Source organism: Candidatus Erwinia haradaeae (assembly GCF_900698885.1).
Lineage (GTDB): Bacteria > Pseudomonadota > Gammaproteobacteria > Enterobacterales > Enterobacteriaceae > Erwinia_E > Erwinia_E haradaeae_H.
This window is the reverse complement of sequence record NZ_LR217705.1, coordinates 576,715-692,057: the sequence shown is the minus strand read 5'-3', so window position 1 is coordinate 692,057 and position 115,343 is coordinate 576,715. Positions and strand designations below refer to the sequence as shown.

At 31.6% G+C, this 115,343-nt stretch carries 63 protein-coding genes and 3 pseudogenes (1 of these 66 running past the window's edge); 26 read left to right on the top strand and 40 right to left on the bottom strand.

The genetic code is table 11. The features are described from left to right. A protein-coding gene (gene cysK, locus ERCISPPS3390_RS02140) for a cysteine synthase A (RefSeq protein WP_197095201.1) crosses the window boundary here: on the bottom strand, nucleotides 1-42 show its 5' portion. The gene continues 906 nt to the left of window position 1, outside the view; only the first 42 of its 948 coding nucleotides appear in the window; the start codon lies at nucleotides 40-42; the stop codon falls past the left edge of the window. 1,607 nt (nucleotides 43-1,649) lie between these two features. Here cysK and asd point away from each other — a divergent pair. Continuing rightward, nucleotides 1,650-2,519, top strand: coding sequence for an archaetidylserine decarboxylase (asd, locus tag ERCISPPS3390_RS02135; RefSeq protein WP_197095200.1), 870 nt, complete (start codon nucleotides 1,650-1,652; stop codon nucleotides 2,517-2,519). Between the two features lie 47 nt (nucleotides 2,520-2,566). After that, nucleotides 2,567-5,863 carry a miniconductance mechanosensitive channel MscM gene (mscM, locus tag ERCISPPS3390_RS02130; protein ID WP_197095199.1) on the top strand — a complete coding sequence of 1,099 codons (3,297 nt, stop codon included), beginning with the start codon at nucleotides 2,567-2,569 and terminating at the stop codon, nucleotides 5,861-5,863. A gap of 166 nt (nucleotides 5,864-6,029) precedes the next feature. Here the strand turns inward: mscM and epmA are convergent, their stop codons facing one another. After that, complete coding sequence (gene epmA, locus ERCISPPS3390_RS02125) at nucleotides 6,030-7,016, bottom strand: elongation factor P--(R)-beta-lysine ligase (protein WP_197095198.1); 987 nt, start codon at nucleotides 7,014-7,016, stop codon at nucleotides 6,030-6,032. A 1,492-nt stretch (nucleotides 7,017-8,508) separates the two neighbouring features. Here epmA and ERCISPPS3390_RS02120 point away from each other — a divergent pair. The 4 genes from ERCISPPS3390_RS02120 to hflC all read left to right on the top strand — a co-directional run bounded on the left by ERCISPPS3390_RS02120 (nucleotide 8,509) and on the right by hflC (nucleotide 16,174). Further along, complete coding sequence (locus ERCISPPS3390_RS02120) at nucleotides 8,509-9,738, top strand: N-acetylmuramoyl-L-alanine amidase (protein WP_197095197.1); 1,230 nt, start codon at nucleotides 8,509-8,511, stop codon at nucleotides 9,736-9,738. A gap of 2,272 nt (nucleotides 9,739-12,010) precedes the next feature. After that, on the top strand, nucleotides 12,011-12,961 hold the full coding sequence (gene miaA, locus ERCISPPS3390_RS02115) for a tRNA (adenosine(37)-N6)-dimethylallyltransferase MiaA (protein WP_197095196.1): 951 nt from the start codon (nucleotides 12,011-12,013) through the stop codon (nucleotides 12,959-12,961). Between the two features lie 982 nt (nucleotides 12,962-13,943). Next, nucleotides 13,944-15,206: an FtsH protease activity modulator HflK gene (gene hflK, locus ERCISPPS3390_RS02110; protein WP_197095195.1), complete on the top strand. Its 1,263-nt coding sequence runs from the start codon at nucleotides 13,944-13,946 to the stop codon at nucleotides 15,204-15,206. Nucleotides 15,207-15,208: 2 nt separating this feature from the next. Continuing rightward, complete coding sequence (gene hflC, locus ERCISPPS3390_RS02105; RefSeq protein WP_197095194.1) at nucleotides 15,209-16,174, top strand: protease modulator HflC; 966 nt, start codon at nucleotides 15,209-15,211, stop codon at nucleotides 16,172-16,174. Nucleotides 16,175-16,241: 67 nt separating this feature from the next. Here the strand turns inward: hflC and dapB are convergent, their stop codons facing one another. The 9 genes from dapB to secE all read right to left on the bottom strand — a co-directional run bounded on the left by dapB (nucleotide 16,242) and on the right by secE (nucleotide 29,625). Beyond that, nucleotides 16,242-17,063, bottom strand: coding sequence for a 4-hydroxy-tetrahydrodipicolinate reductase (dapB, locus tag ERCISPPS3390_RS02100; RefSeq protein WP_414626233.1), 822 nt, complete (start codon nucleotides 17,061-17,063; stop codon nucleotides 16,242-16,244). Nucleotides 17,064-17,108: 45 nt separating this feature from the next. Beyond that, complete coding sequence (gene rpoC, locus ERCISPPS3390_RS02095) at nucleotides 17,109-21,335, bottom strand: DNA-directed RNA polymerase subunit beta' (protein WP_197095192.1); 4,227 nt, start codon at nucleotides 21,333-21,335, stop codon at nucleotides 17,109-17,111. An 87-nt stretch (nucleotides 21,336-21,422) separates the two neighbouring features. Next, the gene (rpoB, locus tag ERCISPPS3390_RS02090; RefSeq protein WP_197095191.1) at nucleotides 21,423-25,451 is read right to left on the bottom strand and encodes a DNA-directed RNA polymerase subunit beta; all 4,029 of its coding nucleotides are present in this window, start codon (nucleotides 25,449-25,451) and stop codon (nucleotides 21,423-21,425) included. A 320-nt stretch (nucleotides 25,452-25,771) separates the two neighbouring features. Further along, nucleotides 25,772-26,140 (bottom strand): 50S ribosomal protein L7/L12, encoded by a 369-nt coding sequence (gene rplL, locus ERCISPPS3390_RS02085; protein ID WP_197095190.1) that lies wholly within the window; start codon nucleotides 26,138-26,140, stop codon nucleotides 25,772-25,774. A gap of 80 nt (nucleotides 26,141-26,220) precedes the next feature. Next, a complete protein-coding gene (gene rplJ / locus ERCISPPS3390_RS02080; RefSeq protein ID WP_197095189.1) occupies nucleotides 26,221-26,721 on the bottom strand; it encodes a 50S ribosomal protein L10 in 501 nt (166 codons plus the stop codon). A 505-nt stretch (nucleotides 26,722-27,226) separates the two neighbouring features. Then, a complete protein-coding gene (gene rplA, locus ERCISPPS3390_RS02075; RefSeq protein WP_197095188.1) occupies nucleotides 27,227-27,931 on the bottom strand; it encodes a 50S ribosomal protein L1 in 705 nt (234 codons plus the stop codon). Between the two features lie 5 nt (nucleotides 27,932-27,936). Continuing rightward, entirely contained in the window at nucleotides 27,937-28,365 is a 429-nt protein-coding gene (gene rplK, locus ERCISPPS3390_RS02070) for a 50S ribosomal protein L11 (RefSeq protein ID WP_197095187.1), read from the bottom strand. Nucleotides 28,366-28,691: 326 nt separating this feature from the next. Then, a complete protein-coding gene (nusG, locus tag ERCISPPS3390_RS02065) occupies nucleotides 28,692-29,237 on the bottom strand; it encodes a transcription termination/antitermination protein NusG (protein WP_157989207.1) in 546 nt (181 codons plus the stop codon). Nucleotide 29,238: 1 nt separating this feature from the next. Next, nucleotides 29,239-29,625 carry a preprotein translocase subunit SecE gene (secE, locus tag ERCISPPS3390_RS02060; RefSeq protein ID WP_197095186.1) on the bottom strand — a complete coding sequence of 129 codons (387 nt, stop codon included), beginning with the start codon at nucleotides 29,623-29,625 and terminating at the stop codon, nucleotides 29,239-29,241. A 1,611-nt stretch (nucleotides 29,626-31,236) separates the two neighbouring features. Here secE and ptsI point away from each other — a divergent pair. The 3 genes from ptsI to ppk1 all read left to right on the top strand — a co-directional run bounded on the left by ptsI (nucleotide 31,237) and on the right by ppk1 (nucleotide 41,556). Further along, nucleotides 31,237-32,970, top strand: a complete 1,734-nt coding sequence (gene ptsI / locus ERCISPPS3390_RS02055; RefSeq protein ID WP_197095401.1) for a phosphoenolpyruvate-protein phosphotransferase PtsI — start codon at nucleotides 31,237-31,239, stop codon at nucleotides 32,968-32,970. Between the two features lie 1,636 nt (nucleotides 32,971-34,606). After that, nucleotides 34,607-35,254, top strand: coding sequence for a uridine kinase (gene udk / locus ERCISPPS3390_RS02050; protein ID WP_197095185.1), 648 nt, complete (start codon nucleotides 34,607-34,609; stop codon nucleotides 35,252-35,254). A 4,235-nt stretch (nucleotides 35,255-39,489) separates the two neighbouring features. Then, nucleotides 39,490-41,556: a polyphosphate kinase 1 gene (ppk1, locus tag ERCISPPS3390_RS02045; protein WP_197095184.1), complete on the top strand. Its 2,067-nt coding sequence runs from the start codon at nucleotides 39,490-39,492 to the stop codon at nucleotides 41,554-41,556. 1,268 nt (nucleotides 41,557-42,824) lie between these two features. Here ppk1 and mrcB read toward each other — a convergent pair. Next, nucleotides 42,825-45,095 (bottom strand): annotated as a pseudogene (gene mrcB, locus ERCISPPS3390_RS02040) (bifunctional glycosyl transferase/transpeptidase); the annotation flags it as partial. 2,033 nt (nucleotides 45,096-47,128) lie between these two features. Then, entirely contained in the window at nucleotides 47,129-47,719 is a 591-nt protein-coding gene (gene ribA / locus ERCISPPS3390_RS02035) for a GTP cyclohydrolase II (RefSeq protein WP_197095182.1), read from the bottom strand. Nucleotides 47,720-49,023: 1,304 nt separating this feature from the next. Here ribA and ERCISPPS3390_RS02030 point away from each other — a divergent pair. Then, the gene (locus ERCISPPS3390_RS02030) at nucleotides 49,024-49,716 is read left to right on the top strand and encodes a phosphatase PAP2 family protein (protein ID WP_197095181.1); all 693 of its coding nucleotides are present in this window, start codon (nucleotides 49,024-49,026) and stop codon (nucleotides 49,714-49,716) included. Nucleotides 49,717-49,953: 237 nt separating this feature from the next. Here ERCISPPS3390_RS02030 and ydiK read toward each other — a convergent pair whose 3' ends face one another. Continuing rightward, a complete protein-coding gene (ydiK, locus tag ERCISPPS3390_RS02025; RefSeq protein ID WP_197095180.1) occupies nucleotides 49,954-51,045 on the bottom strand; it encodes an AI-2E family transporter YdiK in 1,092 nt (363 codons plus the stop codon). 439 nt (nucleotides 51,046-51,484) lie between these two features. Here ydiK and tgt point away from each other — a divergent pair, with 439 nt between their 5' ends. The 3 genes from tgt (at nucleotide 51,485) to secF (ending at nucleotide 56,223) form a co-directional block, all read left to right on the top strand. Next, entirely contained in the window at nucleotides 51,485-52,594 is a 1,110-nt protein-coding gene (tgt, locus tag ERCISPPS3390_RS02020) for a tRNA guanosine(34) transglycosylase Tgt (protein WP_197095179.1), read from the top strand. 829 nt (nucleotides 52,595-53,423) lie between these two features. Further along, nucleotides 53,424-55,259 carry a protein translocase subunit SecD gene (gene secD / locus ERCISPPS3390_RS02015; RefSeq protein ID WP_197095178.1) on the top strand — a complete coding sequence of 612 codons (1,836 nt, stop codon included), beginning with the start codon at nucleotides 53,424-53,426 and terminating at the stop codon, nucleotides 55,257-55,259. A gap of 7 nt (nucleotides 55,260-55,266) precedes the next feature. After that, the gene (gene secF / locus ERCISPPS3390_RS02010; RefSeq protein WP_197095177.1) at nucleotides 55,267-56,223 is read left to right on the top strand and encodes a protein translocase subunit SecF; all 957 of its coding nucleotides are present in this window, start codon (nucleotides 55,267-55,269) and stop codon (nucleotides 56,221-56,223) included. Between the two features lie 35 nt (nucleotides 56,224-56,258). Here secF and prmC read toward each other — a convergent pair whose 3' ends face one another. Both prmC and prfA read right to left on the bottom strand, forming a co-directional pair. Beyond that, nucleotides 56,259-57,089 (bottom strand): peptide chain release factor N(5)-glutamine methyltransferase, encoded by an 831-nt coding sequence (gene prmC / locus ERCISPPS3390_RS02005; RefSeq protein ID WP_197095176.1) that lies wholly within the window; start codon nucleotides 57,087-57,089, stop codon nucleotides 56,259-56,261. A 5-nt stretch (nucleotides 57,090-57,094) separates the two neighbouring features. Then, nucleotides 57,095-58,174 carry a peptide chain release factor 1 gene (gene prfA, locus ERCISPPS3390_RS02000; RefSeq protein WP_197095175.1) on the bottom strand — a complete coding sequence of 360 codons (1,080 nt, stop codon included), beginning with the start codon at nucleotides 58,172-58,174 and terminating at the stop codon, nucleotides 57,095-57,097. A gap of 1,769 nt (nucleotides 58,175-59,943) precedes the next feature. Here prfA and lolB point away from each other — a divergent pair. From lolB to ERCISPPS3390_RS01980, 4 genes are all read left to right on the top strand, one after another. Beyond that, nucleotides 59,944-60,528 (top strand): lipoprotein insertase outer membrane protein LolB, encoded by a 585-nt coding sequence (lolB, locus tag ERCISPPS3390_RS01995; RefSeq protein WP_231517345.1) that lies wholly within the window; start codon nucleotides 59,944-59,946, stop codon nucleotides 60,526-60,528. A gap of 9 nt (nucleotides 60,529-60,537) precedes the next feature. Next, nucleotides 60,538-61,413 carry a 4-(cytidine 5'-diphospho)-2-C-methyl-D-erythritol kinase gene (gene ispE / locus ERCISPPS3390_RS01990; RefSeq protein ID WP_197095173.1) on the top strand — a complete coding sequence of 292 codons (876 nt, stop codon included), beginning with the start codon at nucleotides 60,538-60,540 and terminating at the stop codon, nucleotides 61,411-61,413. A gap of 280 nt (nucleotides 61,414-61,693) precedes the next feature. After that, complete coding sequence (locus tag ERCISPPS3390_RS01985; protein ID WP_197095172.1) at nucleotides 61,694-62,641, top strand: ribose-phosphate pyrophosphokinase; 948 nt, start codon at nucleotides 61,694-61,696, stop codon at nucleotides 62,639-62,641. Nucleotides 62,642-64,194: 1,553 nt separating this feature from the next. Next, nucleotides 64,195-64,956 (top strand): MlaA family lipoprotein, encoded by a 762-nt coding sequence (locus ERCISPPS3390_RS01980; RefSeq protein WP_197095171.1) that lies wholly within the window; start codon nucleotides 64,195-64,197, stop codon nucleotides 64,954-64,956. An 847-nt stretch (nucleotides 64,957-65,803) separates the two neighbouring features. On the opposite strand, the gene tyrS is transcribed toward ERCISPPS3390_RS01980, so the two are convergent. Beyond that, nucleotides 65,804-67,081: a tyrosine--tRNA ligase gene (tyrS, locus tag ERCISPPS3390_RS01975; protein WP_197095170.1), complete on the bottom strand. Its 1,278-nt coding sequence runs from the start codon at nucleotides 67,079-67,081 to the stop codon at nucleotides 65,804-65,806. 893 nt (nucleotides 67,082-67,974) lie between these two features. Between tyrS and kdsA the strand changes: the two genes are divergently transcribed. Next, a complete protein-coding gene (gene kdsA, locus ERCISPPS3390_RS01970) occupies nucleotides 67,975-68,829 on the top strand; it encodes a 3-deoxy-8-phosphooctulonate synthase (RefSeq protein ID WP_197095400.1) in 855 nt (284 codons plus the stop codon). A 255-nt stretch (nucleotides 68,830-69,084) separates the two neighbouring features. On the opposite strand, the gene lysS is transcribed toward kdsA, so the two are convergent. Together lysS and prfB are read right to left on the bottom strand one after the other, a co-directional pair. Further along, entirely contained in the window at nucleotides 69,085-70,629 is a 1,545-nt protein-coding gene (lysS, locus tag ERCISPPS3390_RS01965) for a lysine--tRNA ligase (protein WP_197095169.1), read from the bottom strand. A gap of 12 nt (nucleotides 70,630-70,641) precedes the next feature. After that, the gene (gene prfB, locus ERCISPPS3390_RS01960) at nucleotides 70,642-71,739 is read right to left on the bottom strand and encodes a peptide chain release factor 2 (protein WP_197095168.1); all 1,098 of its coding nucleotides are present in this window, start codon (nucleotides 71,737-71,739) and stop codon (nucleotides 70,642-70,644) included. A 1,194-nt stretch (nucleotides 71,740-72,933) separates the two neighbouring features. Here prfB and tpiA point away from each other — a divergent pair. Beyond that, nucleotides 72,934-73,704, top strand: a complete 771-nt coding sequence (gene tpiA / locus ERCISPPS3390_RS01955; protein ID WP_197095167.1) for a triose-phosphate isomerase — start codon at nucleotides 72,934-72,936, stop codon at nucleotides 73,702-73,704. 479 nt (nucleotides 73,705-74,183) lie between these two features. On the opposite strand, the gene nth is transcribed toward tpiA, so the two are convergent. From nth to efp, 3 genes are all read right to left on the bottom strand, one after another. Then, nucleotides 74,184-74,819, bottom strand: a complete 636-nt coding sequence (gene nth / locus ERCISPPS3390_RS01950) for an endonuclease III (protein ID WP_197095166.1) — start codon at nucleotides 74,817-74,819, stop codon at nucleotides 74,184-74,186. Between the two features lie 42 nt (nucleotides 74,820-74,861). Next, nucleotides 74,862-75,518, bottom strand: coding sequence for an electron transport complex subunit E (locus tag ERCISPPS3390_RS01945; protein WP_197095165.1), 657 nt, complete (start codon nucleotides 75,516-75,518; stop codon nucleotides 74,862-74,864). 1,109 nt (nucleotides 75,519-76,627) lie between these two features. Continuing rightward, nucleotides 76,628-77,194 carry an elongation factor P gene (gene efp, locus ERCISPPS3390_RS01940; RefSeq protein WP_197095164.1) on the bottom strand — a complete coding sequence of 189 codons (567 nt, stop codon included), beginning with the start codon at nucleotides 77,192-77,194 and terminating at the stop codon, nucleotides 76,628-76,630. A 61-nt stretch (nucleotides 77,195-77,255) separates the two neighbouring features. Between efp and epmB the strand changes: the two genes are divergently transcribed. Continuing rightward, complete coding sequence (gene epmB / locus ERCISPPS3390_RS01935) at nucleotides 77,256-78,305, top strand: EF-P beta-lysylation protein EpmB (RefSeq protein WP_197095163.1); 1,050 nt, start codon at nucleotides 77,256-77,258, stop codon at nucleotides 78,303-78,305. Nucleotides 78,306-79,260: 955 nt separating this feature from the next. Here the strand turns inward: epmB and secA are convergent. Further along, nucleotides 79,261-81,975 carry a preprotein translocase subunit SecA gene (gene secA, locus ERCISPPS3390_RS01930; protein WP_197095162.1) on the bottom strand — a complete coding sequence of 905 codons (2,715 nt, stop codon included), beginning with the start codon at nucleotides 81,973-81,975 and terminating at the stop codon, nucleotides 79,261-79,263. Between the two features lie 425 nt (nucleotides 81,976-82,400). On the opposite strand from secA, the gene ERCISPPS3390_RS01925 reads away from it, so the two are divergent. After that, nucleotides 82,401-82,754 carry a DciA family protein gene (locus tag ERCISPPS3390_RS01925; RefSeq protein ID WP_197095161.1) on the top strand — a complete coding sequence of 118 codons (354 nt, stop codon included), beginning with the start codon at nucleotides 82,401-82,403 and terminating at the stop codon, nucleotides 82,752-82,754. A gap of 192 nt (nucleotides 82,755-82,946) precedes the next feature. On the opposite strand, the gene lpxC is transcribed toward ERCISPPS3390_RS01925, so the two are convergent. From lpxC to znuC, 14 genes and pseudogenes are all read right to left on the bottom strand, one after another. Next, the gene (lpxC, locus tag ERCISPPS3390_RS01920) at nucleotides 82,947-83,843 is read right to left on the bottom strand and encodes a UDP-3-O-acyl-N-acetylglucosamine deacetylase (RefSeq protein ID WP_197095160.1); all 897 of its coding nucleotides are present in this window, start codon (nucleotides 83,841-83,843) and stop codon (nucleotides 82,947-82,949) included. 228 nt (nucleotides 83,844-84,071) lie between these two features. Beyond that, nucleotides 84,072-85,113: pseudogene (gene ftsZ, locus ERCISPPS3390_RS01915) on the bottom strand (cell division protein FtsZ); the annotation flags it as partial. A 74-nt stretch (nucleotides 85,114-85,187) separates the two neighbouring features. Then, on the bottom strand, nucleotides 85,188-86,444 hold the full coding sequence (gene ftsA, locus ERCISPPS3390_RS01910; RefSeq protein ID WP_197095158.1) for a cell division protein FtsA: 1,257 nt from the start codon (nucleotides 86,442-86,444) through the stop codon (nucleotides 85,188-85,190). An 877-nt stretch (nucleotides 86,445-87,321) separates the two neighbouring features. Next, nucleotides 87,322-88,242, bottom strand: coding sequence for a D-alanine--D-alanine ligase (locus ERCISPPS3390_RS01905; RefSeq protein ID WP_197095157.1), 921 nt, complete (start codon nucleotides 88,240-88,242; stop codon nucleotides 87,322-87,324). Nucleotides 88,243-88,278: 36 nt separating this feature from the next. Continuing rightward, nucleotides 88,279-89,724 carry a UDP-N-acetylmuramate--L-alanine ligase gene (murC, locus tag ERCISPPS3390_RS01900; protein WP_197095156.1) on the bottom strand — a complete coding sequence of 482 codons (1,446 nt, stop codon included), beginning with the start codon at nucleotides 89,722-89,724 and terminating at the stop codon, nucleotides 88,279-88,281. Between the two features lie 107 nt (nucleotides 89,725-89,831). After that, nucleotides 89,832-90,889: pseudogene (gene murG / locus ERCISPPS3390_RS01895) on the bottom strand (undecaprenyldiphospho-muramoylpentapeptide beta-N-acetylglucosaminyltransferase). Nucleotides 90,890-90,892: 3 nt separating this feature from the next. After that, complete coding sequence (ftsW, locus tag ERCISPPS3390_RS01890; protein WP_269319458.1) at nucleotides 90,893-92,041, bottom strand: cell division protein FtsW; 1,149 nt, start codon at nucleotides 92,039-92,041, stop codon at nucleotides 90,893-90,895. A 60-nt stretch (nucleotides 92,042-92,101) separates the two neighbouring features. Continuing rightward, on the bottom strand, nucleotides 92,102-93,424 hold the full coding sequence (gene murD, locus ERCISPPS3390_RS01885; RefSeq protein ID WP_197095154.1) for a UDP-N-acetylmuramoyl-L-alanine--D-glutamate ligase: 1,323 nt from the start codon (nucleotides 93,422-93,424) through the stop codon (nucleotides 92,102-92,104). Next, complete coding sequence (gene mraY, locus ERCISPPS3390_RS01880) at nucleotides 93,421-94,503, bottom strand: phospho-N-acetylmuramoyl-pentapeptide-transferase (RefSeq protein WP_197095153.1); 1,083 nt, start codon at nucleotides 94,501-94,503, stop codon at nucleotides 93,421-93,423. Before mraY ends, murD begins: the two co-directional genes overlap by 4 nt. Then, nucleotides 94,497-95,858, bottom strand: coding sequence for a UDP-N-acetylmuramoyl-tripeptide--D-alanyl-D-alanine ligase (gene murF, locus ERCISPPS3390_RS01875; RefSeq protein ID WP_197095152.1), 1,362 nt, complete (start codon nucleotides 95,856-95,858; stop codon nucleotides 94,497-94,499). The genes mraY and murF overlap by 7 nt, the downstream gene beginning before the upstream one ends. After that, a complete protein-coding gene (murE, locus tag ERCISPPS3390_RS01870) occupies nucleotides 95,855-97,342 on the bottom strand; it encodes a UDP-N-acetylmuramoyl-L-alanyl-D-glutamate--2,6-diaminopimelate ligase (protein ID WP_197095151.1) in 1,488 nt (495 codons plus the stop codon). Before murE ends, murF begins: the two co-directional genes overlap by 4 nt. 16 nt (nucleotides 97,343-97,358) lie before the next feature. After that, the gene (ftsI, locus tag ERCISPPS3390_RS01865) at nucleotides 97,359-99,104 is read right to left on the bottom strand and encodes a peptidoglycan glycosyltransferase FtsI (RefSeq protein ID WP_197095150.1); all 1,746 of its coding nucleotides are present in this window, start codon (nucleotides 99,102-99,104) and stop codon (nucleotides 97,359-97,361) included. Between the two features lie 2,624 nt (nucleotides 99,105-101,728). Next, the gene (gene znuB / locus ERCISPPS3390_RS01860) at nucleotides 101,729-102,514 is read right to left on the bottom strand and encodes a zinc ABC transporter permease subunit ZnuB (RefSeq protein ID WP_197095149.1); all 786 of its coding nucleotides are present in this window, start codon (nucleotides 102,512-102,514) and stop codon (nucleotides 101,729-101,731) included. A gap of 42 nt (nucleotides 102,515-102,556) precedes the next feature. Beyond that, nucleotides 102,557-103,276: a zinc ABC transporter ATP-binding protein ZnuC gene (znuC, locus tag ERCISPPS3390_RS01855; protein ID WP_197095399.1), complete on the bottom strand. Its 720-nt coding sequence runs from the start codon at nucleotides 103,274-103,276 to the stop codon at nucleotides 102,557-102,559. Between the two features lie 103 nt (nucleotides 103,277-103,379). Between znuC and znuA the strand changes: the two genes are divergently transcribed. The 3 genes from znuA to nfo all read left to right on the top strand — a co-directional run bounded on the left by znuA (nucleotide 103,380) and on the right by nfo (nucleotide 107,250). Continuing rightward, nucleotides 103,380-104,315: a zinc ABC transporter substrate-binding protein ZnuA gene (gene znuA, locus ERCISPPS3390_RS01850; protein WP_197095148.1), complete on the top strand. Its 936-nt coding sequence runs from the start codon at nucleotides 103,380-103,382 to the stop codon at nucleotides 104,313-104,315. Nucleotides 104,316-104,330: 15 nt separating this feature from the next. After that, nucleotides 104,331-105,662 (top strand): murein DD-endopeptidase MepM, encoded by a 1,332-nt coding sequence (gene mepM / locus ERCISPPS3390_RS01845; RefSeq protein WP_197095147.1) that lies wholly within the window; start codon nucleotides 104,331-104,333, stop codon nucleotides 105,660-105,662. A gap of 733 nt (nucleotides 105,663-106,395) precedes the next feature. Beyond that, the gene (gene nfo / locus ERCISPPS3390_RS01840) at nucleotides 106,396-107,250 is read left to right on the top strand and encodes a deoxyribonuclease IV (RefSeq protein WP_197095146.1); all 855 of its coding nucleotides are present in this window, start codon (nucleotides 106,396-106,398) and stop codon (nucleotides 107,248-107,250) included. A gap of 68 nt (nucleotides 107,251-107,318) precedes the next feature. On the opposite strand, the gene fruA is transcribed toward nfo, so the two are convergent. The 3 genes from fruA to fruB are packed head-to-tail and all read right to left on the bottom strand — an operon-like array spanning nucleotide 107,319 to nucleotide 111,104. Further along, on the bottom strand, nucleotides 107,319-109,010 hold the full coding sequence (fruA, locus tag ERCISPPS3390_RS01835; RefSeq protein WP_197095145.1) for a PTS fructose transporter subunit IIBC: 1,692 nt from the start codon (nucleotides 109,008-109,010) through the stop codon (nucleotides 107,319-107,321). Continuing rightward, nucleotides 109,010-109,972: a 1-phosphofructokinase gene (gene fruK, locus ERCISPPS3390_RS01830; RefSeq protein WP_197095144.1), complete on the bottom strand. Its 963-nt coding sequence runs from the start codon at nucleotides 109,970-109,972 to the stop codon at nucleotides 109,010-109,012. The genes fruA and fruK overlap by 1 nt, the downstream gene beginning before the upstream one ends. Next, nucleotides 109,965-111,104: a fused PTS fructose transporter subunit IIA/HPr protein gene (fruB, locus tag ERCISPPS3390_RS01825; RefSeq protein WP_197095143.1), complete on the bottom strand. Its 1,140-nt coding sequence runs from the start codon at nucleotides 111,102-111,104 to the stop codon at nucleotides 109,965-109,967. Before fruB ends, fruK begins: the two co-directional genes overlap by 8 nt. Before the next feature lie 1,027 nt (nucleotides 111,105-112,131). Here fruB and hemG point away from each other — a divergent pair. Continuing rightward, nucleotides 112,132-112,665: a menaquinone-dependent protoporphyrinogen IX dehydrogenase gene (gene hemG / locus ERCISPPS3390_RS01820; protein WP_197095142.1), complete on the top strand. Its 534-nt coding sequence runs from the start codon at nucleotides 112,132-112,134 to the stop codon at nucleotides 112,663-112,665. Between the two features lie 1,721 nt (nucleotides 112,666-114,386). Then, nucleotides 114,387-114,854, top strand: coding sequence for an rRNA maturation RNase YbeY (gene ybeY, locus ERCISPPS3390_RS01815; RefSeq protein WP_197095141.1), 468 nt, complete (start codon nucleotides 114,387-114,389; stop codon nucleotides 114,852-114,854). Nucleotides 114,855-115,343 lie beyond the last annotated feature (489 nt).

The following is a 115,343-nucleotide window of genomic DNA, read 5'->3' as shown; positions in this document are numbered from 1 at the left end:
ATGCCCGATGGTAAAAGAGTTGTCTGAATATATTTTGCTCATGGTTTATCCATAACTATATCGATATGTAGATTTTAAATAATTAGCACATTCACATACACTATCATGTAAAAATACATTTTATATTTTATGTTAAATTATTTGCTCGCAGATACGATGTAATTATTAGTATAATGACTTTTGTGTAGTGTGATAAATATATATCAGAATCGCCATACATAAAATAGAATAATTAATAAATCACATATCTTGCGATAAATATCAACATTTTTCATTAAAAATCGATCGTTTAAAACGAGAAATATATTTAAGAAAATCAGAATGCTTGTTAAGCAACACTTGTATAAGTATAACCATAAATTTTAATATTAATGGTGAATTATGAATTATTGTTTAACTGCAGAGCAGTTGCAGACCAGTACACGTAACATGCTAACTTCAATTAGAAATTACTAAAATATAAAATTATATTTTAGTAATTAATATACTAATTAATAATTAAAGATTTATATCTAGATATCATTTTAAATGATTTTATATTAGCAATTATTCTGCATAACACACAAATATATAACACTACCATATTCAGTTAATTATCCATAATTCTGGATTTCTAGATGTAGAGGCAGTATTCTAGAAATATATACTTACTTGTATCATTTTATAATTTATAGATTCATTATTGATGCAATAATTTTTACTATTGATATACAATTAATATTGATACTTCTATCTAAGAATGGTATGAAATATGATCGATGTCAAGTTTTTCTAGTTTTCCTTTAAAATATACTATTAAACATATTTTATATATTCATAAGGTTATAAGATTGTAGTTGTATTTTACAAACCCTGTGATGGTATATGTATATGTCGTATGATTAAAAAGATAAATGACTAGCAGAATAGAGTATTGGTCTATGTTTTATTGTATGTAAGTGTCTGCATACTTCATATGATGTAATCAAGCAGATGTGCATCTATACTTTTCAGTATACAATTAAGTTAATTCAAGCTTTAAACTAGTTAAAAAATTGATGTTTTTCACTCAGTAATGCCACAAGATAGGATCGTAATTTTTTTTAACTAGTCAGTTTACCTTTATGCGATCTATTAAAATGATTATCAAAAGTAATATATTCGTATATATTTATTTTAAAAATAGTAATTATAAACTTTATCAATATTATTGATAAAGTTTATTTTCTGATGAATATTTTAGAAAAAATATTTAAAAAGTCCTATATTCTAATGTGCAAATAATGTAAAAAATAGCTTACAATGTTTATAAGCAATAATGTAAGGTATTGTTGGGTTATTGTACTGTTTTTAATGATTTACGAAAATAATACAAAGCAATAGTAAAATACTCAAGAAGTTAAATATAATAATGAGGCATGTTTTTATTTTTATGTATAGGCTTAGGTATATATATTAGACATTTGTCTCTTATTTTAAGACTTTCTGCATTAGACATATCACTGATTATAGAAAAATTTACAACCATAGATAGATCATTAAAGAATTAGTAAGCTATCGTTAATATGCTGATCTCACATTATATTGTTATAATTTGATATTGTTTTACGCGTCTATTTTATGGTATCTAGTCTATTCAATTTAAAGTCCTTTAAGCTCATGAGGTGTATATGTTAGATTGCATAAAACTTGCTCTACATAAAGCTTTTCCTAAAATAGCTCTAACTGAATTGCTTGGATGGGGGGCAAATAAACACATTAGATGGATCACAAAGGCTGCAATTGACACTTTTGTTTGGTATTATAAAATAGATATGCAGGAATCTAAGATTATTGATACAGCAAGCTATCATACTTTTAATGATTTTTTTATGCGCTCTCTGCGTGATGATCTTTATCCTAAAATAAATAAACCAGAATTATTAATCTCCCCTGTTAATGGAAAAATTAGTCAAATAGGAACTATTCAAGGCGATCAGATCTTTCAAGCCAAAGGGTATTCTTATTCTCTTTTGTCGCTATTAGCTGGAAATTATGCTATGACTAATTTATATCAAAATGGTTGTTTTATTACAACCTACCTATCCCCAAGAGATTATCATCGTGTTCATATGCCATGTAATGGTATTTTGCGTGAAATGATGTATATACCTGGTCAGCTTTATACAGTAACTCCATTTATAGCACGACATATTCCTAATATATTTGCGCGAAATGAGCGGGTGATTTGTCGTTTTGATACTAATTTTGGATCTATGGCACAAATTTTAGTTGGTTCCACTATTGTTGGAAGCATTGAAACTACTTGGTTGGGAACAATCACCCCACCACGTAAGGGAATTATCAGATGTTGGAATTGGTCTGCTGATAACACAACAAAGGAAGATACTATTTCTTTAATGCAAGGGGAGGAAATGGGTCGATTTAAACTTGGTTCCACAGTCATTAATTTATTTTCTCCTAATACAGTTATCTTAAATCAAAATCTTGCAGAAGAAAAATACATTCGTCTTGGTGATCCGATTGCTATCGTACGGTAGCTAGGCTAAACTACAGGTGGTTATCATCAACCGATTACGAAATAGTCATGTTATATTTATTTATTATTACTATAGGTTGGATTTGTTTCCAGCCGGTTTATGGTTCTAATGTACAGAGTACATTGCAAATTATTGAAAAATATGAGGAGCCAGAGACTCTAAAAAATACAACTTATCAAGAAACAAGTAATCACTATCACTATATACTCTCTACGTCTCTACATTGGCTGAAAGAATATCAGAAATCTGTCAATCGATCTCAGGATTATCAGAATAGTATTGATAATTTTCCTAAACAATCTCGTGAGTTTCATCAAAAAATTAATGAACAAACACTTTATTCTCAATCAGTATTAACTAACATGAGTGTTGCTGAACTTGAAAAAGAGATTCAAAAAATCAGCAAACGAATCGTAAAAGAATACCATCAAGCTAAAATAGAAAATGATCGTGCTCAGGGCATTAATGATTCTCTGTCCTGTTTACCAGATAGGCAGTCTATATTGCGTCATTTGTTACACAATTTATCGCGTCAACTACACGTTTTACCCTCCAAAACGACTACTGTAGAGCAGTTAAAACAAATACAATATCAAGCAGAGCTTTTTGCACATAAGGCCAGACTAAAGGAACTTATTTTAGAGCAATTATCAGCAAATAATCGACAAGAACTTGCACATATGCAGGCTGAGATACATCAACGCGCAGCTGCGACGCTAACCAAGAGATTGCAAGGATTACGAAATCAATTACAAAGTCAGAAGCAACATTCTATAGATCGCGTTTTAGAAAATAATGAGAAATTAATAAAATTTCATAGCGAGACTCCAAATAATATTATTGAACAATTTCGTATTAATCGTGAACTATCATTAGAACTAAAGCGGCAAGCTCTGCGCATGGATTTAGTGGCTTCTCAACAGAGAACGGCTATTATCCAAACAATGCAAATTCGTCAGGCACTAAGCACTATTTGCGAGCAATCTCAATGGCTTGGGGCTTCAAATGCTTTAGGTGAGGCTCTTCGCGCATTAGTTGCTCGTCTTCCTAAGATTCCAAAACCACAGCAACTAGGGAGCGAAATGGCTGAGTTACGTGCAAAACGATTATATTATGCAGATCTACTAGAGCAAAAAACGTTGGCAATACATGCTAACCATCATTTTCTTAACAAGAAACATAAGCATATACTTACCTCACAGTTGCAAACTCAATGTGAACTTTTAACTTCATTATTATCTGGTTGTGATGCCTTAACTCTTGAGCTTACCAAATTAAATGTCAGCAATAGTCAATTAGTAGATGCGTTAAATGAAGTAAAAGATGCCACGCATCGTTATCTATTTTGGACAGCTGATGTTAGCGCGCTAAATATGACTTACCCAGTTGAATTACTAAAGGATCTACAGCAGTTTTTATCATTAGATACATTAGGTCAATTAAGCAGAGCAATGGTAATGATGGTGACTAGCCGTGATACACTGCTACCAATTTTCTTAGCTACTATGTTTGTTGCTTTTACTGTGAGTTCTCGTCATCATTTCCGCTCTTTTCTTAATCGATCTGCCAGTAAAGTGGGAAAAGTTACACAAGATCAGTTCAATCTAACCATACGAACTGTTTTTTGGTCTATTCTTGTTGCAATGCCATTACCAGTACTATGGGCAGCTTTAGGGTATGGCCTGCAACATGCCTGGCCTTACTCGATTGCAGTAGCGATTGGTGATGGTGTCAGTGCCAGCGTACCCCTATTATGGGGCTTTATGATTTGTAATGTCTTTGCTTGTCAACAAGGCCTATTTATTGTGCATTTTCGCTGGCCAAAACATCGGGTAGCTCTTGCTATGCGTTTTTATACATTATGCATCGGAGTAGTGGTGCCATTAATTATGATGTCAATAGCCTTTTCTACTCTCTCAGATCGTAAATTTTATCCTACTCTTGGTCGTTTATGTTTTATTTTTATTTGTGGTGTATTAAGCCTAGTAACGGCAAGTTTAAAACGCGCTGGTATTTCATTAAATATTGATAATAAAGAAAATTATTCAAGTGTTATCAATAAAATTTTATGGAATATAATGATTATCATCCCTGTGATAGCATCTTTAGCTGCTTGCATTGGTTATTTAGAAACATCTCAGGCTTTATTAGCTAGACTTGAAACCTCATTAGCGATCGGTTTTCTTTGTTTGGTAATTTATCATATTATTCGTCGATGGATGTTAATTCAGAGACGTCGAATTGCTTTTGATCGGGCACGTAATCGACGTGCAGAAATCCTTTCTCAACGTATTCGCACTGGAGAAAAACTAACATCTTATCAGCAACTCGCTGATAATATAGACACAGAAGAGACAATTATTAATTTAGATGCTATTAGCGCACAGTCCTTACAGCTAGTGCGCTCACTTCTTACATGGATCGCATTAATCTCTATGATTGCCTTGTGGTCAGAGATTCATGCTGCTTTTAGTTTTTTAGCCAATATACGTCTTTGGGATGTTAGTGCTACCATTAAAGGGGTTGATACTATACAAGCAATGACGCTCGGATCAGTAATAAATGCTATACTAGTGTTAATTGTAACCACTCAATTAGTGAGGAATATGCCAGCTTTATTAGAGTTAGCTTTATTGCAACACCTTAGTCTCACGCCTGGAACGGGTTATGCTATTATTACTTCTACTAAATATTTAATTATAGTACTTGGCAGTTTGACAGCTTTTTCCTTAATTGGTATAGATTGGTCTAAATTGCAGTGGTTAGTCGCTGGATTAAGCTTAGGGCTAGGTTTTGGTTTACAGGAAATCTTTGCTAATTTTATTTCCGGATTAATTATTTTATTCGAGAAGCCAATTCGTATAGGTGATACTGTGACGATTCGTGACCTTACCGGCACTATTACGCGTATTAACACCCGTGCCACAACAATAACTGATTGGGATCGAAAAGAGATTATTGTGCCTAATAGGTCTTTTATTACTGAGCAGTTGATTAATTGGTCTCTATCGGACTCTATCACGCGTGTGGTTCTAAGTATTCCTGTTTCTTTAACCGCTAATAGTGAGCAGGTCAGAAAAGTTTTGCTTGATGCTGCACAATACTGTCGTTTTGTCTTAAAAAATCCACCTCCAGAAGCTTTTATAGTCAATGTTAATCAAGGTATACAGTTATTTGAATTACGTGTTCATGCTGCTGAAATGGAAGATCGAATGCCATTACGTCATGATCTTCATCAATTAGTATTACTGGGTTTTAAAGCAAGCGGTCTAGAAATACCATGCCCAGCGTTTGAGATACGCATGGATTTACTTTCATCTCAATCCAGTCAGCGTAAAAGATAAAAAGATAAATAGTATTAAAAATTAGTAGGGTATATATAATGTAATATTATAGGTTAATTGATGTGATCATAATACTTATTCTACGAAGAATTATCACAGGATTAAGAAGATTTTTTATAGTTTGGATAAGCGATTTTTAGTACGATTATAATTTTTCCATATAAAATTAACAACGATCTACTGAAAAGGCAATAACATCGCTTAACTTATCTGCCTTTAGGGCGAGCATAACTAAACGATCAACACCTAATGCAACGCCAGAGCTCTCTGGCATACCTTGGGTTAACGCGCCTAAAAAATAGGTATCAATAGGTTTTTGTGACAGACCAGAAGAATGACGCACATAATTATCTTTTTCAAAACGTTGACGTTGTTCATCGGCATCTGTTAGTTCACAAAACCCATTTGCAAGTTCAATTCCTTGAAAATATACCTCAAAACGCTCAGCCACACGGTTATCTTCTTTACTGAGAACAGCAAGCGCAGCCTGAGTTGCAGGGAAGTGATAGATAAATACAGGCCTTTCTGCACTAATCTCCTTCTCTATACCATTAATAAAGAGCAGTTGCAAAATTGTATCTCTATTTTTTTCGTTTTCAGTAAGATTTTTAAGGCCAAGTTTTTCTGCAGCTATACGTAGCTGAGAATTATCTGCAGTTAATGGGTCAAGAGCTAAGTAGCGCAAAAAAGCTTCCTGATATGAACAAGTTTCTGCTATTGGATAGTATAATATAGTTTGCAATAATTCGTTAACTTCATTCATTAATCGATATATATCGTAGTTTGGTTGATACCATTCTAATATTGTAAATTCTGGATTGTGATAACGCCCGCATTCTTGGTTTCGAAAACTACGGCATAACTGATAAATAGGGCCACTACCTGCTGCTAGTAAACGTTTCATGTGATACTCAGGGCTAGTTATTAACCAGAGCTTTAGACCATCTGTATGGTGCAGATCCTCGGGTTGAAAAAAGAAAGTTTCAAATGAGGAAATATTTATATCAGTTACCGTGGACTGACTCATGGCTGGTGTTTCCACTTCTAGTATTTCTCGCTCATAAAAAAAACGTCTTATTTTGGCGATAATTTTTGCACGGTGAAATAAATTAACAAGTGATGCACTTGGACGCCATCTATTTATAGTTTTCATTTTTGTGCGCCTAATTACTTTATATAGTTTTGATTATATTTTAGATATTAATGGATGATGAAAACATATCATATTTTGCTTTAATAGATAACTAGTCTTCTATAACACATTACCTGTGTTTTTTCTTAAGAGCAGTTTTTCGCTTAATTTAATTTATATTTTTACAGATCAATACTCTTAATAAGAGAGTTATCTATTTTATGATACAAATAAATGTGTATTAGTTATTTTAGAGAAAAAATAGCTATAAGTCATTTGATTGCAAAATAATGCACATTTATAAAAACTAATTACACCAGTTAGTCTTAAAGTGTCTTTTATGTAGCATGTAATATTTAGCTCTTAATAATATATACAGTCTTCTTTTTTATTATTGACTTGTGTAGTATTGACATTATGATTACTCATGTATTGTATAACTATTGTGAGCTCTGTGTTTTTTGTGATAATTATCTATTAGATATTATAATAATTCTTACCCTATCATTAAGGATGATATTATTTTTATTCGTAGTGAAATAAAATGTGTGCATTTCTTTTTGTTGAGAATTATTAATGCTTTGGTTTACAGCTAGATCTATAGCTATATTAAATAAATGTTCTATAATTCAATGCTTCAGAGTCTTTTAAATAATCTCTAGGAATACTGTATAGTATGATATATCATTAAGAGATGTGCCTCTCTGGGTGATCTATGCATGATTATGATAATTAATATTATTTTTCATTTAGCCAAATCATCGGCATGTAGTTATATATATGCAACATTCTAAATCATGTAAATATTATTATTTATTATTTATTATTTAGGCAATATAAAAAATTTAGCGGCACAGTATAATTAAAGAGAGGTAATATTAATTATTTTCTTGATTATCTGTGATTTGAATATATATGCTATTAAGCATTAATGATACATCAAAAATATCTAATGTTATTAGATTTTAGTTATTTTTTACTCAAGGTGTCCATATATTAGATTCTTTAATAAAAACACCTCACGGTCTTTATGTTAAGTGCAGCATAAATGTTCGTTTTTTTAGGATATTGATCCTACTATTAATGCATGTTTTCACTAATAAAGTGAAATCTGGAATGTTTTTTAAAAAAAATAGAGTATAAATTACAGATCGCAATAAAAAACTATAAGTCATGCTAATATTATAGTAAATTTGTTTAATTTCTGAATATTTTGATATTATTGTTTGGATGATATAGAGGATTGATAATTGATATAGATGATATAGATGATATAGATGATCTTGACTAAAATGAGAAAAAATACATTTTTTGTTACTTTTACTTAAACAGAGCAATGCAAACTAATCTGTTCAATGCTGTTTCTAATTTGCCGTGGATATATCTAATGTAAAATTATACTTGAGATCTGATGGTTTTATAATATGTTATAATTAGGTATGTTTTGCTATTTCTAATGGTCTAAGCATTTTATAGTAGATAATGCGTCAAAAATTCTAGCATGATACTAAATATGAAACACTGGCTATTCCTGATGCCATTATTCTTTTTTTTTTCTGTTCACGCATCTACTTTGTTAGAGATTAATCTTAACAACAGACAAAACTCAGAGAATATTACGCTAAGTTTTTCCAATAAGCCGATATATGTTTTCTTTTTTTTACATAATCCTGATCGTATAGTTTTAAATGTTCGTAATAGTATTATTCTAAATGGATTACCCCGAAACTTTAGTTCTGATGGTATCGCACAATATATCCGAGTAAGGATAGGTAATGCTCATAATTTACATTTAGTTTTTCAATTAGCAAATTGTGGAAAAATAAAAGTAGTCACGAATCATATTGGTTTTCGTTATAATCTTATATTTACTATTATTCGTAATAAGCAGATTGATTTAAACCACTCTGGGCATCTGTATAAGTTTAAAAAAAAGCTAATGGTTTCATCTGCCCTCAGTACCTTAAAACATCCATACGCTGCTGGTCAAATTAAAAAAAACGCCAGGAGATACACGAATTTTAGTGTTAATGATATTAAAAATAAGATTATAGTTGCGATTGATGCCGGGCACGGTGGGCAAGATCCTGGTGCCATTAGTAGACATGGTCTAAAAGAAAAAAACATAACTCTTATTATCGCACGTCAGCTTCAATCATGGTTAAATTCTGATCCTATGTTTCATGGAGTAATGATTCGTAATGACGACCATTTTATTTCTGTTGCAGAGCGCTCACTGATAGCGTATAAGAAAAAAGCTAGTATACTGATATCTATTCATGTAGATTCTGCACATAATTGTAGAGCATATGGCGCTTCAGCGTGGGTTTTGTCTAATCGCCGAGCCAGTCGTGAACTGGTAAACAGATTAAGAAAAAAAGATGGTAAATTGAACATTTTACGTAAAAATAAAAATAGCTTATTCGGAGGTAATTATACTGATCTGTATGTTAGACAAGCTTTGTTGGATCTTCAATTTATCTATGCTCAGCGAGTGGGTTATGAGATAGCTACTAAAGTATTATGTCAGTTGGAGCATGTTAGCGCTTTGCATAAGTCTAAACCGGCATATGCAAGTTTTGGCGTTTTACGCTCACCTTATATTCCTTCTGTGTTAATTGAAATTGGTTTTATTAGTAACACCAGAGAGGAAAGACTTCTTTCTAGTCATTTTTACCAAAAAAAACTTAGCAAGTCATTATATCAAGGCCTTCATAATTATTTTTTATTGCACTCATCGTAATAGATTTCTACGAAGAAAATTTACTAAACATTATTTATGCTAGCGGTTCAACATAAAATATTGAAAATTTATTAAAAGGTATGATTTTGTGTTGTATTTTAGCATAAAGCATATTATTAAAAATAATAGTATATCTTCTATGTTATTACTAGGTGTGGCCTGTTAAAATTATTAGGTTTGATATGGTAAAATTTAAAACCAACATTAGTTCTCAGTATTGATTCCAGTAGCAGTAATTTTAGTAAAAATTAAACAAGTGTGCATGTAAAAAAGTACAATAAGATAAAAATTTGATTTTACGATAAACTGATTATATCAGAAGTACTATTTCGGAAAATAAGAAATGCAGTTGTATATGTTCTATATTTAATAATATTAAATAAAATAAAATATATATCATTGTCATTCTTTAGTGGTCATAGAAATAAATAATAGTATCGCTAAATAATAACTAGCTTTTTAGTTTTCACTAGTAAAGCCGAATAAGTTTTAATCCAGTTATAACGGCAAAACAGTGAAAGTTTTAACTCATTAGATTTTTCACAAGAATTCTTCTATAAAAAAGAAAATGCTCATTTTAAACAGCTATAATATAGAAATATGAGATTGGAAAAATTTTTATATTTTTTATGGTAAAACCTTGTAAAAGTAAACCCATAATTCTGACTGCGTTGAGTAAAATATTATGCAATACAGTAAATCTATAATAGAAAAGTTAATAATTAGCGATTTATTCTAATAGTTTTAATATTTACTTGATTTATACTATAATTTTAATTAGTGAGTACCATTTCCATTGAATTATTATTTCTATGTTCTATAGATACTCTCTAATTTTTTAAAAGCTAGAAGCAACAATAAAAAATCTAACTTTTTAGAAAGTTTGATTGGATTAATTTAAACGCATGATATGATTAATTACTGTTTTATCCATGTGATCATTCATACACATAAATTTAATTTTTTCTTTTTAAGTTTTTTATTTTATTAACAATCTAAAATAGACGTACTACTTTAATTATATCTTTTTTACGATATATCAATATCATTATCGTTTATATCTTTGTGTAATAAAATCATGTAGATTTTGTTCAACGATCATTTGATCTGAGGTTTTTTTATTTGATAGGAAATCGTGTCTTTTGATGAAAATAATTCGAATTATATACTAATATTTCTTATTAAAGGTATTATTAGCTCTACCGTGATAAAAAATTGATAATAATACACACAATACACATGATTTCCCTTATTAAAAAAATTAGTATTAAGATGCATTTGAGGTGCAAGAAAAAATCAGGTAATAGAAATTAAGTACACTAATAGTTAGAACGTACCTAACAATTATTTTCGTGAAATTACAATTTTCTAGTAAGGATAAAAGTTTTTAATATAGTTATAATTTCTAATTAAGCTATGTCATAACATATAAAATATGTTCAATTTTTATAAAATAATTTATTATTAAATGGGGATGATATTACTTTTTTCTACAAGCGTATACTGTTATTAACAGACTAATGGATTATTAATATCATTAAATATCATTAGGTGTTATTTATAGCTATAACTAAAACTGTTAGTTTAGATGACTATTATTTATTAAAGTAATTAATATAAAAACCAATAATATTCTCTGCAAGAACAGAAAAGTATTATGCATTGATCATTAAAATTACTTGCCTGTGATGATATAAATCTAGAAATGATGTTCTGCACAGAAGAGTTTATGATTTTTATCATTTTATAATGATGCATTGTATAATAAATAGTTTTATAAAATAGATAAATATTAAAATAATTAGTATAAAATGATTTACTTATCGCTGATAAGTATTGCACTTTCCATAAGATCCAGTTTAAAGGATATTCCTACTAAATAAAAATCTAGATTCTGTAAATTATGATTAAAACCCAATTAAATAATTCACAATTAAACGGTAAATTATATCGATTAAATTATTGATTATCACCAGACTTAAATATTATAATTCATAGCATTTATATATAATTTGTGTTTTACAGATGAGTGTTTATAATAAAAATACAAAGTACTGAGAGCTCACGCGTGACGTTTTTAAAAAGTATTAACGATGAAAGATTTTAAACTAAAAATTTTTTTAAAAGAAAATTAAAAATTAATCTGGTCTACAAAAATTAGCATTACACTGATTTTTAAACAGGTATAGACTCAATAAAGATTAAAAGATTAAAAGATTAAAAGATTAAAAGATTAAAAGATTAAAAGATTAAAAGATTAAAGTATTTCAGGATGACTAAACAACTAAATATTAACTATCCGCGGGCAATTTTTTTAATGGGACCCACGGCGTCAGGTAAAACTAATTTAGCTCTTGCTCTACAGAAAACATTGTTAGTAGACCTGATTAGTGTAGATTCAGCATTAATTTACAAGGGCATGGATATTGGCACTTCCAAGCCTTCTTTAGAAGAGCGTCTTCTTTCGCCGCATCGTTTATTAAATATTCGAGATCCATCCGAGACTTACTCTGCTGGTGAGTTTTGTCGTGATGCATTAATTGAAATGGATAGTATCACCAAAAGTGGACGCATTCCTCTATTGGTTGGAGGAACGATGTTTTATTATAAGGCTCTCAAAGATGGATTATCACCTCTTCCTCCATCCAACCCAGAAGTACGACAATACATACAAGATATAGCACATATAAAAGGTTGGGATGCTGTGCATCGGCAGCTATATTCTATCGATCCTACTGCAGCAAAATATATTCATGCTAATGATACTCAAAGATTGTCGCGTGCATTAGAGGTGTTTTTAATCTCTGGTCAAACTATTACTGGCTTAACTAAAAAATCTGGACGGTCTTTACCGTATAATATTTCTGAATTTGCAATTGCGCCTATAAGTCGAGATTTAATTAACCAGAGGATTGAAAAACGTGTACATGATATGATGAAATTTGGGTTTGAATATGAGGTAAAAGAATTTTTTGAGCGTGGTGACTTACATGCTGATATGTCTTCCATGCGATGCGTGGGATATCGGCAAATGTGGTCTTATTTATCTGGAAAAATAAATTACCAAAATATGGTATGTCAAACTATCTATGCAACTCGACGGTTAGCGAAAAACCAAATGACCTGGCTTCGTGGTTGGTCAGATGATGTATGCTGGCTTGATAGTGATAAATTTGATTGCGCTTATAAAAAAATATTGCAGATTATTTTGATGCAAGATTAAGAATAATAAAGCTTTTTCTATAGTGTGTTACATGAGTCTCATTTCAGAGAGGCTAAGTAAAAATATCACTTAAGAAAATTTATGTAAATGATAGAATGATTTAAACGTACTAATTACAGGATCTATTGTGAAAATAAATTTTATTAAGTAATAATATGTAAGTATTTTTTATTTTTAATTCATTTATTAAAAGTAAACATTATATGATTAGATTTGATCATGGAATTCGGTTAATTATAATAAATACTATAACTTGAATAGCTTTATAAGTAAGCTATGTCTAATATTACATCATTTAAACTAGCATTAGAATCTACAAAATAGTGCGAGAATATTTCTCTAGACACGTAAACAATACCGAGCTGAAAATCCACTTATTGAAAAATTTTAGGTTTTTGAATAACATGAAATAACTTAGATTTTTGATATAGAGATCTTTGGTCTACTGAGATAAAGTTTAAAGGATAGAATTAAAACTATCACTGATGTACTAAAATAACATGCTTGTATGATAGTAATATTTTATATGTAAAATTTTTTGTACGATATATTTAAAAAGAATTTTAGTAATCCGTTATTTTTTTCTAAATACAACAACTTGTAAATAAAGTACTCTAATTTTATCACTACTAAAGGATATATTATATAGTAATATAGCGTGATAATCGCTACTATAATTCATATAAGGGTATATAAAATATATCTAATATACTCTGTTCTTATTAATTTCCAAATAAATTGTATATGTTCTAAATGTTACATATAAAAATATAATTTAAGCATTAGATTGCAAAATCTATTATGTTCGTATTTTAAAATAAATGATATACATACTAATAGTAATAATTATTGACTGGTATATGGTGCAAATAATCACCAATAGAAACGATCTATGACATTTATATCATTAATGTTTCTGTAAATTTCCTGATATGTCATACCTGTCCGGATAACAATATAAAATTATTAATGGAGTGCAAATATGGCGTGGAATCAACCTGGAGATCATGGACAGGATAATAACCCGTGGGGCGATAGCCATAATACGGGTGACAATTCTACAGGTAATACCAATAAAGGAAAATGCAATAACAGAGAAAATAAGTGGGACAATATGTTTCATCAGCTTATTCGTCAGTTTTTTGGGTTAGGTGGTTCTAAAAAAAATAGTCATATCGAACCTCCTCGCGTAACCACCACCAATGAACGATTAATGTATATTATTCTTTTCTCTATAGTTTTTGTTTGGGGTATTAGCGGACTATATACCATAAAGGAAGCTGAAAGAGGTGTGATTACCAGATTGGGAAAATTTAGTCATATAGTATACCCAGGTTTAAATTGGAAGCCAACTTTTATTGATCAGGTACAAGCAGTAAATGTTGAAGCAGTTCGTGAATTATCAGCTTCCGGGACTATGCTGACTTCTGATGAAAACGTTGTGCGGGTAGAAATGAATGTACAATATCGTGTCACCAATCCAGAGCGTTATTTGTTTTCTGTCAATAGTGCCGATGATAGTTTGAGACAGGCAACTGATAGTGCTTTGCGTGGTGTCATTGGGCATTTAACAATGGATCGTATTCTCACTGAAGGGCGTACAGTAGTCCGAAGCAAGACACAGAGTGAGTTAGAAGAAACAATTAGCTTATATGATATGGGTATTACATTGCTAGATGTGAATCTTCAGGCGGCACGTCCACCAGAAGATGTAAAAGCAGCTTTTGATGACGCAATAGCTGCTCGTGAAAATCGAGAACAAGTAGTGCGTGAAGCTGAAGCTTACGCTAATGATCGGTTACCACGCGCTCGTGGTGATGCGCAGGGTATTTTAGAGCAAGCACGTGCATATAAAACGCGCGTTATTTTAGAAGCACAAGGTGAGGTAGATAGTTTTTCACGTATCTTACCTGAGTATAAAGCTGCACCAAAAATTACTCGTGAGCGTTTATATATCGAAACCATGGAACATGTTCTAGGTCATACAAGAAAAGTTTTAATTAATGAAAAAACCAATCATTTAATAGTGTTACCTATAGAGCAACTCATATCTCATCAGACTACTAAAATTGATAAAGCACCTCAATATAATGTCAAAAAACTACAAAATACTATTCCTTTATCAGATGCTAATAGCAAGGAAAAAACCCATCAAAGTGTTACTGCACTTAACTCAAATGATATTATAGAGGCAAGACGAATAAATTCTAAACGCACTAACACCATGAACCAAGGGAGAGAGTAACGATGCGTAAGCCATTTATTTTCGTGTTAGTTGTTCTAGGAATAATATGTATGTCAATTTGTATTGTGCAGGAAGGTGAACGCGGGATTGTAATGCGATTTGGTAAGGTTTTACGTAATTCTGAGAATCAACCATTAGTGTATATGCCTGGTGTACACCTTAAAATTCCTGGTCTAGAATCAGTTAAGTTACTTGATGCCCGCATTCAAACCATGGATAACCAAGCAGATCGATTTGTTACTAAAGAGCAAAAAGATTTAATTGTGGATTCATATATAAAATGGCGTGTGAGTGATTTTAGTCGTTATTATCTTGCTACCGGTGGTGGTGATATTTCGCAGGCGGAGGTATTGTTAAAACGTAAATTTAGTGATCGCTTGCGTTCTGAAATCGGCCGGTTAGATGTTCAGGATATTGTAACAGATTCTCATGGTAGGCTCACTACTGATGTGCGTGATGCGTTAAATACTGGTAGCTCAAGCCAGGATAATGCTTTAGATTTATTACACCATCATAATGAGAGTTCGATGACTTTACCTGTGAATCAAAACAGCATGGAAGCGCTAGGTATTAAGGTTATTGATGTACGCATTAAACAAATTAATCTTCCAACTGAGGTTTCTGACGCTATCTACGCACGTATGCGTGCCGAGAGAGAGTCTGTTGCGCGTAGCCAACGCGCACAGGGCGCAGAGGAAGCAGCAATAGTTAGGGCTCAAGCAGATTATGCGGTTGAGCGAACTCTTGCAGAAGCACGTCGTCAAGCTCTCATTACTAAAGGAGAAGGGGATGCGGAATCTGCAAAACTCTTTTCTGATGCATTTAGTAAAGATCCTGATTTTTATGCTTTTTTGCGTAGTTTACGTGCCTATGAGAGTAGTTTTAGTAATCACCAGGATCTTGTAGTCTTGAGCCCAGAAACCGACTTCTTTCGTTTCATGAAGCGTCCTGACTGCTTGAAACGCTAAGATAAAAAATTACTGTTTTTCGGATATACAAGATATATAGTTATATACTATATATCTTGTAACTAGATTATATATCTTGTAACTCTAGAACATCGATCATATTAAAAAAACCTGTTTTTTTCGTACGCAACCATAAAGCTGCTGTAATCGCGCCTTTTGCAAAGACAGAACGATCTAGAGCTTTATGGCTAATCTCAATATGTTCATCAGTATCTGCGAATAGAGCCTTATGTTCTCCGACGATATTTCCACATCGTATACTGGTAAAACCAATGGTTTTTTCTAAGCGTGGCCCGGTAACTCTATCTCTCGGATATACTGCGCGTTGATTAAAGTCCCACTTCATTACTTTAGCGATAGCTTTTCCCATAGTTAATGCAGTTCCAGATGGTGAATCAACTTTTTTTCGATGATGCGTTTCAATTATTTCAATATCTGCGCATTCGCCCATAACTTTTGCTATTTTTTCTACTACTTTAAGTGTTAAAGTAGCGCCAATACTGAAATTAGAAGAACAAACAATCGGTATTTCCTGAGAAGCATTTTTTATCAGAATTATCTCTAAATCATTCAATCCAGTCGTACCAATTACCATGCTTTTATAATGTGTTTTGCAAAATGATAGATAAGTTAAGGTTCCTTGCGGGCTAGTAAAGTCAATAAGAATATCAAAATTATTAATTACTTTATCAAGATTATCAGTAATAGGAATACCTAATACTGAATGATTAACTAGCTCACCTGCATCACGCCCTATCAACCAAGGGCAACTATTTACTATGACAGCCCCTAAAATAACTCCAGGAGTCTGTATAATAGACTTTATTAATTGCCTACCCATTCGCCCATTCGAGCCAACAACACCAATACGAGCTATGTTATGCATGATATTTGCACTTATTTGTTATATAAATAGTTATGAATAATGTTAAAATCATGAATCTGATGTGAATTTATCAAAACCAGCATTGAGTAACTCCGTTAAGCTAGCAGCAGCTGAATCAGCAGTAATGTTATGTAAGGTAGATTTTTCATCTGATTTATTTTGGCGAATACGATCTTTATGGTATGAATAACCAGTACCAGCTGGAATTAATCGACCAACAATAACATTCTCTTTTAAGCCGCGTAGTTTATCATACTTACCTGCAACTGCAGCTTCAGTGAGAACACGGGTTGTTTCTTGAAAAGAAGCGGCAGAAATAAACGATTCAGTTGCTAGAGAGGCTTTCGTGATACCTAGAAGATTACGAATAAAAGTTGCCTCAATCTTACCATGCTCCTCTAAGTTACGATTAGCTATCCTTACACGAGAGAATTCAGCTTGCTCCCCAGTAAGGAAGTCAGAATCACCAGCGTTTTGAATTGTGACTTTACGTAGCATTTGACGAATGATAACCTCAATATGTTTATCATTAATCTTTACACCTTGTAAGCGATACACTTCTTGCACTTCATTAGTAATATAACGAGTAACGGCATGTACGCCACGTAGTCGAAGAATATCATGTGGTGACTCAGGACCATCAGAGACAACATCTCCCCTTTCTACGTGTTCACCTTCAAATACGTTTAATTGTCTCCACTTTGGAATCATTTCTTCATACGGATCATTACCATCCATTGGTGTAATAAGAAGTCTACGTTTACCTTTTGTTTCTTTACCAAAGGAAATAATACCACTAATTTCAGCTAAAATAGCCGGCTCTTTCGGACGACGAGCTTCAAAGAGATCAGCAACACGTGGAAGACCACCGGTAATATCTTTAGTGCCGACAGATTCCTGTGGGACGCGGGCTAGTGTATCACCAGCACTAATTTTTGCGCCATCTTCCAGTTGCACAATAGCTTTCCCGGGGAGAAAATACTGCACGGGCATCTCAGAGCCTGGGTTCATGATGTCTTGATTATTGCTATCTAGTATTTTAAGGGCTGGACGAAGATCCTTACCAACAGTAGTTCGTTCAGCGCTATCAAGAACCACAAGAGAAGACAGGCCGGTTAACTCATCAGTTTGGCGAGTGATAGTTAAACCGTCAATGATATCTGTAAACCGAATGAAGCCGCTAACTTCAGTAATTACCGGCATAGTATGTGGATCCCAGTAAGCAACCGTTTCCCCAGCGGAGACATTTTCTTGCGTGCTTTTTAACATTGTAGTTCCATAAGGAATTTTATAGCTTTCTTTAGTACGTCCAAATTCATCTATTATTTTTAGTTCAGTGTGACGTGAAGTAATTACCAGCTTTCCTTCAGAATTAGTAACTGATTTAGCATTGATTAATTTTACTGTCCCTTTATTTTGGACCTGAATGCTAGATTCAGCTGCTGCGCGTGATGCTGCCCCGCCAATATGAAAAGTACGCATCGTTAATTGAGTACCTGGCTCCCCTATCGACTGAGCGGCAATAACTCCAATTGCCTCACCTTTATTGATAATATGACCCCGTGCAAGATCTCGACCATAACAATGAGCGCAAACACCGAAGTCAGTTTCACAACTTACTACTGATCTAACTTTTACGCTGTCTACCGAATGTTCTTCTAATATGTCACACTCCTGCTCATGTAGGAGTGTGTTACGTAGTAATAGTATTGAAAGAGTTCCTGGATTGAGGACATCCTCTGATGTTACACGACCTAATACACGTTCTCGTAGTGGCTCTTTCACGTCACCACCTTCGATCAAAGGTGTCATTAAAATGCCTTCGTGTGTACCGCAATCATCTTCGGTAACTATTAGGTCCTGGGCTACATCCACCAATCTGCGGGTGAGATAACCTGAGTTGGCGGTTTTTAACGCAGTATCTGCGAGCCCCTTGCGTGCACCATGTGTTGAAATAAAATATTGAAGAACGTTTAATCCTTCACGGAAATTTGCGGTAATAGGTGTTTCAATAATGGATCCATCTGGTTTTGCCATCAATCCTCTCATGCCTGCTAATTGACGAATTTGCGCTGCAGAGCCTCTAGCACCAGAGTCAGCCATCATAAAAATATTGTTGAAAGAAATTTGACGTTCCGAGACACCCTTACAATTCACTACAATTTCTGTAGATAGGTTCTCCATCATAGCTTGAGCAACGCGTTCGTTTGCTGCAGCCCATATGTCAATTACTTTATTATATCGCTCTCCAACTGTTACCAGGCCAGACTGAAATTGTTTTTGTATTTCCGTAACCTCTGTCTCTGCCTCTCGAATAATATCTATTTTTTTCTGAGGAATAACCATGTCATCAATACCTACAGATGTACCAGAGCGCGCTGCATATGTAAAGCCAGTATACATAGTCTGATCAGCAAAGATTACAGTTTCTTTTAATCCTAAAATACGATAACAAGTATTTAACATTTGAGAAATAGCTTGTTTACCTAATGTTTGATTCACTATTGAAAAAGGTAAACCTTTTGGCACGATCATCCATAGCACAGATCGACCAATAGTAGTATCAATGATATGAGTATTAGAGCTCCATTGATCCTTTTCATTTTTTGTGTATTCTGTGATACGTACTTTAACGCGAGCATGAAGTGAAGCAAGACCAGAGCGATACATTCGTTCAGCTTCTTTTGCGCTACCTAATATCATGCCTTCACCTTTGGCATTAACACAGTCTCGAGTCATATAATATAAACCTAGTACTACATCTTGAGATGGAACAATAATTGGCTCGCCATTTGCAGGTGATAAAATATTATTAGTTGACATCATGAGAACACGTGCCTCTAGCTGAGCTTCCATAGTTAGAGGAACATGAACTGCCATTTGATCACCATCAAAGTCAGCATTATATGCTGCGCAAACTAGGGGGTGTAATTGTATTGCTTTTCCTTCAATTAGAACTGGTTCAAAAGCTTGGATACCTAAACGATGTAGAGTGGGGGCACGATTGAGTAGTACTGGATGTTCATGGATAACCTCCTCTAATATGTCCCAGACTACCGATTCTTCTCTTTCAACCATTTTTTTTGCTGCTTTAATCGTTGTCGCCAAACCACGAAGTTCTAGTCTTCCGTAAATAAATGGCTTGAAGAGTTCTAATGCCATTTTTTTAGGTAAACCACACTGATGTAAATGTAGGCATGGCCCTACTGTAATAACTGATCGACCGGAATAATCAACACGTTTACCCAGGAGGTTTTGACGGAATCGACCTTGTTTACCTTTTATCATATCCGCTAAAGATTTCAAAGGACGTTTATTAGAACCAGTAATTGCACGACCTCGGCGTCCGTTATCTAATAGAGCATCCACTGCTTCTTGTAGCATACGCTTTTCATTACGCACGATAATGTCTGGCGCTGCTAGATCTAGTAAGCGCTTCAAACGATTATTACGATTAATTACACGACGATATAAATCATTCAAGTCAGATGTTGCAAAACGACCACCATCTAATGGTACAAGCGGTCGCAAATCAGGAGGTAATACTGGTAGAACATTAAGAATCATCCATTCTGGCTTGTTACCAGATTGTATAAATGCTTCAAGTAATTTTATACGTTTTGTTAGTTTTTTTCGTTTAGTCTCAGAGTTAGATTCGTTCAATTCAACACGTAACTGTTCGCACTCTTTATCTAAGTTGATATTCTTAAAAAGAGTTTGAATAGCTGCAGCTCCTATTGTCGCCTCAAATTCATCACCAAACTCTTCTAGAGCATCAAGGTATTGCTCTTCCGTTAGAAGTTGATATTTTTCAAGAGTAGTCATCCCGCTCTCAATAACAATATAAGACTCGAAGTACAGAACTCTTTCAATATCACGCAGCGGCATATCTAACAGTAATCCAATACGTGATGGTAGTGATTTTAAGAACCAAATGTGTGCGATAGGAGACGCAAGTTCAATATGCCCCATTCTTTCACGACGCACTTTAGTTTGTGTTACTTCCACGCCGCATTTTTCACATACTACACCGCGATGCTTCAGGCGCTTATATTTACCACATAAGCATTCATAATCTTTGACAGGGCCAAAGATTCTCGCACAAAAAAGTCCATCTCGTTCAGGCTTGAAGGTCCGGTAGTTAATAGTTTCTGGTTTTTTAACTTCACCAAAAGACCATAGACGAATCGTATCTGGCGATGCCAGAGCAATCTTAATTGCATCAAATTCTTCAGCATGATGTTGTGTTTTTAACAATTTTATTAAGTCTTTCACGCATTAGCTCCGGTCGGATAGGACTGCTCAAGGACTACTTTAAAAACCATGAGCGCACTGTAAACAGTACAGCAGATGCCAAGTTAATTACTCATCTTCTAGGTCAATATTAATACCTAGAGATCGGATTTCTTGTAAGAGAACGTTGAATGATTCTGGCATACCTGGTTCCATCTGATGGTTACCATCGACAATATTTCTATACATTTTAGTTCGACCATTTACATCGTCAGATTTTACAGTTAGCATTTCCTGTAAGGTATATGCTGCACCATATGCTTCTAATGCCCACACTTCCATCTCGCCAAAGCGTTGACCACCAAATTGCGCTTTACCACCTAAGGGTTGTTGTGTTACAAGACTGTATGATCCAGTTGAACGTGCGTGCATTTTATCATCTACTAAATGGTTGAGTTTAAGCATATACATGTACCCTACAGTAACCTTACGTTCAAATTTTTCACCAGTACGACCATCAAATAAAGTAATCTGACCGGAAGACGGTAGTCCGCCAAGTTGTAAGAGATCCTTGATTTCGCTCTCTTTAGCGCCATCGAATACCGGGGTAGCAATTGGCATACCTTTTTTCAAATTTTTAGCTAAAGATAATATTTCGTTATCTGTAAAATTATTTAAGTTGACTGTTTGGCGTATATTAGTACCTAGATTGTAGGCCATTTGCATAAACTCACGTAATTTAGAGATTTCTGATTTTTTTTCTAGAAGTTTATTGATTTTTTCTCCAATTCCTTTTGCAGCCATACCAAGATGAGTCTCAAGAATTTGGCCAATATTCATACGCGATGGTACGCCCAATGGGTTTAAGACGATATCTACCGGAATACCATTTTCATCATAAGGCATATCTTCAATGGGATTAATTTTTGAAATTACACCTTTGTTTCCATGACGCCCAGCCATTTTATCACCAGGTTGAATTTGACGTTTTACGGCTAAGTATACTTTAACTATTTTTAATATTCCTGGCGCTAAATCATCCCCTTGTGTGATTTTTCGGCGTTTTTCATTAAGTCTTTTTTCAAACTCGTTCTTTAACTCATGATACTGGTCAGTAAGATTTATTAATTGACTATTGCTATCTTTATCAGATAAGTTGATTTCTAACCATTTTGTTCGGGGAAGGCTATGAAGTGTATCTGCTTCTATGCCATTGGAAAGAAGAAGAGAGTAAATTCGGTTAAATAAGTTTTTTTCAAGGATCTTGAGTTTTTCAGCTAAGTCTTTCTTTACATGCCTGACTTGTATTTCTTCAATATCTAAAGTGCGTTCATCTTTTTCTATTCCGTCACGTGTAAAAATTTGAACATCAATTACCGTACCTGATACACCATTAGGTACTCTCAGGGATGAGTCTTTGACATCAGATGCTTTTTCACCAAAAATAGCACGGAGTAGCTTTTCTTCAGGTGTTAATTGAGTTTCACCTTTTGGTGTTACTTTTCCGACTAGAATATCACCCCCGGTGACTTCAGCGCCAATGTAAACAATACCAGATTCATCTAGCTTAGACAGTGCAGCTTCGCCTACATTTGGGATATCAGCACTGATTTCTTCTGCTCCTAGTTTTGTATCGCGTGATATACAGGATAACTCTTGGATATGGATACTGGTAAAACAATCATCCTGCAATACACGTTCTGAGATTAATATGGAATCTTCGAAATTGTAGCCGTTCCATGGCATAAAAGCTACGCGCATATTTTGACCAAGAGCTAACTCACCAAGATCAGTTGATGGACCATCAGCAAGTACGTCACCGCGTGCAATGATATCACCAAGATTGACACATGGCATTTGATTGATACAAGTGTTCTGATTAGATCGTGTATATTTAGTAAGATTATAGATATCTATTCCAGCTTCGTCTGAATAGATTGAATTGTCATTAACTTTAATAACAATACGTGAAGCATCTACATATTGAACAAGACCACCACGTTTTGCTACAGCAGTTACACCGGAATCAACAGCAACAGCGCGCTCCATACCGGTACCTATTAGTGGTTTTTCAGCGCGCAAAGTAGGCACTGCTTGACGTTGCATATTCGCACCCATTAATGCACGATTTGCGTCATCGTGCTCTAGAAATGGTATTAGCGAAGCACCAACAGAAACAATTTGTTGGGTAGAAACATCCATATAATTAATCTGATCAGAACTAAATAAGCTAGATTCTCCATTATTACGGCAAGTTACTAAATCATCAATAATTTTACCAAATTTATTGAGGTTTGTGTTAGCCTGTGCAATAACGTAGTTGCCTTCCTCGATAGCTGAGAGATAATGAATGTCATTTGTCACAATTCCATTATGAACTCGTCGGTAAGGAGTTTCTAAAAAACCGTATTCGTTTGTCTGTGCATAGACAGATAAAGAGTTAATTAAGCCAATATTGGGTCCCTCTGGTGTCTCAATAGGACATACACGCCCGTAATGAGTTGGATGAACATCTCTTACTTCAAATCCTGCACGTTCACGTGTCAAACCTCCAGGTCCTAAGGCAGAAATACGACGTTTATGTGTAATTTCAGACAAAGGATTATTCTGATCCATAAACTGAGATAGCTGACTAGATCCAAAAAATTCTTTTACTGATGCAGAAATAGGTTTTGCATTAATCATATCTTGAGGCATGAGCGTATCGAGATCACCCAAAGATAGGCGTTCTTTTACTGCTCGTTCTACACGAATTAAGCCAACACGAAATTGATTTTCAGCCATTTCTCCAACAGAGCGAATACGACGATTACCGAGATGGTCGATATCATCTACTTCGCCAATGCCATTACGGATTCCAATAAGTTTTTGCATGACCTGAACGATATCTTCTTTACTTAGGACCCCGGGACCCTCTACATTTTTACGATTCAGAGAGCGATTAAATTTCATACGACCTACTTTAGATAGGTCATAGCGCTCTTCTGAAAAAAATAAGTTCTCAAATAAATTTTCCGCTGCTTCATGAGTTGGTGGTTCACCAGGACGCATCATGCGATATATCTCTAATAGAGAACTTAGGCGATCAATTGTTGGGTCAATTCGCATAACTTCGGAAATATACGGACCGTGATCAAGATCATTAGTAAAAATAGTTTTAATAGTTTTATGCCCTGATTCTCTGAGTTTTGTCAATAAATCTATTGATAAGGGCGTATTTGCTGTAATCAGGATCTCACCAGTGTCTTTATCGATATAGTCTTGCGCAATAACTTTATTATTAATATAATCAATTGGCACTTGAATATTAGTTATACCATCCTTTTCTAAATGACGAATATGACGTGCGGTGATACGTCGTCCTTTTTCAACATATACAGTGTTATGTGATTTGATATCAAAAGTTGCTGTTTCACCACGTAGTCGCTCAGGAATTAACTCCATCCGTAATTTATTATCATAAATGTGATATACTACTTTTTCAAAAAATAAATCTAAGATTTGCTCAGAAGTATAATTTAGCGCTCTCAAAATAGTAGTTGCAGGAAGTTTTCGGCGTCGATCAATTCGAACAAATAAATTATCTTTTGGATCAAATTCAAAATCTAACCAAGAACCACGATATGGAATAATACGTGCATTGTACAATACTTTACCAGAAGAGTGTGTTTTTCCTTTATCGCTATCGAAAAATACACCTGGGCTACGATGAAGCTGGGATACGATGACCCGCTCTGTACCATTAATAATAAAAGTGCCATTAGCAGTCATAAGTGGAATCTCACCCATGTATACCTCTTGTTCTTTTATGTCTTTAACGGTACCTACTGGCGCTTCTCGTTCATAGATTACCAGTCGTAATTTTACGCGTAGTGGAGCGCAGAAGGTAATACCACGAATTTGACATTCTTTTACATCAAAAATAGGTTCACCCAAACAATAACTGACATACTGTAGTTCAGAATGAGCGCTATAGCTTTGAATTGGAAATACGGAACGAAACGCTGCTTCTAGACCGTATTGACCTTTTGGATCTTTCTCGATGAATTTCTGAAACGAGTTAAGTTGGATAGAAAGGAGATAAGGAATGTCCAAAACTTGTGGACGCTTACCAAAATCCTTACGAATACGTTTTTTTTCGGTATAGGAGTAAACCATAGGATTCCTCAGCTCGCTGAAAAATAGAACCTTTTTCTCCGTCCATGGGGACAGTTCTTGAATGCTGTTGAATGATTCGGATGATAGATAGTCTTTTGATAGTATCTCCGTCTATCTACTTTAGAGATTATCATTATAAGCAGAATCTCTAATCTCTAGCTATTAATCAGCACAAGCTATTAATTTACTTTTAGATTAAAAGGTTACTTTTAGATTAAAATGTAAAATATAATAAACATTATACTGTATCTATCAAAAGATTTGATACTTTAGGAAAAACTAGTGACTAGACTGTGTTATGCTATAATCTACAATAGTATTTATCTGACTTCTACTGATGCACCGGCTGATTCTAGTATTTTTTGCAAAGATTCTGAATCTTCTTTGCTAATTCCTTCTTTTAATGTAGTAGGCGCAGATTCTACCAGATCTTTAGCTTCTTTTAGGCCCAACCCAGTGGCACTTCTAACTGCTTTTATAACAGCAATTTTATTACTACCCATAGATTTAAGTATTACATCAAATTCAGTTTTTTCTTCTACATCTTCTGCTTCATCAGCAGGCCCTGAAATGGTATACGAAGCCGCTGATACTCCAAATTTCTTTTCCATATCAGAGATTAAATCAATAATTTCCATTACAGATAAATCTGCAATGCCTTCAATAATTTGCTCTTTAGTGAGTGACATCTCATATTCCTAGATTCAAAAGTAATTTATTATATGATGCGTAAAACTGCGACAGGCTCATTAAGATAGTTTTTACTAAACTATCGCAGTTGCTTTTTTTGGTCGCGCACGGCAGCTAGAGTGCGGACTAGTTTTCCAGCAGCCGCTTCTCGGATAGTTGCCATAAGCTGCTGAATAGATTCATTGTAAGTTGGCAAAGTCGCAAGTCGATCAATGTGATCTGAGCTAATTAGTGCTCCATCAAAAGCCGCAGCTTTGATCTTGAAATTAATATTTGTTTTAGAAAAATCTTTAAATAGACGGGCTGCAGCCCCTGGATGATCCATCGAGTAAGCAATTAAAGTTGGCCCAATCAGGACATTCTTTAGACACTCAAATTTTGTTCCTATAATGGCACGATGTAACAAAGTATTACGTATGACACACATACGCACCCCCGCTTCTCGGCCTGATTTCCGTAGTTTAGTCATTTTCTCTACATTTACACCACGAGAATTTGCTACTACCGCAGATAATGCGCTTTTTGCTATTTTAGTAACTTCAGAAACAATTTCTTTTTTGTCTTGAAGATTCAAGGGCATTAGTATGTTCTCCTGGGTGATAACTTGGATTACCTTGAAAACTTATATTTTACCTAACTGATTCATGCCATAGCGCATTGATTATAAGACATTATGATGAGAAGAATTTAAGGTAAAAATATATGTTAAAATTATTTTGATTTTTCACAGATTGCACAAACAACTCAGGTATAAATATATTCGCTTTTAAATATAAAATATATAATGAAATACTTGTGTTTTAATAAAACTCTAATGTAGTTTTATAAGTAATATTAACTTATTTATAACTACATAATCCTTTGAATCAGTAAGATTTTGATATGGTCGATATTTTTTATAGTTATCGTACCCAGAATACATAATAATAAAATTGAATATGACTCAATGATGATTTCCTTTCTGTAAGGTTAAAATGTTGAATAATCATTTAAATAGATAGTTCTTTATATTTTATATGGACATAATGCAAATACAAGTTGAACCATTTAAGATTAAAATAATAAGATATATTAGAATATAAATATTAAATTATACAGGATTTAAAACCTGTTGGATTTATTGTAAAACTTGCGCCCATTGTACTAGAAAGACTAATTTTTTTAATAAAAATTCCTTTCGCCTGAGGCGGTTTGGATTTTTTTATCGAAACAAGAAAAGATTCCAAGTTATCAATTAATTGCTCTGCACTAAAACTTACTTTACCAATAGTAAGATGTATTATGCCATTTTTGTCATTACGGTAACTAATTTGACCAATTTTAGCATTTTTGACTGCTTCTCCAACATTAGGCGTGACTGTGCCTATTTTTGGGTTTGGCATTAAACCGCGCGGTCCAAGGATCTGACCTACTTGGCTGACGATATGCATTGAATCTGGAGATGCAATCACAACATCAAAGTTTAATTCACCTTTTTTGATCTTTTCTGCTAGATCTTCCATCCCAATAATTTCAGCGCCAGAGGATTTAGCAGCTACAGCATTATCTCCATTAGCAAATACTGCTACTCGTACAAAACGACCAGTACCATGTGGAAGTATAACATATCCTCTTATGTTTTGATCGGATCTTCGTGCATCAATCCCTAAGTTTACCGCCACATCAATGCTCTCGAGAAAGCGTGCAGTCGCCAATTCTTTTATTAAAATCAACGCTTGGTTAATATCATATAATTGAGCAGAATGGATTCGTTCGCGAATTATTCGCATACGTTTAGTTAGCTTAGTCATTTTTATTATTCCTCTACCACTAACCCCATAGAATAAGCAGTTCCTAAAATTGAACGGCTCATTGCTTCAATATTAGCTCCAGTCATATCCGCTGCTTTAGTTTCTGCTATATGACGTATTTGAGCATGTGATAAAGTGCCAACTTTATCTTTTTTCGATTGACTAGATCCGGATTTTATACCAGCTGCTTTCTTTAACAAGACTGCTGAAGGAGGTGTTTTAGTAATAAAAACAAAAGAACGGTCAGAGTAAACAGTAATCACAACTGGAATCGGAACCCCTTTTTCTATTGATTCTGTTTTAGCATTAAATGCTTTACAGAATTCCATAATGTTAACCCCTTTTTGACCGAGAGCCGGACCTACTGGAGGGCTCGGATTTGCCATACCAGCTGCAACCTGCAGCTTAATGTAGGCTTGTACTTTCTTAGCCATTGTAATGCCTCGAATAGAGTGACAATTTTTTCAACCCAGTAAACTTCCTATAACTATTTCGCAGATATGTAATATATAATATAATAATGTAAATAATATATATTATATAATAACATATTATTATATATAATTATATTTATACATCACATGATATGTAACTTATATTTATGCATACATATATAACAATCTTTTTGATTCTTTTGATAATATATCAATTACATGACTCTCGCAATGTTGATATACTTATCATCTGGGATAAAAATAATAATTGAGTTTTGTGGACAGCGTCTTAAAAAATATCGGATTATTATAGATTATTATAATTCTTACCCTTTTTCTACTTGAGCAAAATCTAACTCTACTGGTGTTGCTCGGCCAAATATAGATACAGATACTTTCAAACGACTTTTTTCGTAATCAACTTCTTCTACCACGCCATTAAAATCAGAAAATGGACCGTCATTGACACGCACAATTTCACCGGGTTCAAATAATGTTTTAGGGCGTGGTTTATCTCCAATTTTCTGCAAGAGAGTAGCAATAGCTTTTACTTCTTTATTACTAATTGGCGCCGGATGATCAGAGGTACCACCGATAAACCCCATGACTCGTGGTATTTTTCGCACAAGATGCCAACTAGCGTCATGCATAATCATTTGAACTAACACGTATCCTGGGAAAAACTTACGTTCACTTTTTCGACGCTGGCCTCGGCGGATCTCAACTACTTCTTCGGTTGGCACCATAATGTCGCCAAATAATTTTTCCATATTATTCAACTTAATATGTTCGCGTAATGATTGAGCTACACGACTTTCAAAACCGGAAAACGCTTGTATGACGTACCAGCGTTTTTGCGGGGCTTCCGACATCTTAAAACCTCAGGCCAGTAATAAATGATACCAAGCGGACTAGGATACTATCCAGTCCCCATAAAATAAGTGACATTATAGCAGTTACTGCACTAACAATAAATGTGGTATGGAAAGTTTCCTGACGAGTAGGCCAGATAATTTTACGAATCTCAGTGTGAGCTTGATATGTAAAATTTAATGCTGCTTTACCTTTTATAGTTAATAGCGCAAGGATGATTGCTACTATCATCAATAATATAATTACAAGTACGCGAATTGGAAATAATATGTCATAATATACAACATTTCCGATAACAGCCGTCACTACTAATAGTAGTACACCTAACCACTTACAAATCTCTATTCTCTTCTTTTTTTTTGGGGTATCTTCTATTTTATCATTCATAAACAAGTCTACCGTTTAATAAATAAAAATACTTAACTAGTATTAAACTCATAAAATACAGAATATTTTCAATATTATTTTTTTAGTACTAGTCCTTTTTTTAGATCGAAGGATTATCAATGCATAAAGTTAGAATTATTTTTATATTTTTATAATTGTAGACGAATTTTATGATTAAAAAAAGAATTTTAATAATGCTCCTTTATTAGCAGTTCGTCAAATTTTTATCTAAGATCATTATCTTATATAATTAATTAATCATTTTATAAATTTAATATCTTCCGTAGTCCGAATAAATTATAGATATAGCCTATTCATATTTAATGTCAATTTTTGGAATTATAAATAATATATGAATAAACTAATTTACATATAAAATTAGACAAAAGAAAGAGAAAATAAAATAAACTTACCTTGGTAGTATAGTGAATAAAATTCATATATTGTATGTACTGGTTTGAAAGAACTAGCGTTCTGCTGTATGTGCTTAATTTAATAGATACGCAAAGGTAATTTAAATAAAAATAGACATAAGTTATTGATTATATCAATTTTTAAAAAATTATAAAATAGATGCAGCCGAAGTATATTATATATAATATACTTCATGGATAAACATAATTTATAATTTTATGTATATTGATAATATCATTATAGCCATCAATGGTAGCATTGCACCTAAATTATAAAAATCTTAGATAACATTCTCTATACTTATTCACGATTGAGATTAATTTATATATTAGTAGATAGTATAATATCTGCTATAGTCTATAGAAATTAAAATAGTCATTCTATAAATAAAATTATTATGATATTTATTAATATATCATAACGTATGATGTAATAAGGTTGAATTAAAATGGAGCGTTTTTTATAGAGTATTTTTAATTATTCTCCTATAACCTCTTAAATGATAATTACTTATAATTACTCTTATCTAATGCCCCTTTGATCTAGTTTAGATATATTTTGTCACTGTTATCATTAAGTCTTCAAGTCATCAAAGTATAGCTAGTATACTCTTATTTCAGAAAAATGATTTGAGTTTCATGCTCACCTCTCCTGCATTAATGGCTTCAGTTGACAATGTGTACAAAAATATAGCTTACATTGAAGACTGTGATTTTAATATATTTAGTTAGTCGATTATATGGAGGTAGATTGTATTTAATCTTTGCATGATGATAGTATAGAAATGCTCTATATGTTCTTCGTCAACATGTAATGAATCTCTAAAGTTCAGATTGTATCTGACATCAATGTATAACTTTACTTGAAAAAATCATTTATATTATAGAACAATGATTTTTCACGATTTGAGTATTGGTCCTGTTGGTTAATCAGATAAAATCAGGCACGATGGATTACAGATCCTTACCGTTCTGGTAATAATTTACAAATAAAATTAATATTTAAAAATCTTTCATATACTTTGCTATATACTTATTAAGTATAAGTATTTTGATTGCTGATTGGTATCAATAAAAACAATGTTTTAAGTATTTTTCATTGATTGTCTTGCTGTATCTTTTACAATATCAGCATTACTAATGCAGTCATTTCTTTTATAAAGTTTTATAAATTTAAGGTAGAGTTATGATTTCAGGTATTATTTCAGGTATTATTGCGTCACCAATGATAGCATTTGGGAAAGCTCTTCTCCTTAAAGAAGAAGAGATTGCAATCAACAGAAAAACAATCTCATTAGATCAAATTAATAGTGAAATTCAACGATTTATTCATGGTCGACAAAAATCTTACGAGCAACTTGAAATAATTAAAATGAAAGCTAATAAGGTGCATGGATCAGGAAAAACAGAGATCTTTGAAGGACACGTTATGCTTCTAGAAGATGAGGAGCTTGAGCAGGAAATTATTTCTTTTATTAAAGATGAGTTAGTTACTGCTGATTTTGCGGTATATACTGTTATCAATGCTCAAGCAAAAGCCTTAGAGGATCTTGAGGATGCTTATCTTAGAGAGCGCGCATCTGATGTGCTGGATATAGGTCAACGTTTATTAAAAAATATTCTAGGGTTGAAGATTACTGATCTTAGTGCTATTAATGAAGAAGTTATACTTATCGCTAAAGATTTAACACCCTCGGATATTGCTCAGATTAACTTAAAAAAGGTGCTGGGTTTTATTACTGATCTTGGAGGGCAGACTTCTCATACTTCAATTATGGCTCGCTCATTAGAGTTACCAGCTATTGTTGGTACTGGAGATATTACTCGTAAAGTTAAAGATGGTGATTTCTTAATTTTAGATGGCATAAACAACCAAATATATATTAATCCAGTCCCAGAGAAAACTAAAGAGCTGAAAAAATTAGCCAATCAACACAATATCAAAAAAAACGAGTTATTAAAACTGAACTCATTACCAGCGATTACTCTTGATGATCATCAAGTACAAATTTCTGCCAATATTGGAATGATACATGATGTTTCAGGGGTAAAGCGTTATGGCGCAGAAGGTGTAGGATTGTATCGTACTGAATGCTTATTTATGGATCGTAATTCATTACCTAGTGAAGAGGAGCAGTTTCAAGTCTATAAAACAGTGGTAGAAGCTGTTGGTTCTTGTGGTGTAATAATACGAACCATGGATATCGGTGGTGATAAAGATTTACCATATATGAATCTACCAAAAGAGGCAAATCCTTTTCTTGGTTGGCGTGCTATTCGTATTTCGATGGACCGCATCGATGTGCTTCATGCACAACTACGCGCTATGTTACGTGCCTCTATTTTTGGTAAATTGCGTATTATGTTTCCTATGGTAATTTCTGTTGAAGAAGTACGTTTTTTAAAAAAAGAGCTTCAAAAATTAAAAGAGCAACTATATAGAGAATCCATTCAGTTCAATAACAAAATTGAGATTGGTATTATGGTAGAAACCCCTGCCTCTGCAATAATTGCGTGTCACTTAGCAAAAGAAGTGGATTTCTTTAGTATTGGAACAAATGACCTAACGCAGTATACTTTAGCGGTAGATCGTGGCAATGATCTCATATCTCATTTATATAATCCCATATGTCCTTCTGTTTTAATGTTAATTAAGCAAGTAATTGATGCTTCTCATCATGAAGGTAAGTGGACAGGTATGTGTGGTGAACTAGCAGGGGATCCACGAGCAACGCTATTATTATTAGGTATGGGGTTAGATGAATTTAGTATGAGCGCGATTTCTATTCCACGCATAAAAAAAATTATTCGCAGTGTGCATTTTCAGGATACCAGAAGATTAGTACAACAAGCGTTAATTGAGCCGACTTCTGATGCAATAGTCAACATAGTAAATAAATTTATTAAAGAAAAAAACTTAACTTTAGAATAACAAATATTTTTATATATATGATATAAATCAATAAATCAACAGTAATAAAACACATACAAAACTTATATCCAAGTATCTCTCTAGAGATCCAGAAATTTTATAAAATTATCTAAATACTAGACATACTACATAATAAAATTAAATTATTAGGACTCTGTTGGCACAAAGTTTATAAAAATTTAAGAATTTATCAATAAAATTCACGTATATTATTAATAATAGAGTTCATATCGTCGTGTTTGTATAATTCAGAATAAATTTTACTATTGCTCATATTATTTTCAGTAAAAAGACAGAGTAATTTATTGAAATATTCTGAAGACAATTAAGAATACGATCTACGCTTCACTTTAGTCTAACGCAGACTATGAAGGCACAAAAAGAAAGTTGAATAATTTTTATTCAATAATTTTATTTTAATATCTAGTGTTAAGCATTACACTATTCCTTAACAGTTCTTTGGTTGTGAATAGTATTTTACTAAGTTTTTATTAACAGTACTCGAGATATCCGTAATTCATTAATAGATATTTTTATCTATTAATGATGCCAATCATCTCACAGATAGTATCTATACTAATCAATGCAGTACTTAGTGGATATTTTTAGTTTTAGCATAGGCTAGGGTTCTGATAAGATGATATGGTTAGTTAAAATTAGCCATCATAATACTTGATGCACCATAAAGAAACTAACTACTCTTAGGGGGTAATCTCTTCAAACTGGTATGTAAATATTATATATGTACACTTCTGTTTCAGATTACCAATATCCTGTAGCTTAATCTTTTAAAGTAAGGCACACTTACTAAGTGGTGGTATTAATAAAAAATTGTATAAAAAATATTGTATAAAAATATTTTAGATAAGTCTTAAATATATACTGCAAAATATAAATCTTTTTAAAAAAATATAAATCTTTTTTAAAAAAGAAGGTAGTTAGACTGTAAGATCGTACTTTGACGATCTTACCAATTTTGATCATCGAAAAAAAAAGAAAATTCTGTTATTTACTAATGATCAAAGATAAAATATCAGCTAAGTGTTGAGAGAGATTGGAATCTGTCAATTTACTGATCATTAAAAATTTACTAGTAATGTTACTCTAGTTTTTATGTATTATTTCTAATAGGTTATCCACTAAAAAGGTTTAGAGTGACAAATATATACACTGACGATTGAAATTAATAAAAATAAGTGTTAACAATAATTTTCGGTTAATGATTCAGTGAGTGAATATTAATAAGTATTTTGTAGTACTATATTAGTATATATCACTAAGTATTATAATGCACTTTAATTAGATTATTTTTACTAAACAGAATCTTCGTTTATATATTATCATACGACTACTTTAGGTTAATAAATTTAAATTTAGAAAAATAAAATTCTTAGAATATATGTTATTATCTGGTTAGTATAGGTTCTACTGTATTAATCCTATTAAATAATAACGATATAATTACTAAAAATTATTACTATTAGTAGTATATTACTACTATACATTAGTATAATATAGCGACAAATTGCACTTAGGTTTTTATACCTAGGCTGGTTTATGGATATTTTCTGCATCGTACAATCTATAAATATTCATAGTGCCTTTTTATGCTGTTTCTAGTGCAGGTCGTTTAAATATGGTTGAAAATTCGTCTCATCATCAGTGTGTTATTGTAGGCATCTCAGGCGCATCCGCCTCAGGTAAAAGTCTGATTGCTAGTACGTTGTATCATGAAGTTAGAGATCGTTTTGGTGATGATAATATTGGTGTGATTCCTGAAGACGCTTATTATAGAGACCAGGGACATCTAACTATGTCCGAAAGAGTAAAAACGAATTATGACCATCCAAACGCTATGGATCATAGTCTACTTTTACAACACTTACAAATGCTAAAATCAGGATATTCAATTGATTTACCGGTTTATAGTTATGTTGAACATACACGTACAAAAAAAACACTACATTTAAAACCAAAAAAAGTAATTATCTTAGAAGGTATTTTGTTACTAACAAACGCAAAATTACGTCAAGAGATGAATTTTTCTATTTTCGTGGATACCTCTCTTGACATTTGTCTTATGCGACGCATGAAACGTGATGTAAACGAAAGGGGGCGCTCTATAGATTCTGTTATGGATCAATACCAGAAAACAGTACGCCCTATGTTTTTGCAATTTATTGAACCGTGTAAGCAATATGCTGATATTATTGTACCGCGTGGAGGGAAGAATCGTATTGCGATTGACATTTTAAAAGCAAAAATTAATCAATTTTTTGAATAAAAGCAATATACTCTTAATTTTTTTATATTTAATCTTTGATGTAATGCTGGTCATCATGTTGGTAAATTGAAGCTACACCAAATCGAAATATGTGACTACATACGCTAGTAAATATCAATATATATAATATGACATATGATATCATATAAACCTGATTAGATAGTAAACAAAACTACTATTTTGCTAATCTTAAAAATTCATGATAATTTTTATTTTGCCTTTATGGTAAATTGAACATTGGATATATAATTAGCAATCATTATAAGATCCTTATTTTCTTAAGTGCTATCAACATATATTTTTCACAGATAACTAATAAAAGAAGCAAATTATTTTAGTTATTAATTTTGTATATATTTTATATATCATTTTAGATATAATTATTATTATATAATATAATTCTATAATTTTATTAAAAACTGAATCTGCTATTTATAATAATATTATATTATAAATTAATAACACTAATTAGTAGTATGCTTAATTTTATAGACATAATTTAATGTAAATTTTTTTATTTATTATAGAATAGTTTTTAAAATTAATACTAAACTGTTTGAGTGGTCTATAAATTTATAGGTTAAACAATTTTTTCTCCATTATTCAAATAACTATCTGATCTCCTTGTAACTCAACTTATTCTGTTAAAGAATTAACAAATAAGAATAAAATAAGATATTAAATTTTTAATCTTTATTAATATTTAGAGAACAAAATTTTATTTTGAGGCTGATATTGAGATTTATGAAAGTGCTATTTAATCATTATCGGTTTTATCGATAACTTAGATGCTTTGATATTTTTATGAATATAAATATTATCCCATATATTTTTAATTTATATCTTAGTATCTATATACTTTTATTATTGTCGCTTGACTTGCTTATTTTTTGGTTTGGCAGATAGGAGTGATGATAAACTTTATTTTTTAACATATAATAATAAAGTTATTATGTTCGAAGCTATGTATAAAATCATATAGCATAAAAGAGCGCACCTACTTGTAGTATAAACTATGAACTTTATATCAGATTTGATAATCTAATAATAATTATACATTCATTAGGAACATCCAGTAGGCAAAGTCCTTTCTAATGTATTAGGTATATAATACGTAGAAAGATAAAACATGTTTTTTATCTATTCCAATCTGTAATCGTTAGTTTAACTTTTTAAGTATGCATACTAAATTTTTATAATATAAAGATATTTAAATGGTGGTTTTAATTAAACATATCAAGAAGATTCAATATTATTTCCACTGGACTATTGATATTGAATATTATGTTGAAGTGGATTGCTCTGTATTCTTTTCTGAATGCAAGATTCTCTTGTAATACATAAGCTTATATTTTTAGATCTTTAGTTAATATAAAGATTTTAATTTAGAGAATTAACAGAGACAAGATACAAAATGTCATTTATTAGTGATATTATGAAAAAATTTTGAGAGAAAATTGATATTTAGATTCTAAAAGTAAAATACTACCACAAATATAATTTCTGACTTTTAAAGATAAATATAAAGAGAAATTTGATAAGATATTTAGTGAGTTTACTTAGGTGAGTACTAAAATTTTTATAGTTTTTCTTGTTAATGTACATTTAAAGGGCGCCTTTAGCTCAGATTTTGATTTTGAAATTAGTAATGCACGCTAACTTCATGATTAAAAAATAAACACACAATCAACATATTAGGAACTATGTTTATTTTTTATTTTTTACTGAGCAGTTCAGGCAACGTTTTTCGCATTTTTAAGGGACTTAAAAAGCAGTATCAGTATTAGGATATGATTAAATTATTCTATTTTTCTGATTTTTTATTTTAAAAAATGCATCCATTATTAGAGATCATAAAAAATCTATTTGATGCAGGGTCTGACATACATAGACACTGAATATCTTCATATCATGCAGATCTACATTAATAATGTATTAATAAATTTGATAAATATGCACGTAATATAATATTATCGAATCCCGATAAAGACAAAACTAAAGAAAGACTCTTGTATTAATTCAAATATACTTGTATGTTTAAAAAAATCATAAATTAATATTATTATATTATTTACCACTTATAAAAATACGTAAAAATATCTTAGATTTAAATACATGTTTTAGATTCTGCTAAATATGTTTACATTGTAATGTATATCACGTTTTACCTATAATATCAAATTATCTATTTTTAAAATTTTTCATTAACCATACCATTTGATTTTTCAAAAAATATTTCAATATATAACATATTATTAATAAAACTATATTTTAATTTAAAATAGATATTACTATTACATCATCATCTGATGATATGATTAGTATCAAGCGTTCATTTAAAACATATATGCTAAATTTTGTTACACAAACTATAGTAACGGTTACTGCTTTTCCAAAGAATTTACTAAGATGGTTTTAAGTAACCAATAATATCTCCGTTCTTTGTGAACTGATAAAGTAGAATTAAAAATTAATCTTAACATTACGATAGGTTAATAGTGGTAATTTAGAAGATATCATTCTAATTCTATAGAATGGGTGGTTATTTTTATATTATGACAGTCCATAACTTTAGTAACTCGGCGTGAATTAATCACCTGTTATGCGTAATAGTTTTTCTACTATATTGCCAGTATAACTTAAATGATATAAAAATTTTTTGGTTTAACCAATATAAAATAAAGTGATATATATTATATTTTTATGCAGGTATGTGGTACTTTTACCTTAAAACACATACCCGTGTTATCTGTGGCAGGTAAGTTATTTTTTGACACTACCAAGATTTCACTTGAAAGTTACATTTCAAATCTTTTAGTTTTAATATACGTACTAACATTTTAAAATTTACCAAGGGTTAAATACTAATTAAATATCAAATATAAAATATAATAGTAAAATTATGCAGAAGTTTTAGAGATAAATATTAAAAAATATTTATTTATGTTGTTTTTATACATTTCTAAGAAATTAAAACCTAAATCGATATAATATTTTTCTATATTTTTATTAAGTTAATTCAATAGATCCATTGCCTTGTAGTTAAGTACAGCGTATACAGCTTATATGAAGACTACACACTATTTAATTGAGTACAATATTGTATTTTAATATATGCTGAGTTTTATGTATTATTAGATGGTTTTTAATTCTTTTGATATTTATTAATTTTTATAAACTTAATAGTACTCATATGATTAAAAACTCTTATCTTGGAGCTATCATGAAATATAGCTTATATTGCCGTTACTTATTTTAATTATTTACCTTGAAAAAGTGGCGTTAGTGACAGAGAAATTACATTATTTTTTATACTACAAGAAGTGAGTAAAACTGATCGACTATAAACTATATGTTTTTAATTCACTGTCAAAGATATAATAGTACTCATGAGGCTTATCATTTTTTCAGCGCAGTAAAATAATTTTGTATTTAGTAATATATTTTAAGTATATTATCTTTTAACGGTGAGCAGGTCTTGAAGTAATTCATTTAATTTGTAAGTTTATCGTGGAATACGGGATAATAAGTATCCAGATTTTTTTTAGTCCACTAGTTTTGATAATTTACATCTTCATAAATTACTTTGATAGATATATAGATGTTATGACAGATAGCGCGTTGTTTCATACAGTGCACACTGTAAAAAAATCTTAATATGTTGATAACATGTCATTTTTAACTAAAAGGACGCTTATATCGGTTTACAATATTATTGTATCTTTTTATGATCATTAATTAGTTTTAATAATATTTTTAATAAAAGACAAGATACCTCTGTTTTAGAAGATCACAAAATTACACGGGATAATTTAATAACTTCGCAATCGTTAACTTTTAGAAGAAGAGTCTAAAGATTTTCTTTATGCATATCATGATATAGAAATATGGATATGTTTATAAAAATAAAATAGATAATAATACTCTAGAAAAGATTGCATAATAGAGAAGTTAAATAAATCTTGGAATAAGAAAGTCATCTATCAATATTTATTTTATTTTTTTATTAATAATTATTAAGAATATCAGATGTTACACAGTGAGTTGGTTGTTAAGAATTATTTTTACCGTAAATACTATTTATACTTTTTATGAACAGATTATTATAAATTAATCAATAATTGTTCATTAGCATATTTTATACTACTAAGATCATACGTTAGAAAGTGCTAACATGTTGGGTTCATAATAATTGAAAACTAATAAAACACCTGAACCCCACAGAGAGGCATAGAGTGACAACGTATCAGGATCATCAATATATAGAAAAAGAATTAAGTTGGTTATCTTTTAACGAAAGAGTATTACAAGAAGCTTCTGATAAAACCAATCCATTAATTGAACGTATGCGTTTTCTTGGTATTTATTCTAGCAATTTAGAAGAATTTTATAAGGTTAAATTTTCAGATCTAAAACGACGTATCCTAATCAGCAAAGAGCAAGATATTCCAGGTGCTTCATATGAGTTACTAAAAAAAATTCAGAAACGGGTATTAATATTTGATCAGGAATTAAATATTTTATATAATGATTTGTTATTGGAAATGGCACGTAATGAAATTTTTTTAATTAACGAGCGTCAGTTAGCTGAGAATCAAAAAATTTGGTTAAGGCATTATTTTAAGTATAAGTTACGACAACATATCACTCCTATTTTAATTAATCCTGATAGTGATTTAATGAGGTTATTAAAAGATAATTACACTTATTTATCTGTTGAAATTATATATGGTTCAGAGATAAAATATGCTTTACTTGAGATTCCCTCTGATAAAGTACCACGCTTTGTGCATTTACCTCCAGAATTACCTCGTCGTCGAAAACCAATGATCTTGCTAGATAATATTTTACGTTATTGCTTAGAGGACATTTTTTATGGATTATTTAAATATGATATAATTAATGCCTATGCTATCAAAATGACCCGTGATGCAGAGTATGACTTAGTAACTGAAATGGAATCCAGCTTATTAGAGTTAATGTCATCTAGCCTAAAACAACGATTAACCGCTAAACCAGTGCGCTTTATTTATCAAAGCGACATGCCAGATGTTATGGTTAATATTTTACGTAATAAACTGAATCTTTCTAAATATGACTCTATTTTACCAGGTGGGCGTTATCATAATTTTAAAGATTTTATTAATTTTCCAAATGTTGGCAAGGCTCATTTATTTCATAAACCTTTAATACAGCTGCGACATTTACGATTTGATCGGTTTTTAAATGGATTTGATGCTATTCGTACTGGCGATATTCTTTTGTATTACCCATATCATACATTTGAGCATGTTCTAGATCTTCTGCATCAGGCATCTTTTGATCCCGTTGTACTAGAAATTAAAATCAATATTTATCGCGTTGCTGAAGATTCACGTATTATTAACGCAATGATTCACGCAGCATATAATGGAAAAAAAGTTACGGTCGTAGTTGAGTTACAGGCTCGATTTAATGAAGAGGCTAATATTCATTGGGCTAAGCGGTTAACTGAAGCTGGGGTTCATGTTCTTTTCTCAGCGCCAGGTTTAAAAATTCACGCTAAATTATTTTTAATTTCAAGATTTGAAAATGGAGAAATTAACCGTTACGCGCACATTGGCACCGGAAACTTTAATGAAAAAACTGCAAGATTATATACCGATTATTCTCTTTTAACCGCTGACGCACGCATTACTAATGAAGTGAGACAAGTATTTCATTTTATTGCCAACCCATATCGCCCAGTAAATTTCAAACACCTCATAGTTTCACCTCAAAATGCGAGATATAGTCTTTATCGATTAATCGATAATGAAATTACTCATGCAAAAAAAGGTGTATCTTCTGCAATTACCCTAAAATTGAACAATTTAGTTGATAAAGGGTTGGTAGATCGTTTATATACTGCTTCTAGTTTTGGTGTAAGAATTGATCTAATAATTAGAGGTATGTGCACTCTCATACCAAAACTAAAAGGAGTTAGTGACAATATTCGCGCGATCAGTATTGTTGATCGCTATCTAGAACACGATCGTGTTTATATTTTTCGTCATGGATTAAAAACCAAAGTATTCTTATCTTCAGCAGATTGGATGACACGTAATATTGATGATCGTATAGAAGTTGGAGTAGCTATACTCAATCCTGTTCTTAAGAAACGGATTATAGATATAATAAAGATCCTAAAAAATGATAATTTAAAAGCTCGTTTTATTGATCAAAACCTAAGTAATCGTTATGTACCACAAGGTAGACGACGCAAGATTCGCTCTCAAATAGCGATTTATAAATATATAAAATCTTTTGCACAAGTGGATTAATAATCTATACCGCAAAAAAATACAAAAAATAAATATGGTAGTTTTTATTAATTATCTTTTCATAAAGATAACATCTTAATGTTAAAAAAATTTTAATATATACTAATTGTGATTAAGGAGATGTCTTTCATAAAGAGCTCTAATCTAGACATAAAAAATAGGATTTTCTGAATATAGTTAACATTTATCACAAATTTCTCATACTTTAATATATTTTTTAGTAAATATGAGAAGTCATTGTGTTAATTAAATAATATAATTTTCATAATTTTATCTTCAGTAAAATAAAATAAGAATTAGTATGTGTACTATACTAAAATGAAGAAATTTGTAGATAATTAAAATCGTGTTAATAAATAAGAGATGTTAATGATCAATTATTTGATAGATTTATTAATAAGGTAAGATAAATCAATTCGACAGAGCAGCATCTATTTCTTGTATATTTTAATAAAAATCATGCCTAAGATTTTTAGAGTGATACTAATATTCATTATACAATTTAATAAAAATTACTTAAAAGATCATATAACTTATGTTGAACTCTATAGCTTTTGTTAATGGATAATTTAGATTATGCGTTATATAGCAAGAGGAATCTATCAATATAGAACATAAAAAATCTTATCATTATGGATAGGTTTATATTATAAATATAATATATATATTATATTTCTGTGAATTTTATGATTTTTTAATTTTATTAAATGGCGTATGATTATTAGATAATATGGGTTATAAAATCAACATCTATCATATCAGAATTAGACTTTCTGTAGTGAATTATCTCTACGAAAATTCAGATAACTATTTTCTCAATCTAATAGTTTTATGTATATACTTGAATGTCATTTTAAGAATCTTTTAAAATAAGCTTATTCATCTAATCTATATCGATATAGTAAATTTAGATTTTTTATAATATATATAGTATATTAATAATATTGCTTTCTCTTATCTTATCTATAAGAGATACTCATTAAGATAAATTAGAACATAGGTTTTCTAATTTTAAAAAGAGAAAAATCTTTATTAATCTACCTATTCCTCTAATTTTATAATTACTTGTATTTAATAATCTAAGTAAAGCTTAATTATTATATATATTTATAATAAATCTATTTGTAAAAAGTATATTCAAATAGTGTTGGATATTCACACAAACATCATTACTACATTCCAATGCAGACATCCTATATAAAAAAGCAATAACATTTTATATAAAACATATGTAATATAATATACATTGATATATTTTATTAATATTATTAATGCACGCCTGTCATAAATCGGTTAAACATGCTCTTGATTTGAGCAGTAAATTTATTTCTATAGTTTTTTTGAGGTGTTTCGCTATGCTGACAAAGTCCATGTAGATTCATAGTTGTCCATATCGGAAAGTATTGGCTGATTGTGTCATTTTTGCAGGCAAAGTTACCAGAAGTATTTATTGGCATTAGCGTGATATCTTCTGGCGGAGTGAGTATTAATGGCCATGGGGTATGTTTTGTAAGATAGCGCTGATAGATCTGCATGGCTTCATTTCCACCATATAGTTGGGTAGTCTGATTATTATCACGACCAACCCAAGTGATGGTAACTTCTTTTCCGTCAATACCTGCAAACCAACTATCTGTTAAATAATTCGTGGTACCCGTTTTTCCTGCTAAATGAGCTGCAGGATGTAAAGCTCCAAGAGTTCTCTCGGTGTTACCATGGTCAACTACTTGCTGCATAGCATATAATGTTAAATACGCCGCCTGAGGCGAAAAACTACGAATTGTATTGGGTGAGCGCTCATAAAGCACTATGCCATTTTCAGAGAGAACAGCGCATAGCGTTGATAATTTTGAATAATTACCACCACTTGAAATTGTTTGAAATGCTTGAGCTACTTCGACTGGAGTTAGATTTAAAGCCCCTAATAATATCGCAGATAGAGGTTTTAATTGATCTTTTGGTGCACCAAGTCTACTCCATGTCTCAAATATTGAACGGAGCCCTAATGTGATTCCAAGATTAATTGTAGGAATATTTATTGAATCAGTCAGTGCATCTATTAGCATGACACGGCCGTTAAATAATTGAGAATTGTTTTCTGATCCCCATATTTTGCTATTTAGCTGTCTTAATTGGATAGGATTATCAGATATCCAAGTATTGAAACGATAGGTGTTCGGTTGACTAAATGCAGTTAAATAAATTGCAGGTTGCGCTAAGGAACCAATGGGTCGATGTGCGCATAATGCATGATTGTACCCTAAAAACTTCAAGTTACTTCCACCTACCATTGCACGTATTTCTCCAGTAAAGCGATCCACTATTACCATTGCGCTCTCTAAATCATTAATGTTTTTTTCTTTGCGTAGGATTGCGACACCTTCTCTTACCGATTTTTCAGCTGAATCTTGTGATAACGGATCGAGTGTAGTAAAGATTTTAATCCCAGAAACATCTTGAATTTTATTTCCTAAGTTAGCCTGTAACTCATGATCAACCAGTTGCATAAATGATGCTTGTGTAGCCATTAAATTACTTTCATGATTCACTCCTAACGCTCGAGCCCTTAATGTTATATAACATTTTGAATCTATTATATTCTGTTGTTTTACAAGTCGTAGTAGCAAATTACGACGCTCTAATGTTATGCTTGGATTGCGCCATGGATTATAAAATGATGCACCTTTTACCATGGCTACTAATAATGCTTGTTGATCTAAAGTAAGCTCATTAACTGGGCGTCCAAAATAATAAAGGCTTGCTAAAGGAAATCCATGGATTTGATTGCTCCCAACCTGCCCCAGATAGACTTCATTTAAATATAGCTCAAGAATTCGATCTTTATTATATCGTGCGTCCATAATTATAGCCATATAGGCTTCATTAACCTTACGCAATAGTGAACGCTGATTGGTGAGAAATAGATTTTTAACTAATTGCTGAGTCAGGGTGCTACCACCTTGTATTGTATGTCCAGCAATAATATTCATTAAAAAAGCTCGAGCGATGGCATGTAAACTAATACCAGCATGGTGGTAAAAGTGACGATCTTCAGTAATTAGCAGTGTTTTAACTAAAAAATCTGGAAAACTAGATCGTGCTAAAAAAAGACGCTGCTCTCTATTTGGGGCACTTAAAAAGGTAATTAAACGAGGATCAAGACGAAAAAAACGTAAATCATGACCACTATCAAGGTCCTGTATTTTCTGTAAGCAATTATTACTAAAAGCAAGGCAAACATGTCTTGCTGCTTCTGGACTTTTTGGAAAAGCAAAAGGACGACGAATCATTTCAATACTATTTTTCTTTACGGTAAATTCACCAAGATGCAAAGAGTGTGTCACTTTGCGATATTGTGCTCCTTCTAGTAAAGCGATCATATTTTGCTGAGTGTATGACATATTTGGCTCAAGAGTCACTATGCGACTGTATACTGCAGCCGGAAGTCGCCAGATTCTTCCATTAATGCGACACTGTATTTTATAATCTAGCCAAAAACCATATACTATGATTATAAAAAAACCCGTAAATAAATATTTCTTAATTATTTTCATGAAATATTTATTTCAAGCGCAGAATGTTCTGTTTTTTTATTGCATGTCATACTTTTCCTATATATTCTACCTTATTCGCTTAAATCTGTAATTATTTTAGTTTATTTTTTATTTCTAAAATTTTGTTATCTTCCGTTCGGTTAATGTGCAATACCTTTATGTTCTCTTCAATCAGTTGATAATCCTCAAGTGTATATAGTATGCACCTATTATTTTTTAAAATAATGCATATAGTATTTTTATATTTTTAAGCATTCTAGGTAAAATTTGTTTTATGTTTTACTTGATATTGTGCAATTACTTTACCTTATATATATGTAAATATGTAGATTACTACATATTTGTGCACGGAAATAAGGCGCTAAATATTAGAATATCATCTCTAATATCTATATGAAGACAAGAACCTTTATAAAATGATTCTTTATCTATACTAAATGTACTGCGGAAATATAAAACAATAACATTAGGTATATACTTTTATATTAGGATAATTTTTACTGTTTATGGCCTTATCAATGAAACTGACTGTCTACGTTGGATTGGATTTTTTTATTTTATTAAGATAATAATGTCATATAATGACACTGGTGATATAGAAATATTTTTAAAGTTAATCCAATCCCATTCTAAGCATTTAATCTAAGCATTGAAATATTGAGATAATTGATTACCGTCATGGTGCCAATAAAATTTTTTATAAAAAATATTATTTCACTTATAAAATTTGATATAATCGTTTATATAAAAATATAAACTATGGGTTTATTTTATATATACATATAAGAAGATATACGAAAAATTTACTATGAGCGTGTAATTAGATTACATAATGATAAATAATAATTACGAATATATTAAAATAACTTAATTCAAGAATTTTTATATACCTTAGCTTTTTAACTCACTTCTGATAAAGATACGCTACACGTCTTTTGTATTTTTATTCAGAGTATCTGATCTAGATGATGAGCATCATCTATCATAACACGCATATCGATAATAAAATTAGTCATCTAGTCATGCACATTATTATCAGAACTCAGAATAAGTCACATATAACATAAATCCTTATACATTCAGTATTGAATAAGTTTTGATTATGATTTTTTCTAATGTGTTAATTTAACAGATAATTTATTACTGATATTGGTATAATCTACCAATGTTGCGTTTTAGATTGTTTCTATAACAAATAATGATTTTTATAAAAAACCTGAACGTAATGTGGTGTTCTTATTTTTAGCTTATAAAGCAGCTAGTTTATTACATCATATGTCAACTTTATTTTACTAGTCATAGTATCTTGCTAGTTTTATTCAAAACTGCTAATAAAAAGGTGATCAAACGCCTAATTGAGAGTGACTATTATATAGTACGTTCTGAAAATAATTTCTAACTAGGGCATGCGCTTAATGTAAGTTTAAAACTTATGGTAAAGCTGCACACAATTCAGCACAAAATAAATATTTTCATTAGATCTAGCGCGGTTGCTCTTGTAATATATATATTTTGCATCATACAAGGACCTATAGTAAAATAACACGTCATAAGCCTATATTCTCTGTTTCTATAGTTATAGACATAGTTAATTTTTATTAGGCGTAAAATGATTTTTTATAAAATACTTGGATAGATTTAGTTGATTTAAATATGGAGTAGAAATAGCTTGTTATCATCTTTTACTTTATCGTTTTTAATATTTTTAGAAAATTTTTTATTTAAATATATAGCTATAAAATAGGATAATAGTCTGATTGATATCTAATTGGATGATAAGAGTCGAATACTACAAAGAGACTTAGCAGTACTAGAAGATTTAATATTATTTTTATAGGATGCATATCTGAATTAATATTAGTCCATTAATAATAAAATCGTCGATAATAACATTTCTCTCTTATACTGAGATAATATTATCCAAAATTCCAAATAAATTGTATAAAAAATCGACTAAGTATAGATATTTTATATCTTATAGAAAAACATTATCATCTGCTCTTAGTAAAAATAGCTGTTTATTGCATAAAAAGGTGTCCTAGCTTAATCGCCTTAGTATCTAGGTAATGCGTATTATTTGGATTTCGTCCAACAATTAAAGGCACGCGTTCAATGATCTTGATTCCAGCTTCAGTAAGCTTTTTTACTTTATGTGGATTATTAGTTAATAGTCGAATATTTTGCACTCCTAGTAGTTTGAACATATCCGCACATATAGTAAAATCACGCTCATCAGCTGCAAAACCTAATTGATGGTTTGCTTCTACTGTATCGTATCCCTCATCTTGAAGAGTATAAGCGCGTATTTTATTTAATAGTCCAATATTTCGTCCTTCCTGGCGGTGGTAAAGTAAAATGCCACTTTTTTGTTCAGAAATTTGCCTCATCGCTTCCTTTAATTGAAAGCCACAATCACAGCGGAGACTAAATAACGAATCGCCTGTCAGACATTCTGAGTGAACACGCGCTAGAACAGACATGGTAGTGGATATATCCCCAAATACTAAAGCGATGTGGTCCCTTCTAGTCCTGAGTTCCTCGAAACCCACTATAATAAAATCTCCAAAAGGTGTAGGGAGATTTGCTTCTGCTACTTGTTTAAGTTGCATATAAATCCCCATAAAATCTTAAGGTTACGCGGATTGATTGTATATACAATAATAATCAAACGATACGCAATAATAAATCAACCACGTTCTGTTGCAACATTACTAACTTCATGCAATATATATACCATATAACTTTAATAATTGAGGACTCTTATGAAGTCAATTAAAATTAATGTTATATGAGAATCATATGTATTTCCTATAGTAATAGAAATATAGTGATACACGTATTATAGTATAGTAAAACAAATAGTAGCATGTGATGTTTTCTGGTTAATGCTCAGAACACTTTTAGGTTGCGAATTAATTATCTCATTTTATGAGTAATTTTAAAATAATTAGATTAATAACGCTAGTCTACACGCTGATCTTGCTTTTTTTTACAAAAGTAAGAAGAATAATTTATATAATTTATATAATTTTTTAAATATAATATTTCGTAATGTTATGTATTAGCATAGATCACAAATAAGTATCAATAAATTATTTTAATGTTGACCTTTTATCTTTATCTATAAATAGATTAAGTAGGTTCAGTATATCTATAAATAGATTAAGTAGGTTCAGTATTCTTTTTGTTTTATGAATTCATCAAATAACATATGATGTTTTTACTTAAAATATAATTATAAATAAAGTCAAATCATATTTAAACTTTGACTTATTTTGTCATTATCATTATAAAATTCATAAAATTTTATTTTTATTGATATTATCTAATATAGAAATACATTTCTATTAAATATAGTTTAATATTTCAATTATTTATTTAAACAAGAAGAATTCTTATTATTCAGTGGCGTGACCATAGTTTAATTACAAAAAATAAAAAATCTAGTTAATTTTAATTCTACTATATTTTTTGATAGATATTAGAAAGGTATAGTATAACAGGAAATCAAAAAATATTGATCTTCTTTTTTTATTTTAGATGTTGCTTTTTACGATTAAAAGATAAAATATTCAAGTAAAAATAGTGTGCCCCTAAGCCACTAACTTCATGATAAGATTGCATTGTATGTCATAAGAACCAGACTAACGAGATATTCTGATAAAACTTGATTAGTAGATACGAGATAATATTATGGTATAATAACATTATGTATACATTTCATGTTGTAAATAATATTATTATATTTATCTAGTAATATGCATTACATACAGACTATTTAAGATTGATAGCTTTATTTAGTTTTAAAAATTCTTACACAATTGAGATATCACTATCTGAATTTATATTAAACAAGGTCTCTGTGATAAAAACTATAAAATATATTACTATCACGACATTAGTATTATTATTCATGCCCATAGCAGTGGCTCTATCTGGATGGCAATGGGAACCTGTCAACATGAGTTCTAACATTAAGTTAGCGCTTTGGATTACTGAATCTGCTACCTATCCTTGGGTTATTTTAACTAATATTTTTCTTTTCGGTTATTTTTCTTTTTGTTTAAAATCTCGCCCATATCCTCTATTATTACTATTAGTTTTTTTAGCTTTTATTTCATTAGTTGGGCAAAGTGTAAAAAGTCTATTAAAGAATCAAATTCAATCACTTCGTCCTTATGATGTATGGATTGCAAAGAATTATTCTTCAGAGATACATAAATATCGTAAGCAACAATATGCAGAATCGCGAAAAAATCTGTATAAGATTCTATCTTATAACAAAAATATCTCGCCTCGTTTAATGCATCACTGGTTTTCTGCCAGTAAGTTTTCTTTTCCTTCTGGTCATACGCTATTTGTTACTACTTGGGCATTATTAGGGGTGGGTCTTCTTTGGTCGCGTCATTGCTATTTTTTTATTCTGCTTCTACTGATCTGGGCTGTAGCTGTCATGGGTAGCCGACTCTTATTAGGCATGCACTGGCCAAAAGATTTGTTAGCTGCTATTATGCTCAGTTGGTTGATAGTTACTCTAGCAATTTTTTTATTACATCGTGCGAAAGCTTTAATACTTAGTAATATTAACAAACAAAAGATACAATAAATAAATCAAAGGCGATCTCTAAATTGTTATATAATTAACTGATTTTTTTGTTTTTAACAATCAAATTTAGCATTTTTTATTAAAATATTTAAAGGTGATTTTTTTTAAAATAACTTAATGATTATATTTTTTAATTTTTATAAATTAAATTAGTAGTTATTTTATTAACTGATTTTTTTATTGTTTTACAATAGGTCGGCATAGTTAAATGATTTTTTAAATTAATCGAATAATAATTTACTTTTCAATCTTACTCTGATCCATTAGATTAACATCGTTATCACATAATGTAGGAGTTTGTTTTATCCAAGATAGAATCAGTTGATAGGATACCGCTAAAACCACAGGACCCACAAATAACCCAATTATACCAAAAGAAAGCAAACCCCCAATGATACCGACAAGAATTAACATTATAGGTAAATCTATCCCTTTTTTAATTAAAAATGAACGTAAAAAAATCTCTAAAGCGCCTATTAGAACACTCCAGATCAATAATACTGTTCCTTCGGTATTATTACTTGTCCAATATAACCAAATAATTGCCGGAATTAATATAATCAGAGACCCTAACTGAACTAAACATGAAAAAATAATTACTACAGTTAAAATAGTTGAAAAAGGAATGCCTGATATACTTAATCCAATGCCACCTAGTAATCCTTGCGTACATCCAGTAATAACCACTCCACAAGCTACAGCTCTTATCGCCTGTATTCCGAGTAAAATTGTAGTCTTACCATAACGTGGTGCAACCCTAACAGAAAGACATTGAATGTAATTTTCTATCTTATCACCAAACCAGTAAAAAAATATACTAGAAGTTATCATGAGCCCTAAATGGATCATGAAATGGCCTAAATGCTCAGCTTGACTAACAATAAAACTGGTGGTACGACCAATGTATGGTTGTAACTGTGAAATTAGTGTTTTGCCGCTAGTATCAACAAGATTATGATAATATAAATAAAATTTTTGCCCTACTATTGGAATACTATTTAACCAATATAATTCAGGACTTTTAAAGTGATTAGTATTTAACCAAATGATAAGAAGACTGCTATTTTTAATAACACTGTGAATAAACAAGATAATTGGAATAACAAAAACTAAAATTAAAGTTAATGCCATAACTGAAATAGCGAGAAACCTTATATTCCAAAATACACGTTGAGTTTTAAGAAACAGGGGCCACGTAGCGATAACTATTATGCCACCCCAGGTGAAACCAATAATAAATGGTTTTAGTATCCATAAACACATCATGCTCATAAAAGAGATAAAAAAAAATGAGAAGATAATATTTACTAGATCTCTATTTTTTTGCATTTTTTCATTAAAAACCATAATTTTAAGTACTTAGATAAAATTTTATTTTTAGTTAAAAATAAAAATTATATATGCTTGTATAAAAAATCTTTTTATAAAAAATTTAAAATATATATATTTATTTACTAATATCAATGTGTCATTAAGTGTTGTAATTTTTCTCAAGTTATTTGTGCGTATTGATTACTATAGGTATCGTATGATTATATAAACTTTAATATTAATCTTAAACATAAAATAATTTTTTATTTTAAAAATAAACACATTAAATAAAACATTTACTCAAAGATATAAATATTAAAAGAGTACTTTTTATTTCTTTTTTAGTTAATAATTAAATTTAAGAAATGTAAAACTAATAATATACGTATTAATGTCGTATAGTATATATTGAAAGTATATTACAATGTATTTATAAGTAAAATTTGATGGAGGACAGGTGCAATTCAAGCTAGATGCTACTGATGGACACGCTCGTCGTGGTCAAGTAATTTTTCAAAATGGTATAGTAGAGACACCAGTATTTATGCCGGTTGGAACCTATGGAGTTATTAAAGGGCTCACATCAGAAGAGCTTCAAGAGGCAGGTACTCATATAATTCTTAGCAATGCATTTCATTTATGGTTACGCCCTGGATTGAGAATTATTAAAATAAATGGAGATTTACATAACTTTATGCACTGGAAAGGCCCGATTCTTACTGACTCAGGAGGGTTTCAAGTTTTTAGTTTGAAGGGAATTAATAAAATTAGTGAGAAAGGGGTTTATTTTCGTAATCCAATTAATGGTGACTCTGTTTTTCTTGATCCAGAGAAATCAATGGAAATACAATATATACTAAATGCTGACATTGCTATGATTTTTGATGAATGCATCCCGTATCCATCTTCTTGGAGCTATAGCAAAAACTCTATGGAAATGTCACTGCGTTGGGCGCAACGTAGTCGGAGTTACTTTAATTTTTTAGGTAATCCCAATGCATTATTTGGTATTACTCAGGGAGGTATGTACGAAGATTTAAGAGAGATATCCATGCAAGGTTTATTAGATATTGGATTTGACGGATATGCTATAGGGGGTTTAGCGGTTGGAGAGCCAAAAAAGGACATGCATCGCATTCTTCAGCATGCCTGCTCAATATTGCCTCAAAAAAAGCCTCGTTATCTAATGGGCGTTGGTAAGCCTCAGGATATTGTAAAAGCTGTATCTTGTGGTGTGGATATGTTTGATTGTGTAGTTCCTACCCGTCATGCCCGTAATGGATGTATTTTTGTTTCTAATGGTGTAGTGAATATCCGCAATGCAAGATATAAAGATGATACGTTAGTACTTGATCCTGAATGTAACTGCTATACTTGTAAAAATTATAGTCGTTCTTATTTATATCATCTTGATCGTTGTCATGACATCTTAGGTGCACGCTTAAATACAATTCATAATTTGCATTATTATCAGGATTTGATGTTAAATATACGAAAAGCAATTTCAGAAGGTACATTTAAAACATTTATTAATCAGTTTTACGATAAGACTGGTTACGCTACATAGTATAACTAAAGCATTAAGTTAATTATTTAATAAATAATTGTGGTCTGTAACATACAGAATTGGTATTAATCTTTTCAGAGAGAAATTAAATGATTTTTCTAGTAAGGTGAAAAATTTACTAATAGAGTAGTGGTTATGATTAGATGCTACTTATACTTTATGTGATCATGGGTTAACAGATTCCTCATATAGTATAAACCAAGCTTAATCATTTAGATTAAGAATAATCTAAATATTATCGTCACATGCTTTACGGTGATGTATTATGAAATAAGTATAAAAAACAATAAATTCATAGAAAATAAGTGAAAATAAAAAAATAACACTTAATTAGGTGTTAAAGCTGTAAAATTTAGTAAGTTAAAACAAAAGAGACCAATCTGTGTTGTAATTGATAGACGTAAAATATAATAATAAATATTATTTCTTTAAAAATAAATTTAAATACCCTTCAGGGATTGTCTACTATTTCACAAAAGTCCAAAATTAATAAAAATATATTAGATCTGACAATTAATAGAGTTATATTTTGAAGGATGTGTATTAAATAGCTCTGTAGAAATATTTTTACAAAAAGCTGCTCTAAGAAAACTTCTATATTTTCAATAAACAGCAGGAAAATATAACGCGTAGCAAAAAAATATTTTATATATCTCACATATAGACTATACATGCTATAAAATGTGATAGTCTAACTAATAAAATAAGTAGTATAAACATATTATATATCACCGACCTCTAATTATCATATAACATACGCACAATATAATTTTATTTTGTTTTAAAGGTCATCACAACATTGTAATTATTTTTCATTAAGGACGCTTCCATGTTAAATCGTTATCCTTTATGGAAGTATCTCATGCTAATTTTTATATTACTCATTGGTCTACTATATGCGTTACCTAACCTGTACGGGGAAGACCCAGCTATTCAAATTACTAGCACAAGTAAAAATATTGTAAATAAAAATGTTCTGGAGAATATTCAAAACGTTCTAAAACAAAACAATATTCAAAGCAAGTCTTTTATCTTTGGCGCTGAAGATATTTTAATACGTTTTATAAACACTGATCTGCAGCTGAAAGCACAGGAAGTCATTAGTAGACTTCTTGGAAAGAATTATATAGTGGCTCTAAATCTTGCACCGGCAATACCTAAATGGTTGGCCATGTTATCCGCAAACCCAATGAAACTTGGTCTGGATTTACGTGGTGGTGTTCATTTTCTTATGAAAGTGGATATGGATACTGTAATGCACAAATTGCAAGAAAATACCCTAGACAAACTAAGACAAAAGCTAACTACACAAGGTATTCATTATATCGATCTCAAAAAAAGCAATCAATTTGAAGTTTCAGTACGCTTTCATGACAAGGCATCTTGTGATAAATTTACTAAATATTTGATTTCTTTTCCTTCTGATATGGTTTTTCAAAAACATTCTAATCATTTATTAACAGTTAGGGTAAGTGATCGGAACATACAGATTGCTCGCGAACATGCATTACAGCAAAATATACATATTTTACGAAATCGCGTGACTCAATTGGGCTTGGCGGATACTCTTGTGCAAAGACAAGGGGATCATGGCATCATAGTAGAGATCCCGGGTATTCAAGATACTGCGCGCGCTAAAGAAATTCTTGGCGCTACAGCGATGTTAGAATTTCGTTTAGTTAACTCTACGGTCGATGCTTATGGAGCTATACCGAATAACTCAGAATTAAAAAAAACACGTGATGGGCAAGTAGTGGTTTTATATAAAAAAGTGATTTTAACTGGAGATCACATTATAGATTCTACTTATAGTACTAATGAATATAATGAGCCAGAAGTTAATATTTCACTAGATAATGCAGGTGGTAATATAATGTCTCGCTTTACCAGGGGTCATATAGGTAAATTAATAGCAACTCTCTTTGTTGAATATAGAGAGCACGATACAAGTAATATAAACACTCATTTTTCTTTAGAAAAACATGATGAGATTATTAATTTGGCACATATTCAGTCTTCATTTAGTAATTATTTCCGCATTAGCGGAATACATTATCCAAAAGAAGCGCGTCAACTTTCGTTACTTCTACGAGCCGGTGCTTTAACTGCGCCAATACAAATTGTAGAAGAACGCATTATTGGTCCAAGTCTGGCATCACAAAATATTAAACAAGGTATAGAGGCCTGTATATGTGGTCTTGTTGCATCTATTACGTTTATGATCATTCGATATAAAATATTTGGATTAGCGGCCACTTGTGCACTTTTGGCTAATTTAATACTCATCGTAGCATGCATGTCAATATTGCCAGGTGCCACTCTTACCATGCCAGGTATCGCAGGTATTGTTTTAACTTTAGTGGTAGCCGTGGACGCTAATGTGTTAATTAACGAACGCATTAAAGAAGAACTACGAAATCGATATTCTATACAAAAGGCTATTCATATCGGTTATAAAGCAGCCTTCTCAAGTATCCTAGATGCCAATATAACAACGTTAATTAAAGTAATTATTTTATATGTAGTTGGTTCTGGTTCAATTAAGGGTTTTGCAATTACTACTGGGATTGGTATAGCTACTTCTATGTTAACTTCACTAATAGGAACGCGTGCCATAATTAATTTAATATATGGCGGAAAACGAATAAATAAATTATCCATATGAAGGTAATATGTTTAAACAAAATGATAGCAAATGTGTAAATTATAGAGAAAAAGTAGTTCAATTTATGAATTGGAAGAAAATAGCTTTTTCTATTTCAGCATTCCTATTAATGCTATCAGTAATAATCATTAGTACACGTGGTTTTGATTGGGGCCTTGATTTTACTGGTGGCACGATCATCGAGTTTTTTCTTCAAAAACCAGATACCTTAGATCACATGCGTAGCAGATTGAAAGAAGCTGGTTTTACTAAAATACAGGTGCAAAATTTCGGTAGCAGTCATGATTTTATCATACATGTACCTTTACAAGAAAAGTATCTAAATACTGATTTAGGAGGTCAAATTCTCAGAAGTATTCAGCATGCGGCTCAAGAAAAAATTAACCTAAAACGTATTGAATGCGTAGGTCCTCGTGTTGGAAGCGAACTATTAATAATAGGAGGAATAGCTTTACTTTCAGCGTTAACAGCAATTTTTCTATATATTACGATCCGTTTTACATGGAGGCTAGCTTTAGGAACTGTTCTAGCTTTAACACACGATATAATAATTACTATAGGCGCTCTATCTCTATTTCACATAGAAATAGATTTCACTATTATTGCATCTTTACTGTCAATAATAGGTTATTCCTTAAATGATAAAATTGTAGTTTCAGATCGTATTCGTGAAAATTGCCGAAAAATTTTTTTTGTTACTTCTTCCTCTTCTTATATTATTAATCTCTCTATAACACAAACATTTCGGCGGACAATCATTACCTCAATTATAACCTTAATGATGGTATTAATTTTATTTGTTTTTGGTGGGGCTATGCTAAGGGGATTTTCATTAACTATGTTGATTGGTATTATTATTGGCACAATTTCTTCTATTTATATATCTTCTGCCTTAGCCTTGCAATTAGGGATGCAAAGAGATCACTTGATCAGTAATAGAGAAGATAAAGCAATAGAAGAATAATTTTAAATTTTTTATTTCATATCAATGCTTGTATCTCACAGGGAGCGTCCTAAAGTAACACGATCATTTCCACCATAATCTTGAAAGGTTGATATTTCACAAAATTGGTTTTCATTCATAATGCGTCGAATTATGTTAGCCTGTTTCCAGCCATGTTCTAGTAGGAGCCATCCTCCGGGTATTAAATATTTTCCTGATTCTGTTATAATTAGCCTAATATCAGAAAGACCGCTATCACCAGAAACTAGCGCATGTTTTGGTTCAAAGCGGAGATCTCCTTCTAGAAGGTGCTGATCAGTGATATCTATATAAGGTGGATTGCTAACAATCATAGTAAACTTCCGATCTTTTATAGTAGAAAACCATCTACCTAAGATAAAAGTAGCATTTTTTAAACCTAATCTTCTGGCATTATATTTAGCTAATCTTACGGTAGAGTAGATGTAGTCAACTCCTAAAACTGAACAATCTATACGTTCACTAGCTATAGCTAGTGCTATAGCACCACTACCAGTACCCAAATCTAGTATATGACAACCTTTACTTGGCAAATGAGTTAATGCTTGTTCTACTAATATCTCACTATCTGGGCGAGGGATCATTACCTCAGATGTAAGATGTAATGAAAGAGACCAAAATTCACGTTTTTTTGTAAGATATGCGATGGGCTCTCCAGAAGAGCGTCGTACTAATAATTTTTCAAGCTTTAAGAGACTACAGGACGAAAGAATACTATCATCAAAGCCAATCAACCAGCTTCTAGCTTTACCTGTCACAAACCCTAATAGAATTTCTGCATCGCGATGTGGATGTTCATTGTGTTGCAGTTGTTTTATTGCAATCTTCATCCATTCACGTATCTTCATAAATCTTACTCATCAGCAAGAGATGCTAGCTGATCTGCTTGATATTCTTGAATAATCGGTTCAATAAGGGCATCTAGTTTTCCTTCCATCACTTCATCTAAACGATATATAGTTAACTGGATACGGTGATCGGTAATTCTCCCTTTTGGAAAGTTATAGGTACGATGACGATCAGATCGATCACCGCTACCTAGTAAACTACGACGTGTAGAAGCTGTAGTCTGCTGACAGCGAATTTTTTCTGCGTTATGTATACGCGCAGCAAGAACTGAAAGAGCTTTTGCTTTATTTTTATGTTGAGATCGCTCATCTTGACATTCGACAACCATTCCTGTTGGAAGATGAGTAATTCGAATTGCTGAGTCGGTCGTGTTAACATGCTGTCCTCCAGCTCCGGAAGAACGGAAAGTGTCAATTTTTAATTGATTACTATTAATTACTGAAAGCTCAATTTCTGGAAGCTCAGGCATTACCGCTACGGTGCATGATGAAGTATGAATGCGACCTTGAGATTCAGTATTTGGTACACGTTGTACACGATGACCTCCAGATTCAAACTTAAGACGCCCGTAAGCACCCTTGCCGATCACCTTGGTAATAATTTCTTTATAGCCACCAATTTCACCTTCATGAGCGTTCATGATTTCAACTTCCCAACATTGAGAATCAGCGTATCGGCTATACATACGGAATAGATCACCAGCAAAGATTGCTGCTTCATTACCACCTGTACCAGCACGTACCTCCAAATAGCAATTATGTTGATCAGTGTGATCTTTAGGTAAAAGAAAAATATGTAGCTGTTTTTCCAGATAGTTATTAATTTTATATAATGCTTGTAACTCTTCTTGTGCTATGTTACGCATTTCATCATCAGTCATCATATCTTTAGAATTTTTAATATCTTCTTGGTTTTTTTTCCATTTATCAAAATATTGACTAATATTTGTTAACTGCGAATATTCACGGGATAGTATTCGAAAACGTTCTTGATCAAAAATTATACTAGAATCACTTAGCATTGTTTCAAGCTCTATATAACGCTCTTGTAAGGACTCTAATTTAGATATTATCGAGAGCTTCATATGTATATACATACCTTATCAATCTGATTGATCTTATGAAGGTAACAGGTAATATTAAAATAATATTTTTTATTAAAAATAAACAACGCGCACTATCATTTTTAAGACTTGAATCTTTCTTTTTTAAAACTTTTTCGCTATATAGCGTATTTGCTAATACAAAAGACTATTTAGTGAAAATCATATACTCATTTATCATAAAAATCTTATTGATAATAGTTATCATAGAGGTAACGGAATAAATTTTGAATATTCTTGAATTATCAATGATAATTACTCAAACGATGCTTAGCAAAGCAATAACTTAATCGTTGAGTGTTCCATGGTGCCAGAGAACATAATGTTTATTTTCCAAAAGGATAATGTTTTCTTAGGAATTTTTTTTATTATACGTGACATGGAATGTACTCTGAACGTTTCTTCAAAGCAAGATTGCATTTTAAAATTTGAGATATACTTTTTCTATAATTAAACACTATTTAGACGGATTTATTTTGATTGAATCAAAATAAGTGATCTTATAAATCAACTTGCATATATTTATTGAATATTAATTATTCAATTGACAAACAAATTTTATCACTTGATATGAAATAAGCCTGTAAAGTTTTACTAGTATACAGGTTATTTTTATATTAATGTCGTGAAGATATAAATCTCTAACTATTATATAACTATTCTTTTCAAGTAAGAAGATATGGTTGTTATGATTAGATAAATCATTATCATTTTATCTATTTCCACAAGCAATCTATACTGATTTTTATCAAATTTTCAAGCATAAAAAATATTATTTGCATCTGATATAGTAGATCAATACTATTGATTATATCAATAAATATACTGTTTTACTTTAAATATTTTTATGCATGTATGATAATAACCTTCTGAATTTTTAGCTGTAGCCAAAAACTAATAGTGATTGTGTATTGTCTTTTATATTTAATAGAAGGTCAAATAAATTATAGGAGATAATAAAATAAGTTTTATTTTTTCGATCAAGGTGATTTTTATGCATTAGAATAGTTTAATTCTATAAATATATAGGTATGTAAAGATAACCTATTGTGACATAGAGATTGAGCGTTTTATAAAATTCCATGCATTTTTTAGTTTTGATATAAAATTTTGTATAGAAAATTATTTCTATAATCTATATTGTATCTTTTTGTAAAAAATATACTCATCTTTTGAATTAATCCAGAATTTTTAGTAAGCTATAATCTATCTAATTTAATATTATACATCTAATACTCTAATTATTTATATTTGATAAAATCACTTTGGTCGTGTTTATAGTTTTAGCATCAATTGACAAATATTTTTTGAGAGAATCCAAAATCTATCAAGATACCTAAAGCAGATATCTTAATTATCTTCTCGGAACACTTTAAAGTATAATACACTTAGGTGTCAGCTAGATAATATTTTTATACTTCTAAAACTAGAATATAAAGTTTTAATGTTTGAAAAATTCATATGAAATGAATATGCATATCTTGTGCTAACTAAAATAATATATCTCTCATATAGTTTAAAACTAAATAAGATCACCATAATCAATAAGTAAAATTAGATCACTTAATAGAACGGATGTAACGAACATAATAAGAGATTTATCAAGAAAAATATTTATTTATAGGTTAGTGTGATCAACCAGCATTAAAGCGGGGACGTATTACTATCATTAAACCGGCTTCTCTTAAGGATCCTAGTCTATAATGTTATTATTATTTTTCTGTTTTAGCTTGAAGCGATTAATTTGTATTTTGTTTATATTATTAGCAGCTTGCAGCGAAGATCATTGCTTAATAACAAAAGTTGTTAATGTGACTAATATCAATTCACAATGGAACCATCACAAAAAATTAGTCCAAGCGCTTAATCAGTATCAAGCTCATGGTACATTATTCTTCTACTCTCATAATCAAAAACTATTGGCTCGTTTCTATTGGAAACAAATTTCACCCTATCACTATAAATTTTTATTGACCAATTTATTAGGTATGACAGAGTTAGAATTAGAAAAAAAAGATAAATTGGTCTATATTTATAATAGAGGCGGTAAATGTGTTGTTAACGAGAAAAATGCAGAAAAGATAATATATAAATTAACTGGAATTATGATTTCACTAAATAATTTTAGTCAGTGGATCATGGGGTTACCTGGGGATTCCACTAATTTTAGTCTTGATGCGGAATCTCATTTACGTGAATTAAGTTTTGGCACATCACGCGCTCAACTGCATATTTTTTACTTAGGGTATCGGAAGACATTCGATGGACCAGAAATGCCTTCTCATATTGAGCTACACCAGGCTAATCAATGCATTCAGTTAAAACTGGATCAATAGGAAAGTATCATGATAACTAAATGGCCTTCTCCAGGCAAGCTGAATTTATTTCTACATATTATTAGTCGGCGCGCTGATGGTTATCATAATCTGCAAACTTTATTTCAATTACTTGATTATGGTGATACTCTTTTTGTGGAAAGTAATCGAAGTGGTGAAATTATATTATTAGAATCTTTACCTGGTGTGTTAGACGATAAAAATCTCATTGTCCGTGCAGCAAAATTATTACGTGATAAGGCAAAATTATGCGGAGAATTACCTGATCTTGCTGGGGCCACTTTAAAAATAGAAAAAAAATTACCGATTGGTGGTGGTTTAGGTGGTGGCTCGTCAAATGCAGCGACTGTATTAGTAGCGCTGAATTATTTATGGAATATAAATTTTAGTGTAGAGCAATTAGCAGATTTAGGGTTACAGCTTAGTGCTGATGTACCAGTTTTTATTTACGGTTTATCTTCCTTTTCTGAAGGGATTGGTGAACTTCTGACCCCCATAGTTCTTTCTAACAAATGGTATTTAGTCATTTACCCTAATGTTAGTATCAATACCTTTCAAATTTTTAATGATCCTTGCCTTACTAGGAACACACCCTATCGTCAGCTTAGAGATTTATTATTAGGTGAATCACATAATGACTGTGAAACTGTTGCTAGAAATCATTGTAATGAAATTGAACAACTTATGGCGTGGGTAAGACTGCACGCTCGCCCTCATTTAACTGGCACGGGGTCATGTGTGTTTGCAGAATTTTCTACTAAATTGTTAGCTCATCAGACATTAAGCTTGGTTCCTAAAAGATGGGTTGGATTTATTGCTCGAGGAGTCAACTTATCTCCATTATACAATATTAATGTACCGCGATTTGAGAAAAAAGTTAAATGATAATTATTACGTTATCGTTCTGTCATCATGCTGATGGCATGATAGCTGTCTATTTTGCGCTGACAGAAAAATAACCCATGCTAAGTAATAAATGCTGATTATTGATTCTTTATTAGATTCAGAAGAAAATAGAAAAAATAAGGACAAAATAAGTAAGTGAGTACCTTTATCGTTTACAGAATATTTATTCTCTGTTTATATCTAAAGTATAAAAAATTTAAAAACCAGTATTCTACTTAGATTGGTCTCTTTACTAGATGTCAAACCTGAGGTTCTTCTTGTGCCTAATATGAAGCTTTTTGCTGGTAATGCCACTCCAGAATTAGCACAACGCGTTGCGGATCGCCTTCAGAGTAGACTATGTAAGGCTGCTGTAGGTCGTTTTAGCGATGGTGAAGTGAGCGTGCAAATTAATGAGAATGTACGTGGTGATGATATTTTTATTATCCAGTCTACTTGCGCCCCCACCAATGATAATTTAATGGAATTAGTGGTTATGGTTGATGCTTTACGTCGAGCTTCTGCTGGACGTATTACCGCGGTAATTCCATATTTTGGTTATGCGCGTCAAGATCGTCGCGTTCGATCGTCACGTGTTCCCATTACTGCAAAAGTGATCGCTGACTTTTTATCTAGTGTTGGAGTAGATCGCGTATTAACTGTGGATTTACATGCTGAACAGATCCAAGGGTTTTTCGATGTACCAGTGGATAATGTCTTTGGAAGTCCTATTCTTCTAGAAGATATGTTACAAATTGGTTTAGAAAATCCTATCGTGGTTTCTCCAGATATAGGTGGAGTAGTTAGAGCACGCGCGATGGCTAAATTACTTAATGATACAGATATGGCAATCATTGATAAACGTCGCCCGCGTGCTAATGTATCACAGGTAATGAACATCATTGGTGATGTCGCGGAGCGTGATTGTGTATTAGTAGACGATATGATTGACACTGGTAGCACTTTATGTAAAGCGGCGGAGGCTCTTAAATATCGAGGGGCAAAACGTGTTTTTGCATATACTACGCATCCAATTTTTTCAGGTAATGCGGTGAATAATTTACGCAATTCAATGATTGATGAAGTAGTGGTATGTGATACAATTCCATTACCTAAAGAGATTCGCGCGCTACCTACTGTACGTACTCTTACATTATCAGGTATGTTAGCTGAAGCGATTCGTCGTATTAGTAATGAGGAGTCAATTTCAGCTATGTTTGAGTATTAATGGAATATTATTTATCACTAAATGAGTAATAAATTGCAATACTAAGTAAGTGTATGTTTTGAAATATACTTGCATGAGATTGTTTGTAACGGCGTGTAATATTTTCTCTCTATGTAAAGTTTCTAATATATTTCTATACGCCTCATGTTATCACTGTCCAATATGTTGCATAGATTGATATAAATCAATTATATTGTAAAGGGCGTATTATTCTATGCAAGATATAATGATGAATAATCTAACTCAATTCTACTTTGTAAGTAGAATTTAGAAAATCATTTTAGAGAAGTATTCAGTATTATAGGCTTTTATACATGCCTTATACAAAGACTGTATTACAATATTTAAAGCATCAGATGAATTTGATAGCTATACTAAAAAATAAAAATTAAACTCTCTTTAATCCAAAATTTTTACAATATCTAAATTAATTTTCACTATTATAATTAGCGATAATAAAATTATATTTATTTATCCTACATGGTTATATTGATCTTATTTTAAATATGATAATTTTTGACAAAATTTCATTTGTTTAATAGGCTGTTATCCTAACTAATATATTGAGTTTCTATAAAAGATAGAAACCTTGTATTTTTCATATTATATATCAATTAATATTATTCTTTAAAACTTATACATATCCTTAAATTAATATTTTTTATTTTTCCGTATAATTTAGCATATCAAAAACAAAATTTAGTGCATTCATGTACAATAAATTATATATAAATTAATAATTATGATTATAAATCGCTCGAATTAATTTATTTTTAAATAAAGATTTATTTTATCCATGTCGTTAATGTAAACCATAATTTGATATTAAAAACAACCAAAACATAATTAATAGAATGAAAATCTATCTGATAATAATCAAATTATTTTTAATAAGAGCATATCAGATAATCTAATTAATATTTTTTTTAAAATTGTTTATATTATTGATGTAAATCGTGCATTGATTATTAATCTGAATTATTATGTTGGTTATATTAAAAAAATTTATTAATTTTTACATCATTAATGGTATTAACTTATAAAAACAACATAACCGAATACAAATGGTACTGATTAATTTTATTTTATAAATCCTACATATGACACAGATTTTAATCATATAACGATAATCACTCCTTTAAGCTAAAACACAGTATCAACTATGCATAGAAAAACTTATGTGATATATATATTATACTTTAAATATCTAAAGAAGTTTTATTATGACTAAATTACATACTCAAAGTGATAGCGACTATAAAAATTATTAATGTTTTTATAAAATAGAGTTTTCTTTAATTATCAAAAGATATTTATGCATCATAACAACTAGTTTTCGAGTTACATGTTAAGTTTTACGATCTAAAATTATCATTTAATTTTAGATATACATAAATGTATACGATATGTTATGAGATAGAGAGCATAATGTGTTTTTTACAGATAAGATTATCATAAGGCTTAGTATGAGTAGATTTATTTATGTATGATCTAGAATCATTAGTTTTGGATGATTTATCAAAACTGATTACCTTAGCTAAGGAAGATACTCTGTGAGCCGTCAGATCACAAAATTAGTGTTTGCGGGTATTCTCATGACAGGTTGCATCAGTTCACCTGTAAAGAGCGGGATTCCTATAGAACATAAAGACCCACTAGAGGGTATTAATCGCATTATCTTTAATTGGAATTATAATATTTTAGATCCTTATATCATACGCCCATTAGCGTTGTTATGGCGAGATACCTTACCCATTCCTATTCGTCATGGTTTGAGAAATGTTACCAAAAATCTTAGTGAGCCTAGCTCAATAGTCAACTACTTACTTGAAGGTAACCCCTATAAGGCAGGATTACATTTAAATAGATTACTTTTAAATACCTTATTAGGCATGGGGGGGTTAATTGATGTTGCAAGTATGGCTAATCTAGCATTAGAACAAGAAGAACATCGAGCATTTGGTAGCATATTAGGCCATTATAAAATTTGCTATGGAACCTATATTGTCATGCCTATTTACGGAAGTTTTACGCCTCGAGAAGATCTGGGTGGACTTGTGGATTATATCTACCTGCCATATCATTGGTTTTCATGGTGGGTGTCTGCTGGGAAGTGGTTTTTAGAGGGTATTGAAACTCGCGCTCAACTTTTAGATTATGACGATATTATAAAAGAAACAAAAGATCCTTATGTGTTTATAAGAGAATCTTATTTCCAGTATCATGATTTTCTAGCCAAAGATATCAATTTAGTTCCCACAGACCATCTAGATGAATCAGTTATGCAGAATATTGCAAATGAGATTGATTCGTAACATAATTACAATTTAATTTTATTGATAAATATACACAGACTGAACGATATAATAACTATATGGTCTTTTTTTTAAAAGAAACTCACTCAATTTTTTGTATAATGTAATCTTTAACTCTAAAAGGATATGTGTCATCTGTAGAATGTTATTTGCGCTCCAGTCAATATTTTTTAAAATTATAAAAATACATGTTATTATATATTTTTTATGAAAGTCATCTTTATCTAAAAAATATTTTTCTAATATAAATAATAATCTGATAGTCTAAATAAAACACATTATAGATTTTCAGTAAATATAGAATAAATTCTATCTATCAAATTAATGCACATTCTGTCATGATTAGGTGTTTTGGCCTGATGAGTTTTTCATTTAAAATTTATTTTTACTTGGCTACAGTATTCACAATATACTTTTATATTAAAAATGTTTTTAAACATAGATCGTTCAATCTTGATTGACAGAATCAGTATTATCTAGATAAGCTTAATTTTTTTGAAAATAAGCTGCAATCTTAATGTACGTTATAGTAAAAAATGCACTAAATGAAGTATATACAGTATGTAGTGATGGTTTGTTCTTTCATAAAAAAAGAACGGAGGATTTTATTAAGTATATATACTATAAGTACGTGATGATCAATATCATATTATTTATTGCTAGATTGTGTAATTTTACATAAAATAATTACTTAATCTTTTTTAAAAGGATAAGTTTTTTGGAGAAATTCAATATATTGAATAATTAAATATAGATTTAGGCTTGAAATTTATGTGGAAATTTTTAATTCACTAAACAATCTTTCTGTAGTAATTAAGATTGTTTAGAGTTTTAATAGCTTTACTATTTATTTTAACCAAGTAATCACAACATAGTGCTTCTTTCCCCGACACAAGAAAGTATATTTATTAAATAATTTATCTGATGGACAAAAGATATGTTCACTATTAGTCTGCAGATGACCGTTAACATTAATAGATTTTGATGCAATTAACTTTCTCGCGTGACTCCTGGAAGTTGCCAGTAAGGAGCTTACTAGCGCTTGTTGTAAATCTTTAGATTCTTTAAAGATAATATTTTCCACACCGTCTTCCAGTATTTTTTTGATGTCCTCTTCTGTTAATTCTTTTATATGTCCAGAAAATAAACTTCGCGTAATCCTACGCGCTGCAGAGAGACCTTTATATCCATGTACTAATTCAGTTACTAGTTCAGCTAGTATTTTTTGAGCAGAAGGCGCGTGGTCTCGACTTTTATCTTCATTTTGTAATTCTTGTATATCATGAATGCTCATCGAGGTAAAAATTTTTAAAAAACGATATACATCAGAATCTGCAGTGCTCATCCAGAACTGATAAAACTTGTATGGACTAGTTTTTTTTGCATCTAACCATATAGTTTCATCTTCAGTTTTGCCAAACTTAGTTCCATCAGATTTTGTAAGAAGCGGGAGTGTTATGCCAAAAACTTGTTGCTGATTGATTCGTCTAGTAAGATCAATACCTGAAATAATATTTCCCCATTGATCTGACCCACCAATTTGTAAGATGACATTATGATGTTTATTTAAGTAAGTAAAATCATACGCCTGTAATAGGTTATAGGAAAATTCCGTAAAAGAAATACCTTGGTGATTACGATGTAATCGTTTTCTTACTGCCTCCTTGTTAATCATTTGATTAATAGAAAAGTATTTACCAATATTACGTAAGAATTTTATCATGCTCATAGTGTGAAACCATTCATAATTATTTACAACAATAGCGTTGTTGTTTTTACAATGAAAATCTAAAAAATGAGCAAGTTGACGATGAATGACTTCCGTCCATCGAGCTATATCTAGTGCATCACATAACATACGTTCATTTGTTTTAAAGCTCGGATCTCCAATTAGACCAGTGGCACCTCCTAGTAATATGATAGGCTTATGACCTACATTTTGAAATTTTTTTAAAAACAACAACGGTACTAAATGTCCAACATGTAAACTATCAGCAGTAGGGTCTAAACCGCAGTAAAGTGTTACTGTTTTTTGTTCTAATTGTTTTTGTAAACTGTTTTTATCAGTGATCTGGTGAATTAAGCCTCTTTCTTCTAGTTTTTTTATTAGATTACTGCTCGGCATGTGAGACTCCATTTAATAATCTATATGCGACCTATCTTATTTATAAAATATCAACACTGTTTTTATTTTGTTTTTTATGGCACATGTGTAATAAATACAAATATTAAATTTCTTATAGAAATAGGAATTTATAATGTAGACTACTTGGTAGTGATGGTTGTTCTAAAAAATACAAGCTAATTCACGTTCAAATTCTTTAGTGATTAAGTTTTATTTACAAATCTCACTATTACATGCGAGTTATTAACTATACTATACCGTAATGATCTAGCTTCAGAAAGTATAAATCATTTAAAATGAATGTATTATACAATGTATCAAAATAGTAAATCAGTGCTTTCATTACTTTACTAATTAAGGAATCTAACACTGATTTATTTAATATTCCAATCGTATTGAGTTAATAGTAAATATTAACTCAATACGATAGTCATCTGTATTTTATTTTGAAAATACAGATGACAACTTTATTATAAATAAAATATTTAAGTTGTTTATAAACAGAGATAAGCATAGCGTTCCATGTATTAAGTAACCTTATTAATTGTGTTTTTTCTCAAATAAAAGTATTTAATAAAAATTATCATTAATAAATGAACAGTACATTAAATTATTTAAAAATACCTTAACCTCTTATTATTTAGAATGTAATCCTATGTTTCGTAAAAAGTTTAATTTAAACTTATAATGATAGTTACATCAACAGATTATTATATAATAAACTTTAAAATTTTAAATTTATCAAAACAGATAATTAGATAATATCTATACATGCTTTTATAAGCACGTATGTTATATGTAGTATTGTATCATATAATTACTTTAGTTTTATATAATGACATCAAATTAGCATTATGACCGTCCTTTCCCCACTGAATATGATAGGTGGCACGATGAAACACAAAATAGTAAATATTGGAAATATTCAGGTGGCAAACAACTTACCAAGTGTATTATTTGGTGGGATGAACGTGCTAGAATCGCGCGATTTAGCGATGTATGTTTGTGAGCATTCTCTTAGAGTAACAGAAAAACTTGGCATCCCATATATATTCAAAGCATCTTTTGATAAAGCTAATCGCTCTTCTATTTCTTCATATCGTGGTTTAGGTTTCGAGGAAAGCATGACCATTTTTCAAGATATTAAGAATAGTTTTGGCGTTAAAATTATGACGGACGTACATGAAGTAGATCAAGTCAAAATAGTTGCTAGTATAGCAGATGTCCTTCAATTACCCGCTTTCCTTGCGCGTCAAACCGACTTGATTAGTGCAATGGCAAAAACTGGCTCAGTTATAAATGTTAAAAAACCACAATTTCTTAGCCCATATCAAGTAGGAAATATTGTTAATAAATTCTCTCAAAAGGGAAATGAAAATGTTATTCTATGCGAGCGTGGTGTAAGTTTTGGTTATGATAATCTTGTGGTTGATATGCTAGGTTTTAACATTATGAAACAAGCATCTAAAAATAATCCAGTGATATTTGATGTTACACATTCCTTGCAATATCGCTCTCCCATGAGTAAAACCTCTAGTGGAAGACGATCTCAAGTATGTGAATTAGCTCGCGCTGGACTAGCAGTGGGCATTGCGGGTCTTTTTATTGAGGCTCATCCATGCCCGTCACGAGCAAAATGTGATGGGGCTTCCGCTTTACCACTTGATCAGCTAAAGCCTTTTTTAGTACAAATAAAAGCCATTGATGATTTAGTTAAAAGTTTTGATGATATAGATACCAGCCGTTAAACAAAAACTACTATAATAAATTTATTATCAATTATGTACTATATATCCTGAACAATCTTTAGAAGCAATAATTGCCTTGATATATTTTTGATTAATCTTATGAAGAAGATTGTATTGTTTATTTCATAAACAATTAAAATTTTTAAATTAATCTTTAAAATACCGGTTATAAAATAAGATAAAATCAATCCTTTTTAATAGAGAGAAGTGAAGTTATAAATTATAATAGTTTGAGAAGTAAATTTTATATTAAAATTATTTCTTTAGATTTTCGCTTGATCTATTATATGGACGAAGCAGTGGAAATAGAATTACATCCCGAATAGATTGGCTGTTCGTAAAAAGCATAACCATACGGTCAATGCCAAGACCCAATCCAGCACATGGAGGCAATCCATGCTCTAATGCAGTAATATAATCTTTATCGTAGAACATTGCTTCATCATCACCTAACATGTTTTTTATATGAGCTTGCTTAAGAAGACGTTTTTCTTGATCCTCTGGGTCATTGAGTTCTGAAAAACCATTACCGATTTCACGACCACAAATAAACAATTCAAAACGATCAGTGATGTCTGGGTGAATATCATTGCAACGTGCTAATGGAGATACTTCTGCGGGATATTCTGTGATAAAAGTCGGTTGAATTAGAAATTCTGCTACTGTTCTTTCAAAAATTTCTGTGACTAAACGACCAAGGCCCCAATTTTTCTCAATGGGTATATTGAAAGAATTGGCGATTTTTAATGAGTCATTAAAATTATTGAGCGCTAAAATATTAATTTGTGGATGACGCCTTGCGATCGCTTCTTTCATTGTAAGCTCTTCAAAAGTTTTCTCAAAGTTAAAATAATATTGACCATATGGTACAATAATATTACCTAAAATCTCCTTTGCTAGCGTGTAAAATAAAGTTTGGATTAATTTCATTAAATCTTTATAGTCACAATATGCCGCGTATATCTCCATCATAGTAAACTCTGGATTATGTCGTGTAGATACACCTTCATTACGAAAATTTCTATTAATTTCAAATATACGTTCAAACCCTCCTACCAAAAGACGCTTAAGATATAGTTCTGGCGCAATTCGTAAATACATATCAATATTAAAAGCATTATGGTGAGTGATAAATGGACGAGCAGATGCTCCTCCTGGAATAACTTGCATCATTGGAGTTTCCACTTCTAAAAAATCACGCTCTACCATAAATTTTCGTATACTAGCTATCAGTTGTGATCGAATTTGAAAGATCTTGCGCGAGCCTGGATTAGTAATAAGATCTAGATAACGTTGCCTGTAACAAGTTTCTTGATCAACAAGTCCGTGAAATTTATTTGGTAATGGACGCAAAGATTTAGTTAATAGACGCAACGCACTACAGTGAATTGAAAGTTCACAAGTTTTTGTTTTAAATAATTTTCCCTGTACACCAATAATATCACCTAGATCCCATGTTTTAAAATTTTCCTGATGCGAGTCTTCTGATAAGATATTATGAGAAATATATAGCTGAATACGACCACCTGTATCTTGTAACGTTATAAAAGACGCTTTTCCCATGACCCGTCGCGTTATAATGCGACCAGCAACCATTACAATTAAGTTCAGTGATTCTAGTTCTTTTGCATCCACTTGATCATATTGTCTATGAAGCTGATCAGAAATATGCTTTTGGCGAAAATTATTAGGAAATGCCTGACCTACTGTACGTATAGCAGCCAGCTTTGCACGTCGTTGTTGTATTTCTTTATTTTGATGCAGCTCTTTTTCATTAGTTTGTGACTTTTTTTGTAGCATGTATTCTCCTAATTATAAACCCGCTTTTAAACTGGCCTCAATAAAAAAATCAATATTACCGTCTAGAACCTCCTGAATATTTCGTGTTTCTATATTAGTTCGTAAATCTTTGATACGTGCATCATCTAGAATATAAGAACGAATTTGACTACCCCAGGTAATGTTGGATTTGTTTTCTTCCATCGTTTTTTGATTTATTTTTTTCTGTTGCATGGTGTATTCATATAGTTTTGCTCGTAGCTGCTGAAATGCTTGATCTTTGTTTTTATGTTGCGAACGATCACTTTGACACTGCACAACAATATTGGTTGGTAAATGAGTAATCCGAACTGCTGATTCAGTTTTGTTAACATGCTGACCACCTGCACCAGAAGCGCGATATACATCTATACGCAAATCTGCAGGATTAATTATTAAATTAATTTTGTCGTCAACTTCTGGATAAATAAATACAGAACTAAATGATGTATGACGTCGCCCGCCAGAGTCAAAAGGACTTTTTCGAACCAGTCGATGAATACCAGTTTCAGTCCGACACCATCCATATGCATAATTTCCGCTAATCTTAATTGTTGCAGATTTAGTACCAGCGATATCACCATAAGATTCTTCTATTATTTCAGTTTTAAAACCTTTTATTTCCGCCCAGCGTAAATACATGCGAAGTAGCATTTTAGCCCAATCTTGCGCCTCAGTACCTCCAGATCCAGCTTGAATATCCATATAGCAGTCAGAATTGATATGTTCTCCTTGAAACATTTCTTGAAATTCTAGTTCATTAATTTTTTTTTCTAGAGCTTGGAGTTTAATTAAAATTTCTTCATGTATTGCTTCATCAAATATTTCTATTGCTAACTCACATAAGCTAGAAACCTCTTCTAATTCTTTTTGCATATGATGTAGTGATTTAATAATTTCTTCTAATATAGAGCGTTCTTTGCCGAGCGCTTGAGCACGATTAGGTTTACTCCAAAGGTTGGACTTTTCTAATTCTTGGTGTATCTCTTGAAGACGTTCTATTTTGACGTTATAACATGAGATGTTTTTTAATACGGCGTAACGCTGAACAAGGTCCTGCATGCGATGATTAACTAGATTAAAATCAAACATAATATTAAAATCTTATTAGATAAGTAAATATTTCTAAAATTATGCTCTTTTTAATAAAAGTACGCATAATTTTAAATATATACACATTATTAGCATAATATTAAATATATACATATTAATATTTTACTAATATCAATTAAAATTACCAATATGATTGGTATATTTATTTATGGTGTAAATTTAAAAAACCTCTATTCAGAGAGCATGCTTCCATTAAGCGTTGCTTTAAATATATTATATCTGTAGGTGACTTAGACAAGTCATCATTTATAATACCATGAACAATAACTAAGATAAATTATGATATGATAAACAAAATTATATCACTTCAGTAGTTAATCACTGACTGAGGTAATGCGTTTAATAGAATTTTTATTGTAAGTATTATAATTGTTGCTATCATATTTGATAAAAATAGTTTTCATAAGACAAAATAACTAGATTTAACATTTAGGTTATTATTTAAAAATATCATCATTAATTACCAATGCAGTGCTTCTTAGCAAATTTTGTTTTTGATAATATTTTTTTTATAAAAGACGTTCAATAATTAGAAAAATAATAAGCACTAAATAATAAAATTATTTATAAAATATAAATTGTCTTTTATTACTAGTTAGAATGTATCTTGTGTATAAAATTCTTGTAAGATATTTTTGATATACAAACTATATAACAATCAGTACATTATAAGACATGAATATAGATGTGCGATTTATTTTTATAAATACACCAAAAACAATAAGTTGTCTATGATGTAAATCATCACACATCACCTTTTCTGTAATAGCTAGCTATCTATAAAACAGATGTGATTTCTAAGAAAATGAAAATCTAAACAAGTTATCATAGAGTTTATTTCTACACTTTTGTATAAATAGGAAATTACCACGTTTAGGTGTTGTATATTAATAAAGATTTCTGATAGTGTGCATTACACTATCAGAAATCTTTTGTAATTAAACACAATCCTCTTTTAATAGAGGCACTGTGTTATATATTTTTATATGCTGTGTTTATTATATGTATTATATGTATATGTTGCATATATAGTTAAAGTCAGTCATTAATGAAATTTTCATATTAAAATAAAGGGTTATCTCTATCAAAAATTGATTAATCTAAAATATTTCGCTCTAAATATCTTAGTAAGTTTATTCATGGATATAAATTTTGTTATGGAGAATAAATAATATGCGTCATCCACTTGTTATTGGCAATTGGAAACTCAATGGAAGCAAAAAATTTATAGATAAATTTATTATTGGTCTATGTCATAAGCTTGATGAAATAGAAGGCTGTACAGTGGTGATTGCGCCCCCAGTGGTATACCTTGATCAGGCTAAACAAGCGATGTGTAATAGTAAATTATTGCTCGGAGCTCAGAATGTTGACATTAATTGCTCAGGGGCTTTCACTGGTGAAATCTCTGCTAGTATGTTGAAAGATATTGGCGCACAATATATTATTATTGGTCATTCTGAGCGTCGGTCTTTACATTCAGAAGATGATCAAGTTGTTGCAAAGAAATTTTTTGCACTAAAAAATACAGATCTTATTCCAGTACTATGTATTGGTGAAACGGCTGCTGAAAAAATAGCAGGTCAAACTAAAACAATATGTGCCCGTCAGATTGATGTTATTCTGCAACTACAGGGAGCAGAAGTATTTCAAAATACAGTTATTGCGTACGAACCAATTTGGGCTATTGGAACAGGATGCGCCGCCACTGCGGAACAAATTCAAACTATACATAAATTTATCCGTGATCATATTGCACAAAAAGATTCTAAGATAGCTGATCAGCTAATTATACAATATGGTGGTTCTGTAACAAAAAATAATGCAGCTGAAATATTTTCTCAACCTGATATTGACGGAGTTTTAGTGGGTGGTGCTTCTTTAATACTCGATTCTTTTATAGAGATTATTAAATCAGCTTCTACAAGACAACATAAGATTTAGAATCTATTCTTGAATAAAAAAAATAAAACAATATTTTATATATTTTTAATTTGATCTTTTTTAAAATCCTAATTTTTGACTAATGAATAATCTTAAGATTATTCATTATATTTAATTACTGAATATGAAAATGTATTCAGATATTTATCTGATAAGTTCTAAAATCTTTTAAATTGAGATGAGTGTCCTGAAAACTTTTACTTTTCTTTTAATTTTAATCTGTTATTTGAGTTTATCTTAAACATATGTAAATAGCGCTGACCTGTATTATATAGAAGAATTCTATAAGAATATAGCTCTTATAGAAGATCATATGTAGTTATATCTATTCTTATAACTTCAATGATTTTTATAGATAGTGATTATTGAAGATGATAAATAGATAGTATTCAATATATTTACTATTTTAAGAGGCATGTGAGATAATAATTTATAATTATAACTCATTAGATCTATCAATTCAATCTTTTGTACAGAATTTAAAGATCCATTTTTTTCTCAAATTCACATAAATCTTTTATTTTGCATAAAAAACATTTAGGTTTACGTGCTAAGCATGTATAACGACCGTGTAAGATAAACCAATAATGACAATGTATTTGAAGCTTTTTAGGTACAAATTTTAATAGATTATTTTCCACTGCCTTAACATTTGGACCTACTGCAAAATTAGTTCGGTTACAGACACGAAAAACATGCCTATCAACAGCAATCGTTGGAAAACCAAAAGCGGTATTTAGAACTAAGTTAGCAGTTTTTCGACCAACACCAGGTAAAGATTCTAGCGCCTCCCTGTTATTCGGAATGTTCCCATTATAATCTTCCACTAACATACGACAGAGATTTATAATATTCTTAGCCTTAGTTCTCCACAAGCCTATAGTTCGTATGTGCTCCCTTATTTTATCTACGCCAAGTTCTAACATCGATGAAGCAGTATTTGCAATTGGATATAACTTCTTAGTAATTTTATTAACGCTAATATCAGTTGTTTGCGCAGAAAGTAAAGTAGCAATTAATAGCTCAAAATGAGAGGTATAATTTAATTCTGTTATAGGTTTTAGCGTATTTTCCTGTAATCGCGTTAGAATTTTTTTACGTTTTGCATTATTCAAGTTACACCTCTTACACTGTGATATAAAGATAACAAAATTTTTCTATGTTAAATGTTTCTGTGATGTGTGAATTTTTTTCTCAATAAAATATTTCAAGGCCAAACTTAATCCTAAACCAATAAAGGCACCGGGTGGTAAAATTGCTAATAATAGAGGCCAGTCAAAATGTATGACCTCTATTTTAATTGATTTAGCCCATAAACCTAATAAATGGTCCGCGCCATTAAAAATAGTTCCATTTCCAATAATTTCCCGCATTGATCCTAAGAATAGCATTACGCTAGTAGCACCTAGGCCAATTACTATCCCATCTAATGCTGACAAAAAGACATTATTTTTTGACGCTATCACTTCTGCGCGACCAACTACTATACAGTTAGTGACAATAAGCGGAATAAAAATACCTAATGATTGATATAAATTGTAAGCGTAAGCATTTATGAGCATTTCCATACAGCTTACCACTGCTGCAATAATTATTACATAAATTGGAATGCGAATTTCATAAGGAATCCAATGTCGTGAGAGAGAAATAGTGCTATTAGTAAGAAATAATACTATTGTGGTTGCTGCACCAAGACCAAGTGCATTAGTAGCATTAGAGGTAACGGCTAGTAATGGGCAGAGCCCCAATAGCTGAACTAGTGCTGAATTATTCTTCCATAATCCGTCTTTTATGATGTTACTTGCTTTGTTCATAAATCACTCCAACAAAGATGTATATAAAAGATATTCGAATGATTTTTTAATAAATCAAAATAGGATCTTAACATCTATAGTGATATCGTTATCATTTTTTATTTCGCAGAAAATCTTCTTTAATGCTTGGCAATAAGGTATCAGTAAATATTCTAAAAAAAATTCTTATACTGCATATTTTAAGCCTTTACAGAATCATATTAATACTAAAAAAATAAATATAATTATTTAACAAAAGTTGCGTAAAAATATAATACATAAAGTTAGACTTATATGCCTAATAAAATATTTAATGATACTATTAATTTTCAGAATTAAAGAGTAGATAACGGATTTGGAATATTTTGAGGATACACATTACTTTATTTACTATAGTAAATCTTAAAGATAAAGATTTTTGTGTATTGATTTAAACTTGATGATTTAACAAAAATGCACAGTACTAAGGCAAATCAGACTCAGAACTCTAAAATTAACAATTGCTTGCATGAAAATAATCAGATAGAAATAAGTCATAATAATTTTTGATCTTTTGTTAATTTTATTTTAAAATAACAAATATATCTTCAATGTACGTAACACTTGAGTTGTGTAGATGGAATGTATAGTTGAACTGATAGAGGCGTTACATTTAATACTGAAATAAATTAAACTCAGTACCTTTAGAGGCATTCTATCATTAAAATTATAAAAGATAACTTGATTAGCTGCAACTCACAATGTCTTACAACCATAACAATCAACTTAATCAAGTTAATTCTCATTTCCGTTTTGTTATAGATAGGTTTTATTATAAAGCGCATGTTAAATCAAATATTGCATATATACTTACAGTGGAGATTTGAGATAGATAGAAGAGTTTTTGAAGTAGCATAAAATATATATACACTCTTTAAATCAGATAACTAATTAAGATATCTATGTTTTTTATTTTTAATTTTGAACTATAAACTATAATATATAAATAAATTTTAGAAGTATGATGATGGAACTTTTAAGAGTTTCAGTTAAAATAGATTCATATTTTTACATGAACCGAAATATATTCCATGAAGTTTAAGAAACTTTATGTTTAAATTAAATGTATTATATAGTATTATAATATAATTTTATTTTACTCGTGAAACATATTCACCTGATCGAGTGTCTATTTTAATAATTTCGCCAATTTTAATAAATAGTGGTACTTTTACTATAGCGCCGGTAGAAAGAAGAGCCGATTTAGTACTTGTACTGGTAGTATTGCCTTTTAAACCTGGGTTTGTGTCAATAATTTTCAGTTCTACGAAATTTGGTGGCAAAACTTGTATAGGTCTATTATTCCATAAAGTTATAATACATTCAGCATTACGGAATAACCATTTAGCTGTATTGCCTACAATAGTCGCTTTAATTTCATGCTGTTCAAAGTTTTTTGGATGAATAAAATAAAAAAATACACCATCATTATATAGATAATGTAAGCTTGTATCTTGTATATCTGCTCTACAGAGAGTCTCCGTAACTTTAAATGTTTTTTCTAGTCGCCCCCCTGTTAATAACCGGCGCATTTTAATTCGTGCAAAAGCTTGTCCTTTTCCTGGTTTAACAAACTCACTAGATTCAATAGAATATGGTTCACCGTCAAATATAATTTTTAAGCCAGGGCGAAAATTATTAACAGAATAAGTGGGCATAACTGGTCCTCTATAATTAATAATTAGCATTAAGCTGAATTATTTTAATGTATCATAAAATATGAAACCATTCTTACATACTCAGACTCCTATTCAAGAAGATTGGATATCTCAACTCACTAATGTCATCACTGATTTTAATGAGTTATTAGAATTATTAGGATTATCTCATCATTCTGATTTCGTGGCGCAGAAAACTGTAAAAGATGCTTTCTCTTTACGAGTTCCACGTTCTTTTGTCGAGAGAATGCATAAAGGAAATCCTAAAGATCCTTTACTTTTACAAGTGGCCACCTCAGAAAACGAGTTGATTAGCACATTTGGTTATAATGTTGATCCATTAAGTGAGAGAAGCTATATGTTCTCTGGCGTATTGCATAAATATCATAATCGTGCATTATTTTTAGTAAAAGGTCACTGCGCGGTACATTGTCGTTATTGTTTTCGACGTTACTTTCCTTATAAAGAGCATAAGGGGAATAAGGTTAATTGGCAAAAATCTTTGCAGTATATCCAAAAACAAAATGATCTAGATGAGATTATTTTGTCTGGAGGTGATCCGTTGATAGCAACAGATGATGAATTAAGCTGGCTTTTTACGCAACTTGAAAAAGTTCCACATCTAAAGCGTATACGAATACATACTCGTCTTATAGTGATTATCCCCCAACGTATTACCGCAGCATTTTGCCGGCGTATAGAAAAATCACGGCTAAAAGTATTAATAGTGACCCATATTAATCACAAGCAAGAGATTAATGATCAGCTTTCCCATGGTATCTTGATGTTGACACGCTCAGGTGTAACTTGCCTTAATCAAAGCGTTCTTTTGCGTAATGTTAACGATAATGCAGTTACACTGGCAGCCTTAAGTAATGCGCTTTTTGATGCGGGCATTCTTCCATATTATTTACACCTTTTAGATAAAGTACAGGGTTCGGCGCATTTTTATGTGAGCGATGATCGTGCGCGTATAATTTTTCGTGATTTTATAACGAGAGTTTCAGGTTATATGGTTCCAAAATTAGTGCGAGAAATTCCTGGGAAATTAAGCAAAATACCAATAGATTTAAATATGCATCAAGGTAAAAAAAATATCATCAGCATTTAGAAAGAAGATTTATAATCTGTTATGTATGAATCTTTCATATCTCAAGAATTATCTAACTTATATATTATCAATTGAATTAATAATAAGCATTATAGTACATTACTAGTAACGATATTATATGATAAAATTTTAAGAGGGAAAGATATGTGGCATCTATCTGATAGATATGTGATAAATAAAAAATCTTTACTTAAATATCGATCAAATATTTTATGTAAACATCTCACGATACTATGAGTAGTAACGAAAGTAAAGAATATAGTTTTAATAAAATATTTATAGATACCATAAAAGATAATTAGAAAAGTAATTAATATTACCTAATATTTATATATTAGATGTTCTTTTATATTTTTTCATAAAAATCATAGAAAAATTATATACCTAATTATATATATTTTAAAGTTTATTTATGTATTAGTTGCTATCGCAGATATTGACTGATCTAAAAAATTAAAATGAATACCTGATAAAATTATCACTTATTTGATAAAATCAACTAATATTTATAATATAAATCTTTTATCTCTCAAGAAAACTATGTAATTTTAATAAATACAATCATATAGCATATATAAATTTTATTTTAGATATAAACATAAGGAATTAGGAAGACTATATCTTTGATATCAAGCAATATATTATGTATGATCATTTATCAAAATTTAATTATTAGATTAACATAACATGTAATTTTATTACAAAATAATCTGTTATATAGTAGTTTTATATCTAAAAACTACTATATAAGATGCTATCTTTTGATTAAACATATTCAAATTATGAAATAGAAACTAACTAATAAATTATAAAAATACTTTAAGAATAGCTAAAAACTAACTAGATATAGATTTTTACTGTCGTAAGCCATAAGATATGGATCAATTCATATATAGAAAAAATCTTTATTAAATAACAATATATTGCATGTTTCACTAAATCACATAAAAACCTTTTATACTATACGACCGCAGCAGTTTTTATATTTTTTTTCTGAGCCACATGGACAAAAATGGTTACGTCCGATTAGGTATCGAGTCTGCTTTGCAGACGGAGATTGTTCTACTACAGTATCAACATGCACCTGATGGTCAAACTTTTGCTCTGGTTTCATTTTGAATGTTTTTTGAACATAAAACTCAGTTTTTTTATCTCCATATTCTTGCAAAATGTATAGTTGATCAACTTTATTAAGAGTTTTAACAGCTTCATGTTTAAGTAATTCTAGCATTTGAGAAAACATCATGAAAGATTCTCGTTTATATTCTTGTTTTGGATCTTTTTGAGCGTAACCACGTAGATGAATGCCTTGCCGTAAGCGGTCCATTGCAGAAAGATGTTCTGTCCATAATGTATCTATTGTTTGCAACATTATGTTTTTTTCTAAATTACAGATCACTTCAGAATTTACTCGATCTCTTTTTTGCTGATATTGGGATTTTGCTGTATCTATTATGCGCTGATAAAGTGCCTCATCCTCTATATCTGGCATTTCAATCAGCCACTGACTAATAGGAACGGTGAGCTCAAAATTTTTTTTAAAATATATCTGTAGACCAGAAATATCCCAAGTCTCTTCGAGAGATTGTTGTGGAATATGACGATTAATGATAATTCTGTAAACATCTTCCTGCATATTAGAAATAATATCTGAGATTTCAGATGCATCTAGTAATTTATTACGTTGGGTGTAGATTGCGTGCCTTTGATCATTAGCTACATCGTCATATTCTAATAATTGCTTTCGTATATCAAAGTTACGACTTTCTACTTTGCGTTGTGCATTAGCAATGGCTTGTGTTACCCACGGATGCTGGATCGCTTCACCTGGTTTCATGCCTAACTTTCGCATCAAATGGATCATGCGATCTGATGTAAAAATTCGCATCAGTGTATCTTCCATAGATAGATAAAAGCGAGAGGAACCAGGATCACCTTGGCGTCCTGAACGACCTCTAAGTTGATTATCAATTCTGCGGGATTCGTGACGCTCCGTTCCAATAATATGTAAACCACCTGATGTTAACACTAGATTATGACGATCTTTCCATTCTTTTTTAATCTGTTGAATCTGCTTAGAATCCTTTTCTAAGGGAGTAGAAAGTTCAGTATACCATTTTCCACCAAGTGAAATATCTGTTCCACGTCCAGCCATATTAGTAGCAATTGTTACAGATCCTGCTTGGCCTGCTTGTGATATAATAGCAGCCTCATGAGCATGAAACTTTGCATTTAATACAGTGTGTTCGATCCCAGCACTAGTTAATGCATGAGAGACCATTTCAGATTTTTCAATGGAAATAGTTCCTACTAGCACTGGCTGACCATTAGCTTTACGTTTATGGATATCGTCAATAATTGCTTTAATTTTTTCTTTCTCGGTCATATAGACAAGATCAGGTAAATCTTGACGAATCATGGGGCGATTGGTTGGTATAACAATAGTATCTAAATTATAAATAGATTGAAATTCAAAAGCTTCAGTGTCAGCTGTTCCAGTCATTCCAGATAATTTCTCATATAATCGAAAATAATTTTGAAAAGTGATAGATGCTAATGTTTGGTTTTCATTCTGAATAACTACGCCCTCTTTGGCTTCAATGGCTTGGTGCAAACCATCTGACCATCGACGTCCTTGCATAGTCCGTCCAGTATGTTCATCCACAATAAGTACTTCACTGTTTTTAACAATATAGTCAACATTACAAATAAATAAACAATGAGCACGTAAAGCAGCAATAACATGATGCATGATAATTATATTGCTTTGTGAATAAAGAGAATCACCATATGCTAGTATTCCTGCAGTAATAAGTAATTCTTCTACGATTATAAGTCCACGCTCAGTCAGATGTACCTGACGAGATTTTTCATCTACAAAGAAATGACCGGATCCCTGAAATTTTTCAGAATCTTCTTTATCCTGACGGATAAGATGTGGGATTATTTTATTAATTTTGATATATAAGTCAGAGTTGTCTTCAGTGGGGCCAGAAATAATAAGAGGAGTGCGTGCCTCATCAATAAGAATAGAATCCACTTCATCCACAAGAGCATAATGCAACTTACGTTGCACACGATCGCCTACATCAAAAACCATATTATCTCGTAAATAATCGAATCCATACTCATGATTAGTTCCATAAGTGATATCAGCTGCATAAGCTGCACACTTGGATGAATGAGGCATACCCGGTAGATTAATTCCTACACTAAGATCAAGAAATTCAAATGTGAGCTTATTATGTTCTGCATCCCTCTTTGCCAAATAATCATTTACTGTAACTATATGTACTCCATATCCGGATAAGGCGTTTAAGTAAGCAGGTAGTGTAGCCGTTAATGTTTTTCCTTCACCGGTTCTCATTTCAGCAATACATCGATTATTTAGCACTATTCCACCAAGCAATTGAACATCAAAATGCCGAAGACCACAAACACGTTTACTTGCTTCACGCACAGTAGCGAAGGATTCCGGTAGAAGACTATGTAATGCCTCACCAGCCTTAATTCTTTCACGAAATTCAGCTGTTTTTTTTCTGAGTTGTCTATCAGTTAACTTAATAAAATCCGGCTCCATTTGATTAATTCGATCTACGATTTTATACATACGTCGTAAGGTACGATCATTACTACTACCAAAAAATTTAGTTAAGAGTTTGCTAAACATAATGAATAAGCTCTCAAAGTGTCTTTTCAAGACAATACGTGACTAATATTTTATTTTAATATATCGGTATACGTATTAAGGAGATATAGTTTTAGGATTGGTAAAAGAAAATACTAGTACATTGAGTTAATTACAGGTGTATATACTATATATCAAATATATATTTCAGTTTATCACAGTAATATATAATGTACTTAATTTACACCAAGAATTCTGAGCCATAATTTTTACGACTCTTCTAAAGAAGAAAATTAAAATCATTCTAAAATGTAGAAAATATAATAAAAATATAGATTATTACATGCTAAATATATTATATAATACTCATATATCTTAGTACGATAAATATCGTACAATTTAAGAGCGTTACACATATAAATCTTTAAAGCATATCTTAAACTTATTATTTTTTTTGGAGTTTATTCATGCGCGATCACCAGCCGCAGTTAGTGCAAAGTTTTTTAGAGAAAGCTCAAAAAAAAAGCATACTACAATATATTTATCAGCGAAGTACAATCCTAAATGAAGTTCGTCTTTTAGCCTATAAAGTAATACCTGAATCACTGCATCCTTGGTATAATATAGCTAATATACATCAAAATACTTTAATACTGAATGCAGCAAATGCTAATTATTTAATGTGCCTACATTATGAGAAAATTAACTTACTTAAAACACTACAAAAGAAGATATTACCATCATTGAAATTTATTCATATCAAGATCGACCCTGCGATAACAATAGAAGCCACAAAAACTACACAAGATCATCATGATTGATTTTATATAGATTAGGCATAAAAACCATTAAGAAACTTGAGTACGTGGAAATACATATTTCTCTAAATATTTCAGAAAAATACCAGGAAACACTCAAAAATAAATTAGAAAGATTAACTTTGTTATCTATATAAAAAGATATGCTCATTAACAATAACCAAAACTTTTAGAGTATATAAAAAATAGGTGTGGTTATAAAAATGTAATTGGCAATAAATCTGCATGCTCAAAAGTTGCCAGTTCCCATGATTCTTTCTTGGATAACATCGTTTGTAACAGTTTATTATTTAATGAATGCCCTGATTTATAGGCAGTAAAAGCACCTAATATACTATGACCACACATATATAGATCACCTATAGCATCGAGTATTTTATGACGCACAAATTCATCTTTAAAGCGTAAGCCCTCTGTATTTAACACGCGATATTTATCCACTACTATAGCGCAATCAAAGCTTCCCCCGAGACATAGACCTCGGCATTGTAGGTTTTCTATATCATGTATAAACCCAAAAGTACGTGCTCGGCTAATTTGAGATGTAAAAGTTTCAGTAGAAAAATCCATATAATAACGCTGAGTGCTTTCATCAATCGCCGGATGATTAAAATCAATTGTAAAATCTAATGAAAAACCATGATATGGAGAAAATTCTGCCCATTTTTCACCTTCTTGTACTCTTACTGATTGCTTAATACGTACAAATGTTTTGGCACTATTTAATTCTACAATACCAGCATCCATCAGTAAATAGATAAATGGCGCTGCACTGCCATCCATAATTGGAATTTCAGGCGCATTCACCTCTACAATGATGTTATCTACACCTAACCCCGCAAGAGCGGCATTAATATGCTCTACTGTTGAAATCCTAACTTCATGCTCATTAACTAAGCATGTGCATAGCATAGTATCGCGTACTAATTGCGCTTTAGCGGGAATATCCACAGGAGGGTTCAAGTCGGTACGACGATAAATCACTCCAGTATTAGCCAACGCGCAACGCAAGGTCAAAGTAATTCTTTTCCCAGTATGTAAACCAACACCAGTTGTCTGCACAGTACGCTTTAATGTCCGTTGTTTAATCATTTTGTGATCCCAAACATGAGGGGTCTTACCTTAAATACACACTAAATAAAAAAGATACTAATATGTTTTATTTACAAAAGACCAGATCTGACATCTAATTATTCTCATTCTTTTGATTCTTCCTTTTTCGTAGAAATGCTGGGATATCTAGATAGTTAGAGGGTTGATTTAATTTTGCTTCTCGTTCGTGTGTAGTTCTTACAACAGGCTCTGATTCTGGTGTCATCGCAGGTAGTCCGTGTTGTTGATAACGATTATCTCTCATAGGATGATGAGTGGATTGTTTATTAGTAACTGATGTTACATCCTGACATCTGCTCGCACCAATACCGGTAGCTACGACTGTCACGCGTAGTGTATCGTGCATTTCAGGATCTAAAGAGGTGCCGATAACTACTGTAGCGCTATCGGAAGCAAATGCACGAATGGTGTTACCAATAGTTTCAAACTCATCTAAACGAAGATCAAAACCAGCGGTAATATTCACCAGGACACCACGTGCACCAGAAAGATCAATATCCTCGAGTAATGGACTAGAGACCGCCATTTCAGATGCTTCTTCAGCGCGATCTTCACCGCACGCAATACCAGATCCCATCATTGCATAACCCATCTCAGACATTACAGTGCGAACATCAGCAAAATCAACATTAATGAGCCCTGGTCTAGTAATTAATTCGGCAATTCCTTGTACCGACCCCTTTAAGATATCATTAGCTGCGCCAAATGCGTCGAGCAAAGAAACACCGCGACCTAGTACTTTTAATAATTTGTCGTTAGGAATAGTAATTAATGAATCAACATACTTAGATAGTTCAGAAATACCTTGCTCTGCAAATGACATTCGTTTCTTTCCTTCAAAATTAAAGGGTTTTGTCACTACAGAAACAGTTAGGATACCAAATTCTTTAGCCACTTCGGCAACTACTGGCGCTGCGCCAGTACCTGTTCCACCACCCATGCCTGCAGCAATAAAAACCATGTCTGTATCTGTTAATATCTGACGTAATACCTCACGATCTTCTTCTGCAGCATGTCTTCCTATCTCCGGATTTGCACCAGCTCCAAGACCCTTGGTGATGGTATTACCTATTTGGATAGTCTGGCTAATAGTTGTTTTGCGTAATGCTTGTGCATCTGTGTTTACCGCAAAAAACTCAACACCTGCAATATTTTCTCGGATCATATGTTCAACAGCGTTCCCGCCACCTCCGCCCACACCAATGACTTTAATTATAGCGTCATTGGTTAATTCTAAGGGTTCAAACATAATATCGCTCCATTACATGCTATTCTTTTAAGGTTACTAAAAAGATCAAAATAATCCTTATTGAAAAATTAAAATTAAAACTCTTTTTTTAACCATCGATTGATTTTTGTTAGCCAGGTGTTTACTAAAGATCTTTGTTTCATAGATTTTTGATTATTCATTCGATATTCTTTGCCGTAATGCAATAAACCAACTACTGTCGAATAAGATGGTCCTTGTATAGTTTTTATTGAATCAGAAATATAAATCGGATGCCCAATACGCACTGGCGTATGAAATACACGCTGTGCGCATGCTTCTAAACCGTTGATTTGAGATGCTCCACCAGTAAGGACAATACCTGCTGCAAGATGATGCTTTATATTACTTTGAGAGAAACTATTTTGGAATTGTAAAATTTCATCATTGACTAAATTAAGTAATTCTGTATAGCGTAGTTCAACAATTTCCGTAAGCGTTTTAAGTTGAAGATTTTTTGCTAATTGTCCTCCTGCGCTTGGTATTTCAACAGTTTCACCTTCAATATCAAGAGATCCTACTGTGCACCCTTTGCTTAATTTAATATCTTCTGAATCAGCTGGAGGGGTTCCAAAAGCATAAGCGATATCGCTAGTGACAATATTCCCTGCATATGGGATCACTTTACTGTAACGTAAGGCGCCATTGGTATATATAGCTATATCCATCGTTCCACCGCCAATATCTACTACACAAACTCCTAATTCTCTCTCGTCTGTAGTTAATACTGCTAAGCTAGATGCTAGACCAGCAAAAATTAATTGATCCACCTTTAAGCCACAACGGGCAACCACTTTAACAATATTCTTTGCCATGTCATTATGGCATGTAATGAGGTGCACCTTAGCTTTCATGCGTACACCAGACAGGCCAATCGGATTTTTAATTCCATCCTGATAATCAATAGCATATTCTTGTGGAATAACATGAAGGATACGATGTTCATCACGCACACGAACAGATTGGGCAGTATGAACAACAGTATCTACGTCTTCCTGTGTTACCTCTTCCTCAGAAATAGGAACGATTCCTATCTCATTCTGACAGCTAATGTGTTGTCCTGATAAAGCCAGATAAACGGATTCAATCTGACAGTCTGCCATTAATTCAGCTTGATTTATTGCTGTTTTTACACACCGCATTACTAACTCAAGGTTGTTGACACCGCCTTTATCCATGCCACGAGATAAAGATTCCCCGATTCCAATGATATTTATCATACCATCAGGTAGAACTTCCCCTACTATGGTTACAATTTTTGTAGTACCTATCTCTAAACCTACTAACAGTTTTTTATCTATTAATTTGATCATTGTTCTTTAACCTATACATCACTATATGACAAAAACTCTTGAGTGACCTAATCACGAGAACCATGAGGCAATTCACTTCTGGGGAGAATGATAGTACCAGAAATTACATGCGTAACATATTTATGCTCCATGCTTTTCTGCACTACCTGCAATAGATATATTTAAAGACGACACCTCAATATTCTTATAGTTTTACGATATTATTATGTGGAGTGTCTATTTCTAATCAATGATTATGTCATTATGTAGAAAATAATGTTCTATTTCTAAACTATTATGTTTTTATTAAAGATTTCTTTGACTCTACAAGAATAATTAAATTAGAAATCTATACAAAAATTTTTCTGCCCTGTACGTTGCTTGAAATGATAAAGATACTTTAATAAATACTGTTAATTACTCATTTCTTTGGTACACCAAATAAGTGTTACTGCGGTGAATCAATCTACAGTTATAATAGATTTTGACTTAAGTGTATTACTCTTTAATTAAGGTCTAAATATAATAGATCAATTTAGTCTATACATAAAGAATCTACTGAACCTATAAAATACCACTTTTTAGAAAAATTTTGCATTGAGTTCACACAAAACGATAGGTGTTATATTACACAGATTTATTATCAGAAAAGCTTCATGTTTAGATATTTATTTTTATAATACAGAAATAATAAATATGTTATATTTTTAACATCAATTAAGTGTTCACCTTTAATTGGTTAAAAGTTTATTATACAAATTCTTTGTGTACTATTTATGTTATCCTGACCATGATACATAGTATCATTAGGCTTTATGAATGTTTAAAAATTACTCAATTCAATCTGAATGCATATTAATCCATTTTATGGATTAATCTTAAAATTTCATCTATTGTTTTAATTTGCTAAATCCAAGATGCGTCCTACGAGTTCTGAAAAACTTATCCCCGCTTTTTTAGCTGCTATTGGTACTAAACTGTGACTACTCATTCCTGGAGAGGTGTTTACCTCTAGCAAATAAAAACGACCAGCAGAATCTGCCATCACATCAATACGACCACAGCCTACACAGCCAAGCGCATTCCATGCTGCAAGACTCAAAGATTTTAAATCCTCTTCTTTTTTTACACTTAGACCTGATGGACAAAAATATTTAGTATCATTCGCAATATATTTCGCATGATAACTATAAAACTCTCTAGAACATTGAATGCGAATTGATGGTAGAACTGTTGTACCAATCACGCCGATAGTATACTCATTACCACTTAAAAACGTCTCTATTAATATTTCTTGATCATAATGAAAAGCTTTTATTAATGCTGGCTCCAAATCTGACATATAGTTGACACGTGAGACACCTAGACTAGATCCTGCGCGATTAGGTTTTACAAATACAGGTAGCCCCAGATGACTAAGATTTTTTTTTACTTGGTGAGATAAATTTTTATTCATTTGTGACTGATTTAATGAAATAAAAGGGCATGTTGAAAGACCATAACCTTTCCATAGATATTTACTCTGTATTTTATCTATACTTAAGGATGAAGCTAATACCCCACTTCCAGTGTAAGGAATACTAAGATATTCCAATATGGCTTGAATTGTGCCGTCTTCACCACCTCGTCCGTGTAATGCAATAAAAGCTTTAATAAATCCCTCTTGTTTTAATTGAAAAATTGGAAAAGCGCTTGTATCTACAGGGTGAGCATCAAATCCGATGTCTCTTAGACCATTTAAAACCGCCTGCCCTGATAACAGAGAGATCTCTCGCTCCGAAGAGCAACCTCCCATTAAGACTGCTACTTTTCCAACCATCATAATCTCCTTTTTGAATTAATCAAAAACTGACATCTATAATAGCGCTCTAGAAATCTCATAGGCAATAGTGTCTATATTCCCAGCACCTTGTACTAAAATCAGATTGTTTCCCGTTAATCGCGGCAGAAGATTTTCCAGCACTCTATTATGATTAGATATTAAAATTGGATTTAATTTTTTACGGTCACGAATAGCACAGCATAGTGAATTACTATCTGCTCCATTAATTGGAGATTCGCCAGCAGAATACACCTCCAGCATTATCAATTCATCCACCTGAGATAAAACATTAGTAAAATCAAAATGTAAATCACGCGTACGGGTATAACGATGTGGCTGAAAAATCATAATCAATTTTCTATCCGGCCACATAGATCGTATAGTCTTGATAGTAACATCTATTTCTGTTGGATGATGACCGTAATCATCAATAAGTATAACTGTACCAGCACAGCCATTTATTTGATCTAATGGATACTCACCAAGTACATCAAAACGCCGGCTAACCCCTTGAAAATTCTTCAGTCCATCGATAATATCTGTATCAGAAATGCCATCTTCAGTTGCTACTGCTACCGCAGCAGCTGCATTAAGTGAATGATGCACTCCAGGAGTATTTAGGGCAATGTCTATCAAGGGTTTATTCTGACGCGCCAAGGTAAAGTAACCTTTTCCTCTATCACATTGATAGTTTAGAACCTGTACATCAGCATCTTTTCTATATCCGTAGGTTATAATGTTACGTTTTATATATGGTATAATACTACGGACAGCTTTATCATCAATACATAAAATAGCCTTACCGTAAAACGGAAGATTATGTAAAAATTCGATAAAAGTCTGCTTGAGTTTATAAAAATTACCCTGGTAAGTATCTAGATGATCAGCTTCAATATTTGTGATCACAGCTAAGATTGGCTGTAAACAAAGAAATGACGCGTCACTCTCATCTGCTTCAGCCACCAAATAGAAACTTTTTCCAAGACGAGCGTTAGCGCCGATTGTTTTTACTGTTCCTCCGTTAATTAATGTAGGGTCTAAGCCTCCTTCTTCATATATACGGGCAATCATAGCAGTAGTAGTTGTTTTTCCGTGCGTACCTGAAATGATAATTCCATGTCGGAATCGCATTAATTCTGATAGCATTTCTGCCCGTCGAATGACGGGAATATTTGCCTTATGTGCAGATACTACTTCTGGGTTATCTTCTGATATGGCGCTTGATATTACTACTAGATTAGAATTTTTTATATTTTCAGGATCATGATGACAAAAGATTATCACTCCAAGCGTCTTTAGGTATTGCGTAATCGCATTAGGTGTTAATTCCGAACCACTAATTTGATAACCATCTTGTGCTAAAATTGTAGCAATTCCGCCCATCCCAGAACCACCAATACCAACAAAATGAATATTCCGAAAGTAACGCATTTTAGATGTGATATCACGTAGTACACTTACTGGTTTAGTGTTCGTCATTTGTACCTACCAGTCGTCTTTCGTGTTTAGATTTTTAGATAAACATATTTTATATAAACGTGTATAATATATACGTTATACGTGTATATTATATATACTTTAGGATATCAACGTACTGCATTTTTTATTGCAGAGGACACACGCGTGGTTGCATCTAATATAGCTATGGAACGAGATTTCTCAGCCATTATTAAAAGTTTGTCACGATCCCATTCTTCTAAGGTCTGTGACACTATATCAGCAGTAAACTCCTTCTGTTCATAAATAACCGCACCACCAATTCTCGCTAATTGTAATGCATTCCAATATTGCTGACGATCCTTATGCTGAAAGGGTACAAAGATTGCTGGAAGACCCACAGCAGAAATTTCGCTAACAGTCATAGCACCAGATCGACAAATTACTACATCTGCCCAAGAATAGGCGGCTGCTATATCATCAATAAATTCCGATACTATATAAGGTAAACAGTTCAATTTAGCGTAATCTTTGCTCACTATATTTAGAGAGCCCTTCCCCACTTGATGCCATAGCTTAATCTTTTCACCCATCTCCGCTGCTACTTGAGGCATGGTCTGATTGAGTATGCTTGCGCCTTGACTGCCTCCCAGAACTAGTACGCGGATTGAACCTTTACGCCCTGAAAAACGTACGGACGGTTCCGGTAGCGCTAAAAGATCTTCACGTATTGGATTTCCCACAACTTCTGCAGAAGAAAGCGCTCCTGGAAACGCTTGTATAACTTTACTGGCAATCTAGATAACCATTTATTAGTTAACCCCGCAACACCATTTTGTTCATGAAGTATTAGAGGCACACCACAACTCCAGGCTGCTAAAGCACCTGGACCAGATACATAACCTCCCATACCCAATACTACATCTGGTTTCCATGCTTGAATAATTTTTCGTGCTTGATACCAAGCATATAAGATTTTTACTGGCGAGGCTAGTAAGCTTAGAATTCTTTGATTTCGTAGCCCTCTAATTCGGATAAACTTAATATCAATACCATGCTTAGGAACTAAATGTGACTCCATTCTTTCAGCGGTACCTAACCAAAGAATTTTCCATTCTAATTGTATAAGATAATTAGCTACAGCTAAACCTGGAAAAATATGCCCACCGGTACCACCAGCCATTACCATTAGTTTTTTGTTAGTCATTCATTATCCTCGTTTAAATGCCTGAGTTTTTGTTAAACGTATTTCGTAATCGATTCGTAATAAAAACACAATAGCTGTTGACATAATTAGCAGGCTTGACCCGCCATAACTAATCAATGGTAGCGTTAAACCCTTGGTTGGTAATATACCAGCTGTAGCTCCAACATTCACTAGCGTTTGAAAACTAAACCAGATACCAATCGCACATGCAAGAAAACCAGAAAAACATTGATTAACTTTTAATGCGTCGCGGCCAATCAGCATTGCACGAAATGAGACAAAAAATAGCATAATTAATCCAGCAAAAACGCCAATATAACCTAATTCTTCACCAATAATTGAAAATATAAAATCTGTATGAGCTTCCGGGAGATATTCTAATTTTTGTATTGAGTTACCCAACCCCTGCCCTAATAATTCACCTCGGCCGAATGCCATTAAAGATTGAGTAAGTTGATAACCACTTCCAAACGGATCACCCCATGGGTTCCAAACAGAAATTATTCGTCGTATTCGGTATGGTTCCGTCAAAATTAAAATACTAATAGCAGTAATACCAGAACTGATGATCGCTAAAAATTGCCATACTTTTGCACCCCCTAAAAATAATATAGAAAGTGTAGTCACAAAGAGAACTACTACAGTTCCTAAATCTGGTTGCGCCAATAGTAACACTGCCAATATTAGCATAACACCCATAGGTTTAAAAAACCCCCAAAAATGATTCCGGACTTCATGAGATTTTCGTGCTAGATAGTTAGATAAATAACAGAATAATGATAATTTAGATAATTCTGCAGGTTGCATACTAACAGGTCCCAGTGAAAGCCAGCGAATTGCACCATTAACTGAATTACCTGTTACTAGAACTAAAAGTAGTAGTATGATTGCTGTGAGTAACATAATGCTACTAGATCGTTGCCAGAAACTCATAGGAATACATAACGTAATTCTAGAAAACCCAAGAGATAACAATAAATACAATGCATCACGTTTAGCAAAAAGCAGTGGATCTTCTACTAGGCGCTGACTGATTGACATTGAGGCTGATGTTACCATTATTAAACCTATAACTGTTAAACCAAGTGTTAACCATAATAAGGTGCGGTCATATAGTAATAGTATATTCATTTTATAATTCCTGAGGCTTATTATCCAAGTTGTGCATAAAAAAAATTATAAAACGAAGTAATCTAATACGCGCTATAGGCATTAGCCAACCTCTTGTGCTATTTTAGTAAATAAGGCGCCACGTTCTTCAAAATTAGTAAATTGATCTAGGCTAGAACAGGCTGGTGCTAAAAGTACTATATCTCCAGGCTGTACTTTAGAGGCGATTTCGATCATAGCCTCAGTCATAGTTTCAGTCTGCACTGTAATTTCTGGGCGTAATTGCGCTAATTTAGCCCTATCACGGCCAAAACAATAGAGATGAAGATTTTTTTTCTGAAGGGGTTTGATTAGTGGTTTTAAATTAGATGACTTGCTGTCTCCGCCTAGTAATAACCACAAGTTCCCATCAGGTTCTACGCTATTTAGCGCTGCAGAAGTACTTCCGACATTGGTAGACTTAGAGTCATTAATCCATTGGACACCATTTTTTTGATGTATGATCTGAAAGCGATGCTCTAGACCTTTGAAGCTAGTAAGTGAAGATAAGCTGATATTTCTAGGGATATTCAACGCATCTGCTAAAGCTAGCGTAGCTAGCGCATTAGTAAAATTATGCTTACCAATGATACGCATCTCATTAATATTCAATACACTTTCCCCTAACGCATGCAACCAAGTGCTATTATTCTGAGTCTTAAAATGATAATCGCCAGTATTTTTACCAAAACTACGATAACATGAATGAGAATGATTTACTGGTATAGTTTTTTCGTCATCAGCATTCATCAGGCAAAGCGAAGCATTTTTATAAATACGCAGTTTAGCAGAATGATATTGCTGCATACCAAGTGGATATCGATCCATATGATCTTCGGTTACATTTAAAATAGTTGCTGCTACTGCTTGCAAACTGTAGGTTCTTTCAAGTTGAAAACTGGATAATTCTAAAATATATAATTGTGCGGGTTTTTTTAGCAACCCAAGAACAGGAACACCAATGTTACCACCTATTCCAACTATCCATCCCATAGATTGAGCGATTTTGCCTACCCAAGATGTAACAGTGCTTTTACCATTAGATCCGGTAATAGCAACAATTGGAATATGTGTTTCACGACAAAACAGCTCAATATCACTAATAATTTTAATTCCTGCTCGCTCGGCTGCTATAATAGATGGCTTAAGAGGAGAAACGCCAGGACTAATGATAATTAAATCAGCATTTAGTAACCAAACATTATTGATTTCACCCAGACAATATTCAATATTTTTTGGTAAGAGATTTAATAATGGGGGATTTATGCGTGTGTCTATTACACGCGGTATTACGCCGCGTGTCAGGAAAAAATCTACACATGCACTACCTGTAAAACCAAGGCCAATAATAACGACTTTCATGCCTGTATAATTATTTAAGCTCATCGTATCTTAAGGGTAACTAAACTAATCAGTAGTAGAATGAGTGAAATAATCCAACACCGAACAATAATACGGGGCTCTGGGTAGCCATTTAACTCATAATGATGATGTATAGGGGCCATGCGAAAAATACGTTGCCCGCACCATTTAAAGTATCCAATCTGTAGTATCACCGATATTGTTTCTATCAAAAAGACTCCGCCCATTATAAGAAGTAGAAACTCCTGGCGCAATAATATTGCTATAACACCAAGCGAGGAACCTAAGGCAAGAGAGCCAATATCACCCATAAATATTTGCGCAGGGTAGGTATTAAACCATAAAAAACCTAAGCCAGATCCAAAAATTGCAGCACAGATAATAGCTAACTCACTAGTATGTGCTATATAAGGAATATGTAGGTAGGCAGCACATTTTACCGTCCCTGTCGCAAAAGCTATTATAGCTAATCCTATGGCAATAAATACAGTAGGAACAATTGCTAAACCATCTAACCCATCAGTAATGTTAACCGCATTACTAGTGCCTACGATAACAATATATGTTATTAAAAGATAGAATATACCTAGTTGTGGTATAATACTTTTAATAAATGGTAAAATTAAAAAAGTAGTGTATGTTTCTCTGCCTATGATATACATCCCTATACCAACTAATAAGGCGATAGCCGATTGCCAAATGTATTTCCAGCGCGCGGGCAATCCTACAGTGTTTTTATGTACTATTTTTTTATAATCATCCACAAAACCAATAATACCATAACTTACCAAAACAAACATTACAAACCAGATATATATATTACATAGATCAGCCCAAAAAAATACTGACATGATAATAGCTACTAAGATTATAATACCACCCATTGTTGGTGTACCACTTTTATTAAAATGGCTCTTTGGGCCATCCATACGTACAATTTGACGGCATGATAGTTTGTTAAGACAAATAATCATACGCCGACCAATCAACAAAGATACGCAAAGGGAAGTAAAAAAACTGCAAATAAAACGAAAAATTACATCAGAAATAACATCAAAACCAGAATAAAATATAACTAAATATTCTTTTAGAAAGACTAACATACACCTTTCTCCTGTAAAATATTTACTATTTTTTCCATGCATGAACTACGCGAACCTTTTACTAATAACGTAATACATTGATGTTGCATCAGCAATTCATATGCCCTGTTTCCTAGTTCTGCATGCTCTTTAAAGCATTCGCCTACAGCGCTTTTACGCGCGATAAGCATTCCTAATGATCCTATACTTAATACTTTATTAATGCCTAAGCTATGAATCAACTCACCTATTTGAGAATGATATTTAATTGCATATTTTCCCATTTCTGCCATATCACCAACGATCATAACGCGATAACCAGGTCTTGCGGATAAGACTTTTATAGCAGCAATCATAGAGCCCATATTAGAATTATAACTATCATCTATTAGTAACTTATTTTTGGTAAAATATATTGAAAATAAGCGCCCTGATATTGCTTTCATATGACATAAGCCCTTTGGTATTGCATGTAATGGTGCGCCAATAGAAAGCGCTAATGCGCTAGCTGCAAGCGCATTAGCAATTTGATGATCTCCATGCAATGGCAGGGAAATCGCTATAGAGCCTTGAGGAGAATGTAATTTAAATAAAGTACCAGATGTATTATAAGAAATGTCAGATGCATAAAAATCACTTTTTCTCTTTTTATGTATTGAAAAGCGCCAAAGCGCTCTTCCTTGAATGGCATGTCTCCAATGCACTAAATCATGACTATCATTATTAATAATAGCAGTGCCATTTATTGGTAAATGGTTTAAAATCTCTCCTTTAGCTTTAGCTAAACCAGATAGAGAACCAAAACCTTCTAAATGGGCCGTTGAAAGATTATTAATAAGTACGCTTTCTGGCTGTGCTAACTGAACAGTATAGGAAATCTCTCCTATATGACTAGCGCCGAGCTCTACGACAACGTACTGATGCCTAGAATGCAGGCCTAAAAGTGTAATTGGTACTCCAATATCATTATTAAGAGTACCAACAGTAGACAATGTCTGGCCACAGTGATGTAAAATAGCAGTAGTCATGTCTTTAACAGATGTTTTTCCTGAAGATCCTGTAATTGCCACAACTCTAGCATTAGATTGTTGACGCACCCATGCAGCTAACTTACCTAGCGCAACACGCGTATTCTTTACTACTACACATGGAGTTTTATAGTGTAAATGTTTACTAACTAAAAGACCAGAACATCCTGCCTTTATAGCACATGAAGCGAAATTATGAGCGTCATGATATTTTCCCTGTAAGGCTACAAAGAAATTCCCTGTTCGTAGTTGACGTGTATCAGTGCTAATATCAGATATGGTTATATTAGCTCCATAAAGAACCCCGTCAGTAATTTCTGCCACTTGTTTTAAGGTTATAGGAATCATGTTACCTGCCTTAAGAGGGTTAAAACTATATTTTTATCAGAGTAATTTACATTATTTTTTCCAAAAGTTTGATAATTTTCACTGCCTTTACCAGCAATGAGCACAACATCATCCATTTTTGCTTGTTTTATTGCATACGTTACTGCTTGCGCTCGATTAATGATCACGTAAGCAGTTTTTGGATATAGCAATCCACTTAATATGTCTCTGATAATAATCACAGGATCTTCATTACGAGGATTATCGTTAGTAATAATTAAAAAATCAGAAAGACGCTCAGCAAGCTCGCCCATCATAGGGCGCTTACCTGGGTCACGATCACCACCACAACCAAAAACACACCATAATCTACCCTTACAGTATCGACGTATTTCTATTAATGCTTTCTCTAATGCACAAGGGGTGTGAGCATAATCTATTACTACCTTAGGTTTTTTAGTGACCCAAAACATCTCCATGCGACCACTAACAGGTTGTAGCTGCGTTGCGGTGCGTATTAAGACCTCTAAGGGGTATTGTAACGACAGTAGGGTTGCCAAACTCAGTAAAAGGTTACTAACATTAAACGAACCTATTAAATGAGTCTCCATATATCCAGATCCCCAGCTAGAGGTAAAATCTATACTAGTCCCACTATTGCTATAGGTAACTTTTTTAGCTATCAACCATTGTTGATGTTGATCATAGTGATTATTATGATCCATGCTGACATAGACCGCATTCGGTAATCTTTTTAGCCATTTCCGACCTACTGTATCGTCACCATTAATAATAATTTTTTTTATTTGATATTTAAAAAATAGCTGCCATTTGCTATGTTCATAACAATTCATGTTATGATGATAATCTAGGTGATCGCGACTAAGATTAGTAAACACTGCTGCAGAAAAAGGTAAAGCCGCTACGCGACCTTGAGTAAGAGCATGAGAAGAAACTTCCATACCTACTAAACTTACATCCTGCTTTGCTAATGTAGATAAAGCATTTTGTACATCTATCGCAGAATCAGTCGTGTTATTTGTTAGAGCTAAGTGCCCATATAAACCATTGCCAAGTGTACCCATGATAGCACTCACGTTACCTAATAACTGAGCCCATTGAGCTAATAAATGCGTAACAGTAGTTTTACCATTAGTACCAGTTACACCAATTAGTTTTAATTGCGAACCTGGATTCTGATAAAAATCTCCTGCAATCTTTGAAAGAGACTGAGCAAGATCTTCAATGTAAGTCACTGGAATATTGCAAATATATTGAATTTTCCCATGCTGAGTATAACCCTTAGATTCGGCAATAACTGCTACTGCACCTTGAGAAATAGCTTGTACAATAAAATTACGTCCATCTACTTGATGTCCGTTAATAGCTATAAAAAGATCTCCTGACATTACTTTACGACTATCTAAAGTAATGCCCCGCAAAAGACAATTTGGTGCGTTAGATACCCATGGTGCTAACAAGTTTTTCAGATTGCGATATAGCACTGTGCGTTTCTCATTTTTATGGATTATGGATTTTTTGTGAATTAAAACTAGATAATGTATCAGGTTTAACTTTCATGATATGGAGAACTTCAGTCATAATATTACTAAAAACAGGAGCTGAGACAGCACCACCATAATATTGTCCAGATTGAGGATCATTAACTACAACAACTAACGCAAAACGAGGCTTGCTGGCAGGTGCTACTCCAGCGGTATAAGCAATATATCGATTAATAAATTTGCCATTTTTACCTACTTTTTTTACGGTACCCGTTTTAATAGCAATGCGGTAATCTTTGACAGCAGCCTTGACGCCACAACCACCTGGGAGGGATACGCTTTCCATCATGTGTAATACTGTACGCACTGTTTGAGCAGGGAAGATTCTCTTTCCTTCTATTGGAGTAGAAACTTTCATGATGGATAATGGGCGATAAATACCATAACTACCGAATGTCGCATAGACTCGTGCTAATTGTAATGGCGTTACCATAAGACCATAGCCAAAAGAAAATGCCGCTCTTTCTATATCAGACCATCGCTTTTTGTGAGGAAAGAGCCCCCTGCTTTCTCCAATCAAACCAAGGCTAGTGGTCTTGCCTAACCCAAAACTCGAGTAAGTATCCACTAATACATGTGATGGCATAGCTAACGCTAAACGAGTGACACCAACATTAGATGACTTTTGTAGAACTCCAGTAAGCGTCAGCTCATGATACAATGTTACATCGCGAATTATATGCCCATTAATTCGTAAAGGCTCAGTGTTTAATACACTATTTTCACTTACTACTCTACCCTGAAGTGCGCTTAAAATCACCATAGGTTTTACCGTTGACCCTGGTTCAAACATATCGGTAATTGCACGATTACGCATTGCACCTTGACTGGCTCCATTTAAGTTATTTGGATTATAGGATGGACTATTCACCATTGCTAGAACCTCTCCCGTGTGAATATCTAAAAGAACCGCTGTACCGGATTCAGCTCTATGAAAAGATACCGCTTTATGGAGCTCATGATACACTTGTGTTTGAAGACGTACATCAATACTCAAAGTGAGGTTGTTAGATTCCTGACGATCAACTAAAGGAATATCCTCAATCACCTGACCAAGACGATCTTGACGGACTATTCGCGAACCAGGCTGCCCTGTAAGCCATTTATTAAAGCTTTTTTCAATACCCTCAATGCCTTCTCCATCAATATTAGTAACACCAATCAGATGTGAGGTAACTTTCCCAGAAGGATAATAGCGACGTGACTCATTCCGTAAAAATATGCCTGGCAGTCGTAGTTTTTTAATATACTCACTAATTTCTGGGTCCACCTGACGCGCTAGATAAATAAATTGGCTAGATGGTCTAGCGTTCACCCGTTCCATGAGCTTATTGAGTGGAATGGACAATATATTAGCTAAGGCTCTCCAATGATCATCTAGAATAATGCCACCCTGTTTATGCAGTTCTTTAGAATCAGCTAAAATAGAATAAACAGGTACACTAACTGCTAAAGGGCGACCCTTGCGATCTGTGATAATACCGCGCGCTGTTGGAATTACTTGTACTCGTAGTGAGCGCATATCACCTTCATGGACTAATCTATCAGGGAAAATCACTTGCAACCAAGCCAAACGAAAGAGTAAACCAATCATCCCAAAAAAAATAAAACTACATAACAAAGTAAAACGCCAGTAACAAAAACTACTCTGTGGTCCTATCTTTTTTAATCTCTGATTGTATATATTTTTTACTCTTCTCATCCCGTACACTTTACCTTTACTGAAAACTATCATTTTCTAAACACATATAATTATGTTATATCCTGCTTACAGTAATGATGTAATTCACTTGCGTATACACTAAGTTAATTCTAATAAAATTAGAGATTTCTGCTAAATATTCAGTTTAAATTCTATAGAGACTCTTCTTGTGTTTAGTTGTTCTTAGAAGGCCTAATATATATTTCGTCAACTACTTCTCTGCATTACGAGAACAATCGTTTTAAGCTGTTATTAAATAGAACGTTTTAGTTTTATAGTGCATAAACGTTTGGAGTGTCATGAAGAGACATATTGTGGTGACTCATTAAACTATATTATGCATTCATAAAATAATTATAATGGGATTGGAGTATTAGAAATGGAATGCACTGGATAGTGTACGTATGTTCTGTTATACTTATGGCGCTGTTTTTAGATAAACGCTTAAGGTTATTATTATTTCTTGAAATATATGCATGCATATCCTTAGCAATTCTATGTATTCACATAGAAATGTATATTGTGGTGACGATGTTATGCGATCATGTATTAATTACAATTAATATTTCTTCAGAAACAAACTACATTCGTATTTACATACTCTCGTATTTACATACTCTCGTATTATTGAATAAATCTAGTTATGCAAAATTAGGGTATATAAATTTCTACAAGAACACTATACCTATACATTGTAATATAGCATACTACTAATTTAGTATTTAAAATAAAATATTATAATTATAATTATAGTAATATTTTAATATTTTTTATTAAATCTCAATATCGATAATATATAAAATATCTAACTAATCTGGTGATTGCATTATATACAAATCATTATGTCACTACATCTTACAGTATTTTATTATTTATGTACTATACATTTCTACCTATCTGATACAAAAAACAACAGTATTTACTTATAAAGATAACCATTTCATTACATTCAATTATATTAAATAAAAAGAGATTTTGAATACTAAATAAAAAAAGATTTTTGATAAATACTGATATTTAGTTTTATTATTATAGATTAATAATAATATATAATTATAGAATTCTTCTTCATTATTTCGCTTTATTATACCAGAAATACATTTCTATATGATTTTAGTAGTAAAATATTACACTTTTAATAAATAGAAAAATTTATTTAAATTTTAATCATCAATAATAAGGATTTTCTATATGCACATGATATTAATCGTAGAAGGTAATAGCTTATCCACTAAAAATTCTGTTATATACAGGCTGTATATGTCAATATTAATCCATACGGTATAAAAATATAAATTGGCTCATTCAAAAGTCAGGTGATGAGCATAATCTTTTACTAATCAGGAACAACGATGGTTCTCGTATAAAAAATAAATTTTTAAAAATTTAGAGCAAAATATAACTTACCATAAATTTCTGAGTATATGTGTGAGTATAATTAATAGCTATAATTATTTTATCATTAAACTCTCTTAATATTCGATATAAAATAACGTTAACCATTAGAGCATAGCAGATATTTTCTAGATATAGATTGATACCTTGGAGTTATAAATCTAGTTTCACACTTAATTTATATAATAATGTATTTTTAGAGAAATTTTCAAATATCTAATGAAAAGACCACTTACTATAACATAGCTCTCAGCATTAAAATAATACTGAAAACTATTTAAGTTAAGAAAAAATATAGTTTAGCGATTACATTTAAAGTGATGCTATTTTACTTGAAATATAAAATTATCATAGAATACTAGTTATTTAGCAGATTGCTTCACAAAAGACTGTTTAATACTATTAAACATCAATTCATGTTTGTAATATAAAAATTATAATTATAGCAAGGTCATTAGAAAATTTTAGTAGTTAGATTCATTATTTTTCACTTATTAGAATCATAGATAAATAGCAGTAAATAATAATTTGAAATCAAATTTACTAATTTTATTTAAAGCATTTATTCAAAATGAATTAATTAATATATGGATTATGCAAAATATACATTTTATAAAAAATAAAAAATAAAAAATAAAAACAATATTCATTTATAGATGGGTATACTTATTTTGATAAACAAATGAAATAATAGTTAGGAGTTAACCTAAACTATTAGGTAAAACTCAATAAATAAAATAAATAACACAATTGCCTCTCATTGTATTAAAGAGATACAGAGTCATTCTTCTAGTATTAGTAATATTTTAGCGTTTATAGAAAATATTATTTTTATATTAAAAATTACGTCTGGTCGTATATATATGAATGAATTATATATATCTAAATAAATAAAATAAAACTGTTTCTTTGGATCCAACCAAAGCTTTACTAATCATGTAAGATTAATATGCTAACACACATCAATCCTTTAATGTTATTGCAAAATAATAGATAAAAATAACCAATTTTTCTATAAAATACCTCATTTTCTAAAGATATTTGAGAATATAATCATGATGAATTCAGGCATGTTTACTTTGATATCATTATCATTATCATTATCATTCTATAGTCTTATCTAGTTAAACTTGTTATGTAATATGAATTTGCCTTAGTGCTTCAGAAGATAATTTTAATTTATACTCAGGTTATATTATTAACGGGATCGATCTGTTAGGAATGGAATTTTATATATCTGGTTTTTTCATAATGCTCAAAATAAATAAAAAAGTTAACACCAAAACTACGGAAGGTCCTGCTGGAGTATCATAACACGCAGAAAATCCAAGCCCAAATGTTACTGCTAATATACCAATAAATACAGCGAATACAGCCATTTCTTCTGGAGAGCGCGCAAATCGACGCGCTATAGCTGCTGGCATAATTAGTAATGAAGTGATAATCAATGCACCAACAAATTTCATAGATATTCCAATTGTTAAAGCTGTAATGATCATTAAAATCATTTTAGTGCTCTGAATATTAATTCCATCAACCTGCGCTAGTTCTGGATTCACTGTTAAAGAGAGAAATTTACGCCAATTCCAGAGAATAACGAACAAAATAAGTATAACCCCAATTAAAATAACCCATAGATCACTAGGCATAACCGATAGAAGATCACCAAATAGGTATGCTATTAAGTCAATGCGAATATTGGACATAAAACTAACCAGAATCAATCCTAATGATAATGTGCTATGTGCTAGAATACCTAGCAAAGTGTCCAGTCCCAAATGAGGATAACGCTCAAGCCAAACTAATATTATTGATAAAAATAATGTGACAATAATTACTGTATAACAGGGATTAATATTGAGTAATAATCCAAGTGCCATTCCAAGTAATGAGGTATGCGCCAAAGTATCACCAAAATATGACATCCGTCGCCAGATAATAAATGAGCCCAATGGACCAGCTATTAATGCTAGCAATACCCCCGTCAACCAACCCGGGAACAATAATTCAATCATTAACTGGTGAATCTCCTACGTATAAAGTACAAGGTCGTCTTATTAAAGATTATGATTATTCTTATGATTTTTGTGTCGGTAAATAGCCAGATTTTTCGCCCGAACAGGACCAAACATCGAGATAAATTCTGGATGTTGCGATACAGATTCAGACGTACCAGAGCAACAAATATGACGATTCAAACATAAAACTTCATCAGTTTTAGCCATAACAAAATGTAGGTCATGTGAAACCATTAAAACACCACAATTAAGGTCGTATCTTAATTGGTCGATCAAATCATAAAGTGCAATTTGACTATTAATATCAACACCTTGAGTCGGTTCATCGAGAACTAGTAGTTTTGGTTGGTTGAGCAATGCGCGTGCTAATAACACTTTCTGCATTTCACCTCCGGATAATTTTTGCAGAGGGAATTCTATTAAGTGTTCTGCTTGAACACGCTTTAAGGCAGGTATAATGTCTACATATGTAACATTGGGTCGCAGTCGCATAAATCGACCTACACTTATAGGCAATGTAACATCTAGTAACATTTTTTGAGGAACATAACCAACAGACAATTTGGAAAGGCGATATACAGTGCCAAAAGTAGGACGAATTAACCCAAGAACTACGCGTACCAATGTTGATTTACCAGCTCCATTTGGGCCTACTAACGTTAGTATCCGCCCTGATTCTAGACTCAGTGAGATATTACTTAATGCTAAACACTGACCAAGCTTTACTGTAATTTGCTTAATAGATATTAAGGTAGATATATTCATTGTAATTGATGTAATATTTTACATATTGGCATATGATATATAGCCTATTGAAATGGAATGAATCATGATTTTATGGAAAAACTTAAGAAAAATTTTCATGCTAGTTTTAGGAATATTTATAGTATGTCTGTCATTTACAACTAGAGCTGCTATTGTCACATCAATAAAACCAATAGGTTTTATTGCTGCATCTATTGCTGACGGTATTACTCTAGTGAAGATTCTTCTTCCAGAAGGTGCCTCTGTGCATAATTATGCACTACGTCCATCAGATATAAAGCATCTTCAAGAAGCAGATTTAGTAGTTTGGATTGGTCCTGAAATGGAATCATTTATGAAAAAACCTTTGGAAAAGTTACCGACACAAAATACTATCGAGATAAGTCAGCTGCCTGGAGTGCAATCATTATTACTACTTGATCAATCACATAAGGAATCCAGATATATCGATCAATTACCAAATATCGAGAATCACATACAATTCAAAAATCATGAGTATCATCATTATCATAATAAATATAACATGCACCTATGGATGTCACCAGAAATTGCTATTCAAATAGCAATGGCTATTCATTCTAAGTTATTAGGGTGCATGCCAGAAAATCAAGATCAACTAAATGCGAATTTGCAGTATTTCAAGGCTTCTATCTTAACGATGAATAAAACAATTAATCAACAACTTGCACCATTAAAGGGCAGCAACTATTTTGTGTTTCATGATGCTTACACCTATTTTGAAAAGTATTATAGTTTAGTGCCTACTGGTTATTTCACTATTAACCCAGAAATTCAACCAGGTGCACAGCATTTACATTATATACAAATGCAACTGCTTTCAAAAAAAATACAATGCGTCTTTACTGAACCACAGTTCCAACCAATCGTAGTGAAAGCCATTTCTAGAGGAACCAACGTTCATTTTGGTATATTAGATCCTCTTGGTACAGAAATATCTATAAGTAAAGACAGCTACGTAAAGTTTCTTGTAAAGTTATCTACTCAATATAGAAGCTGTTTACAGGAGGATTAAATTAAGGGAGTGTATGTGCAGAAAAAACTCAACGTTATTAGTTTAGCGTTTTATGGTTTATTTTGTCTTCACCCTGTTATATTTAGCGCATTTACAGTTGTGCCATCAATTATTTCTATTTTTAGTTCAAAGCTACAAATTAGCTATGCTAGTAGCGCTAATCTATTACTTGACCGTGCTCAATCTAAAAATAATCCAACTAGCTCTTCTCTTCCAAAAAATAGCGAACCTCTTGACGAAGAAAGTCCATCTATTGAGGAAGATTTACTTAAAGATGAAATGGATAACGCTATTTCTAGTGAAATGAATGTCCATGATTATATCGTTACTCACGGAGATACACTTAGTAATATAATAAACCAGTATGATGTGGAGTTACTGGATATTATTCAATTAATCAGATGTGATAGAAGGTTGCATAATTTACATATTGGTCAAAAACTATCATGGACGCTAAATAATAAACACCAACTGCAACACTTAACATGGGAGCGCTCAAATGGTGAAATAAGATGCTATGAACGGACTAAAAAAGGTTTTAAAGTATCTTTATCGCTTAAAATGAATTCGTTTCAACGAAAAATTACAACAGTGAGAGTTAATACTAGCTTTATTAATAGCGCTAGGTTAGCAGGGTTAAGCACTAAAGAGATCCAAGCAGTAATTAAATCTTTGCAATGGCAAATCGATTTTCGTAAACTTCGTGATGGTGATCGTTTTGAAATATTAACAATGTATGCGATGTTAAATGGTAAAAAACAAAAAAGTGAATTGTTAGGGGTTAGGTTGCATAATACTGGCAGGGATTATTATGCAATTCGAGCAGCTAATGGTAAGTTCTATGATCATAGAGGGTCTGGTTTAACAAGTGGCTTTATGCGTTTTCCTACCGTAAAAAAATATCGCGTTTCTTCTCCGTTTAATCTAAAACGACCTAATCCGATCACTGGTAAAATTATACCACATAAAGGTGTCGATTTCGCCGTTCCTATCGGAACCCCTGTATTAGCAATAGGCGATGGGGAAATCATTGTTTCTAGATTTAGTAGTACAGCTGGGAAATATGTAGCTATACGACATGGGCATCAATATATGACACGTTACATGCATTTGAATACCTTACTAGTAAAGGTTGGTCAGAAGGTAAAGCGTGGTGAACATATCGCGCTTTCAGGAAATACTGGGCGCTCTACTGGACCACATGTCCATTTTGAAATTTGGGTAAACAATCAAGCTGTAAACCCTCTTACTGCTAGATTACCCTGCATGGAGAAGTTAACTGGAAAAAATCGACGAAATTATTTAGATAAAGCAAAAAAAATAATACTGCAGTTACATAAAAAGTAATATTAAAATGTAATAGTATGAATATACTAAAATTAGTAAAAGGATAATCATTACTGATGAAAGAAATATACTGTATACTATGTGAGTATAAGTAATACGCGCTATTATTTTGTCAATAAATTATTACACGAACTTATTTGAAGTCAAACAAGACCCATATAAAATATGTAGTTACATATAGTACATTTTACTTATCAGATGAATACTTGTCTATTTAAAAATTAAGAGAATTGTTTATGCATTTTTGATTTATCAATAACATAACAGTCTAGCAATGTTGAGGCGTGAGACTATGAATCTATATTATATACGATAAATACTCTTATAATCTTGTATTATTAATTTTTACACTTTGATATATATAAAACTGATGTTTATATTACAGATAATTATATGAATTTTCATATAAAGAAAAATTATTTATATTTTATCGTTATTAAACAATATGTGATATTATGTGTTAATATATGATATTTAAAAATTTTAATTTAATTACAATGAAATTTTTATGTTAATTCAATTAAATAAAATTTTTATTTTATCTATATAAATAGGTACTATTTTTTATATCTTACAGTCATATGTTTATATGATGAAAATTTTTTATGATGATTAAGTATTAACAATAATATGTCCGAAGAACTATTCATGCTCTGATGCTTATCGTATTATTCACAATATAGTAGGGTTTTATTATTATCAAAAAGTTTATCAATTTATTAGGATGGGTTCAATGAAATATATTGGTGCCCATGTTAGCATAGCTGGCGGTTTAGATAAAGCAGTTGAACGCGCGGTGCAATTACGAGCTACAGCTTTTTCTTTTTTTACTAAAAATCAACGCCAGTGGTACGCAACTTCTCTTACTTCTGAGAAAATTTGTGCCTTTCATCACGCATGCAGGACATATCAATATACATCAGCACAAATTATTCCACACGGTAGCTATCTGATTAATTTAGGTCACCCTGTATCAGATAAATTAGAAAAATCTCGTTTTGCTTTGCTGGATGAAGTTAACCGCTGTCAGCAATTAAACTTAACATTGCTAAATATACATCCAGGTAGTCATTTAAACATGATAACAGAGGATCAGTGTTTAAAACGTATCGCTGAATCAATTAATATTGTTCTTAGTAAAACTAAAGGAGTTACTATTGTTCTTGAAAATACTGCGGGACAAGGAAGTAATATGGGGTTTTTATTTGAACATTTATCCACTATCATTCATAATGTGGAAGATAAATCTCGTATTGGCGTATGTATAGATACTTGTCATGCTTTTGCTAGTGGTTATGAGCTACGTACTGAAAATGCTTGTATTAAAACATTTTCTGACTTTGACAAAATCGTAGGATTTCAATATTTATGTGGATTACATCTTAATGATTCTAAAAGTCCATTTAATAGTCGGGTAGATCGTCACCATAATCTAGGCAAGGGAACTATAGGACTTACAGTATTTAGTTGGATAATGAAAAACAAACAATTTAATTGTATACCAATGATTTTAGAAACAGCTAACCAAGATTACTGGAAAGAGGAAATTACTTGGTTAAAATCCGAACAAGATAAAAACAGATCGTAATCTATTTTTATCTATAAAAAAAGAAAATTAACATTTATTTTCAAAGACAACTAATGTTATGACTTTTATTAACATTCAGAAAGCTCCTTATCTGGTAGTTTTACCTTTGCGTAAGATATACTTGTTAATAAAGTGCCTATAATAATCGCAAACAGATAACCAACTATTGGAGTCACTACCCCAGGCATCAAAAGCACAAATAAACCACCGTGTGGCACCATTAATTGAGCTCCAACAGCCATAGAAATAGCACCTGTCACTGCACCACCAATAGCACAGCAGGACAGTACGCGTATGGGGTCTCGAGCGGCAAATGGAATAGCACCTTCAGATATAAAACAAATGCCTAACACTAAGGCTGTTTTACCTAAAACTCTTTGTTTTTTAGTAAATTTTTTACGAACAATTAATGTTGCTATCCCCATTGAAAGTGGGGGAACCATGCCAGCTGCCATAATAGCTGCCATTGGTGTGTAAGTTTTTGAACTGAGAAGCCCTATTCCAAAGGCATATGCTACTTTATTCAGTGGTCCGCCCATATCAATACACATCATGCCACCTAAAACACTTCCTAAAAGGATAGCATTAGTCGTACCAAGATTGTCCAGAATACTAGTAAGGCTAGACATTATCCCAGAAACTGGTTTGCCCACTATGTATATCATTACAAGACCGGTTAAAAGACTAGACAGTACAGGAAGAATTAAGAGTGGTTTTAATGATTCCATGCTACTTGGTACATGGATATAAGAGTTGAGATACTTAACAGTATAACCAGCTATAAAGCCAGCCATTATACCACCAATAAAACCTGCATTTATGTTAGTTGCTAACATTCCACCAATAAAGCCTGGTGTTAACCCAGGGCGATCAGCAATAGAAAAGGAAATAAACCCTGATAAAATTGGTATTATGAGCATCAGTGCAGCGCCATTTCCAATTTGCTTAAGTGCTGTAACAAAAAAATCTGAATCATCACATACAACATTGCCAACTGCAAAAGAAAGAGCAGTAATGAGACCACCAGAAATAATCATTGGCAACATATAAGAAATACCAGTCATTAAGTGACGATATGATCTAATCTTCTCTTGATTATGCTTTTTTTTCTCCCTATCATGATTAATCAGTGGATGATATGGTGTGGATTTAAGAACAGCATTATCTAATTCCTGTTTTGTATTTTTCAGTGCTAAGCACGTTGAAGTTCTGTAGATTTTTTTACCGGAAAATTTTATTAAATCTACTTCAATATCAGTGGCAACAATTACAAAATCTGCTAAAGCAATTTCATCATTAGTAATAATATTTTGTGTACCTATTGAACCCCGTGTTTCTACTTTTATCCACCAACCTCGTTTTTTTGCCTCAATACTAAGTGCTTCAGCAGCCATAAAAGTATGCGCTACGCCTGTAGGACATGCGGTGATTGCTAGAACCCTTTTGCATGGCGTTTTTGACTCTATGATAGATTGTGAATGAGAAATTGGCATGCTATATAGTTTAGCATCTGTTAGGGCTTGTGCTAAAAATTTCTTTGGGGCACGCATAAAGCGCTTGATATCTATCAAGTAAATAGATTTACCAATAAACCGATGATCTATTGGTTGTGTATTGCCTAAAGCAACTATTAGATTAGCTTCTTCTATATTTTTCGTTAATGTTACACCAATAGAACCTGCCGCTTCGGTGATAATGCGTTCAGCGATATACTGTGCGCATCGTCCTAAAGAAGAGTCCATGATCAATAAGGTTTTCATTATAATATATCTCCAGAGGATAGTGTTGAATAAGGATATAAATCAACACGCTTCATCATCGTAGATAATTGTGTATGGTCAGTTATACCAACACTGCTTTGGTTAACAGAAAGTGCAGAGATAGCAGTAGCAAGACGCAGAATATATTCACTTGATTGCTTCATAAGTAGCCCATAGATTAAACCACCAACCATAGAATCTCCTGCTCCTACGGTACTAATTACATCACAGCATGGCGGTTTTGATATCCATACTCCATTAGAATTAACCAATATTGCTCCTTCGGCCCCCATTGAGATAACTACATGTTCAACACCTTTTCCACGAAGAATTTGTGCGGTATTAATTACGTCTTCTTTAGTTGGTAAAGGGTGTCCTATATATGTCTCCAGCTCCCGGCGATTAGGTTTGATAAGATAAGGTTTTGCAGTGAGACCTGCAATGAATGTTTCATGACTACTGTCAAATACAACGCATGGACAATATTTACGAGCTTGTTTCATCCAATATGCAAAAGCAGAGATATCAATACCATCTGGTAGACTACCACTAATACAGAGTATATCGAACTGATTAAAAATAATGTGAGACTTAGTGAAAAAATTTTCCCATTCTTGAGCAGTGACCTTAAATCCGGAAAAATTAATTTCTGTCAGTTCTCCATTACCTTCAGTTAGCTTGATGTTTGTACGGGTGTATCCATTAACTAGGTTAAAGTGATTAATAATGCCTTTTTTTTTAAAAAGACCAAGAAATCCGTCCTGATTTTTTTTTCCTAAGAAACCAAAAACTGTTACATCAATATTCAGGTCTCTAAGTATCTTAGCTACATTAATCCCTTTACCGGCAGCATGCATACTGATTGTATTGATTAAGTTTAACTCTCCACGCACAAGATGTGAAATACGCCCCTCTAAATCATAGGCCGGATTAAAAGTAACAGTCGCTACGCGTTTACTCATTTTTATTTTCACCCAAACCACTAGAGATCGCTTCTGCAACTGCCAACATCATTTTTTGAGCTTCTTGACCTCTGGCAATAAATCGCAAACGGTGACCCTTTTTGACACCAAGCGAGACCATCTTCATTAAACTTCTGCCATTAGCGGGTTGTCCATTACCATCAAGATTAATAACACTGACTTTACAGTTAAATCCTTTAATTAAGTTAACCAATGCGGCACCTGGACGTGCATGTAGACCATGTTGGTTATTGATTGTAAACTCTTTTGTTACCACCAATTCTTGCGAATCTAAAGTTTCATTGGTTAATAATTCAATTATATAATAGGCGTCTCCATTAAGTAGCTGATCGCATTCATTGTTTATTAGAAGACGACTCAAGCAGTTGAGAACCACTAATGGTTTTTCATCAATTATAGATACAGTTATTAATAGTGAAACTTTTTCACCCTGAATATCGAATGGTCGCATTGCACGACTAATTGCAATACCATTAATTAAATTTCCTTGAGAGCTTTCATTAAGCCAAATACCTTGCCCAAGATTAAGAGGTGGATCTGACAGGATCTGCGAAAGAAATGAGCTATCTACTAAACCAGCCTTTTTCAATAAACCTGCATTTATTGCTTGTAACGTAATCAAGTTACAGTTTTCTATGTCGGTAGTAATTAACGAAGCATCTAATGAAAATGATGTAGAATATTGCTCTCCAATTAATATACTACGTAAAGTTTTAGCTGAATGAGTATTTTTAAGTTTTTGGGCCAAGTTTTCATCATACAATGAATGAGTTATCTGTCGCAGCAACTCAAGGTGCTCATCAGATTTAGCGGCGATACCAATTACTATATAAGCAATCTGCTGTTCTCCCCAATCTACCCCATGTGGAAATTGAAACACTTGTATACCAGTTTTTAGTACCAAATGACGAGAATTAATCGTTCCATGTGGAATAGCGATTCCGTTACCTAAGTAAGTAGACGTTTGTTTTTCACGTTCCAGCATTGCCTCTAAATAGTCACCGCTAACATTTCCAGCTGCAGCTAAAGCAATGGAAACTTGACGAATTGCATCTTTTTTGTCGCTCGCCCATGCTCCTGGCGTAATGGCGTTAAGTGCTAGCTGCAACATAGTTCTCCCTGTTGCGAAATATAAATCATTTTATCTGGTCTTCCTTGTTATTATCTTACTTTTTTGAGATAACATAACGCAAGTGTTATAATATGAAGATTGATGGGGTATCTTTAAATTATTAATAAAAGTAGCATGACATTAAGAATCGTTAAATTCAAACTATATAATTATAATATTTTAAATGTTTTTTATAAATCTTCTATAAAGATACTATCTTTTATCATCTAATGAACATTAGAATACCAAATACTCACTGTTATTGATTGCAAAATCACAAAATATCATTTCATGTCTCATTAAATGAGATTGATTTAATCATATTAATATAAAAAACATTAACTATTAATTTTATTACAGATGTTTTAAAAACATGATAAATATATATTTCTTACTATATATCACTTTGCATTTTTAATGCTACGACATAATTTATGCACTATGAAATAGCTTATAACTCTAACAGAGTCATTACAAAGAATTTTAGAATATAATACATTTTCTGATGACTGATAGATACTTAATGAAAGATATTACATAAGATCAAATAAAGTTAAAAATCATTATTACTTTTGGAAAACAACTTAATACAAATTGAAAGATTATGATTAACCATGAGTACTTATTATTTCCAAATAATTTTAATTTATTTAGTGTAACATAATGAATGAAAAAGTAATTTTAAAATTAATTAAAATTATTATTAGATGTACCCATAATGCATAATTGTTTACTATAAGTAACGCAACGCATAATGAACATGATGCAGTATAAAAAATAATCTCTAATCTTGATCTTAAGCATGTCATTTATTTTCCATTTAACAGACATCCTTCCATCAACAAATATCAATTGAAGAGGTCAGAAACTTACTATTACATCTTTTTTGACATTAAATTGTATAAAAATTTTTATACAAAATTTTTATACAATTAGAGTAGTTGATCTTAATTTAAACTAATTATATTGATAAAATAAAATTTAAGCAATTTGTGTTAATATTCAGAAACAGTCAAATTAAAATAAAATGAAAATCCTTATCTTATTTTCTAGTCGTCATGGTCAAACGAGAAAAATTTCATATTATATTTCTCGAATTTTACAAAAAAAAGTGGAGTGCTGTACTCAAAACATAGAAAGCGCTTGTGACATTAATTGCTTGCAATATGATCGAATTCTAATTGGCGCGTCGGTTTACTATGGTCATTTTCACCCATCATTCGAACAATTTATAAAAAAAAATGCAAATATATTAAATCAGGTTATTAGTGGTTTTTTTTCCGTCAATCTTGTTGCGCGTAAGCCAGAAAAACGCACACCAGAAACCAATCCATATACTCGAAAACTCCTGTTGAAATCACTATGGAAACCTGATTGTTGTGCGGTATTTTCTGGCGCATTGCGTTATCCTGATTATAACTTCTGGGACCGTTTCATGATTAAACTTATTATGCACATCACGCAAGGTGAAACTGATAGCAGAAAACCATTTATAGAATATACTGATTGGACACAGGTAAGTTCTTTTGCTAATAAATTTTTAAACTTTCACAAACTTTAAAATAAAAACCCTTCCTAAATCTAAAAAATATTTTTAGATTTTAATCTTTATGTAAAGTTTAGCAGTATACTCCCTGCAAGAGCCCGTATGATATACCTCAATGGTCTGTAATTGCATGAATTAAAAAAAGACAGTATGTTAAAAAAGAGCAATAATAATTACTCTCAGAGTATTTTATATTAATCTTGAGTGCTGTCTACTGTTTAAAAACATACAGTTATAAAAGATTACAGGTCTGCTACTGGAGATGATAATCTTCGATATACTATAGTTTTTATTATAAACAGTGCACAAATTGAATGTTTATTTTACTAAATTTTTTATTTATTAATTTTAGACAGATAAAGAAATCTAATTTTTAGTATCAGACTAGATTTTTTAATCTATAAAGATTGATAGCTAAATAATAAAAAATTATATTTATATATCGCATTGATTTTAAGGTCTCAAAATTAAAAAATTTTACTGTGTATATTTCGTCAATCATGCTTAGATTGCATGCCCTATATAAATTAAATAATATATCAATGGCGAGATATACGCAAAGTAATATAAAAACACATTAAAAAATTTAAATAAATTGCATTAGTGTTGATTGTTAGCATAAGACATTCAGAATTAATACTCTGGCTATGTATGACTTGATTAAATCTTTGTGCATTATGCGATAATAAATAAAACCATAGTGATAAAAAATAAAAAATAATTAGTAGAACATAACCTGAGCTTTTATTTCATAAAGAAAAGTTAGATCATAAATTCAGTAAGTTTTTAATTTTTAATTTTTAATTTTTAATTTTTAATAAAATTATATAACAGACGAAATAGTCATGAATAATTTAGATATAAATTAGATATAAATGCATTAATATAATTAAATACATTTTATAAACTAGAAATAACAGGTTTCTATGATTATTTTATGAGTCTCGAGATTATATTAATAAATTTTTTTAACTAATATAATCTTTGGACTATGAACGAATAATTGAAACAAATTATATATACTATAATTAACGATGACAAATAATATTAATCACTGAAATATAAAAATGTATTAGAAGAAATTAAAGTGTAGTTAGAATATAAGTTACTACGTTAAATAATTATCATTATGATAATCATCATTACAAAATATTTTTTAATAAAAAATATTTTACTAGTTTTACAATTAATAGAATTTTACAAATAGCACATTGTTATAAACAGTATATTTTTATATTTTCATCTTCCTAATACTGAATTATATATATTCATATATACTTAATAATATTTAATAAAGTAATTATGAAAAATAATAAAAACCAGTAAAAATCTTTTAATTTCTATGTTTATAGTAATTATTTTCTTTACTATAAAAATAGTGCTGCACTAATCATCAGTGATTAAAAATATTAATTCAATACTATTGAATAAATTAAATCTAAATAAAAATTGATTATATTTTTAGTTATTAAATCTAAATATTGTATGTATGTATATATATTTATATATTTAATAATAATTGTAAAAAGTCCTAATAAATAGCTTTCACTAAAGTGAATACATCATAAGTTGTTACATCCAGTCATAATTTAATTATTTTATTATATAAATAAAAGAAATGGATAACATAAGAGCACTTTCAGTGCTATTCATATGTAATTATTTTAAGAAAAGATTCTTAATAGATAATAATTTTCAACTTACTTAAATACACCCATATGTTTGTAGGAGAATTGATGAGTGTTATAATTTTAAATCTTCAGATTGCCTGTAGCATGCCACAGGGTTTACCGAAAAAATCTAATTTTTTAAAATGGGTGTCGGCAGCTCTACCAAAGTGTAAACAAAAAAAAGAGATTACTATTCGTCTAGTCGATGAAAAAGAAAGCCGTGCATTAAACTGGATGTTTTGTAAAAAAAATCAACCAACTAATATTCTTTCTTTTCCTTTTACAGCGCCTTCTTATATAAAAATACCTTTATTAGGTGATTTAGTGATTTGCCGTCAAGTTGTCGAGTTAGAAGCATTGTCACAGAATAAATCACTTGAAGCGCATTGGGCGCACATGACTATTCATGGCAGTCTGCATTTATTGGGTTATGATCATTCCTCGCAGTCTACCGCAGAAGAAATGGAAAAATTAGAGACTAAAATCATATTATTACTTGGTTATTCAGATCCCTACATAGCCAACATAGAATAAATTTGTTTATTAACATAGTGATAAAAATAAAAATTTTTGGTTATCACTCTACTGATCTGATTTTTTATTCTAATTTTAATCAATTAATTATTCTTTATAGTAAAGAAAAATATTTCTATCACCATTTACTCAGTAAATAATAATAAAAATTATTTAGATATACATCTATTTTTAATATTAGGTTAGTAACCAATAGATAGATCATCGAGTAGTAACAATTTACTACTGTTTTATTTTATATTTATCACATATTTTACACAATTACTAATGTAATCAGTTATGTTTCTAATCATTAAAAATTATAATGTCTCAAAAATTGTAAATTAAATATTTTTATCTATTGTTAATTCCTTGCCCCTAAAAGAAACAGAAGTTTATGTATTAATATATTATATTATAATGTATATTATAATATAATATATTAATACATAAACTTTAATTTATTTATAAAATTACTTAAAAGAAAAATTCTAATTTTTTAAAAAAATA

What these genes read in the sequence shown, in the direction of transcription:
- tyrS (WP_197095170.1), bottom strand. Translation starts at nt 67,081, where the DNA reads ATGCCGAGCAGTAATCTAATAAAAAAACTAGAAGAAAGAGGCTTAATT.
- kdsA (WP_197095400.1), top strand. Translation starts at nt 67,975, where the DNA reads ATGAAACACAAAATAGTAAATATTGGAAATATTCAGGTGGCAAACAAC.
- secA (WP_197095162.1), bottom strand. Translation starts at nt 81,975, where the DNA reads ATGTTTAGCAAACTCTTAACTAAATTTTTTGGTAGTAGTAATGATCGT.
- fruB (WP_197095143.1), bottom strand. Translation starts at nt 111,104, where the DNA reads ATGTTGCAGCTAGCACTTAACGCCATTACGCCAGGAGCATGGGCGAGC.
- mscM (WP_197095199.1), top strand. Translation starts at nt 2,567, where the DNA reads ATGTTATATTTATTTATTATTACTATAGGTTGGATTTGTTTCCAGCCG.
- tpiA (WP_197095167.1), top strand. Translation starts at nt 72,934, where the DNA reads ATGCGTCATCCACTTGTTATTGGCAATTGGAAACTCAATGGAAGCAAA.
- secF (WP_197095177.1), top strand. Translation starts at nt 55,267, where the DNA reads ATGTTTAAACAAAATGATAGCAAATGTGTAAATTATAGAGAAAAAGTA.
- hflK (WP_197095195.1), top strand. Translation starts at nt 13,944, where the DNA reads ATGGCGTGGAATCAACCTGGAGATCATGGACAGGATAATAACCCGTGG.
- ydiK (WP_197095180.1), bottom strand. Translation starts at nt 51,045, where the DNA reads ATGCAAAAAAATAGAGATCTAGTAAATATTATCTTCTCATTTTTTTTT.
- ERCISPPS3390_RS01945 (WP_197095165.1), bottom strand. Translation starts at nt 75,518, where the DNA reads ATGAACAAAGCAAGTAACATCATAAAAGACGGATTATGGAAGAATAAT.
- lpxC (WP_197095160.1), bottom strand. Translation starts at nt 83,843, where the DNA reads ATGATTAAACAACGGACATTAAAGCGTACTGTGCAGACAACTGGTGTT.
- ftsI (WP_197095150.1), bottom strand. Translation starts at nt 99,104, where the DNA reads ATGAGAAGAGTAAAAAATATATACAATCAGAGATTAAAAAAGATAGGA.
- ERCISPPS3390_RS02030 (WP_197095181.1), top strand. Translation starts at nt 49,024, where the DNA reads ATGCCCATAGCAGTGGCTCTATCTGGATGGCAATGGGAACCTGTCAAC.
- prfA (WP_197095175.1), bottom strand. Translation starts at nt 58,174, where the DNA reads ATGAAGCTCTCGATAATATCTAAATTAGAGTCCTTACAAGAGCGTTAT.
- nfo (WP_197095146.1), top strand. Translation starts at nt 106,396, where the DNA reads ATGAAATATATTGGTGCCCATGTTAGCATAGCTGGCGGTTTAGATAAA.
- secE (WP_197095186.1), bottom strand. Translation starts at nt 29,625, where the DNA reads ATGAATGATAAAATAGAAGATACCCCAAAAAAAAAGAAGAGAATAGAG.
- znuB (WP_197095149.1), bottom strand. Translation starts at nt 102,514, where the DNA reads ATGATTGAATTATTGTTCCCGGGTTGGTTGACGGGGGTATTGCTAGCA.
- murC (WP_197095156.1), bottom strand. Translation starts at nt 89,724, where the DNA reads ATGACGAACACTAAACCAGTAAGTGTACTACGTGATATCACATCTAAA.
- epmB (WP_197095163.1), top strand. Translation starts at nt 77,256, where the DNA reads ATGAAACCATTCTTACATACTCAGACTCCTATTCAAGAAGATTGGATA.
- hemG (WP_197095142.1), top strand. Translation starts at nt 112,132, where the DNA reads ATGAAAATCCTTATCTTATTTTCTAGTCGTCATGGTCAAACGAGAAAA.
- udk (WP_197095185.1), top strand. Translation starts at nt 34,607, where the DNA reads ATGGTTGAAAATTCGTCTCATCATCAGTGTGTTATTGTAGGCATCTCA.
- rpoB (WP_197095191.1), bottom strand. Translation starts at nt 25,451, where the DNA reads ATGGTTTACTCCTATACCGAAAAAAAACGTATTCGTAAGGATTTTGGT.
- murD (WP_197095154.1), bottom strand. Translation starts at nt 93,424, where the DNA reads ATGAGCTTAAATAATTATACAGGCATGAAAGTCGTTATTATTGGCCTT.
- rplL (WP_197095190.1), bottom strand. Translation starts at nt 26,140, where the DNA reads ATGTCACTCACTAAAGAGCAAATTATTGAAGGCATTGCAGATTTATCT.
- epmA (WP_197095198.1), bottom strand. Translation starts at nt 7,016, where the DNA reads ATGAAAACTATAAATAGATGGCGTCCAAGTGCATCACTTGTTAATTTA.
- hflC (WP_197095194.1), top strand. Translation starts at nt 15,209, where the DNA reads ATGCGTAAGCCATTTATTTTCGTGTTAGTTGTTCTAGGAATAATATGT.
- rplA (WP_197095188.1), bottom strand. Translation starts at nt 27,931, where the DNA reads ATGACTAAGCTAACTAAACGTATGCGAATAATTCGCGAACGAATCCAT.
- rplK (WP_197095187.1), bottom strand. Translation starts at nt 28,365, where the DNA reads ATGGCTAAGAAAGTACAAGCCTACATTAAGCTGCAGGTTGCAGCTGGT.
- fruA (WP_197095145.1), bottom strand. Translation starts at nt 109,010, where the DNA reads ATGAAAACCTTATTGATCATGGACTCTTCTTTAGGACGATGCGCACAG.
- secD (WP_197095178.1), top strand. Translation starts at nt 53,424, where the DNA reads ATGTTAAATCGTTATCCTTTATGGAAGTATCTCATGCTAATTTTTATA.
- ERCISPPS3390_RS01925 (WP_197095161.1), top strand. Translation starts at nt 82,401, where the DNA reads ATGCGCGATCACCAGCCGCAGTTAGTGCAAAGTTTTTTAGAGAAAGCT.
- miaA (WP_197095196.1), top strand. Translation starts at nt 12,011, where the DNA reads ATGACTAAACAACTAAATATTAACTATCCGCGGGCAATTTTTTTAATG.
- asd (WP_197095200.1), top strand. Translation starts at nt 1,650, where the DNA reads ATGTTAGATTGCATAAAACTTGCTCTACATAAAGCTTTTCCTAAAATA.
- ybeY (WP_197095141.1), top strand. Translation starts at nt 114,387, where the DNA reads ATGAGTGTTATAATTTTAAATCTTCAGATTGCCTGTAGCATGCCACAG.
- ribA (WP_197095182.1), bottom strand. Translation starts at nt 47,719, where the DNA reads ATGCAACTTAAACAAGTAGCAGAAGCAAATCTCCCTACACCTTTTGGA.
- efp (WP_197095164.1), bottom strand. Translation starts at nt 77,194, where the DNA reads ATGCCCACTTATTCTGTTAATAATTTTCGCCCTGGCTTAAAAATTATA.
- murF (WP_197095152.1), bottom strand. Translation starts at nt 95,858, where the DNA reads ATGATTCCTATAACCTTAAAACAAGTGGCAGAAATTACTGACGGGGTT.
- nusG (WP_157989207.1), bottom strand. Translation starts at nt 29,237, where the DNA reads ATGTCGGAAGCCCCGCAAAAACGCTGGTACGTCATACAAGCGTTTTCC.
- lysS (WP_197095169.1), bottom strand. Translation starts at nt 70,629, where the DNA reads ATGCTACAAAAAAAGTCACAAACTAATGAAAAAGAGCTGCATCAAAAT.
- prfB (WP_197095168.1), bottom strand. Translation starts at nt 71,739, where the DNA reads ATGTTTGATTTTAATCTAGTTAATCATCGCATGCAGGACCTTGTTCAG.
- ispE (WP_197095173.1), top strand. Translation starts at nt 60,538, where the DNA reads ATGATAACTAAATGGCCTTCTCCAGGCAAGCTGAATTTATTTCTACAT.
- mraY (WP_197095153.1), bottom strand. Translation starts at nt 94,503, where the DNA reads ATGTTAGTCTTTCTAAAAGAATATTTAGTTATATTTTATTCTGGTTTT.
- znuA (WP_197095148.1), top strand. Translation starts at nt 103,380, where the DNA reads ATGCTAGTTTTAGGAATATTTATAGTATGTCTGTCATTTACAACTAGA.
- ERCISPPS3390_RS02120 (WP_197095197.1), top strand. Translation starts at nt 8,509, where the DNA reads ATGAAACACTGGCTATTCCTGATGCCATTATTCTTTTTTTTTTCTGTT.
- rplJ (WP_197095189.1), bottom strand. Translation starts at nt 26,721, where the DNA reads ATGCCCTTGAATCTTCAAGACAAAAAAGAAATTGTTTCTGAAGTTACT.
- prmC (WP_197095176.1), bottom strand. Translation starts at nt 57,089, where the DNA reads ATGAAGATACGTGAATGGATGAAGATTGCAATAAAACAACTGCAACAC.
- ERCISPPS3390_RS01905 (WP_197095157.1), bottom strand. Translation starts at nt 88,242, where the DNA reads ATGGTTGGAAAAGTAGCAGTCTTAATGGGAGGTTGCTCTTCGGAGCGA.
- fruK (WP_197095144.1), bottom strand. Translation starts at nt 109,972, where the DNA reads ATGAGTAAACGCGTAGCGACTGTTACTTTTAATCCGGCCTATGATTTA.
- ftsA (WP_197095158.1), bottom strand. Translation starts at nt 86,444, where the DNA reads ATGATCAAATTAATAGATAAAAAACTGTTAGTAGGTTTAGAGATAGGT.